The organism is Gordonia sp. JH63, assembly GCF_009856645.1.
Taxonomy (GTDB): Bacteria; Actinomycetota; Actinomycetes; order Mycobacteriales; family Mycobacteriaceae; genus Gordonia; species Gordonia hongkongensis.
Map to the genome: position 1 here is coordinate 1 of NZ_CP047236.1, position 113,278 is coordinate 113,278.

Sequence of the window (113,278 nt, forward strand, 5' to 3'; positions counted from 1 at the left end):
GCAACGGCGTAACGGCTTAGCGACGTAACGTTGAGCGCCCGGCTCTTACAGGCAGTTCCAGCATTGTTGCAGTCACAACGTTCAACGATGGAGGATGGCAATGGCAAAGATCGTCGTGCACCACTCCCGAAAAGGAGGGGTAGGTAAGAGCACGGGAGCGTACGAGCTCGCTCACCTACTTGATGCGGTCCTCGTCGACTTCGAACACGACGGTGGGGGAGTGACCGGGAAGTGGGGGTATCGGCCGTTGGACCGGCTCCGCATTCCCATCATCGACGCTCTCCAAAGCGGCCGTACCCCGCGCCCGTTGAAAGGGCACGGCAAACCACGCCTCGTTCCCGGCCACCCCGACCTCTACGACCAGATGCCCCAGCACGACGTCGTTGCCGACGCCCTCGAACGGTGGGCTGGGGAGTGGGACACCGAATGGGTCATCGTTGACACACATCCCGGCATTTCCCCAGCCGCGGCCGGCGCCCTCAGCGTTGCTCACGCCGTCATCGTGCCAACTCCCCTCAGGAATCTGGACCTGACGGCCACGGAGGAACTGATCAACGACATGCCTGACTATCCGCTCATCATCTCACCAACGATGATTCCGCCCGTTCCGCCCGAGGCTGAACTCAGAAGGCTCGCGAGAGCAGTCGAAGGCACTCCCGTCCAGGTTGGCCCTCCGATTCCTCGTGCAGTGGCGGTGGAAAGAAGGACGAAAAGGATCGCCATCACCTCAGAGAACCCTCCGGCAAAGGCTCTTCAGCCTGTCGCTGAGGCATATGAGAAGACCGCTAAATTCGTCCAGGAGTACGTCCGATGAGTGGACTCGATGACATGGCCCAAGCTCGACAGAAGCGCGCACGGGCTCGTTCAATGCCACCACCGCGGCACACGGCGCCCGCCACGGTTGCCGCGCCGGTCACGGCCCAGGTGTCCGCCCCCGAGCCGCCTGACACCACAGCCAGCGCACCAGCTGCCGTGCAGCATTCATCGCCTACCGAAAAGCAGGAGCCCGCGGCGGCATCCGCAACTCCGCCGAGCGCAGCGAGTACGACGCGACGCACCGTCGGCCCAAGCACGATCTACTTCGACGAGCCGACTGACGACTGGCTCGAAGAGGTGTGCATCACCGGCCGACGCACTAAACCTCGAATCGACTCGCGCAGCGCTATCGCGCGATATGCCGTCCGCAAGCTAATGAACGAGATGACGCCAGAGCAGGTCATCGAGGCAATCCGCGCCGAAAGTGCAGCAAGCACACACACGAAGCCGGGTCGGCCCCGCCACTAACGTTGTAACGGCACAACTACACAACGTTAGTTTTCGGCGTGCTAATCGTCTGACCGGCCAGTTCAGGAGGTCCTGGTGGTGATTGGAGCACCACCAGGACCGACGACCAACAGAATGGAGCTGTTGATCTATGCCCGACCTTACCCACGCCCGCAACACCACCGCGGGCGCGACTAACACCGCCAGCGTGGCCACCGCAGTCTTCCTGAGCCTCGTGGTCGTTGCGGCCTCATTCACTCTGAGCTTCACAGCCCTGAGCGACCTCGCCCGCATGTCCGGGGCCATCCCCGGTCGCTTGTCCTGGCTCTTGCCCGTCGTAATCGACGTCTTCATCCTGCAAGCCACCTGGTGTGTCTACGTGGCGACAAAGCGCCGCGACGATGCCGGCAAGCGCTACCACTTCTCAATGCTGGCCATCTTTAGCACGGTAAGCGTCGCGGGTAACGCAGGCCATGCGTACCTGGTCGCCGGTGACCCTGGAATCACGCACGGTCTCATGGCAGTGGCCATCGCCATGGTCGCACCGCTGGCACTGCTGGCGAGCATCCACGGACTCGTCATGCACGTATGGGCAGGTGGGGGAGGAGCGGCGCCATCGCGTGACGACCACGCTCAAGAACCAGGGGAAATTCAGCTCGAATCCTCGCGCCACGCGCACACCGAGCCCACCGCTGGTGCACCCCATGCACAACCCCAGGTCAATCCGGCACTAGCGCAGGCGACGGATACCGCGGACTCCGAGCAGGCACACGTCTTGGACCAGGCGCACACCCTCCCGATCGACCTCGATGTGCACGTCACCGACGACGACCTCCAACTCGCCCGTCTCGTGTGCAGCAGGGGGCGGGTCCAGAGCGACGAGTCCACTGTTGCGCGCGTGCTTGTGCGTGAACGAAACGGTGCTTCGCGGGAGGAGACGGCCAAGATCGTCGGCGTGCACAGGACCACGATCAGTCGCTGGATCGACATAGCGGACGAATGCCGATCCGCCTATCCGGCGCACTCCCAGTCATTTGTGGAAGCCGTATGACATGCACCCCGTGTGCATACGCGGTGCGTAGTGCGGCGAGGAGCAACCCCCGCGGGGAGTGACACGCGCCCTTAAGGCGTGAGGTTGAGGAGGCGAGGGCGCAAACCCCGGTTCGTGCTGCTGCTTCCCGCCGCGTTCCCCCGGACGTTGCAATCTGTGCGGTCACCCGGGCGCACGCACGATGAGGGTCAAGAGCGTCGAGTCGCCCGGCGCCGATCACGCCTGGGGTCCGGCAGTTCGCTGATCACGACCTTCACCGACGCAGAGCGCGCCGCACGTAGACACCAGCGTCGACGTCCTCGATGGGGTCAGCAGCGATGTGACGGGCTAGTTGTTTCTGGCAGACCAGCTATGCCTGTGCGCCAGCCTTGTTTGGCGACATCTCGCGATTTCGTCTGAACGTAGGGGTCGCGGGCCGCTCTCATGCTGAAAGATGTCGGTGCCCCTGGATAAGGTGGAGGCGCCAGACACTGTTTCGGCTGTGAACGGAGGATCGTGTGATGCGCGGCTATCCACGTGACGAAGTCGTGTCTCAGCCTGCGAGCACTGCCGCCGAGCGCGCCCTCTACGCCGAGCTGTGCGCCGCTCGCGACAGGGTCGCCTCACTCGAGTCGACGGTGGAGACGCTGAACCGCTCGCTCGGGCAGCTGGCCATCTCCACCGATCGTGTCACCGACATCGCAGATCGTCTTGCCCGATCCAACGACGATCTCCGCGCAAGAGCAGCACGTCGCACGATGCTCGAGTGGTTCAACTCCGCAATCGCCGATCTGGCGACACGCCAGCAGCTGGCGTACCAGGACAGCGTCATTCGGCTAGACGAGCGCGTCGCCGCCTATCACCGGGGTCAGGGAACCGCCATTTCCGAGCGGATACGGTCGCTGGTTGCCGGCGCCGAGATATGTCGCCGAAACCCCAGCGGCCTGAGTGAGTGGATTCGATCTGAGCAGACGGACTGGAAGCAGCGCCTCGCCGACCCTACCGTTGCAAGCCTCGTAGAGCCCGCACAACTACACACCCGTGACGGATGGATCGCCGAAGTCGGCACCCACCTGCAGTGCCTAGATGAACTGGTCGCCCTCACGGAAAACACGCCGGGCTTGTCAACTCCAACCCGGTCAACTACCAAGCGTCAGCAGTCGCCGCACTAATAGATCTCGGGGAATCGATCGACTGGCGGATGGCGCCGCTGTCTGCGAGAGAAATTGAGATGGACTGGTTCCGCCGCAACAATTTCCGCGCCGGGTGGTGGCAGGACGAACGCTGTCCCGGGGAGACCGCGATTGCAGAATTCAGGGTGAGTCGCCGATGACTTGGGTCGGCCCAGCTTGATGGTCGGTCCTCGGACTCGCAGAGGAGTCGCGGCGGTGCCCGTCCGCCCACGAAACGATCTTGACGACTGGGGAACCTTCCGGAGGTGCGGAGGCAACTGACTCTGTGAGGGTCGTAGCAGCGACCCTCCTTTATCCGGATTGGAGAACAACTCTCATGGCAACAACCTCGACTCGTCTGCTCGCCGGCGCTGTGCTCGCTGCGGGACTGGCCGGCCTTGGAGCGGGTGTCGCGACCGCGGCGACGGGCCCGTTCGTTTCGGACTTCGGAATCCACCAAGTGCACGGCGGTGCCACCGAAAGTCAGGAGCCCTTCACCTTCACATTCGGTGCGGAGTACGGCGATCCAGTTGACAACGACGACTTCACCCGCCGTGGCTACGGCGATCCGATCGGTGACGCTGGGCAGCCGAAGGTATTCCGCCCCTGACATCCGGGGTGAGTTCGGTGCCCGGACCCGCAGTGGCGGGTCCGGGCACCACTGTCTGCAGGGAGACGACGACGTGCGCGATGTCGTCGGTCAGTGTGCTCGTTGGTCGGCGGTCGTCAGGATCAGGTATTGGGCCGAGGCCTGTTGGTGAGCATCGGTTTTGGTGTTGCCGATGACCTGGGCGCCGTATCGCCCGACCGTCAATGCGCAGCTGTGTGCCTGGCTTGTCGGGTGCTTTTGGCAGGAGGCGATGGGCAAGCCTGGTGGATTGTCGGCGCCGGTCCAGCCGCGGGTGCGGTTGGACCCGAGGAAGCTGTCGAGATAGGTGCGCGCGCCCTCGGCGGTGTCCGCGCGGAAGACCGCCGAGTTCTCCACTGCGTAGGCATCCGAGCCAATCTTGGTCAGCACCTCGAAGTCGGTGACGGGGTCGGTGCTGGTGTGGGCGATGCCGCGGGGCCCGTACACCGCTCCGCGGGCCACGATTTCGCCGTCGACCACGACGTCGCGGCCGCCACTGGCGTTCACCAGGGCGGCCGTGATCTCGGGGTAGGTCGAGGTGATCATGCTGAGGTTGCGGCTCAACAGCGACACCTCGCCGCTGGCGACTCGGGCGATACAGCGCTGGCCATCGAACTTCATCTCCCAGGACCAGCCTGAACCCGACGGGGGAGGACCAGGAGTCGCGAGCATTGGCGCCATTCCCGCCATCTGCCCTCCTGATCGTCTGTTTGCCGTGTCACGACTGAGGCCGTCGACCCGATACGGGTCGACGGCCTCAGTGTGTAGGTGGACGGTGCCGGTCAGTGCGCCTCTCGGCGAGTGGCCGCACGCAGCGGCGGAAAGGGGTGAGGCCCGGGGCAATGAGCCCGCCACCGTCACACCAGTCAACGGTGACCCCGCCCGCGGTATTCCGCGCGGGCTGGCCGGTCTACTCGGCGAGCTTGGCAACCGCCTGGGCCCAGAGGAAGAACTTGTTGGTGCCCAGGTCCCGCACGGTCTTGATATTGAACGCCGCCTGAAGTTTTTCGGCGTCGCCGTCGCTGACGCCTTGCAGCGCCGCGACAGGTGCGTCGGCCAGCTCGGCCAACGACTTGTCTTCGTATGCCTTGTCGAACTTGTCCGCAATTCCAGCCATGACCACTCCTTGAGAGTTCTCGACGACAGGGTTCGCAGCACCCGGGAAGGGAGCCGCGACCGCAGCCTAAACCGCCGTCACCACGATTCGAAAGGACCGCCGTGACGGCGTGTGGGCTACCGGCCAGGGTCAGGTTCCTTGCGTAGCGAGGGTCCGTCGTGCTGGGCCACCATTGCTTGTGCCTCGTGACGGCGCCGCTTGAGCAGGCCGATCAGCAGTCCGATGAGCGCTCCGATTGCAGCGACTCCGAGGGCAATCAGGAACGAGCCGATGGCCAGGCCAACGGTGAAGCTGCTCTGCTCAACCGTGGTATCTCCAGCCTCGTCGTATACCTGCCCCGCATCCGCCAGGAGCGAGACGATGGCGAGAGTGCCGCCGAGCACGAAACCCACGAGGGCGCCCCACCAGACGTAGCGGGACCTGGTTTTCGGGGCGCTACTCATTGCGCTCTTCTCCTCGTAGGTGTGTCGATGCCGCTGGCGGTCAGCGCTATTCGCAGGCGACGCCGTCGCCGTCGCGGTCGAGCTTGCGGCTGTATCCGGGCTGGCCGGCGTAGATCGGGGCCGCGCCCGCGGCGCGGACTGCCGAGCAGTTGGCGTAGTAGACCGACGAGGGTGCCTCAGCCGCAGGTGGCGGGGTGTAGGTCGTCGTCGGCGGCGTGTAGGCCGGTTCCGGGAGCGGAGTCGCCGTCGAGGTGCGGGTGTTGGGGACCTGGCGGGTCGTCGGTGCCGGAACCGCGGCGCCGCAGCTACCGAGGACGCGGGTGATGGCGTCCTTCTCGGCCTGGGTCACCCACAGCTGGTAGGCGGCTTTGACCTCGACCTGACGGGCGACGTAGGTGCAGCGGTAGGAGCGGTTCGGCGGCAGCCAGGTCGCGGCGTCACCGTCGCCCTTCTGCTGGTTGGTGGGGCCGTCGGTGGCTTGCAGGTTGCGCGGATCGTTGGCGAAGTCCGCTCGCTGAGCCGCAGAGAGCTGCTGGGCGCCCTTCTGCCACGCATCCGACAGCGCGACAACGTGGTCGATCTGCACCGCCGACGAGGTCTGGGGGCCACGCACGAACGGGATGGTGGTGCCGGTGTAGGGGTCGGCGAGTGTTCCGGACTGCACCGCGCAGCCGTTCGAGCCGGGCTTGAGCACGACGTTGGTGAGGTCGCGGCGCAGGATGTCGTTGCGGGTGTCGCAGCCGTTGTGGCCACTGTCGACGTTCACATCATCGGTCCAGGCCTGCCCGAACAGAGCTCGGTCATACCCGGTCTTGGGTGCGCGACCCTTCACCTCGAGGGTGTCCAGCGTGGCCAGTGCTTTGTTCGCGGCCGGTGCCGCCGACACCGTGAGGACCGGCGTTGCGGTGGGCAGCGACACCACCTCCGACGCCGTCGCGGCCGACGTCGTCACAGGCAGGGTCGAGGTGTCAGCGACACGCTCGGTGGTCGTGTCGGTCGTCCCGCACGCACCCAGCACCAGGGCCAGCACAGCGGCGCAGCTGCCGACGACCAAGACCCGCGTGCGAGTCCTGCGAGATGAAGGGGTGGCCGGCGGCTCTGACGAGGAGACGGCAGGGGGGAGCGGGGGCATAGCCATTGAGCGGGAAAGCCTTTCACACAAGCGGCGACCGGCGCGCACTGGCCGATCGAATGTCAACTACCTATAGCAACCCACTCGGACAGCGTTACGCCCTCCCGGCATTTCGTCACGCTTTTGGTTGGCCCGGTCAGGCTCCCGAAGTCCGCTGCGGTGTCACCTATTTGGGGGACACCTCGATCACTTTGCTAGAAGTTGGTCCATGGGAATCATGAACGGGATGATGGGCAACGCTGGTCGTATCGACCCGCGTCAAGGGCAAGCGGAGTTCGCGAAGCTCTTGGGTGAGGGCGAGACGGTCGACGCCGGTTACCGCCTGGTTCGCGACGTGTTCCTCTTCACGAACCGACGGCTACTTCTCATCGATAAGCAGGGGATCACGGGCAAGAAGGTCGAGTATCACTCGGTCCCGTACCGATCGGTGACGCACTTCTCGGTGGAGACAGCCGGCACGTTCGACCTGGACGCCGAACTGAAGATCTGGCTATCAGGTGCCTCGCATCCGATCGCTCGACAATTCAATCGGCAGGTCGACATCTACGAGCTCCAGGCGATCTTGGCCCGCTACGTCGTTGGGTGAGGCCCCCTTACGACGCACGCAACCGGGCCTGCCGCACCGAAATTGACAGAGGCGTGGGTTAGCCCTGCTCCATCAAGCGGGCAAACTGCTCCCAGGTCAGATCCCGCGTCGGGTTCTTCGCGTCCCGCGCCCACCAGGTCACACCCCCGCGAGACAGCCCGATCTCGCCAAGCTTGACGTTATCGGCATAGACCGACAGCGATGTGTCGCCGTTGCCCACATCGACCGGTCGAGACGGCAATCGCATGTCCACCCTGTGTTGCGGCACTCGTGACCTCCTGACTAGACGACCAGACCCCTCCAACATTCAGGTCTTCGCCCTCGGCGTCAATAGCTGACCGCCGGTCCCGGTATTGGCCAAAAGCTCTGCGACCGTCCACATCGCGAGCCCACGTGAAGGCGAGTCATGGCCTGGTCGACCTGGGGTGCGCGGGATCTGTGCTGTCGATCGCGCTCCAACTGACACTGGACGGGTTTTGAATCCGTTGCCTCGGCTCCGTGGTTCTTCGGTCGAATTAGGAGCGGCCTCGCACAGTCCACCGCCAGTTCGGGAACTCGGTCTCGAGGCGGCGGACCCGGTCGGCCGACAGCCGGCCCCGACGGTAGTCGGCGCGACGGTTGGCGACCCACTGGCCGATCGCGAAGCCGTCGATCACGTCCCGCTGGCGGGGGCTGCTGGTGCCGTGCACTGCCTCATACCGATGCAGATGAGCGACGCCGGCCTCGAACGCGGCGGCCGATGCTGCGTCCTGGGGATTCCACTGCCAGTCCTGGAATTCGTTGTCGATCAGCGAGACTCGGCCAGCGGGTAGTCGGCCTGTGCGGTAGTCGGCGCGGCGGTTCGCCGCCCACTGGCCGATCGGGAAGTCGTCGATGACGTCGTGCTGGCGGGGGTTGCTGGTGCCATGGGTGGCGGCGTAGCGGCGCAGGTAGTCGATCCCGTCCGCGAAGGCGGCATCGAGCACGTTCCACCGCCAGTCGGGGAACTCGGTTTCGATGCGGCGGATCCGCTCCGGCGTTAACCGGCCGAGCCGGTAGTCGGTGCGGCGGCTGTCGACCCAGGCGCCGATCCGAAATCCGTCGATCGTTGCATCGCGAGGTGGCAAGCTCGATCCATGCGCGGCGACGTAGCGGTGCAGGTGTGCGATCCCGGCGTCGAACCGCCGATCGTCCGCACGACGGCGGCCAGCGGTCGGGGAGTCGTGCTCGCTGGGCACGACGTCACCGCCTGCTTTTCGTGGCGGCGGGTCGTACCGTCCACCGCCAGTCCGGGAACTCGGTTTCGATGCGGCGGATCCGCTCGGCCGACAGTCGGCCTTTGCGGTAGTCGGCGCGACGGGTGGCGACCCAGGTACCGATAGGGAACCCGTCGATCACATCCCGCTGAGGGACCTGGCTGGTCCCGTGGGCGGCGACGTAGCGGCGCAGGTGGGACAGTCCGGTCTCGAACGCGGCCGCGAAGGCTTCGTCCTGAGGCAGCCACTGCCAGTCCGGGAACTCGGATTTCAGACGCGCGATCCGCTCGGCCGACAGTCGGCCTCTGCGGTAGTCGGCGCGACGGGACGCGACCCAGGTGCCGATCTCGAAACCGTCGACCACATCGCCTTCTCCGGCGTTGCTCGTGCCGTGGACGGCGACGAAACGGCGCAGATGGGTCACGCCGACGTCGAACATCGCGTCCCGCACATTCCACACCCAGTCGGGGAACTCGGTTTCGAGGCGGCGGATCCGCTCGGCCGACAGATGGCCCCGCCGGTACTCGGCACGGCGGTTGACGACCCACTGACCTATCGCGAAGCCGTCGATCGTCGCGCCGCGCGGCGGCGAGTTCGAACCATGCATGGCGGCGTAGCGGTGCAGGTGGGCGATCCCGGTGTCGAAGAGACGGTCGTAGGCATTACCACGGCTGGTCGAGCCAGCTTCATGCTCGTTCGACGATGCGGGACAGCCTGTTTCAGGCCGATCTAGGCGGGGGTCCACTCGAGTCCGAGGAGGGTCAGGGCGCGGGCCAGTTGTGGATCCGCGGCGTCGATGGGGCAGTGGTCGACAACGACGATGTGTGGGCTGATGTCGGGGTCGGCGGCGCGTTCGTAGAGCGCCCACATGCGTAGCTGGTCGCCGTGGCGGGAGTCGAACTCGATCCCGTCGACCGCCGCGTGTCCGTGGTCGGTGAGGGCGTAGAGCCAGCGGGAGATGGCCTGGGTGAGACCGCGGGGCCGCCCGTCCCGCAGAGCGGCGGTGTCGAGGTCATCGAGCTCATAACGGATCGCGAGCGGCCGAAACACCGTTCGCAGGGTGGCGAGGCTGTCCGGGTCGGCGGGCACCGCGAACCGTCCGGTCAGGGTGGCGTGGCCGAGCATTCGTGCCTCACACCACGATCGCGGGACGCGGCCGGACGGCAGCGTGGGGTAGTCCTGCTCGTCTTCGTCGTCGACGACGATGTCGTCGAGCTCGGCGATCAGTTGCGGGCTGGGTCGGGCGAACGCGAGGACTTCGAGGTAGCAGGCCAGGGGAGTGTCGGCGCAGTACAGGGTGCGCCACACCCCGTCGGGGTCGTCCCAGCGGCCTGCGAAGCGGCCGTCGGTGGCGTACTCCCACGGCGTCCACTCCCACGGACTCGGCGCATACCCGACCCGATAAATGGGCGTGTCGGTCCGGATGCTGCTGGTGATCGGGCCGTGCAGGGTGCCGATCGTCGACGTGCGGGGTTGGTTCATCCCACCGCGGCGAACTGGCGGGCAGCGTTGAGCACCTGGGGGCCGACGTCGGCGAGCTCGCCGTCGCGCAGCAGCAACGCCGGCGCCCGGTCGTCGAGGACCGGGTTGAGGCCCTGAAACCACGCTTGGGCGACGGCGGGGGTGTCACGTTCAGTGATCAGGCGGGCGGCGCGGTAGGCGATCCGGAGCCGTTCAACGTCCTCGGGGTTGGCGATGGTGCGGGTGCCCTCCGCCCACTGCCGCACCGCCCGGGTCTCGCTCACCCGCCCCAGGTAGGCCACGAGCTTCGCGCCGAGCAGATCGCGCAACGCAGCCACGAGTTCGGGCTGCGACATACGTGCCGCTTCGGCATAGGCGGCCAAATCCGGCCGCGGATGCGCTGCTGTCATGGTGATCACCTCTCGATCCCAGTATAGATCCCATACCGCGTGACAGCTAGGCACCAGCGGGAGTGCCCGACGCACCTCCTCGATGACTGTGGGAGAACGCCGGGTGGGTGGTCGACCGCTCGCCGGCGACAGGCACACTAGGTGACCGTGACCAGCCGATTCGATGAGGGTATCGCCCATCTACATCGGTACGTCGCCGTGCACGGCACTAGTAGCCCGCGCCAGCGGGACGTCATCGACGGATTCCCGATAGGCCGGTGGGTCAACACACGCCGCACCGACTATCGCCGAGGCGTCTTGCCCGCGGAGCGGATCGCGCAACTCGAGTCTGAGTTCCCGGACTGGCAGTGGAAGACCAACGCCCGGACGACCTTCGCTGCCGGCCTGACCCACCTGCGTCGCTACGTCGCCCTCCACGGCACCAGCAACGCCCGCCGCCATGACGTCATCGACGGATTCCCGATCGGTACCTGGGTCGCCACCCGTCGCGCCGAGTACCGGGCCGGACAAATGCCACCTGGACACGTCCGCCAGATCGAAGCCGAGTTCCCCGACTGGCAGTGGACCCTGCGGGCCCGACCACCGTTCCACGTCGGCCTGGACCACCTGCACCGCTACGCCGCAGCACACGGCACTAGCTCGCCACCCCGCGATGCAACGATCGCCGGATTCTCGATCGGCGCCTGGGTGGCCAAACGCCGCACCGAGTACAGACGACACCGACTCTCGCCCGACCGGATCACCCAGATCGAAGCCGAGTTCCCCGACTGGCAGTGGAACCGCCGATCCTCGCGCCGGCCGCCCGTGCCTCACGATCACGGCGCAGAGAGTTCTGCGACTTAGTACTAGCCGCGCGGCGGTTGGTCTAAGGCTCGAAGTACGTCAAGCAGTATCCAGCCGGTGTCGGCTTCGCGGCGAAGTACTCGACCTGTCCCTCTGTGCATTCCGGAGCCGCGGCCACCTTGGTCTCGACCTTGAAGTAGTTCGTACCGCCCGGAACCAGCGTCACCCGCGAACAGTCGACCTCGTTCACCTTGGCTAACGGGTTTGGCACATCCGTTGGCGGTTCGGAGTAGCAGAGCCCCTGCTGGTACACCTGGGCAAGGCACAGTACTTCCTCGATGCGTGGGCGGGCGCCGGCGTACGGGCGTTCCTCGTACCAGAACGCGGCGTACTCGATGCCACAACCGTTTCGGGTCTGCACCCGTTCCGCGACTGCGTAATGAAACCCTCGGTAGCTGCACTCGACCGTCTCGACATCGAGCTCCCCGGCGAGTTCGCCTACCGTCAGACAGTCACCCACCCTCACCTCGGTGGTGTCAGCGACGTTGTTCTCGAAGTCGCTGGGGTCCTCGAGGACCACGCTCACCGCGATCATCAAGGCCAGCACCGTCGCCAACCCGAAGAACCCGGCTAACAGCCATAATCCCTTGCGGCTCTTCTTCGGTGGCCGACCACCGGGATGCGGCGGGTACACACCTCCCGGATAGGGCGCAGGCGCTCCGTACGGGACTCCCCGTCCCGGAAAACCGGCGTTTGGCGGATGCGGCCCGGGCTGTCCGGGCGGGCCCTGGAACCCGTAACCGGGACGGCCAGGACCAGGTGGCGGCATGGTCACGCGCGTAGCCTAACCCGCCGCACGACATCGCTCGCCAGCGACTTCACAGGACGAAAACTGACCCGTGCCCGCACGCTTCGGCTCGCCAGTCGACGGATAGTCGGCGGTCGCAGACCTTGAGGTGGACAGTTCACGGGTACTGTCTGCGATAGGTTCTCTGCTGCAGATCCCCTGCTGGTTGCCGTCGGCGCGGGTCTGCTGAGAATCGCATGTTCACAATCGAATCGAATTGAAAGGTTGACTGATGCCGTCCAGTCACTCTCGCTCCACGCTGCCCACCCGCAGCCTCCGCACCCATCTCCTGGCCGCCGGTTCGGCGCTCGTCGTCGGATGCGCATCCATCCTCGGCGCCAGCGATGCCGCCGCCGGGACCTCCCAAAATGGATACCCGCTCATCACTCAGGCCCAAACCACCCAATGGGCCGTTAACGGCGTCAATTTCTGGACCGCCCCCGGTAACCCCACAGAACTGCTCCGCGAGTTCGTAACCTGGTTCGACGCCAACGTCGAGCCGATCACTCTCGGCAACGGCGACGACTGGTCATGGGCCGAACCGACACTCGTCCCGCCGACAAATACGACCTACTCCAACCACGGCAGCGGCACCGCCGTGGACCTCAACCTCGAAATCCACGGCGGTCAGGGCTTCTCGGACACCTTCACCCCCGAACAAACCGGAAAGATCCGCGCCAAGCTAGCCAGCATGGGCGGCCAAATCGTCTGGGGTGGCGAATGGTCCAGCCTCCCTGACGATCCGCACTTCGAAGTCAGATAGCTACTCCAACCCGGACTCTGCTGTGCGGGCGTCGACTCTCGCGTCAGACAGGGACTCGGCGCCCGCACGAACGTTGAGCGGTTTCCGGTGACAGGCAACGGCGGTCCCTCGTCCTCGAGCAGCCCGCGTCCCCTGTGCCGCATCCTGGCTCATTGAACCTCGATCTCAATCAATCACGTTGTGTAGCAATCAAAGATCGTCAGAAGGAGATCAGTATTCCAGCGCTCGTTTGCTGATTGTCGAGTCATGCCGGTGGCAGCACCGATATCGGCCCACGAGCGGCCCAGTCGGCGCGCTTTGGCCACTGCGGCGTCGAGCAGTGTCTCGGCGTCCGTTCGGGCGGTAACGGCCGCCCGGATCTCGTTGTCAACGTCGATCGGGTCGAGATGATCACGCCGCCACACTGCTTGGGCGGCCGAGGCGACCTCGGCCCGCTCGCCGACATCGAGGTCTGCGTCGGGGGCGACACACGATGCCGGGACAGGTCCTCGAGGGACGCTGAGGGCACCCGCGTCCACTGGACTGGGTCGGTCCAGGTCGAGCAGTCGGAACTGTTCCAGCGGCCGCACTGGCAGCGCAGAAGCCAGCCGACGATCGCGGCCGATGGCCGTAGACGAGCCTCGGAACGGGGCCGACTTGGCTCGACGATCTCGCAGTTTACGCCGTCGACCATGGTCGACCCGTGGCTTTCGGACCCGTCATCGAACACCGCCACCAACGCCGCCTCATGCAGGTATGTGTCGCTCTCGTGCATCCAGCCCATGCAGATAGGGTAGGCCTATCATGTCAGGATAACCAGACATGATAGTCATGTACGTCAGGTTTACCTGACATTAGGTACATTTTCGGCAAAACGCGTTGCCGTGCAGTATGATTCGTCACCAGTGACGAAATGCTACGCCAATCGGCAGGCCGAGGAGACGCGCCATGGCCACGCTGACTTGGACGTGCACGGCGTTTTCTGACCGTCGGCACGCAGATGTGTCGTCGGGACGACCACGGATACTCCTCCGTAGGTCGACATCTAGGTGCTGCCGGAAGGGGCCAGGTCGCCGCGGCCGGATGGATCGATGCCTAAACAGGCGTCTTCGTCGGGCGGGACAAGTTCCAAGCCATTTGGGATGGGCAGCCGGACGTAAGGATGGCGCCCGAGACGTCCTCCCCGGCGCCGGAGCGCCACCCTCACCTATATTGTATCCGTTTCGCGTAGTATTGCGGATCGCAAATCATGACGTGGCCGTCTTCAATCGGGTCCACGTACGTCAGTGCTCCCAGATCATGGGCTTCGTCCGAGCCCACCGCGAAAGCCTTCTGAAGCTCTTCTCGGGTACGTAAGATCTCGCGAATGGGTTCGAGCAAGGCGAAGAACGACAACACCGCCTTCTGGGTTGGAGCCATCCTGCTCGGACTAGCGTTTCTGGCGATAGCGTGGCCATACTTCCTCGGGACATGGCTCGCAGTGAACGTGCTGGGGGCGGACAATCCGTCCCCGGCACGAACCGCGACAGGCTGGGTCCTGGAGGGCATTTGGCTCGCTGGGCTTGTATCCGTCGCGGTGTGGTCGTGGTGGAAAGAGGAGACAAAGAAGGCCCAAGCACGTCGTCGTGAGATCGAGAAAGCTGAACGAGCGGCCGCCAAACGACAACAGAAGGTGGACTTCGGCCCCGAAGGGTTCGCACTCTACGAGGAAGCCGAAACGTGGGTCGCTACCATCGCCGGAACCGAGGCCGCTCGCGCCGGCTGGCTCGGCGACCTTGCCGATTTCGACTTCCACGCCGACCTCGAAGCAATCGCGGACAACCTAGGCCGGGCACACGAGATTCGTAGCGTGACCATCGATGCCTCCTCGCTCAGGAACTTCAGCGAATCCGACAAGCGGATGCTGCAAGACGCGCAAAATGAAGTAGCGCGGTTAGAGAGGTCGGTTCAAGAGCGAATTGCGCTAATCGGAAAGTGCGCCGAGGAAGCTGTTGACATTGACCGTGCTCTGCGTGAAGAGCGCGAGAACGTAGAGATGGCTGAGCAACGCGAGGAACTGCGCGGACGCCTCGGCCCGATGCTGTACGGCGCACATGGCGTGTCCCCCGTGAACCGGTCCGGGTGGTTCTAGAGTCCTGATTGCCCTGTTGAGGGCGGAGAAGGGACGATAGGGATCATGGCGGGACGGAAGCGTCACTCGGCTGAGGACATCGTGCGCAAGTTGCGCCGAGCCGATGAACTGGCGGCCGAGGGCAAGAACGGCGAGGAGATCGCCGCCGACCTCGAGGTGTCGGCGGCCACCTTGTACAACTGGCGCCGCCAGTACGGCGGTATGGACGCTGATGCCGCCAAGGAACTCAAGGAGCTACGCGAGCAGAACGGCCGGCTCAAGCGCTTGCTCGCCGACGCCGAGTTGGAGAAAGACGCGCTGCGGGAGATCGCCAAGGGAAAATTCTGAGCCCGACCGCCAAACGCGCCGCGATCGACATGCTCAAAGACGTGAAGAACATGTCAGAACGTATGGCGTGCAGGGTTGTTGGGCTTTCACGGTCTACCTACCGGCGTCTGCCGTTGGCTCAGACACCGGCCGACCCGGACGCTGGTATGCGTGCACAGCTACGCACCTACGCCCGCAAGCACCCGCGACACGGGTTCCGGCGGGCGTGGGCGCACCTGCGGTTCGACGACGGTATCGAGGTGAACAAGAAGAAGGTGCATCGGCTGTGGACGGAGGAGGGCCTGCAGGTGCGCCGGGCGCCGCGGCGCAAACGAGCCGGGCAATCGTCAGTGCCGATCGTGGCGGCGGATGCGCCGAAGGTGGTGTGGGCATTGGACTTTCAGTTTGACTCGACCGTGGATGGCAAGAAGGTCAAGATCGCATCAATGGTCGATGAACACACCCGGATGTCGTTGCTCAACATCGTGGATCGCTCGATCACCGCCGACCGGTTGGTCGAGGAATTGGAGAAGACCTTCGCGATCTGGGGTGGCCCACCCATGGTGCTACGCATGGACAACGGCCTTGAGTTCATCTCAGAGGCCCTGCAGGCGTTCTGTGCAGGGTCGGTAGGCATCTCCTATATTCCGCCCGGCACGCCGTGGAACAACGGGTTCATCGAATCGTTCAACAACCGGCTTCGCGACGAGTGCCTGAACCGCAACTGCTGGCCCACCCTGCTCGAAGCTCGCGTGGTGATCGACGATTTCGAAGACGACCACAACCACCGGCACCGCCACTCGGCGCTGGGCTACCAGACCCCGGCCGAGTACGCTGCCCGATGCACCCACCAGCACCACCCTGTGGGCTGCGAGATCGACTGACCGACAGCTAGAAGAAACTGGCTCTAGAACTGCCTGGACCGGCTATCGGGGACCTGCCACACACAGGACGCCGGCAGAAACCACGTCCGAGGCCGCCGATGTCGTGACAGCGCGCGCGACCGCGTTCCACGAACTCAAAGCCCTCGTCGACAAACACCGCCTCGACGACATCGGCGAGCAATAGGCCGCCTCTGCTCGTCGACCGTTTGCCCGGAGCAGGGGCGGCTTCGTACGGTCCATCGCCAGTCCGGGAACTCGGTTCGATGCGGCGGATCCCGCTCGGGCGACAGCCGACCCCGCCGGTACTCAACACGGCGGTTGACGACCCACCAACCGATCGCGAAGCCGTCGATCGTCGCACCGCGCGGTGGCGAGCTCGAAAACCATGCACGCCGGCGTAGTGGTGCGGGTGGGCGATCCCGGTGTCGAAGAGACTGTCGTAGGCACCACCACGGCTGGTCGAGCCAGCTTCAAGCTTGTTCGGCCGTGCGGCACGGACACGCTTGCAAGAACTCCGCCGACCCGGAACAGTCACGGTGCGCAGCCGCCGCCGACCCAACGACGCCCTCGAAATCACCGGCACCGGCACCGGCACCTGGGACCCCAGCCCCTCAGAGCGCTTCCGCGGCCGCGGACTAGCACTCATGACCGCGCCCAGCGACACCCACGCACTCACCACCGGACCCGACGGCACCACCGTCACCATGTGCTGGCAGCCGAAGCCTGTCGTGACGTCATAACACAACAGTATCGACGAAAAATAATGTTGTGCTGCATGTTTCGCCACCTGTGACTGGGTTCGCCGACTGGCGATGGAACAACCGCGGCGCAAGAAGCTTGGAAACACCCGGAGCACATCGGGCACTTTTCGCGCTAAGGCGGTTGCGCTTATGACGAATAATGTGCGATAGTAGGTCGCAAGCAGTCGCAACCAGTGATTGCGAACTATCAGGAGTTCTTCGATGGCCATTGCAGTGAACACGTCGCGGACGGTGAAGCCCGGAATGAGCGAAGCGGACAGAGCAAACTACACCCTCGGCATCTGGCCCTACCAGCGCAGCCAAACCATCAGCGACATAGAGGAATACGCAGACGTCATCTTCGGCGTCACCAGTGGGACGATCACGTTCGGAGCGGAGGTTGACCGTGTGGTTGTAGCAAGCGCAGATCCGAACAGGTGGGAAGTGATCGCGAAGGCCAATCCAGCGCCCTGGGTTACTGCCATGATTGGCCGCAAGATCTCGCCTGAGTTCGCGTGGAAGCCAGGACAAGGGTGGCCGGTCAAGCTCATTGACACGGCTACGTTTCGTGGCGCACACGAACAGGGCGACCCCGAGGTCTCGTTGGGTGCCTACCGCCTTGTGCTGGGCGACGGTGGAGCTCACCTCTACGTCCCCCGCGGCGGCGACGTCCATATCCACGTGGCCGGCTAACGGCCGCGCGAGTCCTAAGGTCACCATCATGAACATGCACGCCGAGGTCTACGTAAACGGTCACCTTGCGGGGATACTCGAAGCCATCAGCAACCCGCACGAGCAGACACTTATCGCTGATGTCGTTCTTGCCGAGAGCGGCGATGGGCAGGGGCCACATCGGGAACGCGATGTTGTAGTACCCATGTCCGAGTGTGACGACGACCCATGGACGTTGGTCGGTCGAGTCCTTCAGCGCTGGCCCAGTCAGCGGAAACCATGACGTGGTTGCCCCCCTAGCCTGGCGCGACCTCCATCGTTCCCGTGCGATCTCTCGAGTAGACCACCTCGGTGGTGCTTCGCTGTAGCCAAGCAGTACAGCCGATTAAGAAGTACACACGATGGAAGGACCGACATATGGATGCCGAGTATGAGATGCAGTTGATCAAGTGGGCGTTACGCTACAACGCGTACGAGCGACTCGCTACCGACTCCAACCAATTGCTTGAAGTCCTGCAGGTGCTGATCAAACCATATGAGCGCGATCGTCGAATTCCTGGTTGGGCCGGCATCGACCTGCTACGAGGCTGGGCCTTCTACCTTGTGCGATGGCATCGCTTCAGCGGACCAGGAAGACCGCTGTGGATCGATCATCCCGAAGTTCTCGCCATTGTCGAAGCAATCAACCAACACCCGGCCGTCCGAAAGAGTGATCGCGCCCCAGTCGCCGACCCGCAACGCTAGTTCAGATGTGGTGGCTGGCCCTGCTGGCCCCGCTCCAGGCCTCTCTGGTGTTGGGCTACAGCTTCACGCGGGCGTCTCGCTGGCGAGTTGCAACGTGAATGGCTGCCGAACCGAGGACGGCAACGGACACCACAACCGCGAACGGGACGGCCGTGAGGAACAGGCCGAGGTCGGGAATACAGAACCCGGAGTCGGAACGCACGTGTCTTTGTTTGGCGCTGTCACGTTGTCGCGAGACGTCGCCAAATTCGTCCGACCGGGTGACAGCCGGGGGCCGGGGGCCGGGGGCCGTGCCGTGCGGTCCAGTTGCCAACCTGTGAACTCCGTCTCGACGCGTTGGCCGACGCTTAGCGACCGCTGTTCGACGGTTTCCTATCGGCGCCCGCGTGGCCAGACGAGTGAGCTGCGAGAGCGGCGACCTGTGGCGACTTGAAGTGCTTACCTCAGTGGACCCCGGAGGTTGCGTGAGCCAGTCCTGGAAGGGTGTCGAGAAGGGCGCAGCCGTGTCGCGCGCGGAAGCCCTACTTCGGGCTGTCGCGTAGTTGGCCGAGAGTTCTTCCAGATGGTTCGTGGACCCAGTTCGCCCACCCATCTATTTGGCTGCCAACAAGATCCGCGAGGGCCCGTGATGGATTGTTGTACATGTCTTTCTCCGTTCTGATCCAACCATGGTCCTCCACGGTTGCAGTGAACGTCCGATGTTTGCGTGGCTGATGGTGCGTGAGGGTGTCATGGGCGTGGATCTGGCCGGCCTCTAGAAGGACAAGGAGTTTGCCTGGCGTGCGGATGGACGCTTCCGAGTGGGTAGTCGAGATCTTGTCGCCCAGCAGAAGGCGCCGGAGCACGTTGTTGGGGCTTTCAAATCCTTTTACGTGACGCTCAAGTTCTCTGTACACCTCATCATCGATCTCGATTTTGTGCGGCATGATATCTCCAGTCTCTAGTCTGACAGACGTGCAGACTGAAAGATTACAGCAAACCAGCGGCGTCAGTGTAGTGCCAGAGCTCGTCGGGAACCGGCTGCGTCGGCGTCCCTCCGGGCATCGACGGCCGCCCGGATCTCGGCGTCGACGTTGATCGGATCGAGATGCTTACGCCGCCAAACTGCTTGGGCAGCCGCCGCGACCTCGGGTCGCACGTTGACGTCCAGGTCGGCGTCCGGGGCGAACACCTGGTGGCGTGCCAGGTCGTCGAGGAACGCTGAGGGCACCCGCGTCCACGGGACGGGATCGGTTCAGGTCGACGCATCGGAGCTGGTTCGCCTGGCGCAAACGCAGGACAGCAGCCAGCCGACGATCTCGGCCGAGGGCCGCCGACGATCCTCGTCCGGGGGCCGGCCGGTCTCGACGATCTCGTAGTCCACGCCGTCGACCATGGTCATCAGGAATCCCGCGCTCGCGTATCTGGCGGTCGGCTTGCTCTCGTAGCGCTCCGGTAGGTCACCGGCAGGTAACAAAGTTCAACGGATCGTAACGGGGCCTGAGACTTTGTTATGAATCCTTCGACGGCATGCGCCGTGTCTGTGGGGGATGTTGGCCCGGTCCGGGTGATCAGCAGCCGAACTATAGGCAGCAGCTCAACTCCGGGCAGCAGCCGTTCCAGGGGCAGCCCGCCAGCCCTACCCGGACCGGTACTCGGGCAGCGATGGCAAGCAAAGCGACTAAGGGTGAGCTAACCCCGCAACACTTCGATGGGCAAGGACGGATATGGACATGAAGGTGGCGGCGTCGCGTCTACCGCGTTGGCTGGTGTGCATAGCGGTGCTTGGAGTCTTCGCGCTTAACGGCTGCTCCGCACAGCAGCCGGCAGGAGAACCTAACGAACTGGTCATCGACTCTTCCAAAACCGAAGAGTCCCCAGCGGCTTTCGAAGTCGACGGGGTGAGGGGCGAGTTCTACTACACTTCGGGGCCCCGTGTGCACTGGTCGATGTCATCTTCGAACGCATCCGCCACAGCCCTTCGAGCCTACGTTGAACTCCGTCGAGACGGTAAGCAGATCGACTTCTACTTACCGAGGAACGATGGGAGGGGTGACCCGGATTACTGGGTGAAGAATGAGCTGCTAATCGAAGATATATCCAGCTCTCAGCTGGGTTCATCGTTCGCTCCGTATGCGCCACCCACTTCTCCCGAGCCCGGATCGACACGGTCTATTACGAGCGAGACCGGAGACGACTTCACCTTTATCATCCGCAATATCGAGGTGGGACCGGGCCGGTTTACGGCTAATGCGCCCGTATCGGTCGAACCGCCGCCGCCTACTTTCGATCTGAGTACCCCCGACGGCAAGTTCAATAAATTGGCCGCCGACAAAGACTGGGAGCCACCGAGTAGCTTCATCAGCACAATCCCCGACTCCCCGTACTACCAATCTGATCCGGACCAACAACCCGCTGCGTCCATGCGCAGCTTCATCACCCAGGTTAACGAATGGGGCGATTCCGGGTATGCGACCACGTCCCCGACTCAAATCTTCCAGACCTGGATGAAGGATTGGAACCCCGACATGTTGAAGGCAGGTCTCGACCTTCTTGGGGACCCTCAGATCAGAGAGACCTATCGGCGCGTGCAAGCTGGCGACATTGAGATCTGGTTCGGCAACGGAACACACATCGTCGGGACAGGAGCCGGTCAAATCCCGCCAGGTACCTACCGATGCAGCGCCCCCGGCGGACAGTTGATCAAGAATGGATACTGGGAACGAACTTCCCCTGCGGGCGACATCATTGAGAACAACTTCGTCACTTCCGCCCAATCCACCACGGTCACAATCGGCGCGTCTGACGGCCAGTTCACCAGCTCGCGCATGGGTACATGGAGACCAATTGACTGATTTCCGCAGATCGCGATGCTAGGGGTTTCGCTCGGTGACGTTGGTGCGCCACGCACGATATTGTCGGCGCAGCCCGACGGCTGCGAACAGGAACGATGTCGAGGTCCTCGAAGCACTGCCACCAACGCCGCCTCGTGGAGACGCGTGTCGCTCGTGCATCCAACCCATGCAGATAGGGTGGACCCAGGGTGTCTGGATAACCAGACACCGGGGTTAATCGGCGTCAGGGTTACCTGACATAACGTAGAGTGTCGGCTCACTGTGCTGCTTTTGTTACCAGTGACGAAAGTGTAGGGGAATCATCCTGAGGCTCGAAGCACGTCAGGCACTGGTTAGTCGATTCCCACGGAAGTCCGACAAAGCATCCGTGTCTAGCGGGGCGATACCATCCCCACCATGTCGACGGAGTGGGGATCAGGCACCCGGCACCTCGTCATCGGCGAGAATCGCCTATATACACCTGCATCCTCTGCAATGGGCTAACCCACGACAGATAGTTGACGGAGCTAGAGAATGAGATCGGTACGGCGCTCGATGGAAGGGAGCACAGCAGGTGTAGCGGCGGCGGGCTCGGCGATGGCACGTCTCGCTACTACAGGCTCGGCAGTGACTGCATCAAGCGTAGGCAAGACGTCGTCACCTTGGTCGACAGCATTGCCGGACCCTGGCACCCAGGAACTGCGAGCCGGGACCGAGTCATGAAGAACACCGAGACCCCGAACCCAAGGCAGTATCTCGGATTCGGCTTCGGTCTTCTGCTGATGGGCCTGGCCTGGTTGGTGCATTACTCGAACGAGGAACCTCCACTGCCCGAACAGGTGCCAATCATTGTTCCTGATCCGCAGGTCAAGACCGTAACTCAGGAAGTCGAACGGAGGGCGAGCAGGGAGTGCATCGCATACCTCGATGCGGTTACTGACTTGACGGAGGCCAATGACCTGTTGTCCAAGTCGCGAGGCCGGATTGACAATGTAGCCGCTGATCTGGCAATGAACCTGAGCACGAGCGACTCGTTCGTAGTCAAGCGACTGCGGCGAGAGATGTTCGAGGCTAGTCAAGACTCGGTCCGCGCGTAGGTTGCAATCGGCAAGGCAACTGCACTGCTGAATGATTACGAGCCGGGTGCCGATCCCTGCAGATAGAACGCCATTCCGGAGGAACGACACAGAGGGTTCGAGAGGGATACGAACTCGTCGAAAGTCGAGGGAATTCGATTGTCACGCTTACTTTGTGGCAGTCGGGATCGGCTACCAAGACGTCAACCACGGCAGTGCCCCGGATTGATTCGGATAGCCCGCGGCCGCTAGCGGGCGACGAGTTAAACATGATCGCGCACCGATGCCCTTCACCGTGCGAGTTCGGGTGTCGAGCATCACAAGTCCAGACGTTTGGTTCGCGGTTCTTGCGGGTGGCCGGAAATTGGATCATGTGTGAATGACACATGGGTGAGGCTAGTGACGGATACTAGGCAGGACCGGTGACGCCGCAGGTCGCCGCACCGTCAAGGTCGAAGTCCCTCATTGGAGGAGGAGGACGCATGGCTACCCAAGTCGAACTCATCCAGCAGTTCGTGGCCAAAGAGTTGTCACTCAGCGAGGTGGTGGCGCAGATCGGCTCCGCAGCGCCGTCTAAACGGCTAGAACGACCGGCACGGTCGCTGGCTGACACCGAACGTGACCCGGATCCGTCGATTGGCGACTCCGCGTCTATCAAACTATATGGAGCACTTATGGCCAAGAAGATCAGCCAGTCCGAGTACGACGCTATCTACGCCGCGCTGTAGTGCTAACCACCCGCCTGCGCAGACACTATGCCGCCATACGTCACCACGTTGCCCCGGTCGCGGGGGGTTCAGTTTATCCGTAGGCCGGGGTGGACGTAACTGATGATTATCGGCGTCGATCGGGACAATTCCTGTCGACGATTCGCGATCGTCGCAACAAGGCTTCGCTGAACTCCGCGCTGTAGAGCACAGCCCGAAGGCCGGAACTGAAACGGGGTCAACCTCAGTCGTGAGCGGCGCTCATGTCCTACCGCTGGCTGGGCCCTGGGTCTATGCGAAATGGACTTCAGACTCCGGTCTGCCGCCAGTCCTTCGGGCCGGCGCTCGCGGCTGATCCCTCTCCGCTTGCCGCCGCCGAAGGGTGTGGGCGGGACGCAGTAGATGACGCCAACTAGTGTTTCGAACTGTGCTCATGGGTCAGCAACCGGATCGATGAGACTTGAGAATCGCTTCTAGTTCGGAGTGTCCTTGTCTGTTCTGTCCAGTTTCGTGTGGAGTGTTGCCGACACTCTGCGGGGCCCTTACGCCGAGGCTGAGTATGGCTCGGTGATCCTGCCGTTCACGGTGTTGCGTCGCTTGGAGTGTGTAATGGAGCCTCACCGCGAGGCGATCGCCGAGATCGTCGACAAGTATCCCGGCGAGCAGCAGCGGCGCACTCATCTCAAGATCGCCACTCGTACCGAGGGAAACGCCGGGCTGTCGTTCTGGACCACCAGCCCCTACACACTAGAGAAGGGGCTGCAGGACCCCGATAATTTGGCCCAGAACCTCATCGACTACGTCGGCGGCTTCTCCGCGAACCTGGACGTGTTCAAGTCCTTCGGCTTCGAGAACGTCATCCGAACCCTCGACGAGCGTGACCGTCTCGCCCAGGTCACCCGCCACTTCGCCAAGATCCCACTGTCTCCCGACGACATCTCGAACGCCGACATGGGCGACCTGTTCGAGAACCTCATTTACCGGTTCGCCGAGTCTGCCAACGACGGTGCCGGCCAGTTCTACACCCCGCGCGACGTCGTGAGGCTCCTCGTCGACCTGCTCTACGCCGAGGACACGGAGGCGCTGCGTGACCGCGGTGCCGTCAGGTCAATCTACGATCCGACCGTCGGCACCGGCGGCATGCTTACCGTCGCTGACGAGCACCTGCACGGGTTGAACCCCGACGCATCGACGGCGCTGTTCGGGCAGGAGATCAACCCGCGCACCTATGCGATCTGCAAGGCCGACCTACTCATCAAGGGTCAGGACCCCTCGAACGTCCGGCAGGGCGACACGCTCATCGTCGACCGCTTCGAGGGCCGCCGTTTCGACTACGTGCTGTCGAATCCGCCGTTCGGGACGGACTGGAAGGCTGTCGAGTCCGACGTGAAGAACGAGCACGCGCGGGGTGGACAGGGACGGTTCGCGCCCGGGCTCCCCGCCGTCGGCGACGCAGCCATGCTGTTCTTGCTTCACGTCGCTTCGAAGATGCGCGACGTCGATGACTCGGGCCGCGGTGGCAAGGCTGGCATTGTCCTGAACGGCTCGCCGCTGTCCAACGGCGGCGCGGGCTCCGGGCCGTCGGACATCCGTGGCCACATGCTCGGACTAGACCTGGTCGAGGCCATCGTCGCGCTGCCGAACGACATGTTCTACAACACCGGTATCGCCACCTACCTGTGGATCCTGTCGAACTCAAAGCCTGCCGAACGCAAGAGCCGAGTGCAGTTGATCGACGCCACCGGACTCGGGTCGAAGCTGCGCAAGTCAATCGGCTCCAAGCGCGTCGAGATCGACGATAAGAATCGCGAGGCGATCGTGCGTGTCTTCGCCGGGACTGAAGGTGAGGACGACGACGCCAAAGTGCCGTTAAAAGTGTTCGACAATCTCGACTTCGCTTACTGGACCGTCACGGTCGAGCGTCCACTCCAGCTCCGCTTCGAGTGCACCCCCGATACGATCCGCGCGGTGGCGGAGCACAGAACGCTCGGGAAGATCGCAGGACTGGTTGAAGCCCTCGAATCGTTCAACGACGAGCCATATCTGAACCGGGAGAAGTTCAACAAGGATCTCGGCAGGCACCTCGGCGACCAGGGCCTCCAACTGACCACCGCGCAGCGAAAGACCCTGTGGCAGACAATCGGCGTCCACGACGAGTCCGCCGATATCTGCGTCTACACCTCGGGGGTGAACAAGGGCAAGCCCGAGGCGGACGCAGCGCTTCGCGATACCGAGAACGTGCCGTTCGGCTGGGGTGGCCACCCGAAGTCTCACGAGGCCCTCGATGAGACTGTGCGGGCCTACTTCGACGCCGAGGTAAGGCCGCACGTTGCGAACGCCTGGATCGACAGGTCGAAGACGAAGACCGGCTACGAGATCCCGTTCACCAGGCACTTCTACACCTACGTGCCGCCCAGGCCGCTAGACGAGATCGACGCCGACCTCGAGAGAGTTGTGCGGGAGATCATGACGCTCCTGCGCGAGGTCGAGTCGTGAGAGGCGACGAACTTCAGGATGCAGAAGCGGCCTGGATGACGGGGCTCAGCGTTCCCGCCCGTTGGACCAAATCCCGCGTGAAGCATCTGGTCGAATCGATGCGGGCTGGGGACGCGATCACCGTCGATGCCATCGAGGACTCTGGTGACTACCCGGTATTCGGCGCGAACGGTCTTCGAGGATTCACGTCGAAGCGGACGCATCGAGGAACGCATGTGCTCATCGGCCGCCAGGGAGCGCTCTGCGGAAACGTGCATCTCGTCTCCGGTGAGTTCTGGGCGAGTGAGCACGCGATCGTCGCAACGCCGTCGAGTGGTATCGACGAGCGATGGTTGGCCGCGCTCCTGCGTGTGATGAACCTTGGTCAGTACTCGACAAGTGCGGCCCAGCCTGGCATCGGCGTCGGTCAGATCGCGCCCCTTCACGTGTACGTGCCGTCCACTAACGAGCAGCGCGCTATCGCCGACTTCCTCGACAGCGAGACGTCCCAGATCGACGCTCTCGTAGCCAAGCAGGACGACCTGTTGAGGTTTCTGGCCGAACGTAAGCGATCGGTGCTGGATTGCGTGTTGGCCAGCGTTGGCGGTGAAACTCGACGTTTGCGATGGCTGTACCGCCCCTCTGGTGAGGCGAACAAGCCTGGTGAGGAGGTGCTGTCCGTCTACCGTGAGCACGGCGTCATCCCGAAGTCATCTCGGGCGGACAACTTCAACAAGACCCCCGAAAACGTCGAACGTTACCTCCTCGTTCGGCCTGACGACTTGGTCGTCAACAAGATGAAGGCATGGCAGGGATCGCTGGGGATCTCAGCCCATCGCGGAATCGTCAGCGGGGACTACGAAGTGCTGCGCCCGACGACACCAGACCTAGATCCCGAATATGCCCACTATTGCCTGCGTTCGCCTGAGCTGGTCCTTGAGTATCGACTACGTTCCCGGGGGATCCGCCCTTCCCAGTGGCGTCTCTATTGGCAGGACCTGGCCGACATCGAGCTAGTTGTCCCGCCCATCGTCGAGCAGCGAATCGCCGCTGCTCGGATCAAGTCGGAAACGAACCAGATCGATGTCTTGATCGCCAAGGCCGAGGAGCACATCGCCCTCGCCAAGGAGCGCCGCTCAGCGCTGATTACGGCCGCGGTGACCGGGCAGATCGACGTGCGCACTGCACGGAAGGCGAGCTGAGCCATGGCGGCACCCGACGGCACCCGCGAGGAAGCGTTCGAGATCGAGATCGCCGAGCACCTCGCCGCAAATGGCTGGGAGTACAGCGAGACCGACGACGGCTACGACGCAGAGCGAGCGATCTGGCCGGAGGACGTGCACCAGTGGCTGAGCGAGACACAGCCCGACGAGTACGCGAAGGTCGTCCGGGTCGGCACCGGCGCTGAGGCTGCAGACCGCGACGCCCTGCTGTCCTCCCTCGTGTCGCGCCTGGACACGCCGATGGCGTCCGGGGGCGGCACACTCAACGTGCTGCGCCGGAAGTTCTCCCACACCCGTGGCTCGACAGCGCACCTGCGGATGTGCCAGTTCAGGCCTGCCACGACGCAGAACCGGACGACCACCGAGCGCTACCGGAAAGTGCGGTTGCGGGTGGTCCGTCAGGTGCACTTCTCGCCGAAGCGAGGGGACAGCCGCTCAATCGACCTGGTGCTGTTCATCAATGGGCTGCCGGTCGCGACGATCGAGCTCAAATCGTTCTTCAAGCAAGAGTGGCACACTGCCGTCAGCCAGTACCGGAACGACCGGAACCCGGCCGGTCAGCCGCTGCTCGGCTTCGGCACCCGCGCCCTCGTGCATTTCGCGGTCGACGACGACCAGGTTCACATGACCACGAAGCTAGCGGGGGAGAAGACCCACTTCCTGCCCTTCAATCGCGGCCACGAAGACACCGGTGCCGCGGGCAACCCGCAGAACCCGGACGGGGCCGCCACGTCGTACCTGTGGGAGCACGTCCTGCAGCGCAACAACTGGCTGGCCATCCTCGGATCGCAGGTGTTCCTCAAGACAGAGGCCGGCGAGGACCCCGCATCCGGCAAGATCAAGCGGTCCACCACGCTGATGTTCCCGCGGTACCACCAGTGGCGCGCGGTGAGGAAGCTCGTCGACTCGGTCACGCACGAAGGTCCCGGCCGCCGTTATCTCATCGAGCACTCCGCTGGGTCGGGAAAGACCAACACCATCGCCTGGACGGCGCATCGTTTGGCACGGCTGCACGACGTCGCCAACGAGAAGGTTTTCGACAAGGTCCTGATCGTCTCCGACCGGCGCGTGTTGGACGTGCAGCTTCAGCAGGCCGTCGAGCAGGTCGACGACACCGTCGGCACGGTAGCCGTGATCGACTCGGCCGCTGTGCGCCGCTCCGGCGGCTCGAAGTCCCGCGCGCTGCTCGACGCGCTGACCGGCTCAGCGTTGATCATCGTCGTCACAATCCAGACCTTCCCCTACGTCAAGGGGCTGCTGGAGACCACACTCGGCGACAAGAACTTTGCGGTGATCATCGACGAGGCGCACACCTCGCAGTCTGGCAAGACCTCGTCCGATCTGCGCAAGGTGCTCACCGAGGGCGGCCGGATCGCCACCGCGGAGGAGGTGGACGAGCAAGACGTCGTCAACGAGCTCGTCGGCGAGGACAACGCCAGGGAGCAGCAGATCGCTGGTGAGACTGCGGCCCGCGCCGGCGCGCGGAACGTGTCCCTGCTGGCGTTCACGGCCACGCCGAAGGCCAAGACAAAGACGCTCTTCGGGCGGCAGAACAACGAGGGGTTACCCGTCTCGTTCGACGTCTACCCTATGCGGCAGGCCATCGAGGAGGGCTTCATCCTCGACGTGCTGCGCGGCTACCAGACCTACAGGACCGCGTTCGAGATCGAGCAGCGCGGCGGGGACGGCGTCGTCACCGGCATCATTGAGGGCGGTGACGATCGTCTGGTCGACCCGAAGGTCGCGTCCCGCAAAATCATGCGGTTTGCGAACCTGCATCCGACGAACGTCGGCCAGAAGGTCGAGATTATCGTCGAGCACTTCCGCGCGAACGTTGCCCAGCTCCTCGACGGCCACGCCAAAGCGATGGTCGTTACGGACTCCCGTCAGGCGGCGGTCCGGTACAAGGTCGAGGTCGACAAGTACCTCGCGCAGAAGGGCTACGGCTACCAGTCAATCGTCGCGTTCTCCGACAAGATCAGCGACGACGAGTATGGACTGACCGACGTCACCGAGGCGTCGATGAATCCCGGTCTCGGTGCTGACCTGGCCAAGGAGTTCCGCCGGCCCGAGTATCGACTGATGCTTGTGGCCGACAAGTTCCAGACCGGCTTCGACCAGCCTCTGCTGTGCGCGATGTACGTCGACAAGAAGCTCCCCGACGTGCATGCCGTGCAGACGCTGTCGCGGCTAAACCGGACCTATCGCGCGCCGTCGGGCGAGGTAAAGGACCGCACCTACGTGCTCGACTTCGTAAACGACCCGGTGGAGATCCGCGACGCGTTCCTGACGTACTACCTCGAGGCCCACGTCGAGACTGCCACCGACCCCAACCTGGTGCACCAGCTCGCGACCAAACTGGCCCAGGCGCGGATCTACACGCCTCAGGACGTCTCGCGCTATGCCGAGGCGTGGTGGACCCCGACCCAGTCGCACGCCGCGCTGGCCGCCGCCGTGACCCCAGCCCGGGACGAGTTCGCGAGCCGGTGGTTCGAGGCTATAGACCAACGGGACAGCCAAATGCGCGACGAGCTGCGAACCTTCCGCAAGGACTGCGTCTCCTACGTGCGCCTCTATGACTTCATGTCACAGGTCGTCGACTACGGCACCAGCAACCTCGAGAAGCTCGCGGAGTTCCTGCGCCAATTGTCGCGCCTGCTGCCCTCCGACGATCCGGGCGCGGACGTCGACGTCTCCGGGCTCGAGCTGCGCCGGGTTCGCCAGATCGACCAGGGCAGAGCCGACATAGGTCTGTCGGGCTACCAGGAGACCCCTGGACTGGAGGGGATCACCAGCGTCGGGTCCGGAGTTTCGCGACCCGACCCACAGCAGGAGCTGTTGTCGGAGGTCGTTGCCCGGATCAACTCGCTGTTCGGTGCAGAGTTCGCCGACCCGCAGATCGAAGGATTCGTCATCGCTGCCGCTGGCATGGCCGAAGAGGACGAGCGCATCGTCGAGCAGATCCATCACAACGCCGTCGACCAGTTCCTTGCTTCGCCGGAGCTGCGCGAGACGTTGACCGACGCCGCGGTGCTCAACGAAGGCGCGTTCGGCAAGCTCACCGGCGCGCTGACCGGCGAGAACGAACGCGCCGACGAGTTCATCCGGCTGATTGGCCAGTATCTATACCACTCGCGCCGGATGCGGATGACGGATGAGACGGATTCGGAGGACGCCGTGGCCTCTGACGAAGGCGAGTAGGCAATGGCGACAAAGAGCGCACCGCACCCGGCGATTCGCGCGGTGCTCGAAGACTCCGACACAGTGCCGTATTCCGACTGGGACCGCGGTCCGGTTGGACCGGAGCACGCGACGAGCGTGTCCTTGGCGCAGGCTCTTGCTGTCGGCATCCTCAGTCGCCTCGATCCGAGTCGAATGTCTGTCGACCTCTGGGATCCTGCGGTCGGCTTGGGGTTCGCCGGTTTTCTCCTAGTCGATGCGCTCCAGTCATCGGGAGTGCAGGTCCGCTACCGCGGTCAGGACATCAACGACGCCGCCGTGTCCGTGAGCCGACGTCGATTTGAGGCGGTCGACGACGCCGAAATCGCTCATGCGGATACGTTGACGCACGACGCTTTCAAGGATTTCAGCGCCGATCTGGTGATCGTCGACGCGCCTTGGGGGATGGACTGGAGGGGCTCGGCAACGGCTGTCGAAGCGCGGCAGTCAAACGGCGAGTTCGGGTTCGGCCTCCCGCAGCGCTCTGACAGCACCTGGCTGTTCATCTCCTTGGCCCTCGAGAAGCTTCATCCGGCCGAGCAGGGCGGGGGACGTGTCGCCGCATTGGTAAACCCGGGCGCGCTGAGTGCCGGCACTGCAACCGGAGCGGTGCGGCAACGAATCGTCGACGCCGGCCTTTTAGAATCGGTCACCCGGCTCCCCGACGGCCTTGCGCCGAACACGGCTATTCCCCTCTACCTTCTAACCTTCTCGAACAACGCTAGCGACGTCTCCCGGAACAGAGCGATGGTCGCCGATCTGCAGACGATGTTCACCACGGAGCGCCGCCGCAGGTCGATCCCGGCCGAGGCGTTCTTCGAGCTCGAATCCGGGCTCCGGACAAATAAGTCGGGCCCCCGCAACCGCACCATCAGCACTCGCCAGTTCATACGCAGAGACGCACGGCTGTCGCGCGTCACGAGCAAAGGCCGTCAGCTCTCTTGGCGCGTCACCACGTACAACGACACGGAGATCGACGATGGACTGCTGGAGGCCCGCTATGGGCCCGACTCCGGAGTCGCACTGACCGAGGAGCCGCGCTCGACCGTCGACCTCGATCCCAGCCGAATCTTCGGAGACGAGTCGCTCGAGCTGCTGCGAGACATGGCCGCAAAACGCTGGCCAAGCCGGCGTCTGAGCAGTCTCCTCGCACGAGAGCCCGAAACCAAAACTGATCCGAACGACGAGCACAACGAGCGGTGGTTGTTCGTGCCCACCAGGGCTGGCAGAGCCGCCACCGACCTGTCCGAGACGGACGCAGGCGGACGGGTCCTAGCAATCCAGCTCGACGACAACTCGGTCTACCTGCCCTTCATGGCGGCGTGGCTCAACTCGGAGCAGGGCGTCGCCAGTCGACTCCGTGCGATCGGCGAGGGAAGCTCGGGCCACCATCTCAACGCGTTGCGGTCGGACGCCAACTCATTGATGCGGTAGGCCGACGAGCTCCTCGTGCCCATCCCGGATCTCGGCGTCCAGCGCGCCCTCGCGTCGGCGGACGAGCGGCTCGGCTCGTTCCAGGCGGACCTCGGCGCCCGACGGGCGAGCATCTGGTCGGAGCCGGAGAACGCTGACGAGGTGGTGAGCAAGGTCGCTAGCGCGTTCGACGACTCGCTGACGACCTGGCTCGACCAACTCCCGTACCCGATTGCATCGGCGCTGTGGACCGCAGAGTCCGCCCAGTCGGTGGGTGAGCAGCAGCGCGCCTATCTCCACGCCTGGGAGGCAATCGTGACCTTCCACGCGACGGTCCTGCTGTCCGCGAGCCGTAGCGATCCGGGCAGTAGCAACGAGACCGAGGCCGCAATCCGTCAAACCCTTCATGAGCAGCACTTAGGGATCGAGAAGGCTTCGTTCGGAACCTGGGTAGTCATTGTCGAGAAGACGTCGAAGAACCTGCGCAGCGTGTTAGAGGATGGTGACGCCGATGACGAGGCCCGTGTCCGCCGCGCGTTCGCCGAACTTGGCCGCGCCGGCATCGCGCGGCTTATCTCGAAAGACATCGTCACGAAGTTCAAGGAGGTGAACGGTAAGCGTAACCGGTGGTCTGGCCACACGGGGTACACCCCGGAGCAGGAACTGAGGACGCAGGTCGACTCGCTCCACTCAGACCTTAGAGAGCTCCGCGGGATCCTCGGAAACGTCTGGTCACAGCTCGTGCTGGTCCGCCCCGGTAGCGCCAAGCGCCGCCGCGACGGCCTCGTCCAGACCGCCGAGGTCGCCGTGGGGACTCGGACACCCTTTGCAACCCGGGAGTTCGCCGTGGGGGACCACATGTTCGAAGACGAGCTCTATCTCGTCCGGGACGGGTCACAGTCGCCGTTGCGGCTGGGCCACTTCGTGCAGCTCCGCGCCGCGCCGAGCAGTGCTCAGTTCACCACGTACTTCTACAACCGGACCGAGGGGCGCAGCGTCCGCATGGTCAGCTACCAGTACGGGCCCGAGAGCGAACTGCACGACGACGTGGAGAGCCTCCTTGCGGACTTCGGGGGACTCACGGAGGCATAAGTGCGCTCGCGTCACAGTGCGCGCGGCCATTCGGTGTCGGACCGCGCCGATACCGAGATGTGGCCACGGAAGGGAAGACAATGGCGGCCGACGTGCGATCTGTCTACAACCGACTGCTAACAGAGCGGGGGACTGGAGCGACCGATCAACCGGGTGGGCTATGAGCGAGGACGATTGACCGTTCCTCATCGGACGGTGGGTTCACGGCAAGTGATGCTGCCTGGCAATCGTGACCGTCGAGATTTGGCTGCGATCTCAGCGCCTTTGTCTTGAAACTAATTGCGGCAGAGTCGAATTAGACACTATTCACCGGCAGCACTCACGTACGGTCTTTCCAGCGCTCGTTGGCTTTTTGTCGGGTCATGCCAGTAGCTGCGCCGATGTCAGTCCACGAGCGACCCAGCCGACGGGCCTTGTTCATTGCGGCGTCGAGCTGTGCGTCGGCGTTCCTGCGGGCATCCACGACCGCCCGGACCCGGCGAATGACGAATGTGGAGTCCTGGCGCGCGGGTTTCACTCAAGGCCTAGAGCCCTTGCAGAGCGACGACGAGTTTCTGGAAGTCCTCGGTGCGTACACCGCCAGGAACTGGAAGCCAATCGAGCGGGTAGGTGAGGTCGAAGTCCGGATGAACGACATCGACATCCCACCGGAAGGGTTGATCGCGGTGGTGACGTACCAGCGTGCCGCCCCACCATTCTGGGGCGCCCATTTCCGTGGAAAGGTCGCCGAATCCGGGCTTCGTTACGGCGGTGGACAGGGAGGTGGGAGTCGGCAGACCGACAAGTTCCGATTGGATTCGTACGTCGATACCGACGTACGTCGTATCGCCGAGGTAGTCGACGCCTCCATCGATTACGCCAACGACACCTTTCGAGCAGAATGAACTTGCCGCTGCGCAGCGTGCACTGGGGACACGCCACTAGAGCTGGCTGCGCCCTACGGACCCACCATCCGGGGTGGGGGGCGCGCGCTCCATCAGCACCGAAGTCACGTCACACCCTGTCCCTCCAACGCTCGTTTGCCGACTGCCGTGTCATTCCTGCCGCTGCTCCGATGTCAGCCCATGACCGGCCCAGACGGCGAGCCTTGGTAACTGCGGCGTCGAGTCGCGCGTCGGCGTCCCTGCGAGAATCCGCGGCCGTCCGAAGCTCGGCGTCGACATCGAGAGGGTCGAGATGGTCACGCTGCCACACCGCACGTGCGGCCTCAGCGACCTCAGGCCGCTCGTCGGCGTGGACGTCGTTGTCGGGGGCGAACACGCGATGCCGGGCCAGGTCCTCAAGGGACGCCGAGGGCACGCGCGACCACTGCACCGGATCGGTCCAGGTCGACACCTCGGAACTGGATCGGCGAGCGCGAGCGCAATCGCAGCGCAATAACCAGCCGACAATTTCGGCCGACGGCCGACGATGATCCTCGTCCGGACTCCGGCCGGTCTCGATGAGCTCGTAGTCCACGCCGTCGACCATGGTCGACCCGTGGCTCACGGCCCCGTCCACGAAGAACGCCACCAATGCCAATATTCACCGACCTGGTGCTCGGTCCACCAGCTAGCAGGCCGTTGGGTCAGGCCCTCACCGCCTGACGGCGGCAAGTGCGACAGGCTGATGGGTGGAGGCGTTGTCGTCGCGACAGAGCACATATGCTTTCGAGATGGGACCCATCGCCGACTACCTAGGCCCTCACCTGCGCTCACTTGCAGGCCCTTTCTTGTTTGTCGGCTCTGGGATTTCGAGGCGATACGTCGGTCTTCCTGATTGGGAGGGACTGCTCTCACACTTCGCGGACTTCACCGATCGGCCGTTCAACTACTATCGTGGCCGCGCGAAGGGCGACCTTCCCCTAGCTGCGACCATGCTGAGCGACGATTTTTACGAAGTGTGGTGGAAGCTCGACGAGTTTGCAGCCTCTCGTGAGCTTAACGGCGACGATGTTGACGAGCCAGCATCCGCACTGAAAATCGAAATCGCCCGTTATGTGGACGATGAGGTTGCGAGCATGTCAGTCCCGCGGTCCTTGCGGCGAGAGTTTGACTTGTTTAAGGCAGTTACCGCGGAGGGTATTATTACCACCAATTACGATGCGCTGCTGCAACAAGTGTTTCCGGATTACACGACCTTTGTAGGCCAGGAGGAGCTGCTCTTCGCTGACACGCACGGTATCGCGGAGGTGTACATGATCCATGGATCATCGGCGAGGCCCAACAGCCTGGTCCTTACGCAAAGCGACTACACCAACTTCAACGACCGAAACGCCTACCTTGCCGCCAAGCTAATGACCGTTTTTGTGGAGCATCCTGTGCTCTTCCTTGGCTACAGCATGAACGACGGCAACGTCAGGGCAATACTGGAGTCGCTGACAACTGCAATGGGCGGCGCGAATGCAGAGAAATTACGCGACCGCCTACTCTTTGTGAATTGGCAACCGAAGGCACCGCCGGAAGTCCGTACACGCACTGTCAGCCTTACTGCAGGCGACATTGAGGCACGCGAACTAGTAGTTCCTGACTTTCTCGAGCTATTCGAGGTGCTTGGTGAGCGTGAGCGTGCGCTACCGGCCAGAGTGCTGCGGCATCTGAAGTCCCAAGTGTATCAACTGGTGCAAAGTAACGATCCCGGAGGCCACTTGACCTACCATGTGGCTGACATAGACGGTGATGAGGACCTAGTACCCGATGTAGTCTTCGGCGTAGGGGCGAAGATGACCTATAGGGGAATGGTTGGTCTGACCCGGTGGGATATAGTCGATGATCTCATTGGGCAACCGGACCTCGATCTCGACTGCGTCGAAATGGTCAAAGAGGTGATACCGAAGTTCGCGATAACCACTCACGTGCCTTGTTTTAAATATTTGCGAGGAATGGGCGCGCTTACTAAGGCTGGCGATGTCAGAAAAGATGCAATCGTTCCTGAACGAGTTCGAACCCGCGCAGCCGCAGTAAAGGATAATTTGGGGAAACTATCGACCGCGGCATCTGAGACGATCGATGACCTAGTCAATGGAGAGGGCGTCGAGTGGGTGATTTACCACGCCTTCACTCTGCCGACGCGAACCGACGACACCGAGGGGCTTCGAGACTTGATCGAGTCGGAACGCCCCCGGCGGGTTGGGAAGTTCATGAGCCAGTATGCCAAGCTAGCGGTCGCCTACGACTGGATGCGCTACGGGCCTGCACCAGGAACATAGACGGCATTGTTGTCAAGGGTGGAAATAGGTCCTCCCGCCACTGCGCGAATTTACGATTGCGCTCAGTCGCCGCGACCTTTCCAGCGTTCGTTTGCGGATTGTCGGGTCATGCCAGCGGCGGCGCCGATGTCGGCCCACGAGCGGCCGAGCCGGCGGGCTTTGGCCACCGCGGCGTCGAGTCGCGCGTCGGCGTCCCTGCGGGCATCCGCGGCGGCCCGTATCTCGTCTACGACGCCGATCGGGTCGAGATGCTCGCGCCGCCACACTACTCGTGCGGCATCCGCGACCTCAGACCGCTCGTCGGCGTGAACGTCGGTGTCGGGGGCAAACACCCGGTGGCGGGTGAGGTCCTCGAGGGACGCTGAGGGTACCCGCGTCCACTGGATGGGATGGGTCCAGGTCGACACCTCGGAACTTGACCGGCGGGCGCAACTGCAGGTCAACAGCCACCCGACGATCTCGGCCGACGGCCGCCGCAGATCCTCGTCCGGCCGCCGGGCGGTCTCGACGACCTCGTAGTCCACGCCGTCGATCATGGTCGACCCGAGGCTCTCGGCCCCGTCGTCGAACACAGCCACCAACGCCGCCTCGTGCAAGTGCGTGTCGCTCTCGTGCATCCAGCCCATGCAGATAGGGTAGACCCGTGATGTCAGGCTGGCCAGACATGCGTAAGCATTCCGTCAGGGTTACCTGACATAAGGTACATTATCGGCGTAACCGGTTGGTTCGCAACACATTTCGTCACCAGTGACGAAAGTGTACGGGAATATGGTTTCGGCCACTTGCAGGCGGATCGTCGGGCTGAAACCCACATCCGCACACGCACGCACGAACGTGTCGTGCATCGTCGGACTGCACCGAGCGATAACGTCGGCACGTCATGATGCGGGCAAGCGCGGCGAGCGTGCGTGCAGCAACTCCTCTACCGACCACCGGTGGGCGGTGCCTACGCCCGCCGCGCCGATGCCCACGCCGACGATGACGAGTAGCCATAAAGAGGCTGTCCATGAGCCGGTGACGTCTCGGAGAACCCCCACTCCCAGCGGTCCGATGACCGCGAACGTGAAGCCGATCCCCTGGACAAACCCGGAGAGTGCCGACGTGGCTTCCGTGCCCTGCGCGTGGCGGCCGATCATCGACAGTGTCCAGGCGAAGCTGCCCGCACCGAACCCGATGAGCGCAGACCACAACCAGGTCGCCGTTGTCGGCCAACAGAGGACTCCGAGCCATCCGAGGGCCGTTGCCGCGGCGAGGACCGAGATTGCACCGCGCTGTCCGACGAGGCGGGTCAGCACTGGAAGCAGGACCATGGTCGGAATGCCGATGCCGGTCAGCAACGCGAGTTGGGCTGCTGCCGCGACGCTGTCGAAGCCGGCATCGATGAGTATCGCCGGATACCAACCCATCTGGGCATAGGCTTGAGCGGTGACGAATCCGAAGCACACCGTCAGGAACCACACAGGACGTAGCAGAATGAGCTGACGTGTCCGGACTGTCGATGTGGCGACAGCCGAGGGCTTGCCGCAGCCCGTGCCGACCAGCAGCCACAGACAGGCGCCTACGACGGCAATCACTGCGGTACCCGCCAGGGCGACCCGCCAGCCCCAGATCTGTTGCAGCCAACCGGTCTGCGCCGCGCCCAGAGCCGCCCCACCGATGATCGCAGCGGCGCACACCGCGCTCACAGCCGGAACATGCCGAGGGAAGTACGCCTTGACCGCCGCCGGGATCAGCACATTCCCGATCGCGATCGCCGACAGGATCAGCAGTGTCGCGGCGGCGAACACCACGCCACCACCGGCAGCCGCACGGCCGACAGTGCCGACACCGATCGCGACGAGGACCAAGACCGCGACTCGACGCAGCCCCAGACGGAAGACCCGCGGACCCAGCCACAACCCGATGCCGGCGAAACACAGCACGGGCGCGGTGGTCAGCAAGCTGGTCATCAGCTGCGATAACTGCAGCGCCAGTTGGACATCAGGGAGGACCACGGCCAGGCTGCTGATCGGTGATCGGAGGGTCAATCCCAGGAATATGACGGCAAGGACAGTGATCACCACCAGCACGCCGCGAGACGCCGCCGCGGGGTGACTTTCCTCCGTCGTGGAAGCGGGGGTCACCGATTCGCCGCTCATCGACGAGTTCGGCCGTCGTGGATGAACACGGCACAGGCGACAACAAGCGTGGCGACCGCCAACGACAGCAGAATCGGTCCGTGACCGGCGGTAACGATGGCGAGTCCCAGGCTGATGCCCACCAGGAGACCCAGGAGTTGTCTGCGTCGCGAGGAGAAGATCGAGGAGGCCACGTCGGTAACACTTCCAGTCGAGGAATATCGTCTCGGTGCGCAGCTCACATGAGCTGCGTTCGTGGGTAATTCATAACGGCGTCGTCTCTTGCACCGCCCGGAAACCCTCGTGTTCGACCTGCGAGACCTCTTCGTTGTTCACTGTGCCAGTCCAGTACTCGCCCGACGCCGTGGAATGAGCTTCTCGCAGTACGGTGAGCGCGTGAAGCAGACGTCGGCGTGCTTCGTCGGTGCGGTCGTGGGCAAATCGGTGCAACTCGGTACGAGCGGCGGCCAACGCCGACTCGACGTTCCGGTGGGCCCGCGGATGGGGTATGAGAACGGCACATAGGACACCGACCGCTGCTCCGATCACGGTGTCGGTGAGGCGATCGGCCGACAACGAACCGGCCGCACTCGGATGAGCAATCGCCGTCAACAGCATCGCCGTCGGCGTGATCAGCACCATGCCGTACCCATAGTTGCGCACGACCAGCATCTCACCCACGGTGACGAAGACAATGATCAACATCGCGATCAGGACGGGTTCGCTGGCGGACGTGAGCACAGCGAAGGCGATGCCGACGCCGAGCAATGATCCCGCTACTCTCTGCAGAACCCGAGCCAGGCTGCCAGCTGCATTGGTCACCGCCAGGACCGCCACCGCGGTGATCGCTGCCCAGTACGAATGCCCCACACCCAGCGCCAGCGCCACCGCCCCGGCAGCCATGGCTCCGACGAGGGTTCTGATGGCTCCGGGCATGAGTGTCGAGTTCGGGTGCAGTGCCCGCAGGAGAGCCCGAAGCCGACTGGGTGCAGCTGTCGAGGTGCGGGCTGGCCGTGAAACATCGGAGGCTGATGTCTGCCGACGCCGGCGCGCGACATCACGGGCCAGTGCTCGCAGATGTCCTCGTTCGGCGTCATCGACACCGTTGCGGCTCAGCATCGTCGACTCTGCTCTGTCGACCGCCCGGTCGAGCGATGCCAGCCGTTCGACCTGCCGAGCGGAGCGGCAACGACCGATCGCGTTGCGGGCGAGCAGAACAGATTGCGCACATGCGACGCGGCCGGCAGGCGCAGTGGCGTCTGGGGCGGCGGCAGCCCGCAGGGCGCGCGCTACCGTGATCTGCAGTGGCCCGTAGGGGTTGACGATCCAGCCACTCATGCACACCATCCAGGCCCACACCGCTCCGACAGAGCACATGAGGAAGACCTCCGCCAATGGCGGCGTGGAGTCGACGAACGCTGTCGTGGCACAACTGAATGCCACGATCAGCCCACCGGGCGGGCCTGTGGCGGCCGCATCAAAACCGATTTTGGCCAGCGCGGCCACACCCGCCACGACCAGGAGTCGAAGGTAGTCGTTCGACAGGCCGGCGGCCGCGGCGCCGATCACCACGGCAGCGGTCAGGGCAATACCCACCCCGGCCAACAATGATGCGCGTTCCCGATACGGGGCGTTCTTGCCGTACAGGGACACCAGACTGCCCAGCGAGAGGTAGGCGGCCCAGTGATGCCACCCGCAGCTCACCGCGACCAGCAGCGGCACGCCCACTGCAATGCCGACGCGAAGCGACGGCGCAAGGTAGGCGTCGACGGACCGTGGCCGAAGGCTCGCGCGCACGTGGGCGGTGATTCCCATTGCCAGCGGCTCAGTCTCGGTCGCGTTGCGCCACCAGGTCGAGAGCGATATCGGTGATCAGATCTTCCTGACCGCCGACGAGACGTCGCTGACCGACCGCGATCAAGATGTCGCGGGTGTCGAGATCGTAGCTCCTGGATGCGTTTTCGGCGTGACGCAGGAAGCTGGAGTACACGCCGGCATACCCCAGGGTCAGCGTCTCCCGGTCGACCCGGACCGGCCGGTCCTGCAGGGGACGGACGATGTCATCGGCCGCGTCCTGTAGCGGGAACAGCTCGCACCCGTGTTTCCACCCGTTCAGATCGGCAACGGCGATGAACGGTTCGATTGGGCAGTTGCCGGCCCCGGCGCCGTGCCCGGCCAGCGAGGCATCGACACGGATGGCCCCTTCTTCGACCGCGATGACCGAGTTGGCCACGGACAGCGACAGATTCTGGTGGGCGTGGATACCGATCTGGGTGTCGGCGTCGAGGATGTCGCGGTAGGCGCGGACGCGCTCGCGTACACCGTCCATGGTCAGCCGGCCGCCGGAGTCGACGACGTAGACGCAGTGCGCGCCATACGATTCCATGAGCTTCGCCTGCTTGGCCAGGTCGGCCGGTTCGGTCAGGTGCGACATCATTAGGAAGCCGGACACATCCATGCCGAGTTCCCGTGCGGTGGCGATGTGCTGAGCGGACACATCGGCCTCGGTGCAGTGAGTTGCGATGCGCACCGAGCTGACGCCCATCTGGTGTGCGCGGGTCAATTCGGCGACGGTACCGATCCCCGGAAGCAGCAGAGTGGTCAACGTCGCGCGGTGTACTGCATCAGCGGCCGCTTCGATCCATTCCCAGTCGGTGTTGCTCCCGGGCCCGTAGGTGAGGCTGTGGCCGGCCAGTCCGTCACCGTGGGTGACCTCGATGGCGTCGACGCCTGCAGCGTCGAGCGCCGCGGCGATGGCTGCGACCTGTTCAGGCCGGATGCGATGACGGGTTGCGTGCATGCCGTCGCGGAGCGTGACGTCCTGGATGTAGAGCGCTGCGCCGTCGGCTGCGGTGGCCCCGACGCTCTGGTCGGCAGTGGTGGTGGTCATCGGGTCAACTCCAGAGACTGTTCGGCGATTCGCTCGGCGACCTGCAGAGCCGCGGAGGTCATGATGTCGAGATTTCCTGCATAAGCTGGCAGGTAGTGCGCGGCGCCCTCGACCTCGAGGAATACGGCGACCTTCCAGACCTGACCGTCGATCGGCTCGCCGTCGGTGAGGGTGGTCAGATTGTCGGCCGGGTCCACGGCACTGAATTGGACCTGCTGCTTGAGGCGGTATCCCGGCACGTATTGGGCGACACGCTCGACCATGTCGCCGACCGAGGCGCGGATCGCGTCCTGATCCGGATCGGTGACCAGAGCCAGGACGGTGTCGCGCATGATCAGAGGTGGGTCGGCGGGATTGAGTACGATGATGGCCTTGCCGTGTGCCGCGCCACCCACCACTTCGATTGCCTTGGAGGTGGTTTCGGTGAACTCGTCGATGTTGGCGCGGGTGCCGGGTCCGGCGGACTTCGACGCGATGGAGGCGACGATTTCGGCGTAGTGCACCGGGGTGACCGCGGCGATGGCGGCCACGATCGGGATGGTGGCCTGGCCTCCGCAGGTGACCATGTTGACGATCGGCGCGTCGAGGTGCTGCTCGAGGTTGACCGGGGGCACCACGTACGGTCCGATCGCGGCCGGGGTCAGGTCGATGAGTCGTTTGCTGTACGGTTTCAGCGCCTCCGCGTTGGCGATGTGCGCTTTGGCCGACGTGGAGTCGAAGATGATGTCGATGTCGTCGAAGTCGGGGTGGTTGATGAGGCCTTGGACCCCGCTGTCCACGGTGCTGATTCCCAGCCGCCGTGCCCGGGCGAGTCCGTCGGACTTCGGGTCGATTCCAACCAGCACCGCGATCTCGACATTGCGGGCGATGCGCTTGAGTTTGATGACCAGATCGGTGCCGATGTTGCCCGAACCTATTACGGCCACTTTGGTTTTCGCCATGGTTCTGTCCTTTTTCAGTTCGCGGAGAAGGCGGCGGTGACTGTGCCGATATCGCTGATCGTTGCGGTGTAGGTCGCCCCGGCGGTCACCGGCACCATTGGTCCGAGTGCCCCGGAGAGGATGACGTCACCCTCCTGCAACGGATTGCCGAACCGTAGGGCGGTGTTGGCCAGCCACGCCAGCGCCTTGTACGGACTGCCCAGGCAATCAGCGCCGGTACCCGCTGACAGGGTCGTGCCCTGTTCGTCGGTGACGGTCATCGTTACCGCGGCGAGATCGGGCGCCGAGTTCACGTTCAACCGGTCGCCGAGTACATAGAGCCCGGACGAAGCGTTGTCGGCGATGGTGTCGGCCAGCGAGATGTCCCAGTCGGCCACCCGCGAATCGACGATCTCGAACGCGGCAATTACCTCGGCCACGTGATCTCGTGCGGCGTCAGCTTCGACTGGATCGGTGATCGACCGGCCGAGCACGAATGCCACCTCGGCTTCGATCTTGGGTTGCAGGAGGCGGTTGATCGGGATTTGAACGCTGTTCGAGACGTCCATGTCGTCGTAGAGGACGCCGAAGTCGGGCTGATCGACCCCGAGTTGACGCTGAACGGCTGGCGAGGTCAGTCCGATCTTACGGCCGACGACGTAGCGCCCGCTTGCGCGCGCAGCGGCGACGTTGTGTTGCTGGACGGCGTAGGCGGAATCGATGTCGGCGGTGTCGATGAGGTCGCGGATCGGAGCGCACGGCGCGCGGTTGATCTCGGCTTCGGCGAGACGTTGCGCCGCGGCACGTACCCGGACGCTCGGTTCGGTGAAGACGGGCATGGGAGGTTGTCTTTCTGCTGGCCGGATCAGTGACCGGTGAGGTGACGAGTCAAGTAGTTACCGACGAGCTCGTTGAACTCATCGGCTCGTTCGACCTGCGACCAATGGCCGCACTGACTGAAGATGTGCGCGTCGGCGTGAGGAATGACGTTGAGCAGGTCCCAGGTCCGCGACACCGGAATAACAACGTCCTGGACACCGTGGATGAGCAGCACCGGGATGTTGAGCTTGGCGAGAACGTCGAAGTCCAGCGGCAGTTCGGTGCGGTCGCGATCGCGCGCCGCGACAACATCTTTGAGGCGGTCCGAGGCGGTGTCGTTCAGTGCGGACGCGTAGCGGAGCGACACCAGCTCGTCGGTGACCAGTGACTTGTCGACGACGAACTGCTCGAGCGTGTTGCGGACGCCGTCCTCCGACAGGTTCGGATTGGAGTGGCCCTTGAGTGCTCCGGTCAGCTTCGCACCGCCGGTGCCCATCGACACGATCCCCAGAAGTCGCTCGGGGAAGTCGATGGCGAACTGGAACGCCAGCCAGCCACCGAGCGAGTTGCCGACGATCCAGGTCTTCTCGATTCCCAGCGCGTCGAGAACACGGACGGCGTGCCGGACCCATTCGCGAATGCCGTACGTCGTGCCCTCGGCGACCACCGACTGGCCATAGCCGATGGAGTCGATCGCGATGCAGCGGCCATGCCGGCTCAGCTGCGGCAGATTGAGCCACCAATTCGCTGCGGCGGTCACGCCGGTGCCGGAGCCGTGCAGGAACAGGATCGGTGTGCCGGTGCCGAGTTCGTGGTAGTGGGTGAGCTCGCCGTCGGCGGTGGTCAGCCATTTGTCGGCGAGACCGAAGAACTCATCGGTCGTGTACTCCGGGATTTCGACAGTGCTGGTCATGGGAGATGCTCCTGGCGTCAGGGGTTGGTGGTGATCGCGGTTGTGATGGAGAACCCGGCGATCCATTCGGGGATCTCGCGGTAGTAGCGCGAGGTCATGCGATACGGGCCGACGGCTGACATCGCCGCGTAGGCGGCGATCCAGGTGCGGACCTCGTGGGAGGAGTTGCCGGCCGCGGCCACGAAATCGGCGACGGTCCAGGCATCGATGGGAGTGAGATCGCCATCGGCCAAGATGTCGAGCAGTTCGTTGTCCCACTCGGGGTTGAGTGGCTGGAGAGTGGCTGTGCCAGCGGCGAAGTCGCGTCCGGCGGTGATCACCCGGTCCTCGCGGGCGGCGCGCTGCTCGTCGGTGATGTCGCGTCCGTCGATGAGTCGCTGCCGGACTTCCTCGGGTGCGGTGTCGAACTGCGGTACCGGCGGGTCGTGGGACAGTCCACCGGACCCGAGTAGGAGAACACGTTTGTCCAGACCGGAGACTGCGCGGCCGACTGCTTCGCCGAGCAGCCGGATCCGCTGCACCGGCCCCATCGGTGTGCTCACCGAGTTGATGAAGATGGGTACCGTCGGCACCGCGGAGATCGACCCGAACAGCAGCTCCAGCGGCTGGGCGAACCCGTGGTCGACATGCATCCGTTCTGACAGGGCGGTGTCGATGCCGGAGTTCAGGACGGTCTCGGCGATGAGGTGGGCGGTGTCGCGGTCGACATCGAGGGGCCCGGCCTGGGTGCCGTAATCCCCCACCGATTGGGCGGCGCGTCCGACGCAGAACGGCGGCAACAGGTCGTAGAACACGCCGTTGTAGTGGTCGGGTGCGAAGATCACGACCACATCAGGATCGAAGTCGGTGACGAATCGCCGTGCTGCGGCCAGTTCGGCGTCGACTTCGGCGATCACCTCCGGCGAGGGGTCATTGCGGCCCATCAGGGGTGAGTGCGACAGCGCGCACAGGGCGACAGGCATCAGTAGTTCCTTTCTGCCAGAGAAGTGTTCGGTCTCGCCGCACGCCGTTTCAGGTGGCGGCCAATGGTGGGTCGACGGTGACGTGCAGGCGTAGGGCGGTGTCGTCGGGGCTCGTGCCCAGTACCGCGGTCAGGGCGCCGAGTAGCTGTTCGAAGGCGTCGTTGTCGTCCCAAACCGCCGCGGACTGGCGCCAGGCGATGTACCCGTCAGGCCGCACGAGTAGCGCACCGGCCTCATGGATGTCGCGGACCTTGTGCCAGGCGGCGTACGGGTCGGCGGTGCCGGGAGCGCCGATGACCACGGTCCGCAGGAACGGCAGGTCAAGCTTGGCCGCGGCATTGGACCAGGCCGTGCCGGCCAGGCCGGTGACAAGACTGAGTTTGCCTTTGCCAGTGACGTCGAGGGTCGATACGCGTTGTCCACATGCGTCGACGAGCCAGGCGTGTGGGATCTTCGCGCCCGGCCGCGTGGTGGGTTGGACGTAGAGCTGGGGATCGCGCAGCCACTGTTCCTCCCCCGCCTGCGGGTCGGTGATGACCGCGTTCGAGGTGTAGCGCTGATTGAGTTCGACGCCTTGGGCGTTGAATTCGTAGTTCTTGAGCTCGAGTGCGGCTGCGATCGCGTCGCGCACGGCGACGCCGTCGGGCCCAGGGTCACGGACCTTGGCCAGGCCGGCGGTGACCGGGTCGTCGGCGCCGTCGGTGGCGAAGCAGGCGTTGAGCGGTCCGTAGTCCTTGCGCGACTGGTTGGCGCGAGCCACGATCTGTGCACCGACGGGCTGACGTTCGGTGGTGTAGCTGTCAAGCAACGACGGGGCGGCGTAGCCGTTGAGGACGAACGCCAGCTTCCACGCCAGGTTGAATCCGTCTTGAATGCAGGTGTTGGAACCCAAGCCGCTGCTGGGCGGATGGCGGTGGACCGCGTCGCCACCGCAGAAGACCCGTCCTTTGGAGTAAGTGGTGGCCACGGCCTGGTTGACGTACCACACCGAGGTGGACTCGACCTCGATCTCCAATTCGGGGTCACCGACGAGGGTGCGCACCTTGGCCAGGACGTCGTCAGGTTCGAAGGTGGGTTCTCCGTCGGCCATATCGAAACCCCAGCCGGCGATCCAGGTGTCCCACGGACGGATAGCCCGCAACAGGCCCATACCGATTTCGCCGAAACTGCCACCCGGAGTGAGAATCCAGTGCAATATGCTCGGGCGGTGCTCGACGTACTGGCTCAGATCGGCGTGAAACAGCACGTAGGCAGTGGCCGCACGCGCCATCTCACCCTCGATTTCGAGCCCGATGTCCTCGGCGACTTGAGAACGGGCGCCGTCGGCTCCGACGAGATAGCGCGCTCTCATGCTGTATTCGCGTCCGGAGATGTTGTCGACGAGCTGCACGGTCACGCCGTCTTCGTCCTGGACGTGTGAGACGTAGTCGGTGTTGAACGTCGAAGTGGCGCCACGCTCGGCGGCGTTCTTGAACAGCACCGGTTCCATGTAGAGCTGTGGGATGTCGAGCATGCGGCACGGGCTGTTAGCGATGTAGTCGCCGACCCGGTCGTCGCCGGTGCCCCACGTGCGCAATCGGGCGATCTCGTCGCCAGCCAGGCTCGTGGTAAACAACGTGTCACCCATCAATTCCCACGGCGTGGCGTACTTTTCGGCCTCCTTGTCGACCTGCAGGTCACGCAGCACCTCGACGGCACGTTGGTTGGTGATGTGCGCACGAGGGGTGTTGGCCAGCCAGTTCCATCGGTTGACCACGTGCACTCGCACGCCGTAGGTGGCCAAGGCCAGTGCGGTCGCCGAACCCATGGGCCCGGTGCCGACGATCAGCACATCGGTGTCGAAGCCATCGGCCGGGGAGGTGTTAGGGGCATTCATGACGAGATCACTTTGCTGTTGGTAGGGACAGGGGCGGGGTGGGGAGATTCAGGGTTTCTCGGGTCGTTCGCGGCAATGGTGTTGACTTCTCGGTCGGCGTCGAGTTGCCGCCGGGCGCCGGTGCGGCCCCATCCGCCGGGGAGCAGGCACACCGACACGATCGAGATGACCGAAGCGCCAACGAGATAGGCCACGATTGCGTTGCTTGAACCGGTCGCAGAGAATAGGGCAGTCGCGATTGTCGGTGCGAAGGCCGATCCGAGGACCTGGGAGAGGGTGTAGCCGATGGAGACGCCGCTGTAGCGAACGTCGGCGTCGAAGACCATCGTGAACAAGGAGCCGGTGACGCCGGCGGCTGGGGCCATCGCGATGCCGAACACCAGCACTTGTGCGAGCAGGAACAGCCACGGGTTGCCGGTGTTGATCAGCGCGAACGCCGGCCCGATCACCACACCCATCGCTACTGCGCCGATGAGGTACATCGTCTTGCGGCCGTAGGTGTCCGACAACGACCCGAACACCGGATACAGCACGACAGCCACGACACCGGCGACGAACACGCCCAGCAACGCCTGAGTCCGCGGGATATCGGCGACAGTGGTGCCGTAGGACACCAGGTAGGCCATGCAGATATAGGCGAAGATGCCCTGACTGAGGTACGTGCCGGCCACGAGCAAGATCTGCTTCCAGTGACGGCGCACCGCGACGATGATCGGCATCTTGACCACTGCGGCCTGTTCGCGGACCTTGGCGAAGTCGGGGCTCTCGGTCAGGGACAGTCGGATGACCAGACCGATGACGATCAACACGGCGCTGAACAGGAACGGTATCCGCCAGCCCCACGAGAGGAACTGATCGTCGGGCAACTGCGCGACCGCGAGAAACGCCAACGTCGCCAACGCGGTGCCGGCCGGGGCACCCATCTGCGAGAACGACCCGAAAAACCCCTTACGGGCGCTCGGTGCGTGTTCGACGGCCATCAGGGTGGCGCCGCCCCATTCACCGCCGACGGCGAAACCTTGGAGCAGTCGCAGCACGGTGAGCAGGATCGGTGCGGCGATCCCGATCTGGGCGTAGGTGGGCATCAGACCCATCAGCACTGTGGCCGCGCCCATGCCGACCAGGGAGATGACCAGCATCTGTTTGCGGCCTAGGCGGTCGCCGAAGTGGCCGAAGACCACCCCGCCCAGCGGGCGGGCCAGGAACCCAACACCGAAGGTGGCAAACGACAACAGTACCCCGATGGTGGGAGAGGTGTTGGGGAAGAACAACTTCGGAAACACCAGTGCGGCGGCGGTGCCGTAGATGAAGAAGTCGTAGTACTCCACCGTCGTCCCGATGAAACTCGCCATCGCCACCTTCAACGGCGACGAGGAGGATGATGCGGTCATCGGACTGTCCTAACGAGATGAGCGATACCGACAAGGTCGGCATCGTGAGGAGTGCGGGCTGCCATGTCGGCCTTCCTGACGAGCAACTAGCATGCTAGCCGTCTAGTTGCGACGATACGGACGTCGGGAGCGTGATGCAAGTCTCTGTGTGCGCTCGGTGAGACTGCGGCCGCTCCCGACGCCCGTATCGGGTCTGTTGGGGCTAAGGGACGCTGATGAAGTTGGTGAATCCGCCGTGGCGGGCGGGCAACTCGTCGAGGGCTTCGTTGATCTTCTCGAGGGGGAAGGGGTGGTGTTCGAGCACCGAGAGGTCGAGAAGGCCGGCACCGGCGAGTTCGGCCATCTCCTGGGCTTCGGCGGTGCTGAACCACAGGCTGCCCAGCAGGCTCTGTTGGGCACACATCATGGCGAACATGTCGACCTCGACGCGTTCCATCATGCCGCCGATGTCGACAGCAACACCACCACGGCGTAGGGCGCTGAGCGCTTCGGTGAACGAGGTGACCGGGGCGCCGGGTCCCAGGCAGTCGATGACGACATCGACACCTTCCCCGCGGTTGTGCGTGCGGATCCACTCGCGCAGTCTGCCCTCGCCGTGGTCATTGCTGACGAAAATGCGGTCGGGCGCGATGGTCTGAACGTCAGCGAGTAGTTCGGCGTTGCGGCCGGTACCGAAGATGCGGGTCGCGCCCAAAGCCAGGGCGTTGAGGCAGGCGCCGAGCCCGAGGGTTCCGGAGATGCCGTCGATCAGCACGGTCGAACCCGGCCCGACGTTGGCCTTGCGCAGCGCGGAGTACGCCGTGCACAGGTACCCGAATCGCGCTCCTTCTTCAAAGGAGACCGAGTCGGGAAGCTTGACTAAATTGCGCTGTGGGGCAGTGAGATACTGGGCGAGCCCGCCGTAGGGGTAGGCCTCGAACAGTTGCTGGCCACGCTCGCCGAAGGCGAAGTAGCCCATGAAGGTATAACTGTCGCAGTTCTGGTCGGCGCCCTGGCGGCACGCCCGACACGCACCGCACGACAGGCCGGGGTTGACATAGACCCGGTCGCCGACGGCCACGTCGGTGACGTGGCTTCCCACGGCGGTGACAATCCCGGCCGAGTCGAGGCCGAACACTGCGGGCAGCTGCGGCAGTGGGAGGTAGGGAAACCACTCGGCGTAGGTGGCGAGCACGTTCCGCAGATTGGGAACGACGTTGCAGGCCTTGACTTCGACGAGCACGTCGGTGGCCCGGGGTTCCGGAACGGGAATCGACTCGATACGCATCGGAGCGTTGTGGTCATGCAGTCGGGCGGCCAGCATGGTGTTGGTCATCTAGCAGTCTCTCTTCGCGGTGGTCGGGCCGTGATCAGGCCGAGGTGGTGGTGGTCGCGGTCGACGACAGCGCGGCGGCGATCTCGTCGGTGGTGGTGATCTCGGCAAGCAGTCCGAGCGAAGCGATACTCGCGGCGTGGGTTGCTTCGTCCGCGGCGGAGCAGGCGTTCTCGGCCACGATCACGCGGTAGCCGAGATCGCTGGCGGTGCGGGCGGTGCCCTCTACGGAGAAATTGGTCGCTACCCCGGCGAATACGACGGTGTCGATGCCGTGTTGCTTCAAGACTTCGTCGAGAGTCGAGTCCTGGAAGCCACCGACGCGGGTGTGGGTGATGACGATGTCGTTCTCGGCAGGGGCGACCTCATCGACGATGGCGGCGAGGCCACTGCCGTCCTTGAGACATCCCGACTGCGACACGATGCCCAGGATCGGCGAGTTGACATGCAGGTCGGAGAAGTCGGGCTGCCAGGCGACCCGGGTGTAGACAACCGGGCTGCCGGCGGCGCGAAAAGCCTCGGCCAGCGAGGCGATCGTCGCCAGGACGTTGCGTTCGACGACCTGGCTGTAGAAGAAGTCGCTGAAAGCGCCGTCGGGTCCGACGACGTCGCCTTGCAGATGGACTGCGATCAAGGCCGTGGTGCGTGGGTCGAGTTCGATACTCATAGGAAGTGTCCTCAATTCAGAAGTGTTGTCAGCCAATGCTTTCGGAAGAGCTCAGGCGTGGGCGATGATGGAGCGGCCGATGTTGTCGATGTCGCGGACCGCGGTGAAGGGATTGGACAGGAACACCTGGAGCACATCGACACCGGCTTCGAGCATGAGCGCGCTCTTCTCCCGCAGCTCGCCTGGCGAGCCGTACAGGCACCAGTAGTCGACGAGTTCCTTGGTGATGATCGGGCGGTGGCGCGGATCCAGGCCGCGCAAATACTTCGCCCATACGTCGAGGTAATGCGGCTGGTCGGGAGCGGTCGGGTCCCCCAGGTATTGCTGGGCGGCCGTGATGGAAGCATCGACGATCGAGTCGCCGAGCTGATCGCGATGATCATTCATCAGTCCGGAGTTGGTGATGCACGAGCTGATCGGGCCCGATCCGAAACCATTGGTGACGCCGTCTTCCCATGTCTCGCCATTCTCGAGCTGGTAGAACCACGACAGCGACACGAGCTTTACCGACCCTGGGGCTCGGCCGGCGTCGGCGACGGCCTTGTCGAGCTTGCTTCGGATCAGCTTGATCATCTCGACGTTGGGGCCAAGGCAGTACACGACGGCGTCGGCATACTTCGCCGCCTCGGCCAACCCGCGCGGCCCGCCCGCGGCGACCCAGATGGGAATGTGGTCGGTGACGTTGTAGAAACCGCTCTCCTTGTCGAGGAACTCGACTTCTCGTTCTTGGCCCAGCCACTTGTGCACTACTCGCCGACCGGCCATCAACTCCCGCGACACCTCGATCGAGTGGGACAGTTCGGCGACCTTGGCCGGACGATTACCCATGGAACGCAGCGCGTTGTTGGCGGTCCCGATGCCCAGGAACGTGCGCCCTGGAGCCAGCGCGTTCAATGTGGCCATCGAATTCGCGGTCACCGGCGCGATCCGCGTCAATGGGTTGGTCACCATCGTGCCGAGATGGATCGTCGACGTCTGCTGCGAGGCCAGCGCCAAGAACTGATACGGGTCGCTGAACAGCAACGGCCCCTCCCCTACGCCGAAATGACTGACCCCCAAGTCCTCGGCCTGCCGCACCATGGCGACCTGGTCAATCTTTGCGCAGGTCCCAATGCTGAACTGCATGGCTTCTCCTTCGATATGTGCAGCGACCCCTCGAAGCCCGAATACGGAGCGACGATCAGCCGCCGGAGCGTATCCATCACTGCGTCTTCGTGTGACGAACTCCGAACCGCCAACCAGGAAAACTGGAATGCTAGCGTTCTAGATGACGGTAGCTCATAGTGATAGGCACCACAAGTAGCTAGAATGCTAGTTTTGCGCCACACTGGTCGCGCCGCACTCAGGACACATGCGCGCCGCTACCGTGAGTGACAACCGACCGCACGATCACGAGGAGGCCTGCGCAATGCCCACGCCGTCCAATGAGGCCGCCGTCGCGTCAGCCGCTCGACTATCGGGTGCTCGCCTCTCGTCGGTGCTGTACGACGTTCTCAAGACGCGACTGCTCGAGGGGGCCTACGCTGCTGGCGAACGCATCGTCGTCGAGCAGATCCGCCGCGAGTTTGACGTCAGCAAGCAGCCGGTCATGGACGCGCTCCGTCGCCTGGCCGCCGACCGCCTCATCGCGATCATCCCGCAGAGCGGCATCGAGGTACTCAGCTATACCCACCGCGAGGTCGAGGACTTCTATCTATTGTTCGGCGACTTCGAGGGCACCATTGCTGCCGTCGCCGCAGCACGACGCACCGATGCCCAATTACACGAATTGCGGCGCGTATCAGCCGAAGTTGAAGCGCTCCTCCTCCTAGGCGATCCCACCGCCCGCGCCCACGGGTACCGTGTCCACAACCGCGAGTTCCACGCAGTCATCCACGCGATGGCTCACTCGCGGATCATGGAAGAAACCAGCCAACGCATGTGGGACATGTCCGACTTCCTCATCAACACGGCCGGTATCGCAAACCCGCTGTCCGAGGCACTCCCCCAGCGGCAATGCGACCACGACGAGATCGCCAAAGCGATAAACAACCGCGACGAAGAACGCGCCCGAGAATCCATGCGGCGCCACATCATCGGAACTGTCGGCCTCATAGACGGCGAGAGTCAGGTCGCATCGGCCTGACCCGTACAGTCAAGCTCCGAGCCGTCTGCTGACATAACGTACATTATCGGCGCTTCAAAATGATTGGGGGACAGGTGTTCACCTACGTAACTGACATAAGCATGCCCCCTGCGGGGGCACCCGCGTCAGCGTTCTCACGCTTCGCCGCAGGTGAATTCGGCGGTGCGCAGGAATTCAGGGGTGATCGCGAGACCGGTGCGGTTGGCGGCCATCGCCAGCGACCCATCAATGATGTGGTGCAAGCCGTCGTCGCCGGTGCCGTCTTCGTAGGGATCGGGCTCGAGGCCGGCGGTCTGCATGAGTGATGGCCAGTCGCCGGCATTCGGGTCGCGGGTGTACGCCGAACGAAGCAGCGGGTCGAAGCTGGTGACCTGGGTGCCGTCTCGCCAGATCGTGAACACGCTGAGTGCTTCGACATCTCGGGACAGCGACACGATTTCGCGGCCGCGTGACAGTTCAGCCATATCGGTGTCGCTGCCGGCGGCCAGGCTGGTCGGCGCCACGGTGATCGTCCAGGTGTCGAGTTGTGCGGCTCCGATGACCTCGAAGTGCTCCCAGCTGGTTTCGTTGACACCGTCGAGCCCTGTCGTGTTCGGCAGCGATCGAGTGGTCAGCGCCGCGATCACCTCACGAGGGTCGGCGTTGCTGATGTAGGCCATGCTGAATGCGTTGGTCGTCCAGGGGTAGTCGATCGCAAGCCATCCGAAGTCGCGGTAGGTGTAAGTCATGCGCCGATCCTGACACGTTCGGCGGTCCCGCTGCTGTTCCCTGCTCGGCGCATAGAGTCGGGTGGTTGTTCCGGCAGCGGCTTCGGTACTTGTCGCGCATACTTCTATCAGGGGAGAGAGATGACCCGCTTCGGTCGAGTTCGTTCGGGTGTGGTGGTCCTGGCGGTGGTGTTGTGTGCCGTGATGCTGGCCACCGCATGCGGGTTTCAGGAACCGCCGTCTCGCAAGAGCATCGACGCAGACGACGCTGCTGATCGCGTCGAACACCGGAGCGTGCACGTCCCCGATGGTTTCGAATTCGCCCAGGGCTTCGTGTGGCCGATGAATTCAGTTGGCACCTCGGCGTTCGCCATCCGGTACGACGGGCCAGCCGATCAGTTCCGGACGTTGCGGGCCGCCGACGTCGGTCGCGGGTTGTCCGAGTTCGAGGACCTACCGTGCACGTCTATCCCCTCACCTCGCAGATACGACCTCGTCGAGCTTGGATTGTCCTGCCCCGCCGGCGGTGGTGCGCGGATCAGCCGCTCCGAGAGTGGCCGCGAGCCCGACAGCTCCGTGGGCCACGTTGAACGTGCAGTCATTCTGAACCTCACCCCGCCGCACACCCAGCTGTTCGTTCTGTACGGGGGGACGTAGCCGAGCCACCGGCGCACAACCGGCGACTCGGCTACTGACTTCTAGCGCAGTCCTTCCCACGCGATCGGGCTGCCGTGCCCGAAGACCTGGAACCACTTGTTGATTCCCAGACGGAACCCGCGCAAAGCGACCTCGGTCACGAACTCGACCGGCAGCGTGCCGTCGTAGTCGGTGTCGTAGTCGTACGCGTCGTAGGTGTGGGCCTGCTGCGCCAGCTTGATCGGATGCCGGCCAGCCGGACCGGGCCGGGCGATGACTGAGGTGCACGCCGACATCGCGTACCCGCCGAGAGAGTACCAGTGATCACTATCGGGCAGTCCTCGGGTCTGAATCCAGCCCTTGTACTCATTTCCCTCCTCATCTTTGCCGATCGCGATGAAGGTCGCTTTGAAGGGCTTGTTGAGCCGATCGGCGAACTCGATGGCGGTCGCGACAGTGTGGTCACGATTGGCAGCCCGCATCAGCGCGGGTGCAGTGACACCGTCGAAGCCGGTGAACGATGTCTCCATCCACTCGTCGACCGTGCTCGGCGCCAGCGTCACGTCGATACCCGGGTCTTCGTACAGGTGCTTCCACAGGTACCGGGCAACTTCCGCACCCCCCTTGGTGGCCAGGGCGTTGTCGACCATGACCGCTTCCTGGCGATTCTGCTTCGACAGGGAGCCGTCGGGATCATCGACGGTGTTCCAGTCCGCGAAGGTGTCAGGCTCGGGCGGCCACACGGGATACTCCGGGAAAATCCAGGTGTCGTCGAGGGTCAACTCCTCGGAGTCGTCGACCTGGTGGACGCCGCCGAGTTGGCCGTCCCACAGCCGCAACGTGCCTCGCTGGAACGTCTGCGAGACGTTGTCACCGGTGTAAACCGGGCCAGCCGTCGGATAGCCGTACGGTCCGGCTTCGTACCCGGACAGGCCCCAGAACATGTGCAGCGGCCCGTACACCGGGTGCGCCCCGGTGTTGGGGTGCCAGTAGATCGCCCCGCCCTGGAAGGTGGTGAAACGGCCCTTGCCGTCGGGGGCGACGATCTCATCCGAGGTCGGAAACTTCAGGACACCGGTCTCGGCGCCGAGAGCCTTCCACTTGTCATAGATCAGACCCTGGATCGAGTGTGCCCCGGTGGCCGGCGACCAGTAGATGTGGCCACCCTGGAACTCCTGGCGGCGGCTGATGCCGTCGGACAGCACGATCTCGTCGGTCTTCGGGTACTTCAGGAAGCCGGTTTCGTAGCCGTGGTCACCCCATTTGAACAGAAACTCGTGCGCCACCGGGTGCGCGCCGGTGGCGGCCGACCAGTAGATGTTGCCGCCGATGAACTCCGATCGTTTGCCGGTGTTGCCCGGGTTGGTCAGCTCGTTGCTCTTGGGAAACAGCAGGAAGCTCGTCGGTCCTCCCATCTGGTTGTACTTGTCGCGGATCGCCCCGCACACCTGGAACGTTGTGGGCGGGTAGATCTGGCAGCCGGCCGCGACCGCGGCAGTGGTTGTGAAAGCCTGCACGGCCGGCGCGGCGCCCTCGAGTGGTGCGTTGTCCTCGAGGGTGGTGGTCGCAGCCGTGGCCTCAGAGGTGGTGTTGTCCTGCATCACGAATACTCCTTGCGAGTGGTTAAACTCCGTCGCCGTTTGGTGGCGGCGGATGCTCGACGAGGTGACGAGCTAACGACAGGTTGGCACCCGCCACCGACAATTACGCATCACTCCAGGCCACACCACAAATCGACACACAAATACGCCAAACGGTGCCACGGAATGCGTTGTGGACACCCGTCCTCGACACAACACCGCAGATCACAAAAGCCTTTCCGCCCCTCTTGCAGCGCATCTGTCGGCAGGTTGCGCTACACCTGAGAACAGCTTCACCCCAACGGGTTTGCGGGATATAGCGGTCACGGCGGGGAAGCGAAGCACCACCAACCGACTCATCCTCTACCGCCCCGACGATCAACCCCGAATCATCAGAAATGGAGTAGAAGATAATGACCGACACATTGTTTGCTGATATTTCCGAATGGCAGCCGCCGATCGATGACAGCTATCCCTATAAGTGGTTATCGATCCGATCGAATGACGGCACCTATCGTGACCGCAATTTCGCCCATAATTGGAATACGGCGCGGTCGTGGCTCGATTCAGGCCGGTTGCGGGGACTCATCGTCTACTGCGTGTACCGGCGCAACTGGCGAGACGTGCTGGCCACCCACCGTCAGATGCAGGGCGAGAACCGTCCCGACGTCGTGTCGATGGTCGACGTCGAATCGTGGGGCGGACAGATCACCGGCGACAACAGCGACCCGATCAACCGGCTCGTCTGGGGCATCAGTGACTGGCGCGGCCCCCGTATCCACGGTCGTCCGCGGCGCGTGATCGGCTACCTCAACCCACACGACGCCCATATCTGGCCCACCCGCCCCCCGATCGGGTTCGTCGTCCCCTCCTACGGCTCACGGCCGCGGTTTACCGCCGGCACCCGCGACCTGGCCGCACAGATGATCGCCCACCAGTACACCGACGGTCAGGGCTACGGCAACGGCCTCCCCGAGGGCTACGGCACGGTCCGTTGCGACATGAACGCCGCCAACGGCTACGACCCCGAACAGCTACGCGCCGCCACCGGAATCGAACACGCGGCACGATCACCCGCCGGGTAACCCAGACCGCACCCGACCCACCTCGACCCGCCCGGTTTGTCACCCCCACCCCCTACAGTTCGCACACATGTTCGATCCGTCGATTGGGAGGTGGAATGCGCCCACTGGTCATTTTCTTCGACAACCGGGCGGGTCGCCGTCAACCGCCCACCCCCGCCGCAGGGATGGGATCGCCGTGGAGGTCACCGTTGATGCACGCCGATAACAGTGCCCATCTGCGTGCGGCCGCGCGCCGCCGCCACGCCGCCACCCGCCGACGTGCCCTCGCAGCCTTCGACGCTCACCCTGCGCCCACGACTGTCACAGGACTCGCCCGCGCCGCCGGCGTCGCACGCTCATGGATCTACACCCAACCTGACATCCTCGCCCGTATCAGAGCCTCGTCCGCCGCTACAACCGAAAGACCCACCGCACCCGACGCGGCCGCTCCCCCCACAGAAAGCCGACACCGTCACAACCCGGACCTCGCTGCCGAAAACGCTCGACTACGCCACCAACTCGCCGCCGCGCACCGCCAACTACACGCCGCGCAGAACCGACACGCTCACTAGACCCGCAGCGGTCTGCGCCGCCGCCGGCTCGATGTTGCGCTGAAGTCGGCGTCGAGGAATTGTGCTGGCGCCTACGTCAGGGTGATGACATAACCCAACATTATCGGCGTTTTAAATCATCTGGAGGAGTGGGTATTTCAAGAGAATCTGACATAATGGGACCTGGTTCGCGTCGAGGGCGGCCGTATTCGCCGTGCATTGAATCCACGGCGGACACAGCCGCACTGCCCACACTGGCAAGGGCGGCTAGTCATCGGGGCCATTGCTGGGTTGTCTTCTCGGGTGCTTCCTAGTGACGTAGCCGCGTTGCGGCGATGATCGCCGCAATACTGGCGATGACGGCGGCTGCGGTGTTCAGGCCATCGGTGAACGCTACCTCTGCAGCCCCGATCAGTTGTTGCCCGAGCGCTCCGGGCAGTTCGTCGGCGTAGGTGAGCGCGCCGCCGATGCTGTCGGAGGCCGCGGCTGCTGCGTCGGCGGGCAGATTGTCGGGAAGGGAGGACTCGATGCTGCTGCGATAGGCCGCTATTCCGACGCTGCCGAGGACTGCGGCCCCGAGCGAGCGGCCCAGGGTTCCTCGCCTCGGGAGGCCTCGGTCCATCCATGGGGTAGGGCTGCTCCCCCTCCGCTCAGCGTCCTCCGGCTCATCTGAACTACTATTTTGAATAGTTTTAAGATGGCTGTTGGAGGTGCGGTGATCGCAAGCGTTGTGGCCCAAGGGGCACTCTTGGGGCTGTTCGGTGCGGTCGTAGCGTGTGGTGTCGCCGCTGCCCGTCGGCCGGGTCGAGGTGGGGAGGCTTGGCGGGCGCTCGTTTCGTGTGCGCTTGCTGTGAGTGCGGCCGGCGGCGTGATGGTGGTTGCTCCCCAGGGCTTTTTCGCGGCGGCGATCGTGTTGGCGCTGCTCTGTGTTGGGGCGTTCATGCTGTTTTCTGCTCGTCTGCACGGCGCGTCGTTGGCGGTGATGGTGGACTCGCTCGTGTGGATGGCCTCGGCGATGTGGGTGTTCATCGTGTTCGCCGCCACGGGCGGGCCGATCGAGGGTGGTGTGGTGCCTGCTGATCCGATTGCCGAGTTGGCGTTGAGGGCAGAGCTCAATCGACCCCCGAGGTGGGTCCGTACTGGCAGTGTGATCGCGATTTTCGGTCTGGTGGCCGCGATAGTCTTCCGCCTGGCCCGGCCGGCCTCCTGTGGTGATTGCTTCGAGACCCTCGTTCCCGGCGCCCACGCCCGATGGCCACAAAATACGAAGGTGGTTAGTAGAAGTGGGGTCTGATGCGGGTGTGCGGGGAGGTGGTGAGGCATGACTGACGGTGTCGCGGTGCGGCGTGCGGGTCGGTTCGGCCCGCGCGGTCCTGCCCGTACGATCTCCCGTGCGGTGGGTCTTGCTGTGGTGATGTTTGAGGCGGTGGCCGCGTTCTGGCTGGTGATGCTGCTCCGAACGTCGGATCTCGTGCTATCCGACCCCCGCTCAGGAGTCGGGCGCGGTGATCCGGTTGAGCTGCGGGTGCTGACCGCTGTGGATGTGCACGACTGGGTGTCGGCTCTGAGTGCTGCGGCCTTCGCTGCGGGTGTGGCCGGTGCGCTGGTGGCGCGTCTACTCCCAGCAGTCAAGGGGCGCGCGACCGGTTGAGTAGTCGGGCCTGGGCCTCGCCGGAGGCGCCGGGGTTTCACTTGTCGGAGGGTTTTTGTGGCTTAGGCTTTGGTGCCGCCGCCGCGGGTGTGGCGAGGTTTGAGGGTGAGGTATTCGCTGAGCACTTCCCGCTCGGCGGGTGTCACGGTCTGGGCGAAGTGCATCAGTACTGCCGCGGAGTCTCCGCTGGCGTCGAGGACCTGACGCAAGGTGCGTGAGGTGGCCTCTTCACGGGTCTGCATGGGGAAGTACCGGTAGGCGCGGCTGACTTTTTCTCGACCGACGAACCCTTTTTTGTGCAGGTTGGTGACGACGGTGAGCACTGTGGTGTAGGCCGGTTCGCGGTCGTGGAGTTCCTCGACTAGGTCGTGCACCGACAACGCCGCACCGGCTGACCACAGCACGTCCATCACTGCGCGTTCCAGTGAACCCAGCCCAGTCATTTTCACCCACCATCTCTAGATGCGGGTCAATCTTACGACGGACTACCTCAGTTAGTAGCTTGGTCCCGTTTGAGCGCATCGGCAGCGCCGCAACGCGGGCGGTGTTTGAAGGCCACGGGGAATTCGGTTCCAGGGGTGCTGCGGTGGATGTGACGTCGTGTTGTGGTCGGCAACGTGATGGTGAAGGTGGCTCCGTGTCCGGCTCCCAGGCTTTCGGCGAGCAAGGTGCCCCCATGGTCTTCGACGATAGAGCGGGCGATGGTGAGGCCGATTCCGCTGCCGCCGGCGTCTCTGGTGCGTGAGGAGTCGGTGCGGTAGAAGCGGTCGAAGATGTGTGGAAGGTGTTGAGGGGGAATGCCGTCCCCGCAGTCGACGACGCTGATGCGCACCGCGTGTGCCGGGGCGGTGTCGGCTTTCACTACGACTCGCTGGCCCGGGGAGCTGTGTCGCAGCGCGTTGGTGAGCAGATTGAGCAGTACTTGGCTCATTCGTTCGGCGTCGACATGGATGTGTACGCGCGCGGCGGTGGTGACGATGCCCAGCGTGACTTCGGCGTCGGTGAACAGGTCGGCGGCTTCTTCGTAGGTCGCGATGAGCAGTTCGTTGACAGTGATCGTCGCCGGGTGGAGGGGCATCTGATGCTCGTCGGTGCTGGATACGGTCGCGATGTCCTCGGCGAGGCGCTGCAGGCGGGTGGTGGCGGTGCGCACGACGTCGAAGGTCTGTGAGTCGGGAGCCCGGATTCCGTCTTCGATGGCGTCGGTGATCGCGCCGATGGTGGTCAGTGGGGTGCGCAGTTCGTGGGCGAGGTCTGACAGCATCCGCTTGCGGATGTCGTCTTGTGAATCCAGCCGTTGTGCAAGTTGGTTGATGGCTCGGCTGAGCTGGGTGAACTCGGTGCCGAGCTGGCGATCGGGTACGCGCGTGCGGTAGTTGCCGGCGCCAATAGCCACGGCTGAGCGGGCGACGCTGGCGACTGACTGTTGTACGCGGCGAGCCAGGAACCAGCTGACGGCCGTGGCCAGGATCGTCGAGGTGATCAATGCGGCAGACATTGAGACGACGATCGAGGAAGTGAACGCGGCTTCGACATGGTCGGCCTGAACTGACCCTGGCTCGAGGCGAGCTTGGCCGAGGTGGTCGTGGAAGGTGTGTGGAGCCACGAATAGTGCCACGATCGCGACGCTGATGCCGCCGCCGGCGATGACGATAGCTTGAGCGAGCATGAGCCGGGAGCCGAAGCTGCCGGGGATACGTAACCGTCGACGTTCATCGTTCATGGCTGTCTCCTCGAGGTTGGCCGTCACCCATCCGGTAGCCCACTCCGCGAACGGTGCGGATGAATCGGCCGGCTACGGCGCTGTCGCCGAGTTTGCGGCGCAGGCTGGCGACATGGACTTCGACGACGTGGGCATCGCCGACCCAGTTGGGTCCCCAGATTTCGGTGAGCAGTTGCTCTCGACTGAACACAACACCGGGCCGCCGCGTGAGCGCTTCGAGAACGTCGAACTCAGTCCGAGTCAGCTCCACGGGTGTGCTCTGCACCTGGACTTCACGACCCTGAGGGTCGAGGGTGAGCTCCCCTATCGTCCGCGGGTGCGACTCGCCGGTTGGGGTCGGCCGTGGTCGGCGCAGCATGGCGTCGATGCGCGCCATCAGCTCACGAGGGCGAAATGGTTTCGTGAGGTAGTCATCGGCCCCCACCGACAGGCCAACGACTGTGTCGACTTCGTCCGCGCGGGCCGTGACCATCACGATGTAGGCGTTGGTGAAGGTGCGTAACTGTCGACAGACCTCGACGCCATCGAGTGACGGCAAGCCCAGGTCGAGGATGACTACTGCCGGACTCGCCGTGCGTGCGGCGGCGACTCCCTCCTGGCCGTCGGGCGCAACGGTGACCGTGAATCCGCTGCGCTGCAGGTAGTCAGCAACGACTTCGGCAATGTCGGGCTCATCTTCGATCACCAGGGCGTGCAGACCGTGCGGTGGTCGGACCACCGGCATATGGAGGTCGTCGACGACGTTGCGATCTTGGGGCACGCTCCTATGGTGGCGGTGGTCTACACGATCATCCAACCTCGTGGGCGTTCTTGAGCAGATCTTGATCCACGCTGCCGATCAGCCTTGAGGTTCGGTGGGCAAGGTGGCGGTGTCGCCGGGTGGAACGTTACGACACAGTTCCCTCTCACACTGATGATCTGATTTCTGCCCGGCGGCGTCCTGTTCAACAACGCAGAGGATGCCCGTGTGACTGTCTCCTACAGCCTCACCACCAGTGATCCATTCGCCAGTACCTTCCCCGCCGAAGCCGCGTCGCCCCGTGCTGGGCTGAGTCGTCAGCTGGTGGGCGGCACCCCGGTGTTGCGCATCGAGGAACCCTTCGCCGAGCACGGGCGCGGCTTCTGGGCCAAGCTGGAAGGCTTCAACCCCGGTGGTATGAAAGACCGGCCTGCGCTGCACATGGTGGAACGCGCCCGCGCCCGTGAAGAGCTGGCCCCGGGGGCGCGGATCATCGAATCAACTAGTGGGACACTGGGATTAGGCCTGGCTTTAGCGGGCATCGTGTTCGGGCATCCGGTGACCTTGGTGACCGATCCAGGACTGGAACCGATCTTGCGGCAGATGCTCGCCGCATACGGCGCCCAGGTCGATGTCGTCAGCGATCCCCATCCGGTCGGGGGTTGGCAACAAGCCCGCCGCGACCGCGTGCGCACCCTGCTCGAGCGCGACGAGGCTGCGTGGTGTCCCGACCAGTATTCCAACCCCGACAACGTGACCGGTTACAGCTCGTTGGGTGTGGAGTTGATCGCGCAGCTGCGACATATCGATGTGCTGGTGTGCTCGGTGGGCACCGGTGGGCACTCAGCCGGTGTGGCTCATACTCTGCGGCAGTTCAACCCTGAGCTGGAGGTTGTGGGCGTAGACACCATTGGCTCGACGATTTTCGGCCAGCCGGCACAGTCACGGATTATGCGGGGACTCGGCTCGAGTATCTACCCCCGCAACGTTGCCTATGACCAGTTCAGTGAGGTGCACTGGGTGGCGCCGGCCGAGGCAGTCTGGGCATGTCGCACCCTGGCCGCCACGCATTACGCCACCGGCGGCTGGAGCGTGGGCGCGGTGGCCCTGGTCTCGGGCTGGCTGGCGCGTACTCGTTCGGCCGATACGCGCATCGCGGCGGTGTTCCCCGATGGCCCCGCTCGCTACTACGGAACCATTTACAACGATGAGTACTGCCGCGCTCACGACCTGATCGGCGCCCCGGCGCCGCCCACTGAACCCCGCACCATCAGCGATCCGCTCACTCAGGTCGCGAGCAGCTGGACGCGGTGCCCTACCATCATCGACCCCACTTGCGTGCCGCACGCCGAGCCCACGAGCTGATCTATGCGACGCCTCTACCGCAGTTTCCGCAGCTTCGATCGCCCCAGCCAAGTGCTGATGGTCAATCAGTTCACCATCAATCTCGGCTTCTACATGCTCATGCCCTACCTCGCCGCCTACCTCGCCGGCCCGCTGGCCCTGGCCGCATGGGCAGTGGGCCTGGTCCTGGGGATACGCAACTTCTCCCAACAGGGCATGTTCCTGATCGGGGGAACACTCGCTGACCGCTGGGGTTACAAACCGCTCATCATCGCCGGATGCCTGATGAGGGTCATCGGATTCGTCCTACTGGCCCTGGTCAGTTCGCTGCCGGCGATCCTGATCGCCTCGGCGGCAACGGGATTCGCCGGGGCGCTGTTCAACCCCGCCGTACGGGCCTACCTGGCCGCCGACGCCGGTGAGCGCCGCATCGAAGCATTCGCCGTGTTCAACGTGTTCTACCAGGCCGGGATCCTGCTCGGGCCGCTGGTCGGACTAGCCCTGACCGCCCTGGACTTCCGGCTCACCTCTCTCTGTGCGGCAGCAGTTTTCGCGGTCCTGACCCTCGTGCAGATCAAAGCGCTACCCGCAACAACACCTGCCCCGAGCAGCACCTCAATCATTCAGGACTGGCGCAGCGTCGTCCGTAACCGGCGATTCCTGCTCTTCGCTGCGGCGATGGCCAGCTCTTACGTGCTGTCCTTCCAGGTCTACCTCGCCCTGCCCCTACATGCCGACCGCATAGCAGACAACCCCACCCTCGCCACCAGTGTTGTCACCGCAATGTTCGTGGTGACCGGTCTGGTGGCCATCGCCGGCCAGCTACGCATCACCACATGGTTCGGCAACCGCTGGGGCAGCACCGGCAGCCTGAGCGTGGGAATGACGCTGATGGCTGCAGCTTTCCTGCCCCTAGTCGCCAGCACCGCAACGCATCAGCGCAACATCGCCCTCAACATCGCCGCCCTGCTACTCACCGCAGCTCTGCTCGCCGCCGCCACCGCAGCAGTGTTCCCATTCGAAATGGACACGGTGGTGGGACTGGCCCGCGGCACGCTTGTCGCCACCCACTACGGGCTCTACAACACCATCGTCGGGATCGGGATTCTGCTCGGCAACGCCGCGACCGGGTGGCTGTTCAGCGCGGCCACCACCCGCGACATGCCCGAACTGGTGTGGATCGCTCTAGTCCTCACCGGCATGGCGGCGGCGTCTGCCCTGTTGATGTTGCACCGCCGCGGATGGCTCAGCGTCTCCGCCCCCACCGAAGCTCAACCCACCTCCACCCATTGATTACCCTAGGGGGGTAGGGTATAACGGTGGTGTGGCGAGACGCCACAGCGACAGACCCCCTGAGGGTCGTCGGCACCACTGCTGTACCGAAAGGGCACATCTCATGAGCACATCGACAGTGATCGTCTCCGGAATGACGTGTGGGCACTGCGCGGCGTCGGTGCGTGAAGAAGTCGGCGCACTGGCCGGCGTGACCGACGTCGAGGTCGACGTGGCCAGCGGGCAAGTCACCATCTCCAGCTCGGCCCCGATCGAGGCCGACGCGATCCGCGGCGCGATCGAAGAGGCCGGCTACCACCTGGCGCAGTAGCCGACGAGGGGCTGAAGTGTCTGCCCCACTGGCGACTTCAGCCCTTCTCCGGGCGGCGTGGGTGTCGCCACCACCGATGACAGGAATCCAGCGATGAATGTTCCAACCAAGCTCGGCGTCTTCGCCGCGGCCCTGCTGATAGTTTTCGCCGCGGCCTATGCCATCGCCGCGGGTGTCGCACCCGATCGGCCACGACCGTCGTCGGCCGAGTCCACCCATGTCGGCCACACTGCCCAACCGTCATCATCTGCGTCCCCCGGTGCCGATCAGGTTCGCGGAGTTTCGATGGCAGCAGCCGGCTTCATCCTGGGAAATGTGGTGGCACCCCATGCGCCCGGGATGCAAGCACCGCTGAGCTTTGAGATCCTCGACGCCGCCGGGGCCGCGGTCACCGACTTCGCCACCGAGCACGACAAGCAGCTGCACCTGATCGTCGTCCGCGCGGATGGCACCCACTTCCGACACGTGCACCCCACTCTCTCGCCCGAAGGGCGCTGGACGCTGCCCTGGCAGTGGGCGACGGGAGGCAGCTACCGGATCTATGCCGACTTCGTGCCCGCCGCCACCGGCCAACCCCTCACCCTCACCAGCACCGTCGAAGTCAGCGGTGACTACCAGCCGGCCCCACCCACCGCCGAATCACGACAGTCATCCGTCGACGGGTTCGACATCGGGCTGGCCGGTCATCTGCGCGCGGGCGTCGAGTCCGAACTGACCGTCACCGTGCGCCGAGCAGGACAACCGGTCACCACCCTGCAGCCGTATCTGGGCGCTTTCGGTCACTTGGTGGCCCTGCGTCAGGGTGACCTGGCCTACCTGCATGTTCACCCTGAGGGCGCGGCACCGACTGCCGGTCAACTCGCGGGACCACAGGTCCGCTTCGCCACCACCGCCCCCACCCCGGGCCGCTATCTGCTCTACCTCGACTTCCAGGTCCAGGGCGCTGTGCATACCGCCACCTTCGTTCTCGACGCCCCCACCGGCGCCCCGGCCCCTGACTCCACGGCCCCCTCGGCCGATCCGCACGCCGGACACTAACTCGCTGACCAGCGCCACCCGGGGCACTGCGCCGAGGCATTCACCCAACGAGGAACCCCCCATGACCACCTCAGCTCCGATCCACCCACCTGCGGCCACCGCCGAGCAGACAGGCGCCGTCGATATCGAAATCGCCGTGTCGGGCATGACGTGTGCATCGTGCGCGGCACGCATCGAACGCACACTGAACAAACTCGACGGAGTGAGCGCCTCGGTGAACTACGCCACCGAAAAAGCTCACGTCAGCGCACCCGCCGGTGTCGACCCACACCTGCTGATCGAGACCATCGAACAGGCCGGATACCACGCTGCGCTGCCCGCCACTCCCACCAAAGGTGCCGCCCCCGACGATGACCCTTCGGACGACGACGGGGAGCTCGTGGCCTTGCGTCACCGACTGATCGGTGCGGTGGTTCTCTCGGTACCGGTGATCGCGCTGGCAATGGTCCCGGCGTTGCAGTTCACCTACTGGCAGTGGGCGTCGTTGACGTTGGCCGCGCCAGTGATCGTGTGGGCGGCATGGCCGTTTCATCGCGCCGCGTTGCTCAACCTGCGCCACGGTGCGGCCACCATGGACACCCTCATCTCGGTCGGCACCACCGCGGCGCTGTTGTGGTCGTTGTATGCGTTGTTCTTCGGCACCGCCGGACAACCAGGCATGACCCACGGATTCACCCTGACGGTCAGCGCTTCTGACGGTGCAGGCAACATCTACCTTGAGGTCGCCGCGGGGGTCACGATGTTCGTCCTGGCCGGCCGATACTTCGAGAAGCGGTCCAAACGGCGCGCCGGTGCGGCGTTGCGGGCCTTGTTGGAGCTGGGCGCCAAAGACGTCACAGTGATCAGGGACGGCCACCAGCATCGGATCCCGATCGGCGAGCTCGCCGTCGACGACGAGTTCAATGTGCGCCCCGGCGAGAAGATCGCCAGCGACGGTGTGGTGGTGTCTGGCACCTCGGCAGTTGACGCCAGCATGGTCACCGGCGAGTCGATGCCAGTCCAGGTTGCCCCCGCCGACACCGTGACCGGCGGAACGGTCAACGCCGGCGGACACCTGCGGGTGCGGGCGACCCGCGTGGGAGCGGACACCCAACTCGCGCAAATGGCCGCGATGGTCGAACGCGCCCAGACCGGCAAGGCCCACGCCCAGCGACTGGCCGACCGGATCTCAAGCGTCTTCGTGCCGGTGGTCATCACCGTCGCCATCGCTGTCCTCGGCGCGTGGATCGGCGCCGGCTATCCCCTGCAAGCGGCGTTCACCGCCGCGGTCGCTGTGCTGATCATCGCCTGCCCCTGCGCGCTGGGACTGGCCACCCCGACCGCACTGCTGGTCGGTACCGGCCGCGGAGCCCAACTCGGCATCGTGATCAAAGGCCCCGAAGTCCTCGAATCCACCCGAACCGTCGACACCGTTGTCCTAGACAAAACCGGCACGGTCACCACGGGCCAGATGACACTCGTCCAGGTCACCACTGCCCCCTCCACCACTCGCGCCGACGTGCTCGCCCTCGCGGGGGCGGTGGAAAATGCCTCCGAGCACCCCGTCGCGGCCGCCATTGCTGCTGGTGCAGCCGCCGAAGTCGGACAGCTCGACGAGGTCGAAGACTTCCGCAGCTTCGAAGGTCGAGGCGTGCGCGGCACGGTCCAGGGACGTGTGGTCACCGTCGGGCGTCCGACGCTGCTGGCCGAACACGGCATCGGCGTGGATGACCCTCACCTCAACGAGGCGCAGGCCGCCGCTGAGGAAGCCGGACAGACCGCCGTACTCGTCGCCTGGGACGGCCGCGCTCATGCGGTCCTGGCGGTCGCCGATGCGATCAAACCCACCAGCGCACACGCCATCGCCCGGCTCGCCGCACTGGGTATGACGCCCATCCTGTTGACCGGCGACAACCAGACCGTCGCCGATGCCGTGGCCGCTGAGGTCGGGATCGATACCGTCATCGCTAACGTCTTGCCGGCCGACAAAGCCGCCGTCATCACCGATCTGCAATCCGAAGGCAAGGTTGTGGCCATGATCGGCGACGGCGTCAACGACGCCGCTGCCCTGGCCCACGCCGATCTCGGGCTGGCGATGGGCACCGGCACCGACGCCGCCATGCATGCCGCTGACATCACCCTGGTCCGCGGCGATCTCAACGCTGCCGCCGATGCGATCGCCTTGGCACGCAGCACTCTGAAAACGATCAAAATGAACCTGTTCTGGGCATTCGCCTACAACGTCGCCGCGATACCGCTGGCCGCGCTGGGACTGCTCAACCCCATGCTGGCTGGGGCCGCCATGGCGTTGTCCAGCGTGTTCGTCGTCAGCAACAGCCTGCGGCTGCGCGCCTTCACCAGCCCGCCCCACTCATCGTCCACAGTTCCATCCACCACCCCCTCGACGTATACCCCACAGGGGTATAAGGTAGCGGCATGAACGAGCACTCTTCCCCTGAGCACGTCGGTCACGACGCCGCCGATGAACGCCACCACGGCCAACTCGCCGCAGCGTCACACAACCACCACGATCACCATGCTGAGCGCGCCCGCGCAGACCATGATCACGCTGGGCATGGGGGGCATGGTGATCACGTCGGGCAGTTCCGGCGGCTGTTCTGGATCATGCTGGCCCTGGCTGTGCCGGTCGTGGCCTTTTCGCCCATGTTCGCGATGCTCATCGGCTATGACCTACCCGATGGTGAAGTGTTGAAGTGGGTCTCACCGGTGCTGGGTACGGTGATGTACTGCTGGGGTGGGCGGCCGTTCCTGGTAGGCGCCTATTCAGAACTGCGGTCGCGTGCACCGGGAATGATGCTGTTGATCGCCTTGGCGATCACGGTGGCCTTCGTGGCGTCCTGGGGTGCGAGCATCGGTGTGTTGCATCACGAACTGGACTTCTGGTGGGAACTGGCGCTGCTCATCGTGATCATGCTGTTGGGGCATTGGATCGAGATGCGGTCGCTGGCCCAGACGACCTCGGCCCTGGACTCGCTGGCCGCGCTGTTGCCCGATGAGGCCGAACGCGTCGATGGCGACCAGATCACCACGGTTGCTCCCAGTGAGCTGCAGGTCGGAGATGTGGTGATCGTGCGCCCGGGGGCCAGCGTGCCGGCCGACGGTCGCGTCGTAGACGGCTCGGCCGAGCTCGATGAATCCATGGTCACCGGAGAATCGCGCACGGTGCGCCGCGGCATCGGCGATCAGGTGGTGGCCGGCACGGTGGCCACCGACTCGGGGCTGCGGGTCCAGATCACCGCCACCGGCGATGACACGGCGCTGGCCGGGATTCAGCGCCTGGTGGCAGACGCGCAGAACTCCACCTCCCGCGCCCAGCGGCTGGCCGATTCCGCTGCAGCGCTGCTGTTCTGGTTCGCGCTCGGCTCAGCGATCATCACCGCCATCGTGTGGACGGTCATCGGCCAACCCGACCAGGCGGTGATTCGAACCATCACCGTGCTGGTCATCGCCTGCCCGCACGCACTCGGCTTGGCTATCCCCCTGGTGGTGGCCATTGCCACCGAACGCGCCGCCCGCGGCGGCGTGCTGGTTAAAGACCGGTTGGCACTTGAGGCCATGCGCACTGTGGATGCGGTGCTGTTCGACAAGACCGGAACCCTGACCAAGGGTGAGCCCACGGTCATCGAGATCGCGGCCGCCGACGGCGTCGATGAGGACACCGTGCTCGCCCTGGCCGCCAGCGCCGAAGCCGACAGTGAGCACCCGTTGGCGCGAGCGATTGTCGCAGCTGCCGGAGACCGCGCGCGGCCGGTGCCGGCGGCCACCGACTTCACCTCGTCACCGGCGGTCGGTGTGACCGCTCGCGTCGAGGGCGCCACAGTGCGGGTGGGCGGGCCCCGCATGCTCGAGGAACAGGGCCATCAGGAACTGGCCATCGCTGATCGCTGGCGCGCCGACGGCGCAATCATCCTGCATGTCACCCGCGACACTGAGCTGATTGGAGCTCTCAAACTTGCTGATGAGGTGCGCGGGGAATCCCGCCAAGCCGTCGAGGTGCTGCACGCCCGCGGGGTCGAGGTTGTGATGATTACCGGCGACGCCGAAGCAGTGGCGCACACCGTCGCTCACGACCTCGGTATCGATCGGGTGTTCGCCGGTGTACGGCCGGAAGACAAAGCCAGCAAGGTGGCCGAACTGCAGCACGAAGGCCGCAAGGTGGCGATGGTGGGCGACGGCGTCAACGACGCCCCCGCCCTGGCCCAGGCCGATGTGGGCATCGCGATCGGGGCCGGCACCGACGTCGCGATCGCCTCGGCCGGGGTCATCCTCGCCAGCGACGACCCCCGCTCGGTGCTGTCGGTCATCGAGCTGTCGGACGCCAGCTACCGAAAAATGAAGCAGAACCTGTGGTGGGCAGCGGGATACAACCTGATCTCTGTACCGCTGGCCGCCGGAATTCTCGCGCCCATCGGGTTCGTCCTGCCGATGTCGGTCGGAGCGATTCTGATGTCAGCCTCGACGGTCGTGGTCGCACTCAACGCGCAACTGTTACGCCGACTCGACCTGCAGCCAGGCGCGAGTACAGTGCGTGGACTGCAGCACAACCGACCGAGATCCATTGAGAAGGTGAGTCCATGACCGCTGCGTCCGCACCGGGACAATCCTCCACCCCGGAAGAATCCTCTGCCTCGGAACACTCTTCCCACGGTTACATCAGCGATAAGGGCAAATACCTGGCCCGCCTCAAGCGCATCGAAGGCCAATCCCGAGGTATCCACCGGATGGTCGACGAGGAGCAGTACTGCATCGACATCCTGACCCAGATCTCGGCGCTGACCAAGGCACTGGAGGGGGTCGCGCTGGGCTTGCTCGACGACCACCTCACCCACTGCGTGCTCGATGCCGCCCACTCCGGCGGCGACGAGGCACAGGAGAAGATCGCTGAAGCCTCGGCGGCCATCGCTCGCCTCGTTCGTTCCTGACCCACCACACCGCGCTGGCTCGTCACAGGCGTCGTTCGCCGACCCACTGCGGCACCACCGGCCCCGGCGCGCGGGCGTCGGCATCAGCGGCCATCGCCAGGACCACCCCACGATCGGCCAGCCACTGTGCCGGATCGACGTTGACTCCCGTCGGGTCGAGAACCTCGAAATGCAGATGCGGGCCGGTCGAGACCCCACGGTTGCCCACCGTGGCGATCGATTGGCCCATCCGTACTCGCGCGCCCTGCTCGAGCAGATTCTCGTCGTTGTGGCCGTAGGTGGTGATCGTGCCGTCATCGTGCCGGATCCGCATCCACAACCCGAACCCCTCGGCAGGTCCGGAGGTGATGACCTCCCCGTCAGCTACCGCGACAATGGGCGCGCCCAGATCATTGCCGATATCAATGCCCTGATGGCCCCGTCCGTCACCGAAGGTGGACGTGATCTCGCCCGCAGTCGGCGCCACCGCACCGCCACTACCGGGCAGCAGCGGTGTCGGCGTTCCGGGTTCCTGCGGCTGGGGGCCATGCGGCTCGTTCGGATCGTGCGGCACGATTGCGGCGATCAGGGTGGCTACCAGCCGAGCCAGCGGTAACGCGTCGATGATCCGGAACCCGTCTATCGGATCAATGAGCGAAAACGTGCCGAAGCACTGCAGTGCGGCTGCACTGCCCGCATCGCCGACGCTGCCCGACTGGGCCTGAGCGCCCAGGCAGGACGCCGTCTGCGTGATCGGCTTCCCCAAATTCGCCGCCGCGGCACCACCCAAAGCGGCCTTCACCGAGTCCTGCACGATCGCGATCAGCTCCCCGGCCACATGTCCATCGGTTGAGGCCGCCGCCGGTGCGGTGGCAATCACAGGCGCAACGCCCACGCACACCGCCGCTGCCACCCCCAGCGCTTTGGGGCCCCACTGCTGCCCCGCCTTGACCCGTAGCGATGTCAACACCATCTGCATGCGGTCGGACCTTTCCCGCGGACGTCGTAGACCCACGCACGAGTGCCATGCGTGTACCCGCGAGATCACACCACAAGTCACTTGTGCCCCACCAGTCACACGCGGCTCCACTACGAAGCGAACTAATCAGGCATTAGCGGCTTTGTTTGCGCAGTTCACCGCCCGTTTTGTGGGTGCCGGGCAGGCGACTAACTACTATCGGTGTTAGTAGAATTGTTATCGAAGCGCCGCCGGGCGGTGGCGAAGTATCACTCTTGAGGAGGAGATCGATGAGAGTCACACGAACCGGTGTCGTCGTTGCTGCCGCGGCGGCTGTTCTGACAGTGGTGGCCGCGTGTTCGGACACCTCGACTGAGGATCATTCCTCGATGTCGGGGATGGGTACCAGCACGGTCAGTACCGAATCGTCAGCGGCGGCCTCTGCCGAACACAACAGCGCGGACATCTCGTTCGCCCAGCAGATGATCCCGCACCACACCCAGGCGATCATGATGAGCGACATCCTGTTGGAGAAGGACAACATCAACCCCCAGGTCGTCAGTCTGGCCCAGCAGATCAAAGACGCTCAGCAGCCCGAGATCGAGCAGATGCAGTCGTGGCTGAAGCAATGGGGAGCCCCACTCGAGGGCCAGGGGCACAACATGGACATGGGTACGTCGATGGCACCGGGTTCCTCCCCGATGCCGTCGATGATGGGCATGATGTCGCCAGAACAGATGCAGCAGCTACGCGACGCGCAAGGAGCCGAGGCGTCGCGCCTGTTCCTGACGCAGATGATCGAACACCATCGCGGCGCCATCGCCATGGCCAAGACCGAGATTCAAGACGGCCAATCGCCCGAGGCGATCGCTCTGGCACGTCAGATCGTCACTGACCAGGAAAGTGAAATTGCGAGGATGCAGCAGCTTCTCAACAACCCCTAGCGGTCGGACCCGCCCGGGTCGGTCTCGGCTACACACACATCGCGATCACCATCGCCGCGACGACACCGGACACCGCTAGCGTGGTCGGTACCGCCACCACACCAGCCACCGCCGCGGCGGCACCCACATGATGACGCCGCGACCGGCACCGGTGACCGGAGTCCAAGCGGCTCAGCCGCGGCCCCACGGACGACGAATCGCTGATCGACAACACACCCACCGGGCCCGCCACGGGCCCCGAACGGGCCAACGTTCCCAACGCCGAGCAGACCGCCCGCGCACCCACCAGCTGGGCGGCGCGGGCATCGGCGGCTTGCTCGACCAAGCCGGCGACCTCACGGCCCGCGCGGCTGAACAACGGAATCAGCGGAAACGCACGCCCGAGAGCGCGGGCCGCCAACACCACGGTGTGATGACGTTGCCGCCGGTGCGCGCGCTCATGGGCAACGACGGCATCGAGTTCCTCACCGGACAACGCCGCCTGTAACCCAGTCGTGGCGGCGATCCCGGCATCCTTACCCGGCAGACAAAACGCCATCGGCCGCCCGTCGGCGAGCCACCACACGTCGGGATAGCGCTCACTGCGGGCGCCCACCAACCGCAACGACTGCAGATACTCCTCACGAGCACCACGCATCCGCACCGCCGATCGCACCGCGATCGTCACCGCTCGGACAATCGCTGCCCCGGTCACCACCGCCAGCACGCCACCGGAGATCGCCTCCACCCGCGGGGATGCGCCGTGTGACAACACCCGCAGACACGACACCACCTCGGACAACGAATGGATGCCGAAATGGCCGGGAACCGCCAGCGTCACAACAGCTCCCACCCACAACATCGCAAACACGACCTGCGCGGCCGGCCAGGCCACCAACACCCAACGAGCATCGATACGGCCCTGCACCCGAACCATCCATCGAGGCCACAACCAGCCCAGCACACCCGCGGCAACAACTAACACCACCGCTGCACTCATGGATGCTCACCCATCGTTCGCCTCGATCCTCGACGCCCCGCCGTCAGCTCGCTGAGACCCACACTCAACACACCTTCCCGGCGACCCACCACCTGCACCACCAGCCAGTATGCCCCAGAAGTTCGTCGGTGACGCCGCAACTCAGGCACCGACCGCGCCGCCAATTACTAGGTTTTATAGTAGTTAGTTGACGCGGGTTGACCCGGCCTGCGCGTACCAGTCCGAGGAATGCGCCGTGACCGAGAACCCGAAGGAGACGCACTCGCCCCCCGACGACCACCGTCGTCAGTATCTGCATGCCATGCGAGACGTCTACCGAGCACCCACGCCATACTCGACCCACCAGTTTTTCCACCGCGCCCACCACCTCAGCGTCACCTCGAACCGACGCCGCCACCTCGCCGCACACATCGGTCTCGTCCGCCACCTCGCTGCGATCGGCGACCTCTCCGGGGCACGTCACCACCTCGGCAACGTCCTCATCTCCCTCGTCCTCCAAAAGCATTGCGGCCAAAAGCCTTCACAGCCTTCCACCCCCATCCAGAAGTCGTGACCACGACACCCCCAGAGGGTTAGGGCGGCTCCTACCCGGTCTCGCCACCACCCCGATCACCACACCACCCACGCCCGAACTCAGTCCTACCCACACGAAAGTCCTAGCCGCTTGCCTGCCTCAAACCCGTCCAACCGCACCGCTGCGGTCGTCCTCGCAGTCATCGCCACGCTGATTGTGCTAACCGGCTGCTCCACCCGGGAACAACCCACATCCCCACCACCGTCGGCAACCTCAGCAGAGAGCGCAACACTGACCCCAGAACTCGACCACCTCCACGCCCTGCACATCCGCGCCGACGGCACTATCCTCGCCGGAACTCACACCGGCGTAATCGCCCTCACCGCAGATGGAACCACCAGCCGGGTCGGCGTCTCCGACGACGACTTCATGGGACTGGCCGGGGTAACCGGCTCTGATCGGATCTTCGCCTCCGGCCATCCCGGCCCGCGGAGCTCGGCACCCAACCCGCTGGGACTCGTCGCCAGCGAAGATGGCGGGCAGACATGGACACCGAGATCGGTGGCCGGCGACATCGACTTCCACGCGCTCGCCACCAACGGACAACTACTCGTAGGCTTCGACGGAATCAACGGCCTGCTCGTATCGACCGATGACGGGAGAAGCTGGACCCCCGGCGCGCCCCTGGCCGCAGCAGCACTCGCGATCACCGACCGCGGCGTATGGGCGACTACCCCAGATGGCCTGCAACACAGCACCGACGACGCCCAGACCTTCACAACCGTTCCCGATGCGCCGGCCCTAGCTCTCCTGGCGGCCGCACCCGATGGCACGCTCTGGGGCATCGACACCGCCGACACCGTCTGGCGCAGCCCAGACGGCACACACTGGGAACAACGCAGCACCATCAATAGTGTCAACGCGCTGGTCGCCAGAAACGCCGAAAATGCATACGCCGCAAACGAACAATTGCTCTACACGCTCAGCTAACGGACTCGTGTGGAGCAACGAAGGAAGGAGGCGACTCAGATCCGGACGCGCTTTTGATCACGTCCACTCCACCCACTCCACGAGCAGGATCTGACAGACGGTGGCACCCGGCCGACCTGGGTGGTCACTCTCGACCACCTGACGGCACCCAGAAACGCCACGTCTTCGAAGACGTCACTGTCGTTATCGATGAGACGAGCAGCCCCGACTACCCCACGAACTTGCTGCGCGTGTCACAGCTGCGTGAGCACACCGAACCCGCGACCTCAAAGATCGCCTTGGGCGGGGACGGTTATCGAAGGCCGCCGGCTTCGGGCTGTGGATGCGAGTGCTGCAAGACGACGGCACGATCGGCGTGTATGGGCACATCAGCGAGACACTGGTGAGCGTCTGGCAGCGAGTCCTGGCCGGCGCGCAGATCGCAACGGTAGGAAACCGCGGCTACTCCACCGGCCCACACCTGCACTACAAGGTGTGGCAGCAAGATGGACCCAAACTCGATCCTGCACCGTGGTTGAGAACCCGGGGAGTCTACGTCGTCGGACGACCCGCCTTATCGGCGCGCGGGAGGTATGAGGACGAGTGGTCCCGCAGGTGTCGCGAGAGTTGTCGCACCACGGCCTCGACGTCGGCGAGCGGTGGCGAACACGCATCGGCGGGGACTACCTGTGGGGTGTCGCCACACGGCAATAATGAGGTCGACGTGACCGCTCGGCGGTCGCCCACCACGAAGACGTTTCGAACCTTCTCTCGCGCTGTGCAGCGGGTAGAGGAGCGCACAGCATTCAACTACTATCGTGGATAGTAAACCTAGTCCAGGCGCCGAGTGAGAGGGTTCGCCACAATCGATGGGCCGCGTAAGAAGGACTCGAGCTATCGAAGAGCCACGTGATCTCTTGGCGGCTTACGGTGCGCAGCCGCAGTGCTCGAGCGCTCGTGGATGCCGCGGGTCGGTCCGGGCAGGTATTCCGCGACTGCTGATGCTCGCAGCCCTGACGGCTGTGGTGATGTTATTGACCTCGTGCAGCTCAACCGGAGGCGCCGCCTACAGCAACGAGATTCAGGCCGTTGACAGCTTCGCCGACATCGCACAGCCTTCCATTGCTGTGGCCACCGAAGGTGGCGGTCGACTCGCGCCCAACGCGGTTGTCGAACCTGGGCTTCCTATTGTTGTCACGGCCAGCCGCGGCGCGTTGACAAACGTCCGTATCCCCACAGCCAGCGGCCGTCCCTTGGCGGGCTCACTGAGCGAGGACGGCTCAACGTGGACAAGCACCCAACCCCTGGGATATTCGAAGCGGTATTCCGTTCAAGCCGAGGCCGTGGGCGTGGGCGGTCGATCGGTCGTCTCGCAGCGCTTCACCACGACCTCACCGGAGTCACTGACCAGCGCTGCCATCCTCGGCGAGAAAACCGTCGGGATCGCCCACACAGTCGGGGTGCGGTTCGCCGATCCCATCCCCGACCGAAAGAAGGCACAGGCGGCGATCACCGTGTCGTCTGACCCCCAGATGCGGGGTGCGTTCTATTGGATCAGCGACTCCGAAGTCCGGTGGAGGCCCGAACGCTTCTGGACGCCGGGCACCAAAGTCAGTGTCGCCGTCAACATTTACGGAGTCGACCTCGGCGACGGGCTCTACGGCGACGAGAACTTGTCCTACGACTTCACGATTGGCCGAGCTCAGGAAATCGTTGCCGACGACAACACCAAAACGATAGTCGTCAAACGAGACGGCAAGGTCATCCGCACGATGCCGACCTCGTTCGGCAAAGACAGCACTCCGACGCCCCGCGGTATCTACATGATCGGAGATCGCGTCGAGCACATCATCATGGACTCGTCCACCTACGGAGTGCCTGTCGAGTCCGCAGCGGGATACCGCACACCCGTTCAATGGGCGGTGCAAATGTCCTACAGCGGCATTTACATGCACGGCGCACCGTGGTCGATGTCGGCGCAAGGCAGCAGCAACGTCAGCAACGGTTGCCCAAACCTGAGTCCCACTGACGCGGAATGGCTCGTGAAGAACACCCTGCGCGGTGACCCCGTCACGGTCAAGAACACCAACGCCGACACACTGCCGGGAGTTGATGGACTCGGCGATTGGAACATCCCGTGGCCACAATGGAAGAACGGCAACGCAGACACCTAGGCGCCCCCGCCTGGCTGGAGTTCGTCGACGCTCAGCACGTTCTTCCGACCATGCACGGCCGGGGCGAGTTCACGACGGGCTCACCCGCTCACTGTCTCAGGCGCTTCTCGCGGTGTACAGAACTTCGCTCGAATGCAGCACACCACCACTCGCGACGAGTGCTACTACCGGTCACCCACTGAGCCAGGGGTTAATTCACGAGGGCCGTTGGTCAGTCATGTCGAGACCCTGTGCGGGCGAACCGGTGCCGTGAGGATCAACATCAATAACGAGCAGCGGCGGCATAGCGTCCGTCGGTACTACCTGTGCGAGGCGAGGCTGATCTGGCCGCGTGGGACGACAACCACGCCGCGCGCCGTTCGGGTCTTCTTGGCCGATCCCGGCGTTCGTTTGGCCGGCGGACCGTGCACGGAGTGTCGTCAGAGACGTCAACCCGCACTTCGCCACCTTCGGTGCCAGCTCCCTTGCGGTTACCAACATTCTCGCCGACCCGCACGTCGACACCATCGACGACGACCCTACGGTCGATCCACCGCGCTACCTCTGATGGCCGAGCATTTCGGAGAGGACCCTAAAGACCTTGTTGTTGATGCGGTCGATGACCGGTGCGGCGATGGGCTAACCCCACTTTCCGGCTTCATATCCAGCATCCGCCCAAATGTCCATAATAGGTTCGTTGACAGGATGTGCGCCAGTTGTGGGGTAAATGAGCCATTCTGAAACGAATTAAAGCGACCTTTGCCGTCCGGTGTCACGATCTCATCGGAGTCTGGGTAGGCCAGGTATCCGCACTGAGCTTCGAGGCCACCCGCCGTGGCTTCTACGTCAGTACTGATCGACTCGGCATCCGCCGCCGCACCCACCACGAGGGCGTGAGCGCCACGAGATGCGCCCACTTTCAAAGACGACGTTGTGCTGCCGCGACACCGAGCCCTACCGCGGCCCGCGTCGCTCCCGCACAATCACCCCGACTGCCTTGTGCGTCCGGTGTGCCCGACCTCCCGAGACGAGGTCGCCGGCCCCGACCGGTTGCGGTTTGTCTGCCGGCTGCGCCGTCACCTCATCGGAGCGGCTACGCCGCGCCCTGAGCCCTTCGGGCTGAGTTGGTTTGCGTTGCCCTGCCGCATTCTCTTACCTCCACTCGCGGCCCGCAAGGGCGTGAAAAACTAACCCGCCCTACGGGTTTGCAGGCCTACGGCCCGGATGACTTTTTCACTTCCTCCCTTGCAGCCCACTCCCTCCGGCAAAGAGATGGCCAGTGCAAACGCAAACCAGCACTCACAACGGGAGGGGTCACCATGACCAGCGCCACCACCACCGCCTACCAGCTGTGCAACAGCTGCGCGGTCGCCGTCGCCTACGGAGACATGACCGCCCTCAACACCGAGAGCACCGCCCAGGTCCTGGCGTTCATGGCCGATCACGGTTACCTGACCCAGGCCGACGACATCGACCCACCCGGCTACTGGCTCTGCGAATGCTGCGGAATCGACCAACTCGGCGCAGGCCGCACCTTCACCCACGACTAACCCGCACAACAACCCGAAAGGACCCACCGACATGAACGCCTGGATCGCCACCAAGGACCCCGCCAACGTCGACGCCGCCGCCGACCAGATCGCCCAGCACGAACCGAACCGCCTCACCGAGGCCGACGGCGACCGCGAATTCGCCGTGTGGATGTACGGAGTCGACCGAGCAATCCGCAGACGCACCAACGGATTCAGCCACCGCGACCTGCCCGATTTCGGCTGGAAAGACGCATACAACAACGACCTGTCCCCCGCCCTCGCCGCCGCCGACGCGATCGCCCACTGGGAAGAGATCGGCGACCTGTAAAAGAAGCTTCCGCGTCGCAATCCGGTACGCGGACAAAAGAAAACCCGGCCAGGGTCAAGCTGGCCGGGGTCTCACCCACCACAGTAAGGGAGAAACCCCATGACACACAACACCACCACCGAGACCGTCACCGCGACGGGCGAGCTGCGCCACCTCAACCCGGCCGATCTGGTCATCGACACCAACATTCGCACCGAGGCCGAGGCCACCCTGACCGCCGAGTTCGTCGATTCGATCCGCGACGGCGTGCGCCAACCCATCCTCGCTGTCGAGGTCGACGGCGTGGTCCGGGTGCGCGACGGGCAGCGCCGCACCCTGGCCGCGCGTAAGAACGCCCTTCCCACCGTCCCGGTCTACGTGGTCCCGGTCGCGTCCGACGCCGACGACAAGGCCCTGACGGTGGATCGAATCGTGGAGCAGCTGGCCAGTTTCGAGCGCGAAGGACTCCGCAACCGTGACCGTGTCGCCGCGATCGAACAACTCGCCCTGGCCGGGATGTCGTCGACGAAGATCGCCAAGGCCACTCGCACGAAGAAGAAGGACGTGGACGCCACCCTCGCGCTGGCGAAGTCCGAAACGACCCTGGATTTGATCGAGCGGGGCGCAGCGCTGACGTTGGAGCAGTCCGCGACCGTCGCGGCCTACGACCACGACCCCGAAGCGCAGCAATGGCTCCTTGACGGGTAGCGCTCTAATGGGCACCTCGTGGCCGTCGGGGTGGGTGCGTACGCGCGCGGCGTTGCGGGCCCGGTTGTGCAGCTGTTGGTTGCGGTAGTCGCGGCGCAGATCTTTAGCCGCCCGCACGTGCTGGGCGTCGGCGATGGTGACGTGGTTGGCCCAGCTGCGGTCATGGTCGGCGACGGTGACTTCGCCGCATGCGATCCGCACCCGATGTAGATCGGCGGTGATGTCGACAAACCGGCCGATCACTGATGGGTGCACCGAGTAGTCGTTGCCGGCCACGCGCACGTAGTAGTCGCGACCCAGCCGCACCCGAGTGTTCAACCCGACTTGTGGTGCACTCGGCGGCAGTGTTGCCATCTGCGCCAGGTCCCCGGTGAGCACGTCACGGGGGCGCCGATCACCAATCGAGCGCACCACCCGTCGGCGGATTCAGTGAGTCGCCGTTACACGCGCTGCGTCGTCGACCCGCGACTCACAGCTGGGTTCGAAGCGTCGTCCGACGACCGCGGTCCGCGGCCCCGAGCCGGTGACACACGCCTACGCCGCGTGGTCAAGAGTCGATCGGTTTCGATCTCAGAATCGCGAGTGTGATTCGCGGCACTGTTGGGATCCATCCGGCGGACTCCAACGAATGGACAGTAACCCCCGAGGTCGTCAGACCTCGAGCAGGAAAGGCTGCCGGCGCGCGATGAACTCACCCACACCTCCGTCCCCGTCACGGTCGGCGCCGATCCCCGCGCCTCGAGCCGAGAAGCCGGGGCGACCCCCGGAACCGCGGGTCGAGCAACTCATCGCGGAAGCGACCGCGCTCTTTCAGGACGCCGGCTACCGGAATGTGAGCGTCGAGGAGATCGGCGCCGCCGTCGGACTGACCGGGCCGGCGGTGTACCGGTATTTCCCGTCCAAGCAGGACATTCTGGCGAAAGCGCTGGCGACGCAGGTGGAGGGGGTACGCGCACTCCTGACCCAAGCCGAGGAGCGCAGCGAATCGCCGGCCGAACAGCTCGGCGTGTTCTTCGACCTGCTTGCGACCAGGGCGGCGCACGGTGACGTCTCGACACTGTGGACCCGCGAACGACGGCATCTCGACCGATCCGATCTCGACGACATGGACGCGCACCACCGCACGCTGATCGACGCATTGGCGTCGAAGTTCGACACCACCGAGGCCGGCATCGACGTCCAGACCGCGAAACTCCTCGCGACCGCGGCGGTCAGTGTGTTCTCGAGCACCGCGGCGATGCGGGGTTCGCTCACCCCACGGCGGCTCATGCAGATCCAGCGGGCTGTCGTGGACTCGATCCTGAGCTGTCCGCTTCCCCGCGGGGCACAGTCCCGCGCGCGGTTCGCCGATGGATCCGGCCGACGGCCCGCTGCGCGGCGTGATCGGATACTCGCCGCCGCGACCCGGATGTTCTTCGCGCGCGGATTTCCCAACGTCCGAATCCGCGAGATCGCCGCCGAAGCGGATGTGTCGCCGGCGACGGTCTACCAGGAGTACGCGGGAAAGACCGACATCTTGATGACCATCGTGCGTCGAGGTCTCGAGAATCTGCACTGGATATCCGTCGACGCACTGGCGGAGTCCTCGGCGGTTGAAGCGCTGGACGTCCTCGTGGGTGTGTTCCTCGACTACTCGCTCGGCCCGAACGGTCGAGTGTTGGCCATCGCCCTCCAGGACATCGTGTATCTGCCAGAAGCAGACCAGGTCTCACTTCGCCGGACGGCGTCGGACTACACCGCTGAGTGGACTGCTGCGATCCTGGCCCGTTCACCGACCCTGACGCACGCCGATGCCAACGCGCTCACGCAGGCACTTACCGGATTCGTCTACCAGGTCATCTCGTCGCCGGAGCTCCGCTCGCGGCCGGGCATCGACGGCGAGTTCCGCGCGCTGGCATCCGCCATCCTGAGCCCGGTCGAACTCTGTGGCCGGTGACCGCGCCTACCTCGGCGGCAGCCAGGTCAAGGCCCGCGCTGGATACCTGCACTTCCTCGTCGAGGTGACCGGCTACACCCTCTCCGACGTGGAGCAGGTCATCGCCGATGACACCGACGCCGCCGACGTGCCACTCGACTAGACCTCGTCCAGCGGTGGGCCGCGACCACACGGTCGCGGCCCACCGCCCCGGCACCCGATCCACCCGCCACCTCGACGACACACCGTGACTATCACCGGCGAACTGTTCCCGCGCTGCGCCCTACCGGGCTGCGCGAACCCCACCGACACCCAAGGCCACCCCTGCGGCCAATGCCGTCGAGACTTCTGTCCCATGCTGCGCCACAACCCCGACGGGCAACCGATGACCGCCGACGCCCAAACCACCCGCGACCAGGCGATCCGCGCCGCTTACCGCACCCAGGCCCACACCCGCCTTGAGGCTGCCGATCGGCTGCGTGCCGTCGAGGCCGGCGAACAGCCCAAACCTGGGCAAACCTGCTGGCTGTGCGAACAACGCCGCCTGTGTGTCCTCGTCGACGGTCAGTGGGAATGCCGCGACTGCCGACAGATCACCGGCTGAGCCGCGCGCCGGGCACCGGGGCGCGGCGGAGCGGCCCACGGGCCGCACAGCATTGTCCCGGCCCGCCGACTCCGCTGCGCTCCGCCGCCGACCCGGGAAGATCCCAGTTAGGTGGGTGGTCACCTTATTGCGCGCGCACGTCGACCAAGTGTGACCGACGGGGACCCCCGAGCTGTCAACCCACACCAGGCGGCTACCGCCCGTTCTCCGCTGCGCTACGCCCGTGCGCTCCAACCACTTTCACTCGCTACGCTCCTAAGACGAAAGTGGCTTCCGGCGCGCCTGCCTCTTCGGGGTTGACAGCCCACCCCCGCCGGTCCCCCAGGTCTCTCGACGTCCGCCACACCGGCCGGACCAGTCGGGCGCGCACGCTGACGAAATCCAGGACAGCTCGTCACCGAGCCATGATGTGCGTGAACCGCACCCACATGCATTACGCCGCCGCGGTCCCCGTGCGGCTGTCGCATCCGGGGGGCCGAACAGCGAACGGCGACCGGCGTGATGACCATCGGTGACGTCCATCTCCACGCCGGTCTCCCGGCCGCTGACACCTGGCAGCCCTGCCACACCGCGGAGCGGGCAGACGGGGTGCCGCTTCTGGGTGGGCTCCCTGCGATGGAACCAGCGGCGCCCCGCCTGCAGGGTCGCGACGCTGCAGCGACGCGCGACCCTGTTCAACGGTAACGCCGGCAAGCGCGTGTGAGCGGGGGTTGCAGGTACAGATGTGGGCCAACAATTCCGCTGTCGCACAGCCACCCTGGCCGGTCCGGTCGTCGGCTCGGTGAGCGCCGAACGGTGCGACGCCGCCAGCGCGGCGGTGGGTTATCGGCGTGGGTGGTCGAGGAGGACGTCGATGACGGCGAGCACGATCGCGCGTTGCGGTGGTGGGAGATCGTAGAGCGCTGCTGCCATGCTGTATAAGTCCTGCCATCCGTTGCTGGCCAGCACGACCCGCACCGGCATGGGGTGGCGGCGATGGCGGTGGTGGAAACTGGTGGTGAAGAAGGCGATGTCGACGCCGAAACCGACAGCAGTTGCCTGCACGGTCGTCAGTTTGGGGTCACGGGTCCGCCCCCGGCGCAGGGAACTCAACACCGGCGGGCTCAGCGGCCGTGGGGCGCCGACACTGCGCTGGCAAACCTCGTCGGCGGCAATACGCCCGGTAGGGCCTGATCCTGGGACGTGATCGAACAGCACCTCGAGCATGACAGCGAACGAGGGCTCGAAGCCATCGCCTCGTACATCCCGCACAGCCCGGGCCTCCTCCTCACCCCGCCCCCGGCGACGGCACCGATGGCGCCGCGGTGGTCACTCGCACCAGCGTCACCACATGAGGTCATCTTCGGGACGGATCCAGGTGTTACACCGCGTGCGAACACGCCCGCCGCGTCGAACCGTGGCGCTCGGGTCGAGTGCCACAATCGGGGTCGAGGCCGTCCGAGGCGGTTGCGGTGGACCTCGCGGGCCGACAAGGCGCTGTGCGGGCGCCCGGATGCTCAGCCATCCGTGTCGGTGGCGACGCCGAAGAATGAGGCGATGACGGTACGCCGTGCCGCAGACACGCAATGCCACACTGTTCGTGCGGTCGGTGTGCTCGTCATCGGCGACGACAGTCGTGTAGGAACAAGGTCACTGTCCGCGACGGACGCGTAGGCACCGGTAGAGCACCTGCCGCACCTGCACGGAGGACACGTCTCTAGGAAGTCGCTGTCGCACCGGCCGGTGGCCACGAACGCCAGGAGTAGCACCGACATGCCATCCCACAACTCCCATCCGGTGACCGGCACACCCACCGACCCGGCGACCGCTCGCGGGTTGCTGAGAGTGACCTCGACGCATTTCCGGGAGGGCTTGACCCTCCTGGCCGTTGACGGCAGCATCGATATGTTCACCGTCCCGCAGCTGGCTGCAGCGATCCTCGAAGCGTTGAGCGGCCAACCCCGCGGGCTGATCATCGACCTGGCCGCGGTCGACTTTCTCTCCTCCGCCGGGATGGCCATGCTACTGGCCGCACACGAGGCCATCTCCCCGACCAGCCACCTCGGTGTCGTCGCCGCCCACCCCGTCACCACCCGGCCCCTGCAGATGATGGGTGTCGACCACACACTGCCGCTATACCCCACACTCGCCGACGCCATCGCCGCGACGACCAGAGGTGCGTCGTGACCGCCCGACTGCGGTAGGCAACCACCCGTGGACGCCACACCTTCGGCGCAGGGCAGCGCTTTCCGCTGCACCATCGCTGCTACCGCCGACGCCGCGACCCAGCTTCAGCAGCAATTCACGGCCTGGCTCGATACCGCCTGCCGACCTTCCGCGCAGCGCCGCGACGATGTCGTCCTGGCCGTCGGCGAAGCGACCAACAACGCCGTCGAGCACGCCTACGCCTGCACCCGCACCGGGCAGGTCGAGGTGAACGCCGCGATGAGGCCGACCGGTGAACTCACCGTCACCATCTCCGACCGCGGCGTGTGGAGACGAGACCCCAGCACCGCGCCGTACCGGGGCTGCGGCCTGTCGCTGATCGGAGACCTCAGCGACTCGTCGAACATCACGACCAACCCCAACGGCACCACCATCGCGCTGTACTGGCGACGCATCGGCCCCGGCGCCCGACAGTGAGGTGAGGCAGTCCGGTCCCGCCGCCGGTGCCCCGTCGGCGGAACGCCCACGGCGACGTTGGGCCGCTTGGTCAACGCGCAGTGCTGAGCGGTGTGCGGACGCTAGGGTCGGACGCAACCTTGGGCCCCAAGTCCGGTCGGTGACAATGCCGGCCGCCGGCGCGGGTCGATGATGAGGAAGGCAGGCGTCAGTGCCTCGGATGTCAGCCGATCAGCGCCGTGCCGCGCTCATCGATGCGGCCTACCGTGTGGTCGCCGACTTCGGAGTGGAAGGTGCCACCACCCGGCGGATCTGTGCCTATGCCGGGATGAAATTGGGAAGCTTTCATTACGCCTTCGAAAGCCGCATCGCACTGCTGAGTGCAGTAATGGAGACTGCGGTTCCCGCTGACATCACTGCTGTTCTGGATTCGATCGTGCCCGACGACGTCGATCCGGCATCCGGTGATGCGCTCGACATGGAGTCGCAGTTGCGGCGGCATTTCCGCGGGTTCTACGGGCTCCTGCAGGCCGAGCCTGGTCGTATGCAGGCCGTCATCGCGCTGGGAATCTATGCGCGCAACCATCCCGAACTGCACACCGCCGGCGCACACATGTATGCACGGCTGTTCACAATCGCCGCCGCCGGACTCGAACGCGGCGCCCGCCATGCCGGTGTCCAGTGGACGGTGCCGGTCGCCGAGTTGGGGCCGGTGGTCATCGCCGCAACCAACGCCATCACCCTGACCTACCTCAGCCTCGCCGATGATGCCGCGATCGACCAGATCATCGACGCGTCCGTGCGCGGCCTGATGTCCTACGTGCAGTAACCACCCCGCTCACCCGCCATCCGGCGACTTGGACGGGACGACCCGCCCGCTCGCGGCGGGTCCGTCGGCGCCGGCGGCCGTTATGCGAGGCGGGCCATCCGGGTTGCGCCTGTCACCGAACACCAGGCGGCGCGGAAGCGCCGCCCCGCTCACAGAAGTAGTGGAGGCTGTCGCTGGACCGGTGGGTGGCCTCAGCTGCGGATAGAGTCCCCACGAGGGGTTGGGGTCGATGATCGGGAGGCTGTTGCCGGATGGCGAAGATTGCGCGTGTCGAGGTGGTCGACGATGTCGACGGGCGGCCGATCGATTCCGAGGATGTGCACACGGTCGAATTCTCGGTGACCTTGCCGGGGCAGCGGATCGCCCGCTACGTGCTTGATGTTCGGCCGGCGAACCTCGCCAAATTCGAGCGCGACATCTCGAAATACACCTCGCGCGCAACGAAAGTCGCAGCCGACCACGCAACGACTGGTGGACGTGCGCGGCCGTCGCCGACCCGGTCGCAAGCCATCCGCCAGTGGGCCCGCGACAACGGCTACCACGTCTCGGCGCGTGGCCGTATCCCCCTGCACGTGGTCTCAGCATTCGACGACACACACGCCTAACCATCCGGAACCCCTCCGCGGGTGCGGGCGCGACACCTGAGGGAAGTAACGCATCCACCAGGTCGTTCGATACGCCCGGTGTACGCAGCGACCCCGCAGGAAAGGACACGTGCATGGTCTGCGCTCACCACACGGTCCCGCTCGCCGCCCAGATCGTCACGAGATCGGTGCGTGAGCACGCACCCCTGCCCCGGTTGTCGGCCGTGTAGTAAACCGTGGCCACCCAAGACAGCTCCCCCGCGCCGGCGTGTCGCGGTGACGGGACTCTGCTGAGTCAGCTGCTGGTGTCGGTGGCCGACGGGGACCGGGAGGCGTTCATCCGCCTCTACGATCTGACGAGTTCACGCATCTACGGTCTCGCGGTGCGGATCGTGCGGGACCGCCATTACGCCGAGGAAGTCGTCCAGGAAGCCTATCTGCAGTACTGGCAGAACGCCGGAGACTTCGACCTTGCCCGCGGCGCGGCCATCACCTGGATGATGACCATCGCCCACCGCCGCGCTGTCGACCGGGTTCGCACCGAAGACATGCAGGCCGAGCGGATCTCCGACTACGGCGCCACCACCGCTGAACCCGACACCCCGCGCAACATTCCGTTGGAAGTGGCCGTCGCGGCCGAGGAGGTGCGCACCCTGCATGCCGGCTTGGGCCAGCTCACCGACCTGCAGCGTGAATGCATCGAGATGTCCTACTTCGGTGGCCTGTCCTATCCCGAAGTCGCGCAGCGACTCCGAACACCGCTGCCCACCACCAAATCCCGTATCCGCGACGGACTGCGACGGTTACGAACAGTCATGCTCGCCCCCGACGACACGTGACACCAGCCATCCCTGCCGTCGCCCGCTGCCGGTGATCGACACACACCCACATGGTGAGGCCTGGCGCGGCCACCACTGCGGGTCGACTGTGTAACGACAGGCCCGACCGTCGGCACGCGACCCGCACCGCCGGGCCCCCTCGACACAGTGCGGAACGGGCGGGCCATCCGAACCGGGCCGCGGCTCCGAACCCTCGCTGTCGGGGCCAGTAGCCATTGGAAACGACCTCGGGCAGCGTTTGCTCAACTGCCCGAGGTCTCACCACTGCCCGGCCAGGCCGGCAACGGCTACTGTCCTCCTACCCCACCACCCGGGGAGCCGAAACCGCCGCTCCCCACTTCGGCATCAGGTGGCTTGCGTCATCACCCCGACTCCGGTGAGGTACCGGCCACACTCTGCGGTGATAGGGCCTGACGGCCCTTGTAACGCCCACCGAGGGGGATACATATTTTTCTGACGGAACGATGACCCTGCTGCCGGTGGGTCTCCCAGTGATCAGGAGTATGCACGAGTGTCTGATGGGTCCGAGGGGGCCGAGCGTCCCTCCGACAGCACCGACTACCAGCGAGTGGCGACCTTCCGGTTCTGGTACGACACCGAACAGTGGGAGTGGAGCCCCGAAGCGGCTGTCCTGCACGGCTACCCGGCCGAGCAGATGACGCCCACCACCGACCTCCTCGCCTCTCACAAGCATCCTGAGGACCGCGCGTCCTTCCTCGCGATGGTCGAGCAGATGCGCGTTCGCCATATCCCCTTCTCCAGCAGACATCGCATCATCGACACCCACGGCCAGGTGCGCCCCGTCGCGGTCATCGCCCACGCCATCCGCGACGACACCGGCCGGGCGGTCGGCACCGAAGGGTTCTACCTCGACCTGGCCGATTACACCAACGACTCCGTCCAGGCCGAAGTTGACGGCCACATCCGCGCCTTCCGCGAACACAGTGCCGTCATCGAACAGGCCAAAGGCATGATCATGCTCGTCTACGGCGTGCCCGCCGACCGAGCCTTCGACGTACTCACCTGGCGGTCCCAAACGTCCAACACCAAACTGCGGGTTGTGTGCGAAGCCATCGTCGCCGCCAGCACACAGCTACGCGCCAGCGACGACATGCGCCGAGACTTCGATCACCTCATCCTCACCGCAGCCGGCCCACCGGCCACCCCCGAGGACACCACGACAGCGCACCGCCACCACGACGAACCGACCTCGTCCACCGAGTAGCCGAGCGTGCTCCGGACAGCCGAGCCTCGGACAGCACAGTGCACCAGTTTCCGACATCCGCATCCACATCTGATTCGACGAACCGACGATCCGCCAGCTCGAATGCGTATCGCGCAATCGGATGTGCAATCTCGAACGTGGTGTCGTGTGACCGTCGGGCGAGGTCCCCAGGCGAGACCCGACGAAGGGCTGCCGCGCCTGACGTCCTCGCCCGACCGCATCGCTGTCGGGCGGGCGACCATGACAAAATGGGTAGGCCGGTGCAGCAGGTAGCCGTCGTCATGTCGTCGGTCGGGGCCGTGGCCACACAACAGCTGTGTGGCCCCCCTTCGATGGAAGCGAGAGTCACCAGTGCAGCCAAACAACCCTGACGCCGTGGTCAACCCTGACGCTGTGGTCGTCGACGACAGCGGAGACAACGCCGGCCGTGCGTTGCTGACCATCGTCTCCGCCCAGCACGAAGAACTGGTGATCCTGACCGTGCAGGGCAGCATCGACGTGCTCACCGCACCACAACTGTCCGAGGCAGTAACGAACGCGTTGACCGGCCAACCGCGCGGCCTGATCATCGATCTGACCACCACCGACTTCCTGGCCTCAGCCGGCATGGCCGCGCTCGTCGCCGCACACGAGGCCATCGCACCGACCGGACTGTTCGGAGTCGTCGCCGCCGAACCCGCGACGTCGAGGCCGCTGACACTTATGGGCCTGGACCAGACGATCGTCCTCTACCCCTCCCTCGCCCACGCCGTCACCTCCATGACCGACCCCACCGGAATGAGCGGCACCCCGACTGAGTAAACACCGCGGCGTGGACTCATCACTGCACCTCGATGGCGACTCCACCGGTGACTTCCAACGCTCGGTCGAGGCCACCGCCGAAGCCGCCTACACACTGCGCGAACTGTTCACCCTCTGGGTCACGGCCACCGTCGACGCCGACACCGAACGCCGCGGCGACATCGTCCTGGCCGTCTACGAAGCAGTCGCCAACGCCACCGAACACGCCTATAAAGACACCGCCGCACCCGGAACGGTCACCGTGCGCAGCCGACACCGACCCAACGGCGTCCTCGAAATCACCGTCACCGACACCGGAACCTGGGACCCCAGCCCCTCAGAGCGCTTCCGCGGCCGCGGACTAGCACTCATCACCGTGCTCAGCGACACCAACGCACTCACCACCGGACCCGACGGCACCACCGTCACCATGTGCTGGCAGCCGATGCGGGACTGTCGTGATGTCATAAGGGACTGTCGTGAGAACGGTGTAAGTGGCGGGACTGTCGTGAGAACGGTGTAAGTGGCCTTACCGCCCTCGGTGTGTCGGGGGCAGGAAGGTCGCATCATGACCGACACTCTGGTGGCTGTGGAGCCATCTGATGAACACGATGACGGGATCGTCGAGGTGCCTGCGGACCGCAGCGTCGATGAACTCGAGGTAGCCCGCGAGCTGGTCCGCCAGGCCCGGGAGGCCGGGGTCCGCCTGACCGGTCCGGATGGGTTGCTCAAAGCGATGACCAAAACGGTGCTCGAGACGGCGCTCGATGAAGAGATGTCTGAGCATCTCGGTTACGACAAGCACGACCAGCGTGGTCGCGGGAGTGGCAACTCGCGCAACGGGTCTCGGTCGAAGACCGTGCTGACTGATGCGTGTGGGCAGGTCGAGATCGATGTCCCGCGGGATCGGGCGGGCACCTTCGAGCCGCAGATCGTGAAGAAGCGCCAACGCCGCTTGACTGATGTGGATGAGGTGGTGTTGTCGCTGTATGCCCGTGGGCTCACCACCGGTGAAATCAGCGCCCATTTCGCCGACATCTACGGTGCTGCGGTCTCCAAAGACACGATCAGCCGGATCACCGACCGGGTGCTCGAAGAGATGGCCACCTGGCATGCCCGTCCGCTCGAACGCGTCTACGCCGCGGTGTTCATCGACGCCATCCATGTCAAAATCCGCGATGGGCAGGTAGGGCCCCGGCCGATCTACGCCGCGATCGGGGTGGATCTGGCCGGGCATCGTGACGTGCTCGGGATGTGGGCAGGTGAAGGCGATGGTGAGTCGGCAAAGTACTGGCTGGCGGTGCTTACCGAGCTGAAGAACCGGGGTGTAGCCGACATCTTCTTCCTCGTCTGCGACGGGCTAAAAGGCCTGCCGCAATCGGTCGGGGCGGTCTTTCCCGACACGGTGGTGCAGACGTGTGTCATCCATCTGATCCGGGGCACATTCCGCTATGCCGGCCGCCAGCACCGCGATGCTATCGCCAAGGCGATCAAACCGATCTACACCGCCCCCACCGCTGCAGCCGCGGCCGAGGCGCTGGATGCGTTCGACGCCGAGTGGGGGCACCGGTACCCGGCAGCTATCCGGTTGTGGCGCAACGCATGGCAAGAATTCATACCGTTCCTCGACTACGACATCGAGGTCCGTAAGGTGATCTGCTCGACGAATGCGATCGAGTCACTCAACGCCCGCTACCGGCGCGCAGTGCGGGCTCGTGGGCATTTCCCGAACGAGCAGTCGGCGCTAAAGTGCCTGTACCTGGTGACCCGGTCGCTCGATCCGACCGGCACCGGACAGAAACGATGGACAATGCGGTGGAAACCAGCACTCAACGCATTCGCCATCACCTTCGCCGACCGCATGCCGGCCAGCGAAGACAACTAACCGAAAACGCCACTTACACCGTTAATCTGATACTCCCTGTCATAACGCAACATTATCGGCGTAATGTGGTGTGGCGCTGTATGTTTCGTCACCAGTGACGAATGTCTGTTGGTTGTCGTAACTAGGAGGCAATGACAGCATGGGTGCGTAATCGACTCGGGGGCGGGTAGGACGAAGCGGACGTTCTTGCGCTGGATCTGGCGACTGACGAACCCTCTGGCCAGCCCTGTGGCAGGCGTCGCTCCGTGGTGGATCATCCTGATTGCGTGCGCAATACTCTTGGGTCAGGTTGTTGCCGGTGGAACCGTCGGCGCCGGTAGGGCCGCCGTTGACGGGATCGCCGCGGGCGTCCCACGATCCGCTCTTGGCGTGCGCGGCGACGTGGACGCCCAGATAGCTGCCGGTGGGCCACTTCGTGGCGGTGTTGTGCGCGCAGTAGTCGGATTTCTGAACTAACTCTGCTGCAACGGGTTCCGCTGTGTCGGTTAGTTAATTTTCGGCGTAACACCACTGTTGCGTGGTCTCGTCCAATTCTCGTCTCTCGAGGGTGATGGTGAACCCGAACTGCTCGAGTGGTAGCAGGCTCGACTGTTCGCGTGTCCATGTTGGGTTCGAGCGAAAGAGCAGGTAGTTTCCGTCCTCCAGCTCGGTGGTTGCCCACCAGCCCGCGTAGCGGCAGGACAGGTCAAGGGAGAGGTCGGACTCCGTGGCGTAAGTGGCAATGGAGATCGGGCATGCTTCTCGTTGAAGCAACGCTGCGCGGTCGATGCGTGCTGATAGAGGTCGATCGTCATTCCTCGGTACGCGATGTCAGTCGCGGTATTGGGAAGACAAACTGCCGCAATCCAGTCTTTGACCGTTCCGGTGATGACCGGACCCTGCCTGCTAGGTGTGGTCTCGGTCTTGTTCTGCGTATGTATGACGATCGCACCGACTATGGCGAGCGCCATTACTGCAACAACGACGCCAATGACGACAAGTGGACGACGACCCGGGCTACGCCTTCCCGGACGAGTAGCCAAATCCCATTCGTCTCCGTCCCACCAGCGGATACGGCGATCGTCAACCGGATCCGGATACCAGCCGGGCGGCATGTCAGGGGTGCCCATGATGCACAAATGCCCTTCAAAGAGACCCCGCAAACGTCGCCTGCTACGCCGTTGAGCTGGGGCATTGGCCGCATCCCTCGGACGAGTCGCTGGGCACGTGGGTCAGGATGACCAGATATCACCGAGGCCCTGTCATCCTGGCGGTTCAGGCAATCTCATCTCGGACTGCCACAGTCGCGGACAGCCACCGTCTCAGGTACGAGTGTGCGTCGAGTAGCTGTGGACGGCGATGGAGGTAGTCGACGAACCAGGCCGTAAGACCGTCCCAGGTGGCGATGTCGCCGGCAGGGAACTCTGTCCAGCCCAGTTCGTCGAGTGTCCAGTGAGCTTTGGCGGAGTTACGCAGCATAGATGTGGTCACCCAGTTGGTGCCGTCGTCGGGCCCGCCGCGGGCAACGGGGACACGGTGGTCGATCGACGGGAACAGTTCCCAGAAGCCGATGTGGGTTCTGGTCATGTTCCAGTGCGGGTCAGCGGGGAACTGGTCTGGCAGCACGATGGACAGCAAGCGCAGCGCCCCGGGATGTACGAGACGCTCTCCGCTGTATCTGTCGGTGAATCCGTCGCGGTAGAACACTCGTAAGCTCTGCCGCTCGGTGTAGCGGCGTGCGACCTTAGCGGTGGATACGAAGGGGTATTCCGTGGCGAGAATGCCGGCTGCGCGGTCGTCGTCGCCGCCGGTCAACGCGGCGCAGGCATCGGCGAGCACGGCCGCCTTGTCTGTGTACGACATCGACGTCATAGCTGCCAATGCCGGTGTCGTAGCTGTTCGGCGGTGAAGTCCATCCAGCGACGGTATCGGTTATTCTGTCGGGCCGCGCGGCTGCGCCGGCGCGGCAGTCGAGGACATCGGCATCTCAACGGGAGACTATTGCACTTGAGAGTTGGCGGCGGGGTCAGGCCTACGCTCAGTGGCGGGATCGACGATGTAGTGCTTGTGGTCCTCGCCGGTGATCAGGTGCCGGGGTTCCTGACAGAGAACGGAGGTCAATTCACCGATGATCGCCTGCGTGGTGTGGTAGAGCTGTGCACGCCGCTCGCCAGCGGCGCGGTGGGGACCTGGACGAGGTCGTCAAAAGCGGCCGCGTACGGGCGGATCATCCTGACGAGGCCGCGTAAACCGTGGGCGACGACAGTGCCGTCCTCCCGGAGCGCCACACCGATCCGGGCATAGCTCTTCGGGCCGACTAGCTGTACTGACCCGGGACGTTAGGTACGGCGTTCGGCGAGTCGACGTGACATAGGGAAGACCTCCGAGTGAGGTGTGGAGCTGTCTAGGAACCGCTCCTCAACCCGGAGGTCTTCGTGTCTCACCGTAATTCACCGTTGTCCCCGACTGGCCGGTTGCGTCTGGCTCGGTGTGTTGTCGAAGATGGGTGGCCCTTGCGCCGCGCGGCTAACCGGTTCAACGTGTCGGTCACCACGGCCAAGCGATGGGCGGATCGCTACCGCGAATCGGGGCCGGCCGGGATGGGTGATCGGTCCAGCCGGCCCCGATCGTGTCCGCATCGCACCCGCCGGCGCCGGGAACGCCGGGTCGTCGGGTTACGCGTCTCCCGTCGCTGGGGGCCGGCCCGGATCGCGTTTCACCTGGGGTTGAACGTCTCCACGGTGCACCGCATCCTGACCCGGTACCGATGCCTGCGGTTGTCGTGGATCGACCCGGCGACCGGGGCGCCGGTACGTGCCCGCCGGCGCGAGGTCCGCCGGTATGAACGTGAAGCGCCCGGAGACTTGATCCACGTCGACATCAAAAAGCTCGGGAGAATCCCCGACGGAGGTGGACATCGCGTACACGGCCGCGCCCAGGGCGCCCGCAACTCCAGTGCCCACCGCGAGCCTGGGCGAACCCGCAAAGTTGCTGGCCGCCCGAACCTGGGGTACGCGTATCTGCATCACGCCGTCGACGACCATTCCCGCTACGCCTACTCCGAGATCCTCGCTGATGAGAAGAAGGAAACCGCGACCGCGTTCATGACTCGGGCGTTGGCGCACTTCGCCTCGATCGGTGTCACCACCGCGCGAGTGATGACCGACAACGGCTCTTGTTACCGGTCCCGGGTATTCCGGGACTTGTTGGACGAAAACGGGATTAAGCACAAGTGGACCAGACCGTACCGGCCGCAAACCAATGGCAAGGTCGAACGATTCAACCGGACCCTCCAGGAGGAATGGGCCTACGCCCGTCCCTACCTCAGTGAAACCGAACGCGTCGCAGCCTTCCCCGAGTTCCTTCGCATCTACAATCACGAACGCGGCCACACCGCACTCCGAGGCAACTCACCCGCCGACCGCGTACCCAACCTGGCGGGTCAGTACAGCTAGCGATGCGGACGTCCCGTCACACCGTTCCACGCTTGTCGTCGAGCACGCGCCTGTCCGGTCGTTGTGTCCATTGGCTTCGATTGCGACGTGTCCGCCGGCCACATAGAACATCGCCATCCGATAGCCAGCCTCCATGGCCTTGGCACCCGACTCACCGCCAAACTCACCGCCAGGGGTGAAGAGGTTGACGATGGTGTTGGTCAATCCGGTGAACATCAGGTTCCTCCTGCGTCGGTTTGTTGCCTGCTGTGCGGCGTTGTCCCAGGTCGTCGACTCGCAGTTACCTTCTCACGAAGGTCCGACAGTCTCGCCGAATCAGTCGGGCAGCAGGTGCGAGGCGGCAATGCCGAAGTGGTCGGCGATCCGGTAGAGCGTTCCGATGGTGATGTTTTCGCGTCCGGCCTCGATCGCCGACAGGTGGGTTCGGTGCACGCCAACAGCTTTGGCTACTTCGGCCTGCGTCTGACCGCAGCTGGTTCGCGCGTCGCGCACACGCTTGCCCAGCTCCTGAAGTCTCTCCACGGTGTTGACTATATCCCACACGCATGTAGACTAAAACCATCACCGCTGATGATGGGGTGAACCTTCGCTGCCGACTCGGGCAGAAACAAAAGTGGTCCGTGGGTGCTGGAACACCCACGGACCCGACGCACACCACGGAAAGGGCCGTGACATGCACCAATGCGCCACTCTAATCGAACAAGCCTCGGGCTATCTTGCCGCCGACCACACCATCCGCCGCATCACCCCGAGCGCCCGGGCGAGCGCCGCAGCGGCGATCCTCGCCCACTACCCGCCGACCTCGGCGTTCGATGATGGATTCCGGCAGCGGCTTGTTGAGTTCACTCCCCCCATGGCATCTGCCGATCACCGAAAGGGGATGTAGAACAATGGAGTTCACAACTCTCGGAGTCCTGGCCGACGCAACCCCCCTCAAGCCGGAAGCCCCTGAGGGCCTCATGCAGCTGGCGTCCGACCTCGGATGGGGGGCCTCGATCCTCGGGGTGGTCATCCTGCTGGGGGCAGGCCTGCGGGCCGCCATCGCGAAGCAAACGGGCGAAGTCGCCGCCACCGTCGCTCCACTTGCGATCGGCGGTGTCATCCTCTCCTCCGTCGGAGCCGTTCTGACTCTGGTCGGCCCCGACCCGGATCAGGACAGGCAGCCAACCACCGACGCGCCCCCCGCGCCGACGCCGCCGGCCCCCGCCCCGACCGAGCAGACCCCGATCGAGCAGACACCGTCGGCACCCGAGGCGCCCACCGACTACACGACGCTGTGGATCATCTGCGGAGCCGTCGCGGCCAGCCTCATCGTCATCGCTGTCGCGGTTCTCGCCTACCACAAAATGAGCCAAGCACGTTCTCGCCGAGACGTTCTCGTCAAGAGCACACGCGCTCAATGGACCAAGGCGGCCGACGTCCTCGGCACCATCGACGCCGACTACGCCGCCTATCACGCCGACCTCGCAGACCGGCTCTTCACCCGCCCACTCCTCGACGACACCAACGACCCCCACACCGCGGCGTTCCTCGACGCCTACACCGCCGCCCGCGCCGCCGCCTACGACTCCCGGCCCCTGGACAGAGACCTCGCCGAGCGAGCCGTCACCACTGCCCTGGCGGCCCGCGACGCATGGAACACCGCCTCACGCCACGCCCGCGACACCGGCCTGAGCATCCAACCCGCCAAACGCGAAAAACTCACCCGAGCACGCAAACTGCTCGACCAGGCGCTCGACCCCACCATCACCGACGCCTACCGCGACAATCTGCTCGACCGCATCACCACACTCATCGCCGAAGCCGGCGCACGACGCATCCCGCCGGTCCGGGCGCTCGTCGCCGAGTCCGTGCAACGCCAACTCGACACCCAGGCCAAGCGCCCGCAACTGCAACGATGACCCAGCTGACGGGCGATTCGGGCGCGCGATGCACGCCACGGCGTCGGTGCGGCATGTTATGCACACACAAAGACAACACCCGAATCGCTCTCGAAGAAGAACCCTTCGACCTACAAGGAGAAACATGAACTGGGTGATCTGGTCCCTCAACGTGGCCGTCATAGTCCTCGCGATCGCCGTCATCGCCTTATGGAGATTCCCCATCGGCAACTTCGGTTGGTTCCAACGCCTACTCCGCGCCCGGAAGCGAGCCCTCGCCGAAGGCCACACAGAAGACTGGCATGACGACGCCTGGTACGACGCACTCGCCGCACACGGTATGCGCATCAACGATCCAGACGCCCCGCTCGCACCCGCCGGCCACGAGGCAGAGTTCACCAGGCGCCACCCTGGGCCGACACCGCCGCCGCGGCAGCCCGCAAGCATGGTCAACCCCATCCTCGCGCTCATCGCTGTAGCCATCGTGGCCACGGTCAGCACGCTGGCGCTCAACTAGACCATCAGGAGACCACCATGTGGACTCATCAGTGACCAGCAACAGGTTTGCTCTCAAAGGCCACGCGAACTGTCACCCACCCCGCGAGGAGAGATCCCCTCATGAACTTGCCTTCGGCCCACAGCGTCCTGACACCCCGTGAGTTCGCGGCTCTCCTGCGCGTTGACGCCCGAGCCCGTCGACGACGAGTCCGTCTCACTCATAACCTCGACTACGAGACGTTCTACGCCGGGCTCGCCAGCTCGATCGACGACCAGCCCGACAACGTCGAGTTGGCCCGTAAAGTGCTCACGCTCTGGAACAAGGACCAGAACTGGTTGCGAGCACGTCGCACACGAACCTTCGCGATCGCCTCGACCGGCGACATCTGACCACCGATCACCACCACCGATCACGAAGGACGTTCTTCTGAGTTGCCACACCCAAACCGAAGATCGTTCCTCACAGGATAGGAGGGGAGGGCGGCGAGCTCCCCCGAATGTGCAGCCCCCTCCCCTCCGTCCTGGTTACGCGCGACGGCGACCAGCCGGTGTGGGTCTTCACTGAGGGTCGTGGAGGGTTAGTGCCCGATCTGTTGAAGTAGTTGCGAGATCGGCACTTTCAGCGCTTCGGCGATGCGCGCCAGGGTGATGATGGTTGCTCGCCGCGATCCGTCTTCCACGCCGCGCAGCATGTTGCGCTCGACGCCGGCCTCGAGACCCAGGGCCCGCTGACTGAGGCCCAGTTCCTCGCGGCGAGTCGTGATCGCTTCTCCGAGAGCGCGTAGCAATGCAGGTTCGTCGATGTCGACGGCCATGACGGCTCCTCCTCCCCTGTCGCCCGCCAGGTCGGCGGGCGCACTCGGCGTGGCTGAGCCTACCGGCGAGGTCGCCACGGGCGGCAGCACGACGGCGGTGCGCCCGGTCGGCGCGGGACAGCTGCTCACTGCGCGGGTTTCACGATCGTCAGAGTCAGCTGGTCGTCGTCGATGTGCTCGTCGAACTCCTCGACAGCCGGCCAGTGGTCACAGACGTACTGGTCGCGCTCGGAATCGTCCATCGCTGCCCACTGCTGGGGCAGCGGGCCGACGTAGCGCTGCACCCGGCGTACCAGATACGACCGCTCGACAACCTCGGTGCGCGCCAGTTCGGGCATCGCTTGCTCGACCAGCCCGACGAGGGCGGCGGCCGCGTCATGTTCAGCGTCGACATTGCCTGCGAGGTCGCAGGCTTGGCGCCACCGCTCGATGCCTGCGGCGATTGCTCGCGCATGAACGCTCATCGGTCTTGCCGCGCAGGTGTTTTCGGTGGTCGTGGCCATGTGCTGCTCCTTCTTTCCTCCGTGCCTCAGTGGTTGCCTATAGGCTACCGTTAATGGTAGTCTATAGGCAACCACTAAGGATGGAATGAGCGAGGAAACGACGATCATGGGGCACATCATCTCGAAGACAGCGGAACATCGACCGGCGTTGCGTCGCAGACGTTTTCGCCACGACAATCCGACCGCGCTGGACTTGTTCTCAGGATTTGGCGGATTCACCCAGGGCATCGAGGCCGCCGGTTTCGACACGATCGTCGGGGCGAACCACAACCGCTACAAGGTCGAGGTGCACGAGGCCAACCACCCGCACGTCGAGCATTGGATTGCTGATCTGATCAACACCGACTCCGGCACCTACCACTCGGTGCGTGAACTCCCTGCGGCCGATCTGCTGGTCGCCGGGGTGACCTGCACCAACCACTCGCAGGCCAACACCCAGCGTGCCTACGCACAGGGACTGACGTTGTTTGACCTCGACGACCCCGAGTTCGAGGAACGTGCCACACGTTCCGAGCGGGACCGGGCAACGGCCAACTGCGTGCTGCACTACGCCGATCAGCACCATCCCCTGCTGATCCTGGTCGAATGCACCACCGAGTTGCAGTCCTGGGGTCCAGCGGTCCCCGGCCGACGCAAGGTCGGTGACGGCTCGACGTATCGGTGGTGGCTGCGCGAGATCACCAAGCTCGGCTACGAGCACAAGGTGCTCTACCTCAACTCGATGTTCTTCGGCGTCCCACAGAGCCGGGACCGGCTCTACATCGTGTTCTGGGACCGCACACTGCCCGCCCCCGACCTCGATCACCGCCCGCAGGCGTGGTGCGGTCCCTGCGATGAGGCCGTCGAGGCGATGTGGGCGTGGAAGACCGGGGTGCCCGCCAGCGGATCGGTGCGCTACGGCAAGCAGTACAACTACCGGTGCCCGCGCTGCTTCGGCGAGGTCTCCCCCACCGCCACACCCTCGCTGACCGCCCTGGACCTCACCCACCTGGGCACCCGGATCGGCGAGCGGACCAAACCGCTGGCCCCGGCGACCATGGCCCGCGCCGAGCGGTGCCGTCAGAAGTTCGCCGAGTTCCCCGCCGTGCTGATGCCGGCCAAGGCCCAACGCGGAGTGGAACGCCACCCGCTGCAACCGATGTCGACGCAAACCTCGCAACAAGAGACTGCGCTGCTCAGTACCGGCGCGATCATGGTCGCGGCCGGAAACACCTTTGAGCGTCCCGGGTCCTCGTGCCGGGCCAGGATCCTCGGTCAACCGCTGTGGACCCAGCCCGCCACCAACACCACCGGCTTGATCACTCCCCCGATCGCGATGGCCGTCAACAACTTCCAGGGAGCACCACGCGGCATCGACGAGGCCCTGCCCACTCAGGGCGGGTCGGAAACCCTGAGCATCCTGTCCTCAGGTGTGGTGCCCTTCCGCAAACACACCACCCCGGCCAGCCACGCCCAGGCCATGCCTACCGTCACCGCCGAGCAGACCCCCGGCTTGCTCACCGCCGCCGGTGACCCCGCATTGCTCGCAGGCTGGTTCAAACAGAACGGCAGCACCGGAACCGAGACCGCCGCCCACCCGCTCACCGATCCCCTGGGCACCATGACCAGCCGCGACACCACCGCCCTGCTCGCCGCGCACTGGCGCGACGCCCTCGCCGAGATCTCCCTCGAAGAGTGCTTCTTCCGCATGATGACCCCCCACGAGGTCGGCCGCGGATGCGGATTCGACCCCGACTTCGGCGACCACAAAGGCACCTTCACCGTCTGGGGTAAAGGCCGCGACCAGATCGACGGCTACGGCAACGCCGTCACCCCACCGGTCCCCCTGTGGATCGGCACCCGACTCCGCGAGGTCCTGCACCCCCGCGGCGCGTAACGACCACCGGCCCCGGCGTGACCAGCCGCGCTGGGGCCGGTCAGACCCACACCCCAGCAGGAGAGGAGCGGTTCTCGTGCCGGTCACCCACCGCCCCGATTGCTATTATTGCTGCATGATCGACGCTGGCCGGTGGGGCGCGATCCGCGACCTGGCGGATCGCCAGTTCGGCCTGTTCACCACCGCCCAGGCCCGCCACCTCGGCGTCGCTCCCTACGTACTCGCCCGACTCGCCGAGCGCGAGTCCATCGTCCGGGTGCATCACGGCGTCTACGAGCTCCCCGAGTCCTCGGCCTGGACGACTCTCGGTGACTGGGCGGCACAGTGGCTGGCGCTACACCCCGCCGCCGACATCGAGGACCGCCGCGCCCACCCCGACAGTGTGGTGAGTCACGCCGCTGCCGCCCAAGTGCTGCGGCTGGGTACGATCACCGCATCCGGGCTCGAGCTGAGCAGCCCCCACCGGATCAACGTTCGCGATCCCTCGGTGCGCACCTGGCGCCGGCCGATCGGTGACCGCGGCCGCGACTGGGACCTCGTTGACGGACTGCCGGTGACCACACCCGCCCGTACCGTGGCTGACCTGCTGTTCACCCACGGCGACGGCGGGCACATCGGGACCGCGCTGCACACCTGCCTGAGCGAGTCACTCGTCGGCGCCGACGAACTGATCGCAGTGTGTGACCGGGCCGCGCCGCGCTGGAACTACGCCTCGGGCGCCGAGCTGTTCGCCTCGCTGCTCGATCAGGCCCAGATGCCGGCCGAACCGGTGCTGGTCGGCTGATGCCGTATGCGTCCGAAGAGGCCTTCCGCGCCGGACTGAGAGCCCGCCTGTCCGCTGAGGCTCGCACGAACAGGTTCAGCCGCGACGAGCTCGCCCAAACCGTCACCCTCCAGTTGTTCCTGGCCCGGCTGTTCCGCTCCCCCGACGCCGACCAATGGATTCTCACCGGCGGCACCGCCCTGCACTTCCGGGCACCGACCCAAGCCCGCCCGACCGCCGACGCCGACCTGGCCACCCGCCTCGACGCCGAACACATGCAGCGATCGCTGCGCCAGGCCGCCCAACCCGGCCCCGGCGACTTCGGCGAGTTCGACGTCAGGATCACCGCGACCCGTAGCCCAGGCTTGTTCGCCGGACGTATCCACTACAACATTGCCGGACAACGGTTCTCCAACGCCAAACTCGACATCGCCACCCACCGGGAGATGCTGCTACCGCCCGAGATGTTGAGCCCTCACCCAGTGCTCGCGCTCGACGAACTTGACCCCATGCCCGTGATCCGGATGCAAGCTGCCGCCGAAGCGGTCGCCGACAAGGTCGCCGCGCTCTACGAGCTACACGGCCCCCACGGCGACACTCCCTCGACCCGCGCCCACGATCTGGTCGACCTCGTCATCCTCGCCCGCACCCAGTCATTCGACGCCGATCAGCTCCACACCGCGATCCGCCACCAAGAACACCGCCGCGGTCTGACGATCCCGGTGCCGTTGGTCCTGCCCAACCCGACCTGGGAACGTGACTACCCTCAGCACGCCGTCCACAGCGGTTTGCCGGCGAACCTGCACCAGCCCGACGCCGCGCTCACGGCTGCCAACAGCCTCATCGAACCGGTCCTGACACGCGCAACGGGGCACGGCCGGTGGAACCCCGACCACGGTGTTTGGACGTCGGAGAGAACACGCTCGATCGCAGAACTACTCAGCGACACCCGCGTCCCACGCACGGCGCCCCGTACACCCGCACCCGAGACATCCAGCGGGCCGCAGTCGTCAAATGCAGAGCCCTCGCGCAATTACGGACCTGAGTTGTAACACGGGGCGGTACGGGCGATCCGATGCATGCGGGTTGAACCGTGACGGAACCTACAGACCGACCCGTTCCGGCGGGCCCCGCGCGTAGCGAGAGAGACCCGTATGGCGCCGCGCGACGTCCAGCTAGATACTGACCGCAGCGAGCTAAAGGAGCCCGCTGGGCGAGAGGGGTAGATGTAATGACTTCTGGTCAACCCGGCCGACCCCCCGAATACATCGTGGCCGAGTACGAAGCGGCGACCGCCGCCTACCTGGCGTACGACTCCTATCGGTGGCAGTCAGGTTCTCTGCTGATCGCAGGGGCATTCGTCTTTCTGGGCCTGCTTGCGTCGGCACCTACAGACGAAATGATCGATTTCGGAGCGTTCATCGTCGCATTCGTGATGTCGCTGTGGCTGTTGTACTCCCAGCATCATCGAAATCTGTTCCTTTTCAAACTCGATCGAGTCGCTGAGTTGGAGGCTCAAATGGGCGGTGAACAGAACTTGCGATTCCGAGGGGCGGGCGCCAAGCAGTACCGCCGTGTCGGTCCCGCTGGACACCACATGGATCGCATCATGGCACTCGGGTTATGCTGCGCCGGTCCAGGTCTCGCTCTGCTGAAAGGCTCGGCCGGACTCTTCTCGATCCTGGCAGTCCTGCTGGCAGTTGGCAGTGCTACGTGGGTGATAGTGCAGGAGCGCGCTGCGCAGGCACTAGTAGCTGGCCCTGTTTCCCCACCGTCACCATGAACTTCCTCATCGTGACTGTGCCCCTGGCATCGAACCATCCGCGCGGGCCGAGTTGGGTGTGGTGACAAGTAGTTCACGTGTCCCACCAGCGAGGGGCCGACTCTACTCTTCTCGATAGATCGGGCAGCCGCAGAAGGTGTCGCAGGAGAAGCTCCAGGTCGGGTGGGCGGACTGGGTGTGTACTCCCCAGGGGTGTCCGCATACGCAGTCGGGGAAGAACTGCCGGTCCCAGCGGTCGCAGAGGTCTTCGACGGTGAGCGTTGCTGACGGGTAGCCCACGGCGCCACGGAATCCGACACACTGGTACTTCGACCAGGTGGGGTCGACCTCGACCGGACAGCCGAGGTACCCCAGGTCGTGATTGATGACCAGCCCGTAGTCGAAGGTGTTCTCCCCGCAGCGTCCACACCAGTCCTCCCCTAGCGGGACGGGCAGGCCGTCGGGTCGCCCGGCGCGGCGTTGTTCCCACAGCTGGCGCAGGGTGGCGACTTCGGTCTCGAGGCGGCGCTGCTCTTCGATGCGCTCTGCGGTGCCGTCGAGCAGGTCGAGCAGGTCGAGCAGGTCGATGTCGTCGTGATCGGATGGTGTGTGGCGGCGTGCCATGGCACAGCTCCCCTCGTCGAGGTCTCAGGTGGTTAGTCGGCGGCGTAGATCGGCGTGCGGGTCAGGAACAGGCATTCCCGGTTCTCGTCATCCGCCAGGACGACCCCGATACCGGTGGTGAGGATTTCGGCGAGACCGAGTGCCCACCTCGACCAGGTCAGATCGACCATGGAGTGCACGTGCTCGATGGGTACCAACTCGGCGTGGCCGGTCTGGAGCACGCTGGTGGCGCGGATGATCTCACGCGCGCTCGGACTGGCGGCGATGTTGCTGTAGCTCCACGACATGCGTTGCCCCTCTGCTGAATGCTGATGCGACCGTGCGACTTCCGGCGATACGCCCTCCGGAAGCGTGTACCCCATAGGGTTCACAATATGCACCCTATGGGGTACAGTCAAGTCATGACCACAACCACCCTCCCGACGACAGCGATCGCGGTGCCCTCGCCCGGCCAGCAGCTCGATATGTTCGCCGAAGCGGCCCGCGATGAACGCGAGACCGCCGAACGCACGACCGGCGTGCCCAGGCTGTATACGTTGCGGTGCACCGCGATTGCCGACTACCAACACGCGATGACGCAGTGGAGCCAGGCGTGGCCTCACCTTGCCTGCCTGCGCGACTCGCACGGCTGGCACGTCGCGATCGGTGAATACGCGAGCAGTCGGGAGCCGACCAGTGCGTGCATCCCGATCACCTTGCAAACCGACCTTCGATGCAACCGGACCTCGCACCGCGGCTGCCTGTGCGTGGGTGATCTGGTCTCGCGCAGCTTCTGCCGAGGATGCGGCTGGCACTCCGAGGTCGTCGACGACGACACCGACGCGGCGCTGCTGGGTCTGGACCACTGCTTCCCCGGATGGCGCGACGACCCGATCGTGCCCTCGGCGCCCTACGACGACGGCCCCAAGCGCCGCACCCGCATCAACTGGGAAACCACCGTCGCCGAACTGCACGGCGCCGACCGTCCCCAGGGCTATCCGATGATCACCCGCCGCGGACCGCACGGGTGGCGAGCAGTGCCGGGCCGGTCACTGTGGGGAGGCTACGACGTCGCCGCTGAAACGCTCGGCCGATGACCGACTCCACCGATGGTGCCGTGCCCGGCCTGTCTGCCGGGTACGGCACGCACTCGCCCTCCCCGGCTCTGGCAAGCTCAACACCACACGATCACCGACCGCCCCCGAGAGGCCCGAATCCATGTCGAGCGACCCGTCCGCCGTCAGCGTTGACGAGACCGCCGTCATGGCCGCCGTCGGTGCGGCGATCGTCGCCCGCCGCACCGAACTCAAGATCAGCCAGCAAGCCCTGGCGCGTACCGTCGGCACCAGCCGGACCTTCCTGCGCGGCATCGAGGCGGGCGAGCGCGCGCCGACCGTGGTCACACTCACCCGGATAGCCCGCGCCCTGCACACCACCCCCAGCGCGCTCATCGCCACCATCCGCTGACGCCGGCTCCACTACATCCGGCGGCGCTGATGCCCGCCCTACGAGGGCCGCAGCCCTCTTGCCTACCGGCATAGTCCCACAACCACCCGTTCATTCCCTCGCGTATTTCGTCGCGCTTTCTGTAGTGCTTTCCGAATGAATTATAAGAATCCTCGACGAGAGGAGTGTGTGGGTATTCGAATGACCCCTAACAGCAGGTCGAAGTACAATCACCTGATCCGTGAAATACGTTGCAACCCTTGCAGATACAGTCCTTTAGGTATAGAATAGAAGAAAGCAAACAGCCTATGAGGGAAAGGTTTAAGGAAATGACAATCACCGTGTACACAAAGCCCGCTTGCGTCCAGTGCCACGCCACTTACAAAGCGTTGGACAAGCAGGGTTTGGCCTATCAGGTGGTCGATATCAGCGCCGACGACGACGCCCGCGAATACGTGATGAGCCTGGGTTACCAGCAGGCCCCGGTCGTGGTGATCGACGACGGCCAGCAGTCATGGAGCGGATTCCGCCCCGACCGAGTGAAGGCGCTCGCCACCGCCGCCTGACCCGCCAGCCCCCGCAACCGGGTGTCGCACTTGCCGTCGACGACACCCAACCCCGCGACGCCGACCAAGGAGACCCAGGATGAGCCGTCCATCCACCACCCGCGCCACCACCAACTACACCGGCCCGTGGACCTTCGGTGGCCTCGCGATCGCCGCCGACAACGCCTCGCTGTGGGCCACCCCCGCCGCAGCGGATCCCGCCGACACCTCCGCACCCCAGGTGCAGGCCACTCTGGCTAACGTCGACGACGATCTCGTCATCACCATCGACGTCCCCGCCGGCCACATTCACGCCGTCACCGTCACCGAGGCGGGACTTCAGGTCACCGTTGCCGACATCGGCCCGGACTGCTGCCGCATGTGCGGAGAGCACTTCAGCAACCCGCACACCCCTGGATGCATGGTTGGAGCCGCCGACGAGGCCGCGCTCGCCGCCCAGGACGACACTGCGATGCTCGCCGCCCTGCGCGCCAACGCCGAACGGCGTCCCCGATGAGCGACACTCTCGACGCCGCTCTCGCCGACATCACGGCCGCCACAGGGTTGGTGTTCACCCGCACCACCTTCGGCCCGCGGCGCAGCGGGCACCTCGCCTACACCCGCACGCGCGACGCCGTGGTGATGATCGACAACGACTGGCAGGCACTCACCGACAGCGGCGCCGGCTCCTTCGCGTCGAGCAACCCGCGATGGACGCCCGTCCACCCGATCGTCATCGCCGTCTACAAAGACGGTGACCTCACCCGCCTCCCGCTCACGGAGGTGTCCACCCGCCTCGCCGACATCGATGTGCTTCCCCACCTGCTCGATCAGGCCCTCGAACTGGCCGAGCGGGCCCGCCGGGAGTACGGCCACTTCCTCGGCTACGACTACGACGGCCGCGGCGACACCGAACGACGCCGCCAGGTGATCTGACCCATGCCCGCCGAGACCCCACCCGACCCGTCGGCGAGCGCCGCCGCCCACGACGATGCGGCGCTCGCCGACGGCCACGGGTGGGCCAGCGACACCGGCCACGCCGAGGTCCTGTTCCTCTCGGCGCTGCTGTGGGCCACACCAGCCCACCACGACGACCTCGCTGACATCGTCGGCCTGGTCCACGCCAAGGACTTCTACGTGCCCGCCCACGGCGAACTGTTCACCATCATCGCCGACCTCATCGCCGACGGGGCCAGCCGCGCACACGACGCCACCACCGTCGCCCACGAACTACGCCGCCAAGGACGCGCCGCCACCCTCGGCGCCGAGCACCTCACCCGTGCACTCGTCGCGGCGACGTCCGCCGGCGCCGACGGCATCCAGGCACGCCACTACGCGGCGATGGTCGTCGCCGATGCCTACCGCCGCCGCTACCGCGCCGCCGGAGACGGCATCACCCACGCCGCCGACCACCTCCCCGAAGCCGAACTGTGGGAGTACATGTGCGCGCACGGCATCGCCCTGCGCGAACACCGCACCCGCCTGTCCGCCCTACGCCCGAACTAAGACATCGAAAGGAACACCGCCATGCCCACCGACATCCGATACCCGGCCGCCGACCTCGCCAAGCTCCACGCCGACGCCTACACCCTGCGCCACGTCGACAACCTCACCTGGGACCAGGTCGCTACCGCCCTCGACGAACCCGTCGCCGTGGTCAAGGACTGGGCGCAGACCTACATCGACCGCACCGACGCCGCCGCCGCCGAACAACAGATGTCGCTGTTCGACTGACTTTCGAGGGACTGTCGTGAGAACGGTGTAAGTGGCCTTACCGCCCTCGGTGTGTCGGGGGCAGGAAGGTCGCATCATGACCGACACTCTGGTGGCTGTGGAGCCATCTGATGAACACGATGACGGGATCGTCGAGGTGCCTGCGGACCGCAGCGTCGATGAACTCGAGGTAGCCCGCGAGCTGGTCCGCCAGGCCCGGGAGGCCGGGGTCCGCCTGACCGGTCCGGATGGGTTGCTCAAAGCGATGACCAAAACGGTGCTCGAGACGGCGCTCGATGAAGAGATGTCTGAGCATCTCGGTTACGACAAGCACGACCAGCGTGGTCGCGGGAGTGGCAACTCGCGCAACGGGTCTCGGTCGAAGACCGTGCTGACTGATGCGTGTGGGCAGGTCGAGATCGATGTCCCGCGGGATCGGGCGGGCACCTTCGAGCCGCAGATCGTGAAGAAGCGCCAACGCCGCTTGACTGATGTGGATGAGGTGGTGTTGTCGCTGTATGCCCGTGGGCTCACCACCGGTGAAATCAGCGCCCATTTCGCCGACATCTACGGTGCTGCGGTCTCCAAAGACACGATCAGCCGGATCACCGACCGGGTGCTCGAAGAGATGGCCACCTGGCATGCCCGTCCGCTCGAACGCGTCTACGCCGCGGTGTTCATCGACGCCATCCATGTCAAAATCCGCGATGGGCAGGTAGGGCCCCGGCCGATCTACGCCGCGATCGGGGTGGATCTGGCCGGGCATCGTGACGTGCTCGGGATGTGGGCAGGTGAAGGCGATGGTGAGTCGGCAAAGCACTGGCTGGCGGTGCTTACCGAGCTGAAGAACCGGGGTGTAGCCGACATCTTCTTCCTCGTCTGCGACGGGCTAAAAGGCCTGCCGCAATCGGTCGGGGCGGTCTTTCCCGACACGGTGGTGCAGACGTGTGTCATCCATCTGATCCGGGGCACATTCCGCTATGCCGGCCGCCAGCACCGCGATGCTATCGCCAAGGCGATCAAACCGATCTACACCGCCCCCACCGCTGCAGCCGCGGCCGAGGCGCTGGATGCGTTCGACGCCGAGTGGGGGCACCGGTACCCGGCAGCTATCCGGTTGTGGCGCAACGCATGGCAAGAATTCATACCGTTCCTCGACTACGACATCGAGGTCCGTAAGGTGATCTGCTCGACGAATGCGATCGAGTCACTCAACGCCCGCTACCGGCGCGCAGTGCGGGCTCGTGGGCATTTCCCGAACGAGCAGTCGGCGCTAAAGTGCCTGTACCTGGTGACCCGGTCGCTCGATCCGACCGGCACCGGACAGAAACGATGGACAATGCGGTGGAAACCAGCACTCAACGCATTCGCCATCACCTTCGCCGACCGCATGCCGGCCAGCGAAGACAACTAACCGAAAACGTGAACCGCCCCGGGTCTGTCGGAGGCTCTCGAACCTGTGAAGGATGGAGAGCATGGCAGCACCACGCAAGTACAGTGAGGAACTCAAGGACCGGGCCACCCGGATGGCATGTGAAGCGCGACAAGATCCCGATTCGTCGAGAGGTGCGATCAAGCGGATCGCCGATCAGCTCGGAGTCCATCCCGAGGCGTTGCGCAATTGGGTTCGTCAGGCCGAGATCGACGGCGGGGTCCGCCCGGGCACCACGAGTGAGGACGCTGACCGCATCGCGGCGTTGGAGCGGGAGAACCGTGAACTGCGGCGAGCGAACACGATCTTGAAGCAGGCTTCGGCTTTCTTTGCGGCGGAGATCGACCGCCCACAGCGCTGATCGTGGAGTTCGTCGCGGCTCACCGCGATGAACACGGAGTCGATCCGATCTGTGCGGCATTGCGCGATACGTCCGCCCAGATCGCTCCGTCCACGGTACGAGCCCACCTGAGCCCCCAGAAGACCGAGGCGCCTCGTGTGGTGCGTGACCGGGAGCTCCTTACCCAGGTCCGCGCGGTGCATGCCGACAACCTCGGCGTCTACGGTGCCCGCAAGGTGCATGCCCAATTGCGCAGACAGGGCCATAGTGTTGCCCGCTGCACCGTCGAGCGATTGATGAAAGCCGATGGGCTGCAAGGGATAGCGAGACTCAAGACACGCAAGACCACGCGCAGCGAGGGAGCTGAAACACCCCGGCCGGCTGACCGGGTCAACCGTCAGTTCACCGCGGCGGCACCGAACGCGTTGTGGGTGGCGGACCTGACCTACATCCGCACCCACTCGGGCTGGGTGTACGCGGCGTTCGTCCTGGACGTGTTCTCGCGGATGGTCGTCGGCTGGCAGGTCTCGACCACCATGCACACCGACCTCGCCCTCGACGCCCTGAACATGGGATTGTGGGCACGGTCGCGTGCCAGCCACGACGTGGCCGGGCTGATCCACCACTCCGACCGCGGAGTGCAATACCGAGCCATCCGCTACACCGAACGACTGGCCGAAGCCGAAGCGGTGACATCTGTTGGCTCCAAAGGGGATTCATACGACAACGCGATGGCTGAGGCGTTCAACTCGCTGTTCAAAGCCGAATGCATCCGTAACCCCGTGATGCGCCCGCGAGGCGGCTGGGCAGGTGTGGGCGAGGTCGAGATCGCCGTCGCTGAGTACGTCGAATGGTTCAACCACCGCCGCCTGCACGGCGAGATCGGACACGTCCCACCCGTCGAGTACGAGAGCGCCTACTGGTCGACCCACACCGTCACCAGCTACCGTGAGAACCCGGTCCCCGCAAACGCTGGAACCAACTAACCGAGCCTCCAGCAAACCCGGGGCGATTCAACGCCACTTACACCGTTAATCTGATACTCCCACTTTCGACGCGCCGCCCCAGTCTCTATGCAGCCTGGCTCACGTGACCATGGCTCGCACGCACGTGCTCGATGTGGGAGGCGTTAGGGTTCGTGGCATGAACGACTGGGCCGACTCGGACGTCAAGACGCGCGCGAAAGACAGGTTTGGGCGGCGCGGATACGCAGAGCGTGCTGCGCGCTTGATCGCGTCGTCGCACTCATGGGACGACAGCACCGTGTTCGGGTTAACCGGACAGTGGGGGTCAGGAAAGACGTCGCTGATGAACATGATTGCCGAGGCGCTGACGTTTGAGCCAGAGCATAAAGATCTGGGCTACAACATCGTTCGCTTCACCCCGTGGGCGACTCACGACGTCACCGGCGTCCTGGGTGACTTCTACTCTTCAATTGCATCAGTGCTTCCGCCAGACCGACGCAAAGACGTACAGGAAAAGTTCGCTGGGCTCCTGCGCGTCGCGGCGCCCGCCGGAAAGCTCATTCCATACGTTGGCGAGGCTTTGGCCGGCGCCGCGACCCTAGGTGCTGACGCCCTAGTCAAGGGGGAGCCGTGGGACGTCGTATTCGACAAATCAGTGACTGCATTGAAGTCCAACGGAGCACCGATCCTGGTCATCGTCGATGACATTGACCGACTCCAGGGTGACGAACTGCTATGCGTACTCAAGGTGATCCGACTACTCGGTCGGTTTCCGGGTGTTCAGTACTTGCTTGCCTACGATCAGGAAGCCCTCGCACACTCGCTTTGGTCGGCAAATGCGGTCCGTGATGCAGCAGAAGGTCGACGGTATATCGAGAAAATTGTGCAGTACCCGCTCCTCGTGCCTCCCCTCCTCGAGGCCCAACTGACGCGCGAGCTTCAGACACGCATGCACGAGGTCGTCCGCGCCCACCGGAGTGAGGCACCCACGCCGGGGTCGCTGCGGAGGGTCACCGAAGCACGACCCATCATGCAAACGTTGCTGACGACACCCCGCGCGATAGGCCGCTATATTGCACTGCTCAACTACGACCTCGGACTTCACACGAGAGGTGAGGTTGACGACGAAGACGTCATGGTCCTGACCCTGTTAAGGGTCGCCTTTCCCTCCGTCTACGATGCGTTGCCGCTCTACCAAGCTCAACTCATAAGCGGAACCTCAACCGGCTTTGTCGAAGGGGAGACCACGACGCGATGGGACGCGTCCGACTTACTCACGAATCTGACCGAGACCGAGCAGTCGCAAGCTCGAGACATCCTCCACATCCTGTTTCCGAAACTGAGGCATCACGGTGGAGCCATGGTCGTACGACCACGCATCGCCGCATCCGCCTACTTCGGTCGGTACTTCGCGATGGGGATTCTCGAGGACTTCGACATCGCGGACGCGGACGTGTCGGCCGCGGTGAGTGCGGCAGTCGTCGGCTCTCCGGAGCGGCTTTCCGAGCTGCTACGCGCTGAAGACTCAGCACTCGGGCAGCTGGCTTTCGACAAAGCGACGCACTGCTTCGACAGGATCTGGTCTCGAGCACCCGAGGATGCCCGTGACGACGTCGCCCTCCGCCTACTCACAACCCTGCTGCCGATAGTAAGCGGCCTCGAAGGCGGAGTGTTCTTCAGCTTCTCGGACGTCGTAACCACCTGGATCGGCCAACGTCTCCTGTCTCTCTTTCCGCCTACGTATGACTCAGCAAAGCTCACGGCTGCTCTGGGTACCGCCCATGATCTGGGCATTCGAATGACCGTGCTGCGGTACGCAAACCGCGGCGATACCGCATCGCGACCGTGGCTCCGAGACGTCTACGCGGACATGCTGCCCTCGGTGCGCGACGAGTTCATCAGGCATCTTCGTCAGCGCGACACCGCACATGACACATGTGGCCATCTCACCGAGTTCTTCAAAGAAGCTCACTACCTAGAGGTCGACCTTGACAGTGTAAGAACGGCAATCGCCGATGGCCTCGCAACCGACCAGTTCGCGCTGGGAGACCTCGCCGCGCGGTTCGTGTACATAATCCTGGGTGACCGCATGCAGGTCGATCAGGAGGGGTTCAACAGACTCGCACCCCACGTACATGACCCGTGGTACGAGGCATCTCCGGCTCGCGTCGATGAGTCGACTGGTACTTGGCGGAACCGGCGCGATTATGCCGCGGGCCGCCTCACTTGTCCGCCACTGTGCGAAGTGTGCCGAGAAGGACCCCGCGGGTTGTCCGAATAGGGCACCCACCCGCCCGCTATATTCGGCCACTCTCGACCGCAGCGGGGTTCGGGTCACGCGATGTCGCTTCGCGTTGCCGATTCGTCGCTGTCACCTCGATGATTCCCAGCCGTAGTTTCACCTCACCGTTCGCCCTCGAGATCCTGACGGCCACCGCCCGGCAGATGGGCATCCCGCCCACCGACCTCGATCACGTGGTGTGGCAGTTTCAACGAAGCCGCAAGTAGGGATGATCCGCAGTAGCCCGAACTAGCGAGTGGCGCAGAACTCGTCGAGGTGCTGACGGACACTCTCGAGATCCCGTGTCCGGTCGCGGACGATCCGCCGCGACTTCACGGCGAACACGGACTTCTCGATCACCACCAGTCGCAGCCCCATGCTCAGGGATCAGCGTGCGTTTGCGTTCGTCGTAGAGTCGGCGCTGCTCGCGGCGGACCTTGGATACGGTGTGCCGGCGGTCGAAGAACGGCGACGGCTGCGAGTGCTGTTCCTCCTGGAACTCGACGGCGAGGTTCCGTTCACGCCAGAACCCGTCGACCGGGAGCATTGCTCCACGGGGGTAGTCGAGGCGAGGGGTCGCCGCGCAGCCAATCGAACCGTGCCTGACGGATTTCAGGAACCCCGAGGATCTCGTCGCACAGGTCGAGAACGTAGAGCTCGTCAGAGGCTCTGCGATCAACCATGATGCGAATTCTGCACTGAAGCGGACTAACACAAGGCGGCTTGTCGGATCAGAATAGGCCGAGCTGGTCGGCGGGCGTAAACGGTACGGGTTGGAACAGCCGATGTGCGTGGTCCGGGTCGCCGCCGTCGCGTAGGTACGTGCGCAGCATGATCGAGCGCGCGGCGCGGTCGATGGCGGTGGTTGGTCGTGATCCGCGGTGGCGTCCGAGGCCGACGGCGTAGGTGAGGTTGTTGGTCTGGGTGCCGATGCGCACGTGTGCGGAATCGACGCGCACGCACAGCGGTTCGTTGCAGTAGTGCTCGCCGATGTCGGCGGCGTCGGCGCCGAGGTCGGGATGCACTAGCAGCAGTGCGAAACGGTGCGCGCTGATCGCTCGTTGGTGGTTGTTGCGGCGGAAGGTGAATCGGCCGTACCCGTCGGGGGAGCTGATCGCGCCGATCCAGTACCAGCAACCACGGGGTGTGAGTACGACGTGCTGCCAGAAGTGTTGCTCGGCGCGAGCATCGGGCATCAGCGTCGGGTCGGTGACCACTCCCGGCGACGGTGTCGCGGTGCCGACCGCCAGGTGGGTGGCCGGCACCGCGAACAGGCCGAGTTGATCGTGGTCAGGGTCGACACTCATGGCCGAACCCTAGAGCCCTAGGCCGACATCACCGCGGGATCAGAGGGCTCGGTGCGGGTCTCATCGGTAGCCGCATCCGGCGCGACAGGATTCGGTGTCTGCTCCTGGCTCGAGGTGGCCTTCTTCGTCGCGACGGACAGGCCCGCCTCGCGCAGCAGCGTCTTGGCTTTCGCGGCACTGATCTCCACGAGATCGGCCGCGCCACTAACACTTCCTACTCGCTCGGCGATCGCGGCGAGCGCGGTGGCTTTCGCCTTCGCTGACCGCTCGGTGATCACTCGCAGTTCTGCTTCGGCAGCGGCAAGTTCGGAGTCGGCTTGCAGGAACTCGGCGATGTTGGCCTCGTTGGCTTCCATCACCCGCAACTCGGCTTGGAGTCTGCGTTCGAGTTTCGCGCGTTCCTCGGCTCGACGCGTCTCTAACGCCCCGAGGGTTCGTTTGCGCGCAGCAGCGCGCGCCTGACTGGCAGTGAGTTTTGAATTGTTCGACGGCATACCAGCCACGATAACGCCGGCCAACGCCCCCTCGCCACCGCCACACGCCCGCTCTCGGTGCACTTTTCACCCTCACTCCCCCCAGCTTCGCCACCGTTTCCGCGTTCTCGCTTCCACCCCTCAGCCTTCTCACCTGCACCAACACCCCCGCACAGCCTCCGCGCCACACCTCACCCCGTGACCCCGAACCTCTTCAACTCCCACACACCTCTTGCATTCTGGATTCGTCCGACGAAATTAATGTGCCAGAATGCAGCCATGGCCGGTGCCGGGGCGTGCGATCACTGCGGTGGCGTGCTGCCCGGAGACGGCGCACCACGGCGCGGTCGGCCGCGGCGGTGGTGCTCGGATGAGTGCCGCCGCGCAGCGTGGGTCCGCCGCCACGACCGGCCCGCGACGGCCGGGGTCACCGCTCAGGATGCGGTGGCCCAGGTGCTGGCCTCCCCCACCGCCACCGCGGAACTTCTCGGGACACTGGCCGAGCGGATCGAGGGCGGCGGCGAGGTCGCCAGTGGAGTCATTGCCGAGCTGGTCCGGGCGCACCGCGCGAGCGTCCATGCGGTGATCCGGACCAACGAGTTGCGCCCGTTCCGACGGTGATTCGGCCGTGACCGCAACCATCCACAAGCTCACCGCCGGCGACGGCTATGAGTACCTGACCAAATCCGTTGCGGCGATGGATGCCACCGACAAGGGGCGGGTGACGCTGGCCGACTACTACAGCGCCAAAGGCGATTCCCCGGGCCAGTGGATCGGGTCCGGGCTGGGCGGATTGAGCGATGTCGGGGCCGGGCTGGAAGTGTCCGAGCAGCTGGTCGACAAGCGCACCGTCGAGGCCGGGTCGATGGTGTCGGCGGCGCAGATGAAGGCCTTGTTTGGCGAGGGCCGCCACCCTAACGCCACCGCGATCGAACAGCACGCCGTGGCGTCCTCGGACTGCCGAACGGTCGAGGCGTTGGCGGCGACGAAACTGGGCAACGCCTACGCCGTCTACAACGAGTTCCCGGAGTTCCTACAGGAACTCGCGGTGGTGTTCCGCGACCACAACCTCGCCCGCGGCGAGCGGTGGGATGCGGTCATCGACGACGACACCCGGGCGGCGTTGCGCACCGAGTTGGGCCGCGAGCGATTCACGAAAACCTACCGGCGCCCGCCGCGGGATTCGCGCGAGCTCTCAGGGTTCATCGCGCAGGAAAGCCGCCGCCGTCAGTCGGCGGTGGCCGGCTACGACATGA

120 protein-coding genes, 3 pseudogenes and 1 other annotated feature (1 of these 124 cut by a window edge) are annotated in these 113,278 nt (G+C 64.8%); of the genes and pseudogenes, 73 read left to right on the forward strand and 50 right to left on the reverse strand.

The window, feature by feature from the left end; genetic code table 11:
- Positions 1–100 precede the first annotated feature (100 nt).
- From GR168_RS22920 to GR168_RS22935, 4 genes are all read left to right on the forward strand, one after another.
- Positions 101–814, forward strand: a complete 714-nt coding sequence (locus tag GR168_RS22920) for a ParA family protein (RefSeq protein WP_068971321.1) — start codon at positions 101–103, stop codon at positions 812–814.
- A gap of 600 nt (positions 815–1,414) precedes the next feature.
- Positions 1,415–2,314 carry a DUF2637 domain-containing protein gene (locus GR168_RS22925; protein ID WP_159372005.1) on the forward strand — a complete coding sequence of 300 codons (900 nt, stop codon included), beginning with the start codon at positions 1,415–1,417 and terminating at the stop codon, positions 2,312–2,314.
- Positions 2,315–2,814: 500 nt separating this feature from the next.
- Positions 2,815–3,465, forward strand: coding sequence for a hypothetical protein (locus tag GR168_RS22930; RefSeq protein WP_159372006.1), 651 nt, complete (start codon positions 2,815–2,817; stop codon positions 3,463–3,465).
- 337 nt (positions 3,466–3,802) lie between these two features.
- Positions 3,803–4,075, forward strand: coding sequence for a hypothetical protein (locus tag GR168_RS22935; protein WP_159372007.1), 273 nt, complete (start codon positions 3,803–3,805; stop codon positions 4,073–4,075).
- A gap of 90 nt (positions 4,076–4,165) precedes the next feature.
- Here the strand turns inward: GR168_RS22935 and GR168_RS22940 are convergent, their stop codons facing one another.
- The 4 genes from GR168_RS22940 to GR168_RS22955 form a co-directional block, all read right to left on the reverse strand.
- Positions 4,166–4,783: a hypothetical protein gene (locus GR168_RS22940; RefSeq protein WP_338086046.1), complete on the reverse strand. Its 618-nt coding sequence runs from the start codon at positions 4,781–4,783 to the stop codon at positions 4,166–4,168.
- Between the two features lie 220 nt (positions 4,784–5,003).
- A complete protein-coding gene (locus GR168_RS22945; RefSeq protein ID WP_044508856.1) occupies positions 5,004–5,210 on the reverse strand; it encodes a hypothetical protein in 207 nt (68 codons plus the stop codon).
- Positions 5,211–5,326: 116 nt separating this feature from the next.
- A complete protein-coding gene (locus GR168_RS22950) occupies positions 5,327–5,602 on the reverse strand; it encodes a hypothetical protein (protein WP_139114235.1) in 276 nt (91 codons plus the stop codon).
- Positions 5,603–5,699: 97 nt separating this feature from the next.
- The gene (locus GR168_RS22955) at positions 5,700–6,833 is read right to left on the reverse strand and encodes a DUF1524 domain-containing protein (RefSeq protein ID WP_058253260.1); all 1,134 of its coding nucleotides are present in this window, start codon (positions 6,831–6,833) and stop codon (positions 5,700–5,702) included.
- Between the two features lie 160 nt (positions 6,834–6,993).
- On the opposite strand from GR168_RS22955, the gene GR168_RS22960 reads away from it, so the two are divergent.
- The gene (locus GR168_RS22960) at positions 6,994–7,371 is read left to right on the forward strand and encodes a PH domain-containing protein (RefSeq protein ID WP_058253261.1); all 378 of its coding nucleotides are present in this window, start codon (positions 6,994–6,996) and stop codon (positions 7,369–7,371) included.
- A 58-nt stretch (positions 7,372–7,429) separates the two neighbouring features.
- Here the strand turns inward: GR168_RS22960 and GR168_RS22965 are convergent, their stop codons facing one another.
- The 5 genes from GR168_RS22965 to GR168_RS22985 all read right to left on the reverse strand — a co-directional run bounded on the left by GR168_RS22965 (position 7,430) and on the right by GR168_RS22985 (position 10,477).
- Positions 7,430–7,618, reverse strand: coding sequence for a hypothetical protein (locus GR168_RS22965; RefSeq protein ID WP_139114236.1), 189 nt, complete (start codon positions 7,616–7,618; stop codon positions 7,430–7,432).
- A 268-nt stretch (positions 7,619–7,886) separates the two neighbouring features.
- Positions 7,887–8,588, reverse strand: coding sequence for a helicase associated domain-containing protein (locus tag GR168_RS22970; protein WP_058253262.1), 702 nt, complete (start codon positions 8,586–8,588; stop codon positions 7,887–7,889).
- 4 nt (positions 8,589–8,592) lie between these two features.
- A complete protein-coding gene (locus tag GR168_RS22975) occupies positions 8,593–9,351 on the reverse strand; it encodes a helicase associated domain-containing protein (RefSeq protein ID WP_275406242.1) in 759 nt (252 codons plus the stop codon).
- Entirely contained in the window at positions 9,336–10,088 is a 753-nt protein-coding gene (locus GR168_RS22980) for an RES domain-containing protein (RefSeq protein WP_159372009.1), read from the reverse strand. The genes GR168_RS22975 and GR168_RS22980 overlap by 16 nt, the downstream gene beginning before the upstream one ends.
- Entirely contained in the window at positions 10,085–10,477 is a 393-nt protein-coding gene (locus tag GR168_RS22985; RefSeq protein ID WP_040526729.1) for a hypothetical protein, read from the reverse strand. The genes GR168_RS22980 and GR168_RS22985 overlap by 4 nt, the downstream gene beginning before the upstream one ends.
- 147 nt (positions 10,478–10,624) lie before the next feature.
- Here GR168_RS22985 and GR168_RS22990 point away from each other — a divergent pair, with 147 nt between their 5' ends.
- Positions 10,625–11,320, forward strand: coding sequence for a helicase associated domain-containing protein (locus GR168_RS22990; protein ID WP_203235963.1), 696 nt, complete (start codon positions 10,625–10,627; stop codon positions 11,318–11,320).
- Between the two features lie 22 nt (positions 11,321–11,342).
- On the opposite strand, the gene GR168_RS22995 is transcribed toward GR168_RS22990, so the two are convergent.
- On the reverse strand, positions 11,343–11,876 hold the full coding sequence (locus tag GR168_RS22995; protein WP_159372011.1) for a hypothetical protein: 534 nt from the start codon (positions 11,874–11,876) through the stop codon (positions 11,343–11,345).
- Between the two features lie 463 nt (positions 11,877–12,339).
- Here GR168_RS22995 and GR168_RS23000 point away from each other — a divergent pair, with 463 nt between their 5' ends.
- From GR168_RS23000 to GR168_RS23025, 5 genes are all read left to right on the forward strand, one after another.
- Positions 12,340–12,870 (forward strand): M15 family metallopeptidase, encoded by a 531-nt coding sequence (locus GR168_RS23000; protein WP_159372012.1) that lies wholly within the window; start codon positions 12,340–12,342, stop codon positions 12,868–12,870.
- Positions 12,871–14,215: 1,345 nt separating this feature from the next.
- A complete protein-coding gene (locus tag GR168_RS23005; protein ID WP_203235964.1) occupies positions 14,216–14,980 on the forward strand; it encodes a hypothetical protein in 765 nt (254 codons plus the stop codon).
- Between the two features lie 45 nt (positions 14,981–15,025).
- Positions 15,026–16,170, forward strand: a protein-coding gene (locus GR168_RS23010; protein ID WP_159372013.1) for an IS3 family transposase whose coding sequence is annotated in 2 segments (ribosomal slippage) — positions 15,026–15,293 and positions 15,293–16,170 — 1,146 coding nt in all. Because the reading frame shifts where the segments join, the coding sequence is not laid out codon by codon here.
- Between the two features lie 962 nt (positions 16,171–17,132).
- Entirely contained in the window at positions 17,133–17,603 is a 471-nt protein-coding gene (locus GR168_RS23020; protein WP_159372014.1) for a hypothetical protein, read from the forward strand.
- A 396-nt stretch (positions 17,604–17,999) separates the two neighbouring features.
- Positions 18,000–18,326, forward strand: a complete 327-nt coding sequence (locus GR168_RS23025; RefSeq protein ID WP_159372015.1) for a hypothetical protein — start codon at positions 18,000–18,002, stop codon at positions 18,324–18,326.
- A 521-nt stretch (positions 18,327–18,847) separates the two neighbouring features.
- Here GR168_RS23025 and GR168_RS23030 read toward each other — a convergent pair.
- The 3 genes from GR168_RS23030 to GR168_RS24075 all read right to left on the reverse strand — a co-directional run bounded on the left by GR168_RS23030 (position 18,848) and on the right by GR168_RS24075 (position 19,707).
- Entirely contained in the window at positions 18,848–19,252 is a 405-nt protein-coding gene (locus GR168_RS23030; RefSeq protein ID WP_159372016.1) for a hypothetical protein, read from the reverse strand.
- Between the two features lie 62 nt (positions 19,253–19,314).
- Positions 19,315–19,536: a hypothetical protein gene (locus GR168_RS23035; protein WP_238995130.1), complete on the reverse strand. Its 222-nt coding sequence runs from the start codon at positions 19,534–19,536 to the stop codon at positions 19,315–19,317.
- Positions 19,537–19,560: 24 nt separating this feature from the next.
- Positions 19,561–19,707: a hypothetical protein gene (locus tag GR168_RS24075; protein ID WP_238995131.1), complete on the reverse strand. Its 147-nt coding sequence runs from the start codon at positions 19,705–19,707 to the stop codon at positions 19,561–19,563.
- 325 nt (positions 19,708–20,032) lie between these two features.
- Here GR168_RS24075 and GR168_RS23040 point away from each other — a divergent pair, with 325 nt between their 5' ends.
- From GR168_RS23040 to GR168_RS23080, 9 genes are all read left to right on the forward strand, one after another.
- Positions 20,033–21,160, forward strand: coding sequence for a hypothetical protein (locus GR168_RS23040; RefSeq protein WP_159372017.1), 1,128 nt, complete (start codon positions 20,033–20,035; stop codon positions 21,158–21,160).
- A 698-nt stretch (positions 21,161–21,858) separates the two neighbouring features.
- Positions 21,859–22,236, forward strand: a complete 378-nt coding sequence (locus GR168_RS23045; protein WP_159372018.1) for a hypothetical protein — start codon at positions 21,859–21,861, stop codon at positions 22,234–22,236.
- Between the two features lie 461 nt (positions 22,237–22,697).
- A complete protein-coding gene (locus tag GR168_RS23050; protein WP_159372019.1) occupies positions 22,698–22,943 on the forward strand; it encodes a hypothetical protein in 246 nt (81 codons plus the stop codon).
- A gap of 468 nt (positions 22,944–23,411) precedes the next feature.
- A complete protein-coding gene (locus GR168_RS23055; RefSeq protein WP_159372020.1) occupies positions 23,412–25,418 on the forward strand; it encodes a class I SAM-dependent DNA methyltransferase in 2,007 nt (668 codons plus the stop codon).
- Positions 25,415–26,599 (forward strand): restriction endonuclease subunit S, encoded by a 1,185-nt coding sequence (locus GR168_RS23060; RefSeq protein ID WP_159372021.1) that lies wholly within the window; start codon positions 25,415–25,417, stop codon positions 26,597–26,599. Before GR168_RS23055 ends, GR168_RS23060 begins: the two co-directional genes overlap by 4 nt.
- A gap of 3 nt (positions 26,600–26,602) precedes the next feature.
- Entirely contained in the window at positions 26,603–29,821 is a 3,219-nt protein-coding gene (locus GR168_RS23065; protein ID WP_159372022.1) for a type I restriction endonuclease, read from the forward strand.
- 3 nt (positions 29,822–29,824) lie between these two features.
- Positions 29,825–31,273, forward strand: a complete 1,449-nt coding sequence (locus tag GR168_RS24080) for an N-6 DNA methylase (RefSeq protein ID WP_238995132.1) — start codon at positions 29,825–29,827, stop codon at positions 31,271–31,273.
- Positions 31,274–31,288: 15 nt separating this feature from the next.
- Positions 31,289–32,344 (forward strand): N-6 DNA methylase, encoded by a 1,056-nt coding sequence (locus GR168_RS23075; RefSeq protein WP_238995133.1) that lies wholly within the window; start codon positions 31,289–31,291, stop codon positions 32,342–32,344.
- Between the two features lie 482 nt (positions 32,345–32,826).
- Positions 32,827–33,228 (forward strand): hypothetical protein, encoded by a 402-nt coding sequence (locus GR168_RS23080; RefSeq protein WP_159372023.1) that lies wholly within the window; start codon positions 32,827–32,829, stop codon positions 33,226–33,228.
- A 109-nt stretch (positions 33,229–33,337) separates the two neighbouring features.
- On the opposite strand, the gene GR168_RS23085 is transcribed toward GR168_RS23080, so the two are convergent.
- Entirely contained in the window at positions 33,338–33,856 is a 519-nt protein-coding gene (locus GR168_RS23085) for a hypothetical protein (protein WP_238995134.1), read from the reverse strand.
- Positions 33,857–33,998: 142 nt separating this feature from the next.
- Between GR168_RS23085 and GR168_RS23090 the strand changes: the two genes are divergently transcribed.
- Complete coding sequence (locus tag GR168_RS23090) at positions 33,999–35,531, forward strand: SIR2 family protein (RefSeq protein ID WP_159372024.1); 1,533 nt, start codon at positions 33,999–34,001, stop codon at positions 35,529–35,531.
- A 62-nt stretch (positions 35,532–35,593) separates the two neighbouring features.
- On the opposite strand, the gene GR168_RS23790 is transcribed toward GR168_RS23090, so the two are convergent.
- From GR168_RS23790 to GR168_RS23160, 14 genes are all read right to left on the reverse strand, one after another.
- Complete coding sequence (locus GR168_RS23790) at positions 35,594–36,157, reverse strand: hypothetical protein (protein ID WP_203235965.1); 564 nt, start codon at positions 36,155–36,157, stop codon at positions 35,594–35,596.
- Positions 36,158–36,409: 252 nt separating this feature from the next.
- Positions 36,410–37,654: an MFS transporter gene (locus tag GR168_RS23100; protein ID WP_159372025.1), complete on the reverse strand. Its 1,245-nt coding sequence runs from the start codon at positions 37,652–37,654 to the stop codon at positions 36,410–36,412.
- An 11-nt stretch (positions 37,655–37,665) separates the two neighbouring features.
- Positions 37,666–37,842, reverse strand: coding sequence for a hypothetical protein (locus GR168_RS23105; protein WP_159372026.1), 177 nt, complete (start codon positions 37,840–37,842; stop codon positions 37,666–37,668).
- A gap of 70 nt (positions 37,843–37,912) precedes the next feature.
- On the reverse strand, positions 37,913–39,463 hold the full coding sequence (locus GR168_RS23110; protein WP_159372027.1) for an FUSC family protein: 1,551 nt from the start codon (positions 39,461–39,463) through the stop codon (positions 37,913–37,915).
- Positions 39,464–39,473: 10 nt separating this feature from the next.
- Complete coding sequence (gene dmpG, locus GR168_RS23115) at positions 39,474–40,538, reverse strand: 4-hydroxy-2-oxovalerate aldolase (RefSeq protein ID WP_159372028.1); 1,065 nt, start codon at positions 40,536–40,538, stop codon at positions 39,474–39,476.
- Positions 40,535–41,479: an acetaldehyde dehydrogenase (acetylating) gene (locus tag GR168_RS23120; RefSeq protein WP_159372029.1), complete on the reverse strand. Its 945-nt coding sequence runs from the start codon at positions 41,477–41,479 to the stop codon at positions 40,535–40,537. The genes dmpG and GR168_RS23120 overlap by 4 nt, the downstream gene beginning before the upstream one ends.
- Before the next feature lie 14 nt (positions 41,480–41,493).
- A complete protein-coding gene (locus GR168_RS23125) occupies positions 41,494–42,297 on the reverse strand; it encodes a fumarylacetoacetate hydrolase family protein (protein WP_159372030.1) in 804 nt (267 codons plus the stop codon).
- 26 nt (positions 42,298–42,323) lie between these two features.
- The gene (locus GR168_RS23130; protein ID WP_159372031.1) at positions 42,324–43,190 is read right to left on the reverse strand and encodes an alpha/beta fold hydrolase; all 867 of its coding nucleotides are present in this window, start codon (positions 43,188–43,190) and stop codon (positions 42,324–42,326) included.
- A 17-nt stretch (positions 43,191–43,207) separates the two neighbouring features.
- A complete protein-coding gene (locus GR168_RS23135) occupies positions 43,208–44,152 on the reverse strand; it encodes a 3-carboxyethylcatechol 2,3-dioxygenase (protein WP_159372032.1) in 945 nt (314 codons plus the stop codon).
- 49 nt (positions 44,153–44,201) lie between these two features.
- Positions 44,202–46,028: an FAD-dependent monooxygenase gene (locus GR168_RS23140; RefSeq protein ID WP_159372033.1), complete on the reverse strand. Its 1,827-nt coding sequence runs from the start codon at positions 46,026–46,028 to the stop codon at positions 44,202–44,204.
- Entirely contained in the window at positions 46,025–47,419 is a 1,395-nt protein-coding gene (locus GR168_RS23145; RefSeq protein WP_159372034.1) for an MFS transporter, read from the reverse strand. The genes GR168_RS23140 and GR168_RS23145 overlap by 4 nt, the downstream gene beginning before the upstream one ends.
- A gap of 202 nt (positions 47,420–47,621) precedes the next feature.
- Positions 47,622–48,734, reverse strand: a complete 1,113-nt coding sequence (locus GR168_RS23150; RefSeq protein WP_159372035.1) for an alcohol dehydrogenase catalytic domain-containing protein — start codon at positions 48,732–48,734, stop codon at positions 47,622–47,624.
- A 34-nt stretch (positions 48,735–48,768) separates the two neighbouring features.
- Positions 48,769–49,392: an isochorismatase family cysteine hydrolase gene (locus GR168_RS23155; RefSeq protein WP_159372109.1), complete on the reverse strand. Its 624-nt coding sequence runs from the start codon at positions 49,390–49,392 to the stop codon at positions 48,769–48,771.
- A gap of 57 nt (positions 49,393–49,449) precedes the next feature.
- Positions 49,450–50,523 (reverse strand): LLM class flavin-dependent oxidoreductase, encoded by a 1,074-nt coding sequence (locus GR168_RS23160; protein WP_159372036.1) that lies wholly within the window; start codon positions 50,521–50,523, stop codon positions 49,450–49,452.
- Positions 50,524–50,806: 283 nt separating this feature from the next.
- Here GR168_RS23160 and GR168_RS23165 point away from each other — a divergent pair, with 283 nt between their 5' ends.
- On the forward strand, positions 50,807–51,523 hold the full coding sequence (locus tag GR168_RS23165; RefSeq protein ID WP_159372037.1) for a GntR family transcriptional regulator: 717 nt from the start codon (positions 50,807–50,809) through the stop codon (positions 51,521–51,523).
- 134 nt (positions 51,524–51,657) lie between these two features.
- On the opposite strand, the gene GR168_RS23170 is transcribed toward GR168_RS23165, so the two are convergent.
- Both GR168_RS23170 and GR168_RS23175 read right to left on the reverse strand, forming a co-directional pair.
- Positions 51,658–52,518, reverse strand: coding sequence for a DUF6461 domain-containing protein (locus GR168_RS23170; RefSeq protein WP_159372038.1), 861 nt, complete (start codon positions 52,516–52,518; stop codon positions 51,658–51,660).
- 410 nt (positions 52,519–52,928) lie between these two features.
- Positions 52,929–54,467, reverse strand: a complete 1,539-nt coding sequence (locus GR168_RS23175) for an LGFP repeat-containing protein (RefSeq protein WP_203235966.1) — start codon at positions 54,465–54,467, stop codon at positions 52,929–52,931.
- Between the two features lie 392 nt (positions 54,468–54,859).
- Between GR168_RS23175 and GR168_RS23180 the strand changes: the two genes are divergently transcribed.
- On the forward strand, positions 54,860–55,531 hold the full coding sequence (locus GR168_RS23180; RefSeq protein WP_159372040.1) for a hypothetical protein: 672 nt from the start codon (positions 54,860–54,862) through the stop codon (positions 55,529–55,531).
- An 840-nt stretch (positions 55,532–56,371) separates the two neighbouring features.
- Here GR168_RS23180 and GR168_RS23185 read toward each other — a convergent pair.
- Positions 56,372–56,683, reverse strand: coding sequence for a hypothetical protein (locus tag GR168_RS23185; RefSeq protein WP_238995135.1), 312 nt, complete (start codon positions 56,681–56,683; stop codon positions 56,372–56,374).
- 228 nt (positions 56,684–56,911) lie between these two features.
- On the opposite strand from GR168_RS23185, the gene GR168_RS23190 reads away from it, so the two are divergent.
- Together GR168_RS23190 and GR168_RS23195 are read left to right on the forward strand one after the other, a co-directional pair.
- Entirely contained in the window at positions 56,912–57,355 is a 444-nt protein-coding gene (locus GR168_RS23190; RefSeq protein WP_231894176.1) for a hypothetical protein, read from the forward strand.
- 27 nt (positions 57,356–57,382) lie between these two features.
- Positions 57,383–57,712, forward strand: a complete 330-nt coding sequence (locus GR168_RS23195; RefSeq protein ID WP_068971521.1) for a hypothetical protein — start codon at positions 57,383–57,385, stop codon at positions 57,710–57,712.
- Positions 57,713–57,774: 62 nt separating this feature from the next.
- Here GR168_RS23195 and GR168_RS23200 read toward each other — a convergent pair whose 3' ends face one another.
- The 3 genes from GR168_RS23200 to GR168_RS23210 are packed head-to-tail and all read right to left on the reverse strand — an operon-like array spanning position 57,775 to position 60,159.
- Positions 57,775–58,155, reverse strand: coding sequence for a BlaI/MecI/CopY family transcriptional regulator (locus GR168_RS23200; protein ID WP_101823215.1), 381 nt, complete (start codon positions 58,153–58,155; stop codon positions 57,775–57,777).
- A 47-nt stretch (positions 58,156–58,202) separates the two neighbouring features.
- Positions 58,203–59,435: a HAMP domain-containing sensor histidine kinase gene (locus GR168_RS23205; RefSeq protein WP_101823225.1), complete on the reverse strand. Its 1,233-nt coding sequence runs from the start codon at positions 59,433–59,435 to the stop codon at positions 58,203–58,205.
- The gene (locus tag GR168_RS23210; protein ID WP_159372110.1) at positions 59,425–60,159 is read right to left on the reverse strand and encodes a response regulator transcription factor; all 735 of its coding nucleotides are present in this window, start codon (positions 60,157–60,159) and stop codon (positions 59,425–59,427) included. Before GR168_RS23210 ends, GR168_RS23205 begins: the two co-directional genes overlap by 11 nt.
- A 243-nt stretch (positions 60,160–60,402) precedes the next feature.
- Here GR168_RS23210 and GR168_RS23215 point away from each other — a divergent pair, with 243 nt between their 5' ends.
- The 7 genes from GR168_RS23215 (at position 60,403) to GR168_RS23245 (ending at position 69,081) form a co-directional block, all read left to right on the forward strand.
- Positions 60,403–61,539, forward strand: coding sequence for a PLP-dependent cysteine synthase family protein (locus GR168_RS23215; protein ID WP_005180004.1), 1,137 nt, complete (start codon positions 60,403–60,405; stop codon positions 61,537–61,539).
- Between the two features lie 3 nt (positions 61,540–61,542).
- Entirely contained in the window at positions 61,543–62,811 is a 1,269-nt protein-coding gene (locus tag GR168_RS23220) for an MFS transporter (protein WP_159372042.1), read from the forward strand.
- Positions 62,812–62,914: 103 nt separating this feature from the next.
- A complete protein-coding gene (locus GR168_RS23225; protein ID WP_159372043.1) occupies positions 62,915–63,121 on the forward strand; it encodes a cation transporter in 207 nt (68 codons plus the stop codon).
- Positions 63,122–63,214: 93 nt separating this feature from the next.
- Positions 63,215–64,159, forward strand: a complete 945-nt coding sequence (locus GR168_RS23230; protein ID WP_159372044.1) for a hypothetical protein — start codon at positions 63,215–63,217, stop codon at positions 64,157–64,159.
- 61 nt (positions 64,160–64,220) lie between these two features.
- Positions 64,221–66,578, forward strand: a complete 2,358-nt coding sequence (locus tag GR168_RS23235; protein ID WP_101823221.1) for a heavy metal translocating P-type ATPase — start codon at positions 64,221–64,223, stop codon at positions 66,576–66,578.
- Positions 66,575–68,737: a copper-translocating P-type ATPase gene (locus GR168_RS23240; protein ID WP_007239617.1), complete on the forward strand. Its 2,163-nt coding sequence runs from the start codon at positions 66,575–66,577 to the stop codon at positions 68,735–68,737. The genes GR168_RS23235 and GR168_RS23240 overlap by 4 nt, the downstream gene beginning before the upstream one ends.
- Positions 68,734–69,081: a metal-sensitive transcriptional regulator gene (locus GR168_RS23245; protein ID WP_137809389.1), complete on the forward strand. Its 348-nt coding sequence runs from the start codon at positions 68,734–68,736 to the stop codon at positions 69,079–69,081. Before GR168_RS23240 ends, GR168_RS23245 begins: the two co-directional genes overlap by 4 nt.
- 22 nt (positions 69,082–69,103) lie before the next feature.
- On the opposite strand, the gene GR168_RS23250 is transcribed toward GR168_RS23245, so the two are convergent.
- Complete coding sequence (locus GR168_RS23250) at positions 69,104–70,039, reverse strand: M23 family metallopeptidase (RefSeq protein ID WP_159372045.1); 936 nt, start codon at positions 70,037–70,039, stop codon at positions 69,104–69,106.
- A 269-nt stretch (positions 70,040–70,308) separates the two neighbouring features.
- Here GR168_RS23250 and GR168_RS23255 point away from each other — a divergent pair, with 269 nt between their 5' ends.
- Entirely contained in the window at positions 70,309–70,962 is a 654-nt protein-coding gene (locus tag GR168_RS23255; RefSeq protein WP_024499309.1) for a DUF305 domain-containing protein, read from the forward strand.
- Positions 70,963–70,990: 28 nt separating this feature from the next.
- Here the strand turns inward: GR168_RS23255 and GR168_RS23260 are convergent, their stop codons facing one another.
- Positions 70,991–71,941, reverse strand: a complete 951-nt coding sequence (locus GR168_RS23260) for a M56 family metallopeptidase (RefSeq protein WP_012834378.1) — start codon at positions 71,939–71,941, stop codon at positions 70,991–70,993.
- A 235-nt stretch (positions 71,942–72,176) separates the two neighbouring features.
- On the opposite strand from GR168_RS23260, the gene GR168_RS23265 reads away from it, so the two are divergent.
- The 4 genes and pseudogenes from GR168_RS23265 (at position 72,177) to GR168_RS23280 (ending at position 75,598) form a co-directional block, all read left to right on the forward strand.
- On the forward strand, positions 72,177–72,494 hold the full coding sequence (locus GR168_RS23265; RefSeq protein WP_010844644.1) for a hypothetical protein: 318 nt from the start codon (positions 72,177–72,179) through the stop codon (positions 72,492–72,494).
- Positions 72,495–72,605: 111 nt separating this feature from the next.
- Entirely contained in the window at positions 72,606–73,445 is an 840-nt protein-coding gene (locus GR168_RS23270) for a F510_1955 family glycosylhydrolase (RefSeq protein WP_035718240.1), read from the forward strand.
- A 301-nt stretch (positions 73,446–73,746) separates the two neighbouring features.
- Positions 73,747–73,989, forward strand: a pseudogene (locus GR168_RS24085) (M23 family metallopeptidase); the annotation flags it as partial.
- Between the two features lie 436 nt (positions 73,990–74,425).
- Complete coding sequence (locus GR168_RS23280) at positions 74,426–75,598, forward strand: Ig-like domain-containing protein (protein WP_006357614.1); 1,173 nt, start codon at positions 74,426–74,428, stop codon at positions 75,596–75,598.
- Positions 75,599–76,216: 618 nt separating this feature from the next.
- Here GR168_RS23280 and GR168_RS24180 read toward each other — a convergent pair.
- Positions 76,217–76,494, reverse strand: a pseudogene (locus tag GR168_RS24180) (hypothetical protein).
- Between the two features lie 402 nt (positions 76,495–76,896).
- Here GR168_RS24180 and GR168_RS23290 point away from each other — a divergent pair.
- The 6 genes from GR168_RS23290 to GR168_RS23320 all read left to right on the forward strand — a co-directional run bounded on the left by GR168_RS23290 (position 76,897) and on the right by GR168_RS23320 (position 80,643).
- The gene (locus tag GR168_RS23290) at positions 76,897–77,127 is read left to right on the forward strand and encodes a hypothetical protein (protein ID WP_068970854.1); all 231 of its coding nucleotides are present in this window, start codon (positions 76,897–76,899) and stop codon (positions 77,125–77,127) included.
- Between the two features lie 31 nt (positions 77,128–77,158).
- The gene (locus GR168_RS23295) at positions 77,159–77,437 is read left to right on the forward strand and encodes a hypothetical protein (RefSeq protein ID WP_068970855.1); all 279 of its coding nucleotides are present in this window, start codon (positions 77,159–77,161) and stop codon (positions 77,435–77,437) included.
- Between the two features lie 99 nt (positions 77,438–77,536).
- Entirely contained in the window at positions 77,537–78,124 is a 588-nt protein-coding gene (locus GR168_RS23300; protein ID WP_238995136.1) for a ParB/Srx family N-terminal domain-containing protein, read from the forward strand.
- Between the two features lie 685 nt (positions 78,125–78,809).
- A complete protein-coding gene (locus tag GR168_RS23310) occupies positions 78,810–80,060 on the forward strand; it encodes a TetR/AcrR family transcriptional regulator (RefSeq protein WP_159372046.1) in 1,251 nt (416 codons plus the stop codon).
- A complete protein-coding gene (locus tag GR168_RS23315) occupies positions 80,050–80,202 on the forward strand; it encodes a hypothetical protein (RefSeq protein ID WP_159372047.1) in 153 nt (50 codons plus the stop codon). The genes GR168_RS23310 and GR168_RS23315 overlap by 11 nt, the downstream gene beginning before the upstream one ends.
- Before the next feature lie 192 nt (positions 80,203–80,394).
- The gene (locus tag GR168_RS23320) at positions 80,395–80,643 is read left to right on the forward strand and encodes a hypothetical protein (RefSeq protein WP_159372048.1); all 249 of its coding nucleotides are present in this window, start codon (positions 80,395–80,397) and stop codon (positions 80,641–80,643) included.
- Positions 80,644–81,465: 822 nt separating this feature from the next.
- On the opposite strand, the gene GR168_RS23325 is transcribed toward GR168_RS23320, so the two are convergent.
- Entirely contained in the window at positions 81,466–81,687 is a 222-nt protein-coding gene (locus tag GR168_RS23325; protein ID WP_238995118.1) for a hypothetical protein, read from the reverse strand.
- 708 nt (positions 81,688–82,395) lie between these two features.
- Between GR168_RS23325 and GR168_RS23330 the strand changes: the two genes are divergently transcribed.
- The 9 genes from GR168_RS23330 to GR168_RS23370 all read left to right on the forward strand — a co-directional run bounded on the left by GR168_RS23330 (position 82,396) and on the right by GR168_RS23370 (position 89,386).
- Positions 82,396–82,809 carry an STAS domain-containing protein gene (locus tag GR168_RS23330; RefSeq protein ID WP_159372050.1) on the forward strand — a complete coding sequence of 138 codons (414 nt, stop codon included), beginning with the start codon at positions 82,396–82,398 and terminating at the stop codon, positions 82,807–82,809.
- Positions 82,810–82,836: 27 nt separating this feature from the next.
- Complete coding sequence (locus GR168_RS23335; RefSeq protein WP_159372051.1) at positions 82,837–83,265, forward strand: ATP-binding protein; 429 nt, start codon at positions 82,837–82,839, stop codon at positions 83,263–83,265.
- A gap of 199 nt (positions 83,266–83,464) precedes the next feature.
- Positions 83,465–84,073 (forward strand): TetR family transcriptional regulator, encoded by a 609-nt coding sequence (locus GR168_RS23340; protein ID WP_203235961.1) that lies wholly within the window; start codon positions 83,465–83,467, stop codon positions 84,071–84,073.
- A gap of 251 nt (positions 84,074–84,324) precedes the next feature.
- A complete protein-coding gene (locus tag GR168_RS23345; RefSeq protein ID WP_240199544.1) occupies positions 84,325–84,678 on the forward strand; it encodes an Lsr2 family protein in 354 nt (117 codons plus the stop codon).
- Between the two features lie 269 nt (positions 84,679–84,947).
- The gene (locus tag GR168_RS23350) at positions 84,948–85,496 is read left to right on the forward strand and encodes a sigma-70 family RNA polymerase sigma factor (RefSeq protein WP_159372111.1); all 549 of its coding nucleotides are present in this window, start codon (positions 84,948–84,950) and stop codon (positions 85,494–85,496) included.
- Positions 85,497–86,007: 511 nt separating this feature from the next.
- Entirely contained in the window at positions 86,008–86,721 is a 714-nt protein-coding gene (locus tag GR168_RS23355; protein ID WP_159372054.1) for a PAS and ANTAR domain-containing protein, read from the forward strand.
- A gap of 375 nt (positions 86,722–87,096) precedes the next feature.
- Positions 87,097–87,522 carry an STAS domain-containing protein gene (locus GR168_RS23360; RefSeq protein ID WP_159372055.1) on the forward strand — a complete coding sequence of 142 codons (426 nt, stop codon included), beginning with the start codon at positions 87,097–87,099 and terminating at the stop codon, positions 87,520–87,522.
- 10 nt (positions 87,523–87,532) lie between these two features.
- On the forward strand, positions 87,533–88,024 hold the full coding sequence (locus GR168_RS23365) for an ATP-binding protein (RefSeq protein ID WP_238995119.1): 492 nt from the start codon (positions 87,533–87,535) through the stop codon (positions 88,022–88,024).
- 45 nt (positions 88,025–88,069) lie between these two features.
- On the forward strand, positions 88,070–89,386 hold the full coding sequence (locus GR168_RS23370) for an IS256 family transposase (protein WP_014928678.1): 1,317 nt from the start codon (positions 88,070–88,072) through the stop codon (positions 89,384–89,386).
- A gap of 255 nt (positions 89,387–89,641) precedes the next feature.
- Here the strand turns inward: GR168_RS23370 and GR168_RS24090 are convergent.
- Both GR168_RS24090 and GR168_RS23380 read right to left on the reverse strand, forming a co-directional pair.
- A pseudogene (locus GR168_RS24090) lies at positions 89,642–89,788 on the reverse strand (Mesocentin); the annotation flags it as partial.
- Positions 89,789–90,640: 852 nt separating this feature from the next.
- Complete coding sequence (locus GR168_RS23380; protein WP_159372057.1) at positions 90,641–91,228, reverse strand: HNH endonuclease; 588 nt, start codon at positions 91,226–91,228, stop codon at positions 90,641–90,643.
- Positions 91,229–91,800: 572 nt separating this feature from the next.
- Between GR168_RS23380 and GR168_RS23385 the strand changes: the two genes are divergently transcribed.
- The gene (locus GR168_RS23385) at positions 91,801–92,820 is read left to right on the forward strand and encodes an IS481 family transposase (protein ID WP_039993135.1); all 1,020 of its coding nucleotides are present in this window, start codon (positions 91,801–91,803) and stop codon (positions 92,818–92,820) included.
- Here the strand turns inward: GR168_RS23385 and GR168_RS23390 are convergent.
- Positions 92,776–93,036 (reverse strand): hypothetical protein, encoded by a 261-nt coding sequence (locus tag GR168_RS23390; protein ID WP_065629393.1) that lies wholly within the window; start codon positions 93,034–93,036, stop codon positions 92,776–92,778. The genes GR168_RS23385 and GR168_RS23390 overlap by 45 nt on opposite strands.
- A gap of 99 nt (positions 93,037–93,135) precedes the next feature.
- Positions 93,136–93,342 carry a helix-turn-helix transcriptional regulator gene (locus GR168_RS23395; RefSeq protein WP_238995120.1) on the reverse strand — a complete coding sequence of 69 codons (207 nt, stop codon included), beginning with the start codon at positions 93,340–93,342 and terminating at the stop codon, positions 93,136–93,138.
- 368 nt (positions 93,343–93,710) lie between these two features.
- Here GR168_RS23395 and GR168_RS23400 point away from each other — a divergent pair, with 368 nt between their 5' ends.
- The 3 genes from GR168_RS23400 to GR168_RS23410 all read left to right on the forward strand — a co-directional run bounded on the left by GR168_RS23400 (position 93,711) and on the right by GR168_RS23410 (position 95,588).
- Positions 93,711–94,721 (forward strand): hypothetical protein, encoded by a 1,011-nt coding sequence (locus tag GR168_RS23400; RefSeq protein ID WP_159372058.1) that lies wholly within the window; start codon positions 93,711–93,713, stop codon positions 94,719–94,721.
- 124 nt (positions 94,722–94,845) lie between these two features.
- The gene (locus GR168_RS23405) at positions 94,846–95,217 is read left to right on the forward strand and encodes a hypothetical protein (protein ID WP_058253460.1); all 372 of its coding nucleotides are present in this window, start codon (positions 94,846–94,848) and stop codon (positions 95,215–95,217) included.
- 101 nt (positions 95,218–95,318) lie between these two features.
- A complete protein-coding gene (locus tag GR168_RS23410) occupies positions 95,319–95,588 on the forward strand; it encodes a hypothetical protein (RefSeq protein ID WP_058253459.1) in 270 nt (89 codons plus the stop codon).
- 188 nt (positions 95,589–95,776) lie between these two features.
- Here GR168_RS23410 and GR168_RS23415 read toward each other — a convergent pair whose 3' ends face one another.
- Positions 95,777–96,013, reverse strand: a complete 237-nt coding sequence (locus GR168_RS23415; RefSeq protein ID WP_159372059.1) for a helix-turn-helix transcriptional regulator — start codon at positions 96,011–96,013, stop codon at positions 95,777–95,779.
- Between the two features lie 125 nt (positions 96,014–96,138).
- Positions 96,139–96,516, reverse strand: coding sequence for a hypothetical protein (locus GR168_RS23420; protein WP_159372060.1), 378 nt, complete (start codon positions 96,514–96,516; stop codon positions 96,139–96,141).
- Positions 96,517–96,622: 106 nt separating this feature from the next.
- On the opposite strand from GR168_RS23420, the gene GR168_RS23425 reads away from it, so the two are divergent.
- From GR168_RS23425 to GR168_RS23440, 4 genes are all read left to right on the forward strand, one after another.
- Complete coding sequence (locus tag GR168_RS23425; protein ID WP_203235967.1) at positions 96,623–98,392, forward strand: DNA cytosine methyltransferase; 1,770 nt, start codon at positions 96,623–96,625, stop codon at positions 98,390–98,392.
- Positions 98,393–98,507: 115 nt separating this feature from the next.
- The gene (locus tag GR168_RS23430) at positions 98,508–99,176 is read left to right on the forward strand and encodes a type IV toxin-antitoxin system AbiEi family antitoxin domain-containing protein (RefSeq protein ID WP_203235962.1); all 669 of its coding nucleotides are present in this window, start codon (positions 98,508–98,510) and stop codon (positions 99,174–99,176) included.
- On the forward strand, positions 99,176–100,207 hold the full coding sequence (locus tag GR168_RS23435) for a nucleotidyl transferase AbiEii/AbiGii toxin family protein (RefSeq protein ID WP_159372062.1): 1,032 nt from the start codon (positions 99,176–99,178) through the stop codon (positions 100,205–100,207). Before GR168_RS23430 ends, GR168_RS23435 begins: the two co-directional genes overlap by 1 nt.
- 218 nt (positions 100,208–100,425) lie before the next feature.
- A complete protein-coding gene (locus tag GR168_RS23440; protein WP_159372063.1) occupies positions 100,426–100,938 on the forward strand; it encodes a hypothetical protein in 513 nt (170 codons plus the stop codon).
- Between the two features lie 102 nt (positions 100,939–101,040).
- On the opposite strand, the gene GR168_RS23445 is transcribed toward GR168_RS23440, so the two are convergent.
- Both GR168_RS23445 and GR168_RS23450 read right to left on the reverse strand, forming a co-directional pair.
- A complete protein-coding gene (locus GR168_RS23445) occupies positions 101,041–101,541 on the reverse strand; it encodes a hypothetical protein (protein WP_159372064.1) in 501 nt (166 codons plus the stop codon).
- Positions 101,542–101,573: 32 nt separating this feature from the next.
- Positions 101,574–101,828, reverse strand: a complete 255-nt coding sequence (locus GR168_RS23450; protein WP_159372065.1) for a hypothetical protein — start codon at positions 101,826–101,828, stop codon at positions 101,574–101,576.
- A 114-nt stretch (positions 101,829–101,942) separates the two neighbouring features.
- Between GR168_RS23450 and GR168_RS23455 the strand changes: the two genes are divergently transcribed.
- The 11 genes from GR168_RS23455 (at position 101,943) to GR168_RS24185 (ending at position 110,469) form a co-directional block, all read left to right on the forward strand.
- Entirely contained in the window at positions 101,943–102,617 is a 675-nt protein-coding gene (locus tag GR168_RS23455) for a DUF6349 family protein (RefSeq protein WP_159372066.1), read from the forward strand.
- Between the two features lie 121 nt (positions 102,618–102,738).
- A complete protein-coding gene (locus tag GR168_RS23460; protein ID WP_159372067.1) occupies positions 102,739–102,987 on the forward strand; it encodes a helix-turn-helix transcriptional regulator in 249 nt (82 codons plus the stop codon).
- 308 nt (positions 102,988–103,295) lie between these two features.
- On the forward strand, positions 103,296–103,532 hold the full coding sequence (gene nrdH, locus GR168_RS23465; RefSeq protein WP_159372068.1) for a glutaredoxin-like protein NrdH: 237 nt from the start codon (positions 103,296–103,298) through the stop codon (positions 103,530–103,532).
- Between the two features lie 79 nt (positions 103,533–103,611).
- Positions 103,612–104,028: a hypothetical protein gene (locus GR168_RS23470; protein ID WP_159372069.1), complete on the forward strand. Its 417-nt coding sequence runs from the start codon at positions 103,612–103,614 to the stop codon at positions 104,026–104,028.
- Complete coding sequence (locus GR168_RS23475) at positions 104,025–104,447, forward strand: hypothetical protein (protein ID WP_159372070.1); 423 nt, start codon at positions 104,025–104,027, stop codon at positions 104,445–104,447. The genes GR168_RS23470 and GR168_RS23475 overlap by 4 nt, the downstream gene beginning before the upstream one ends.
- A gap of 3 nt (positions 104,448–104,450) precedes the next feature.
- Positions 104,451–105,017: a DnaB-like helicase N-terminal domain-containing protein gene (locus GR168_RS23480; protein WP_159372071.1), complete on the forward strand. Its 567-nt coding sequence runs from the start codon at positions 104,451–104,453 to the stop codon at positions 105,015–105,017.
- Between the two features lie 21 nt (positions 105,018–105,038).
- Positions 105,039–105,245: a hypothetical protein gene (locus tag GR168_RS23485; protein WP_159372072.1), complete on the forward strand. Its 207-nt coding sequence runs from the start codon at positions 105,039–105,041 to the stop codon at positions 105,243–105,245.
- Between the two features lie 76 nt (positions 105,246–105,321).
- Complete coding sequence (locus GR168_RS23490) at positions 105,322–106,638, forward strand: IS256 family transposase (RefSeq protein ID WP_238995121.1); 1,317 nt, start codon at positions 105,322–105,324, stop codon at positions 106,636–106,638.
- Between the two features lie 61 nt (positions 106,639–106,699).
- A protein-coding gene (locus tag GR168_RS23495; protein WP_238995122.1) for an IS3 family transposase occupies positions 106,700–107,982 on the forward strand; the annotation gives its coding sequence in 2 pieces (ribosomal slippage) (positions 106,700–106,988 and positions 106,988–107,982; 1,284 coding nt in all).
- Positions 106,978–107,106: a sequence feature (AL1L pseudoknot), on the forward strand. It overlaps the preceding gene by 129 nt.
- A 157-nt stretch (positions 107,983–108,139) precedes the next feature.
- On the forward strand, positions 108,140–110,242 hold the full coding sequence (locus tag GR168_RS23500) for a P-loop NTPase fold protein (RefSeq protein ID WP_159372073.1): 2,103 nt from the start codon (positions 108,140–108,142) through the stop codon (positions 110,240–110,242).
- A 98-nt stretch (positions 110,243–110,340) separates the two neighbouring features.
- A complete protein-coding gene (locus GR168_RS24185; RefSeq protein ID WP_275406239.1) occupies positions 110,341–110,469 on the forward strand; it encodes a hypothetical protein in 129 nt (42 codons plus the stop codon).
- A gap of 22 nt (positions 110,470–110,491) precedes the next feature.
- On the opposite strand, the gene GR168_RS24190 is transcribed toward GR168_RS24185, so the two are convergent.
- From GR168_RS24190 to GR168_RS23515, 4 genes are all read right to left on the reverse strand, one after another.
- Positions 110,492–110,620, reverse strand: a complete 129-nt coding sequence (locus GR168_RS24190) for a hypothetical protein (RefSeq protein ID WP_275406240.1) — start codon at positions 110,618–110,620, stop codon at positions 110,492–110,494.
- 140 nt (positions 110,621–110,760) lie between these two features.
- Complete coding sequence (locus GR168_RS24095) at positions 110,761–110,925, reverse strand: hypothetical protein (RefSeq protein WP_238995123.1); 165 nt, start codon at positions 110,923–110,925, stop codon at positions 110,761–110,763.
- A 48-nt stretch (positions 110,926–110,973) separates the two neighbouring features.
- Entirely contained in the window at positions 110,974–111,549 is a 576-nt protein-coding gene (locus tag GR168_RS23510; protein WP_159372074.1) for a hypothetical protein, read from the reverse strand.
- A gap of 17 nt (positions 111,550–111,566) precedes the next feature.
- A complete protein-coding gene (locus tag GR168_RS23515) occupies positions 111,567–112,043 on the reverse strand; it encodes a hypothetical protein (protein WP_159372075.1) in 477 nt (158 codons plus the stop codon).
- A gap of 258 nt (positions 112,044–112,301) precedes the next feature.
- On the opposite strand from GR168_RS23515, the gene GR168_RS23520 reads away from it, so the two are divergent.
- Positions 112,302–112,643, forward strand: coding sequence for a hypothetical protein (locus GR168_RS23520; protein WP_238995124.1), 342 nt, complete (start codon positions 112,302–112,304; stop codon positions 112,641–112,643).
- 7 nt (positions 112,644–112,650) lie between these two features.
- Positions 112,651–113,278: the beginning of a MobF family relaxase gene (gene mobF, locus GR168_RS23525; RefSeq protein WP_238995125.1), read on the forward strand. The gene runs 5,567 nt beyond the window's last position; 628 of the gene's 6,195 nt are visible here — the first part of the coding sequence; it begins with the start codon at positions 112,651–112,653; the stop codon falls past the right edge of the window.

Excerpts from the sequence above, each read along its gene's own strand:
- GR168_RS23020 (WP_159372014.1), top strand. The coding sequence starts at position 17,133 with ATGGCCATTGCAGTGAACACGTCGCGGACGGTGAAGCCCGGAATGAGC.
- GR168_RS23455 (WP_159372066.1), top strand. The coding sequence starts at position 101,943 with ATGACCACAACCACCCTCCCGACGACAGCGATCGCGGTGCCCTCGCCC.
- GR168_RS24075 (WP_238995131.1), bottom strand. The coding sequence starts at position 19,707 with ATGACCATGGTCGACGGCGTGGACTACGAGATCGTCGAGACCGGCCGG.
- GR168_RS23120 (WP_159372029.1), bottom strand. The coding sequence starts at position 41,479 with ATGGCGAAAACCAAAGTGGCCGTAATAGGTTCGGGCAACATCGGCACC.
- GR168_RS23460 (WP_159372067.1), top strand. The coding sequence starts at position 102,739 with ATGTCGAGCGACCCGTCCGCCGTCAGCGTTGACGAGACCGCCGTCATG.
- GR168_RS23235 (WP_101823221.1), top strand. The coding sequence starts at position 64,221 with ATGACCACCTCAGCTCCGATCCACCCACCTGCGGCCACCGCCGAGCAG.
- GR168_RS23250 (WP_159372045.1), bottom strand. The coding sequence starts at position 70,039 with ATGCAGATGGTGTTGACATCGCTACGGGTCAAGGCGGGGCAGCAGTGG.
- GR168_RS23400 (WP_159372058.1), top strand. The coding sequence starts at position 93,711 with ATGGAGTTCACAACTCTCGGAGTCCTGGCCGACGCAACCCCCCTCAAG.
- GR168_RS23320 (WP_159372048.1), top strand. The coding sequence starts at position 80,395 with ATGCTGCGCCACAACCCCGACGGGCAACCGATGACCGCCGACGCCCAA.
- dmpG (WP_159372028.1), bottom strand. The coding sequence starts at position 40,538 with ATGACCACCACCACTGCCGACCAGAGCGTCGGGGCCACCGCAGCCGAC.
- GR168_RS23135 (WP_159372032.1), bottom strand. The coding sequence starts at position 44,152 with ATGCCTGTCGCCCTGTGCGCGCTGTCGCACTCACCCCTGATGGGCCGC.
- GR168_RS22980 (WP_159372009.1), bottom strand. The coding sequence starts at position 10,088 with ATGAACCAACCCCGCACGTCGACGATCGGCACCCTGCACGGCCCGATC.
- GR168_RS23150 (WP_159372035.1), bottom strand. The coding sequence starts at position 48,734 with ATGACCAACACCATGCTGGCCGCCCGACTGCATGACCACAACGCTCCG.
- GR168_RS23195 (WP_068971521.1), top strand. The coding sequence starts at position 57,383 with ATGACTGACGGTGTCGCGGTGCGGCGTGCGGGTCGGTTCGGCCCGCGC.
- GR168_RS22925 (WP_159372005.1), top strand. The coding sequence starts at position 1,415 with ATGCCCGACCTTACCCACGCCCGCAACACCACCGCGGGCGCGACTAAC.
- GR168_RS23490 (WP_238995121.1), top strand. The coding sequence starts at position 105,322 with ATGACCGACACTCTGGTGGCTGTGGAGCCATCTGATGAACACGATGAC.
- GR168_RS22930 (WP_159372006.1), top strand. The coding sequence starts at position 2,815 with ATGCGCGGCTATCCACGTGACGAAGTCGTGTCTCAGCCTGCGAGCACT.
- GR168_RS22940 (WP_338086046.1), bottom strand. The coding sequence starts at position 4,783 with ATGGCGGGAATGGCGCCAATGCTCGCGACTCCTGGTCCTCCCCCGTCG.
- GR168_RS23410 (WP_058253459.1), top strand. The coding sequence starts at position 95,319 with ATGAACTTGCCTTCGGCCCACAGCGTCCTGACACCCCGTGAGTTCGCG.
- GR168_RS23065 (WP_159372022.1), top strand. The coding sequence starts at position 26,603 with ATGGCGGCACCCGACGGCACCCGCGAGGAAGCGTTCGAGATCGAGATC.
- GR168_RS23090 (WP_159372024.1), top strand. The coding sequence starts at position 33,999 with ATGGGACCCATCGCCGACTACCTAGGCCCTCACCTGCGCTCACTTGCA.
- GR168_RS23520 (WP_238995124.1), top strand. The coding sequence starts at position 112,302 with ATGGCCGGTGCCGGGGCGTGCGATCACTGCGGTGGCGTGCTGCCCGGA.
- GR168_RS22945 (WP_044508856.1), bottom strand. The coding sequence starts at position 5,210 with ATGGCTGGAATTGCGGACAAGTTCGACAAGGCATACGAAGACAAGTCG.
- GR168_RS22965 (WP_139114236.1), bottom strand. The coding sequence starts at position 7,618 with ATGCGATTGCCGTCTCGACCGGTCGATGTGGGCAACGGCGACACATCG.
- GR168_RS23255 (WP_024499309.1), top strand. The coding sequence starts at position 70,309 with ATGAGAGTCACACGAACCGGTGTCGTCGTTGCTGCCGCGGCGGCTGTT.
- GR168_RS23515 (WP_159372075.1), bottom strand. The coding sequence starts at position 112,043 with ATGCCGTCGAACAATTCAAAACTCACTGCCAGTCAGGCGCGCGCTGCT.
- GR168_RS23310 (WP_159372046.1), top strand. The coding sequence starts at position 78,810 with ATGAACTCACCCACACCTCCGTCCCCGTCACGGTCGGCGCCGATCCCC.
- GR168_RS23420 (WP_159372060.1), bottom strand. The coding sequence starts at position 96,516 with ATGGCCACGACCACCGAAAACACCTGCGCGGCAAGACCGATGAGCGTT.
- GR168_RS23140 (WP_159372033.1), bottom strand. The coding sequence starts at position 46,028 with ATGAATGCCCCTAACACCTCCCCGGCCGATGGCTTCGACACCGATGTG.
- GR168_RS23205 (WP_101823225.1), bottom strand. The coding sequence starts at position 59,435 with ATGAACGATGAACGTCGACGGTTACGTATCCCCGGCAGCTTCGGCTCC.
- GR168_RS23000 (WP_159372012.1), top strand. The coding sequence starts at position 12,340 with ATGCCGTCCAGTCACTCTCGCTCCACGCTGCCCACCCGCAGCCTCCGC.
- GR168_RS23030 (WP_159372016.1), bottom strand. The coding sequence starts at position 19,252 with ATGCCGCACAAAATCGAGATCGATGATGAGGTGTACAGAGAACTTGAG.
- GR168_RS23340 (WP_203235961.1), top strand. The coding sequence starts at position 83,465 with ATGTCAGCCGATCAGCGCCGTGCCGCGCTCATCGATGCGGCCTACCGT.
- GR168_RS23345 (WP_240199544.1), top strand. The coding sequence starts at position 84,325 with ATGGCGAAGATTGCGCGTGTCGAGGTGGTCGACGATGTCGACGGGCGG.
- GR168_RS23415 (WP_159372059.1), bottom strand. The coding sequence starts at position 96,013 with ATGGCCGTCGACATCGACGAACCTGCATTGCTACGCGCTCTCGGAGAA.
- GR168_RS23005 (WP_203235964.1), top strand. The coding sequence starts at position 14,216 with ATGGGTTCGAGCAAGGCGAAGAACGACAACACCGCCTTCTGGGTTGGA.
- GR168_RS23480 (WP_159372071.1), top strand. The coding sequence starts at position 104,451 with ATGCCCGCCGAGACCCCACCCGACCCGTCGGCGAGCGCCGCCGCCCAC.
- GR168_RS23220 (WP_159372042.1), top strand. The coding sequence starts at position 61,543 with ATGCGACGCCTCTACCGCAGTTTCCGCAGCTTCGATCGCCCCAGCCAA.
- GR168_RS22960 (WP_058253261.1), top strand. The coding sequence starts at position 6,994 with ATGGGAATCATGAACGGGATGATGGGCAACGCTGGTCGTATCGACCCG.
- GR168_RS23130 (WP_159372031.1), bottom strand. The coding sequence starts at position 43,190 with ATGACCAGCACTGTCGAAATCCCGGAGTACACGACCGATGAGTTCTTC.
- nrdH (WP_159372068.1), top strand. The coding sequence starts at position 103,296 with ATGACAATCACCGTGTACACAAAGCCCGCTTGCGTCCAGTGCCACGCC.
- GR168_RS23245 (WP_137809389.1), top strand. The coding sequence starts at position 68,734 with ATGACCGCTGCGTCCGCACCGGGACAATCCTCCACCCCGGAAGAATCC.
- GR168_RS24190 (WP_275406240.1), bottom strand. The coding sequence starts at position 110,620 with ATGGGGCTGCGACTGGTGGTGATCGAGAAGTCCGTGTTCGCCGTGAAG.
- GR168_RS22935 (WP_159372007.1), top strand. The coding sequence starts at position 3,803 with ATGGCAACAACCTCGACTCGTCTGCTCGCCGGCGCTGTGCTCGCTGCG.
- GR168_RS23470 (WP_159372069.1), top strand. The coding sequence starts at position 103,612 with ATGAGCCGTCCATCCACCACCCGCGCCACCACCAACTACACCGGCCCG.
- GR168_RS23210 (WP_159372110.1), bottom strand. The coding sequence starts at position 60,159 with ATGCCGGTGGTCCGACCACCGCACGGTCTGCACGCCCTGGTGATCGAA.
- GR168_RS23180 (WP_159372040.1), top strand. The coding sequence starts at position 54,860 with ATGACCGACACATTGTTTGCTGATATTTCCGAATGGCAGCCGCCGATC.
- GR168_RS22920 (WP_068971321.1), top strand. The coding sequence starts at position 101 with ATGGCAAAGATCGTCGTGCACCACTCCCGAAAAGGAGGGGTAGGTAAG.
- GR168_RS23230 (WP_159372044.1), top strand. The coding sequence starts at position 63,215 with ATGAATGTTCCAACCAAGCTCGGCGTCTTCGCCGCGGCCCTGCTGATA.
- GR168_RS24080 (WP_238995132.1), top strand. The coding sequence starts at position 29,825 with ATGGCGACAAAGAGCGCACCGCACCCGGCGATTCGCGCGGTGCTCGAA.
- GR168_RS23260 (WP_012834378.1), bottom strand. The coding sequence starts at position 71,941 with ATGAGTGCAGCGGTGGTGTTAGTTGTTGCCGCGGGTGTGCTGGGCTGG.
- GR168_RS23500 (WP_159372073.1), top strand. The coding sequence starts at position 108,140 with ATGAACGACTGGGCCGACTCGGACGTCAAGACGCGCGCGAAAGACAGG.
- GR168_RS23790 (WP_203235965.1), bottom strand. The coding sequence starts at position 36,157 with ATGGGCTGGATGCACGAGAGCGACACGCACTTGCACGAGGCGGCGTTG.
- GR168_RS23225 (WP_159372043.1), top strand. The coding sequence starts at position 62,915 with ATGAGCACATCGACAGTGATCGTCTCCGGAATGACGTGTGGGCACTGC.
- GR168_RS23200 (WP_101823215.1), bottom strand. The coding sequence starts at position 58,155 with ATGACTGGGCTGGGTTCACTGGAACGCGCAGTGATGGACGTGCTGTGG.
- GR168_RS23330 (WP_159372050.1), top strand. The coding sequence starts at position 82,396 with ATGCCATCCCACAACTCCCATCCGGTGACCGGCACACCCACCGACCCG.
- GR168_RS23040 (WP_159372017.1), top strand. The coding sequence starts at position 20,033 with ATGGACATGAAGGTGGCGGCGTCGCGTCTACCGCGTTGGCTGGTGTGC.
- GR168_RS23475 (WP_159372070.1), top strand. The coding sequence starts at position 104,025 with ATGAGCGACACTCTCGACGCCGCTCTCGCCGACATCACGGCCGCCACA.
- GR168_RS23425 (WP_203235967.1), top strand. The coding sequence starts at position 96,623 with ATGGGGCACATCATCTCGAAGACAGCGGAACATCGACCGGCGTTGCGT.
- GR168_RS23370 (WP_014928678.1), top strand. The coding sequence starts at position 88,070 with ATGACCGACACTCTGGTGGCTGTGGAGCCATCTGATGAACACGATGAC.
- GR168_RS24095 (WP_238995123.1), bottom strand. The coding sequence starts at position 110,925 with ATGGTTGATCGCAGAGCCTCTGACGAGCTCTACGTTCTCGACCTGTGC.
- GR168_RS22985 (WP_040526729.1), bottom strand. The coding sequence starts at position 10,477 with ATGACAGCAGCGCATCCGCGGCCGGATTTGGCCGCCTATGCCGAAGCG.
- GR168_RS23050 (WP_159372019.1), top strand. The coding sequence starts at position 22,698 with ATGGCTACCCAAGTCGAACTCATCCAGCAGTTCGTGGCCAAAGAGTTG.
- GR168_RS23390 (WP_065629393.1), bottom strand. The coding sequence starts at position 93,036 with ATGTTCACCGGATTGACCAACACCATCGTCAACCTCTTCACCCCTGGC.
- GR168_RS23450 (WP_159372065.1), bottom strand. The coding sequence starts at position 101,828 with ATGTCGTGGAGCTACAGCAACATCGCCGCCAGTCCGAGCGCGCGTGAG.
- GR168_RS23430 (WP_203235962.1), top strand. The coding sequence starts at position 98,508 with ATGATCGACGCTGGCCGGTGGGGCGCGATCCGCGACCTGGCGGATCGC.
- GR168_RS23045 (WP_159372018.1), top strand. The coding sequence starts at position 21,859 with ATGAAGAACACCGAGACCCCGAACCCAAGGCAGTATCTCGGATTCGGC.
- GR168_RS23510 (WP_159372074.1), bottom strand. The coding sequence starts at position 111,549 with ATGAGTGTCGACCCTGACCACGATCAACTCGGCCTGTTCGCGGTGCCG.
- GR168_RS23125 (WP_159372030.1), bottom strand. The coding sequence starts at position 42,297 with ATGCCCGTCTTCACCGAACCGAGCGTCCGGGTACGTGCCGCGGCGCAA.
- GR168_RS23280 (WP_006357614.1), top strand. The coding sequence starts at position 74,426 with ATGCTCGCAGCCCTGACGGCTGTGGTGATGTTATTGACCTCGTGCAGC.
- GR168_RS23485 (WP_159372072.1), top strand. The coding sequence starts at position 105,039 with ATGCCCACCGACATCCGATACCCGGCCGCCGACCTCGCCAAGCTCCAC.
- GR168_RS23145 (WP_159372034.1), bottom strand. The coding sequence starts at position 47,419 with ATGACCGCATCATCCTCCTCGTCGCCGTTGAAGGTGGCGATGGCGAGT.
- GR168_RS23110 (WP_159372027.1), bottom strand. The coding sequence starts at position 39,463 with ATGGGAATCACCGCCCACGTGCGCGCGAGCCTTCGGCCACGGTCCGTC.
- GR168_RS23405 (WP_058253460.1), top strand. The coding sequence starts at position 94,846 with ATGAACTGGGTGATCTGGTCCCTCAACGTGGCCGTCATAGTCCTCGCG.
- GR168_RS23185 (WP_238995135.1), bottom strand. The coding sequence starts at position 56,683 with ATGGACCGAGGCCTCCCGAGGCGAGGAACCCTGGGCCGCTCGCTCGGG.
- GR168_RS23445 (WP_159372064.1), bottom strand. The coding sequence starts at position 101,541 with ATGGCACGCCGCCACACACCATCCGATCACGACGACATCGACCTGCTC.
- GR168_RS23160 (WP_159372036.1), bottom strand. The coding sequence starts at position 50,523 with ATGCAGTTCAGCATTGGGACCTGCGCAAAGATTGACCAGGTCGCCATG.
- GR168_RS23300 (WP_238995136.1), top strand. The coding sequence starts at position 77,537 with ATGACACACAACACCACCACCGAGACCGTCACCGCGACGGGCGAGCTG.
- GR168_RS23295 (WP_068970855.1), top strand. The coding sequence starts at position 77,159 with ATGAACGCCTGGATCGCCACCAAGGACCCCGCCAACGTCGACGCCGCC.
- GR168_RS23290 (WP_068970854.1), top strand. The coding sequence starts at position 76,897 with ATGACCAGCGCCACCACCACCGCCTACCAGCTGTGCAACAGCTGCGCG.
- GR168_RS23025 (WP_159372015.1), top strand. The coding sequence starts at position 18,000 with ATGGATGCCGAGTATGAGATGCAGTTGATCAAGTGGGCGTTACGCTAC.
- GR168_RS23165 (WP_159372037.1), top strand. The coding sequence starts at position 50,807 with ATGCCCACGCCGTCCAATGAGGCCGCCGTCGCGTCAGCCGCTCGACTA.
- GR168_RS24185 (WP_275406239.1), top strand. The coding sequence starts at position 110,341 with ATGATTCCCAGCCGTAGTTTCACCTCACCGTTCGCCCTCGAGATCCTG.
- GR168_RS23240 (WP_007239617.1), top strand. The coding sequence starts at position 66,575 with ATGAACGAGCACTCTTCCCCTGAGCACGTCGGTCACGACGCCGCCGAT.
- GR168_RS23175 (WP_203235966.1), bottom strand. The coding sequence starts at position 54,467 with ATGCAGGACAACACCACCTCTGAGGCCACGGCTGCGACCACCACCCTC.
- GR168_RS23435 (WP_159372062.1), top strand. The coding sequence starts at position 99,176 with ATGCCGTATGCGTCCGAAGAGGCCTTCCGCGCCGGACTGAGAGCCCGC.
- GR168_RS23080 (WP_159372023.1), top strand. The coding sequence starts at position 32,827 with ATGACGAATGTGGAGTCCTGGCGCGCGGGTTTCACTCAAGGCCTAGAG.
- GR168_RS23380 (WP_159372057.1), bottom strand. The coding sequence starts at position 91,228 with ATGTCGTACACAGACAAGGCGGCCGTGCTCGCCGATGCCTGCGCCGCG.